General features: G+C 39.2%; 86 protein-coding genes and 1 rRNA gene (1 of these 87 only partly in view). 27 read left to right on the top strand and 60 right to left on the bottom strand.

Annotated elements, in window-relative coordinates; translation table 11 throughout:
* Window positions 1-210 (bottom strand): 16S ribosomal RNA (locus ACTJKC_RS12180); the annotation flags it as partial.
* A 984-nt stretch (window positions 211-1,194) separates the two neighbouring features.
* Here ACTJKC_RS12180 and ACTJKC_RS12175 point away from each other — a divergent pair.
* Both ACTJKC_RS12175 and ACTJKC_RS12170 read left to right on the top strand, forming a co-directional pair.
* Window positions 1,195-2,151, top strand: a complete 957-nt coding sequence (locus tag ACTJKC_RS12175; RefSeq protein ID WP_440792239.1) for a lipid A deacylase LpxR family protein — start codon at window positions 1,195-1,197, stop codon at window positions 2,149-2,151.
* Complete coding sequence (locus ACTJKC_RS12170) at window positions 2,151-3,260, top strand: acyloxyacyl hydrolase (protein WP_440792237.1); 1,110 nt, start codon at window positions 2,151-2,153, stop codon at window positions 3,258-3,260. The genes ACTJKC_RS12175 and ACTJKC_RS12170 overlap by 1 nt, the downstream gene beginning before the upstream one ends.
* Here the strand turns inward: ACTJKC_RS12170 and ACTJKC_RS12165 are convergent.
* Genes ACTJKC_RS12165 through ACTJKC_RS12155 form a run of 3 tightly spaced genes read right to left on the bottom strand, consistent with a single transcriptional unit; the run spans window position 3,257 to window position 5,700 of the window.
* A complete protein-coding gene (locus ACTJKC_RS12165; protein ID WP_344853399.1) occupies window positions 3,257-3,616 on the bottom strand; it encodes a CoA-binding protein in 360 nt (119 codons plus the stop codon). The genes ACTJKC_RS12170 and ACTJKC_RS12165 overlap by 4 nt on opposite strands.
* Window positions 3,617-3,657: 41 nt before the next feature.
* The gene (locus tag ACTJKC_RS12160; RefSeq protein WP_440792235.1) at window positions 3,658-4,125 is read right to left on the bottom strand and encodes a DinB family protein; all 468 of its coding nucleotides are present in this window, start codon (window positions 4,123-4,125) and stop codon (window positions 3,658-3,660) included.
* 33 nt (window positions 4,126-4,158) lie between these two features.
* Entirely contained in the window at window positions 4,159-5,700 is a 1,542-nt protein-coding gene (locus tag ACTJKC_RS12155; RefSeq protein ID WP_440792233.1) for an NAD(P)/FAD-dependent oxidoreductase, read from the bottom strand.
* A 493-nt stretch (window positions 5,701-6,193) separates the two neighbouring features.
* Between ACTJKC_RS12155 and ACTJKC_RS12150 the strand changes: the two genes are divergently transcribed.
* From ACTJKC_RS12150 to ACTJKC_RS12130, 5 genes are all read left to right on the top strand, one after another.
* The gene (locus tag ACTJKC_RS12150) at window positions 6,194-6,775 is read left to right on the top strand and encodes a LemA family protein (RefSeq protein WP_187593073.1); all 582 of its coding nucleotides are present in this window, start codon (window positions 6,194-6,196) and stop codon (window positions 6,773-6,775) included.
* An 83-nt stretch (window positions 6,776-6,858) separates the two neighbouring features.
* Window positions 6,859-7,302, top strand: a complete 444-nt coding sequence (locus tag ACTJKC_RS12145) for a TPM domain-containing protein (protein WP_440792230.1) — start codon at window positions 6,859-6,861, stop codon at window positions 7,300-7,302.
* Window positions 7,303-7,305: 3 nt separating this feature from the next.
* The gene (locus tag ACTJKC_RS12140) at window positions 7,306-8,082 is read left to right on the top strand and encodes a TPM domain-containing protein (protein ID WP_344853403.1); all 777 of its coding nucleotides are present in this window, start codon (window positions 7,306-7,308) and stop codon (window positions 8,080-8,082) included.
* Between the two features lie 199 nt (window positions 8,083-8,281).
* Window positions 8,282-8,671 (top strand): hypothetical protein, encoded by a 390-nt coding sequence (locus ACTJKC_RS12135; protein WP_440792228.1) that lies wholly within the window; start codon window positions 8,282-8,284, stop codon window positions 8,669-8,671.
* A 39-nt stretch (window positions 8,672-8,710) separates the two neighbouring features.
* A complete protein-coding gene (locus ACTJKC_RS12130; protein WP_344853405.1) occupies window positions 8,711-9,259 on the top strand; it encodes an NUDIX hydrolase in 549 nt (182 codons plus the stop codon).
* A gap of 131 nt (window positions 9,260-9,390) precedes the next feature.
* On the opposite strand, the gene dnaA is transcribed toward ACTJKC_RS12130, so the two are convergent.
* The 3 genes from dnaA to ACTJKC_RS12115 all read right to left on the bottom strand — a co-directional run bounded on the left by dnaA (window position 9,391) and on the right by ACTJKC_RS12115 (window position 13,713).
* Window positions 9,391-10,821, bottom strand: a complete 1,431-nt coding sequence (dnaA, locus tag ACTJKC_RS12125; protein WP_025145530.1) for a chromosomal replication initiator protein DnaA — start codon at window positions 10,819-10,821, stop codon at window positions 9,391-9,393.
* 524 nt (window positions 10,822-11,345) lie between these two features.
* On the bottom strand, window positions 11,346-12,896 hold the full coding sequence (locus ACTJKC_RS12120) for an acyl-CoA mutase large subunit family protein (protein WP_440792225.1): 1,551 nt from the start codon (window positions 12,894-12,896) through the stop codon (window positions 11,346-11,348).
* 286 nt (window positions 12,897-13,182) lie between these two features.
* On the bottom strand, window positions 13,183-13,713 hold the full coding sequence (locus tag ACTJKC_RS12115; RefSeq protein ID WP_440792223.1) for a hypothetical protein: 531 nt from the start codon (window positions 13,711-13,713) through the stop codon (window positions 13,183-13,185).
* A 92-nt stretch (window positions 13,714-13,805) separates the two neighbouring features.
* Between ACTJKC_RS12115 and ACTJKC_RS12110 the strand changes: the two genes are divergently transcribed.
* Window positions 13,806-14,159 (top strand): HesB/IscA family protein, encoded by a 354-nt coding sequence (locus tag ACTJKC_RS12110; protein ID WP_113950214.1) that lies wholly within the window; start codon window positions 13,806-13,808, stop codon window positions 14,157-14,159.
* Between the two features lie 145 nt (window positions 14,160-14,304).
* Window positions 14,305-15,534, top strand: coding sequence for an ABC transporter permease (locus ACTJKC_RS12105; RefSeq protein ID WP_344853408.1), 1,230 nt, complete (start codon window positions 14,305-14,307; stop codon window positions 15,532-15,534).
* A 79-nt stretch (window positions 15,535-15,613) separates the two neighbouring features.
* On the opposite strand, the gene ACTJKC_RS12100 is transcribed toward ACTJKC_RS12105, so the two are convergent.
* From ACTJKC_RS12100 to ACTJKC_RS12080, 5 genes are read right to left on the bottom strand one after another with little or no spacing between them, the layout of a single operon-like run.
* Window positions 15,614-16,351 (bottom strand): tyrosine-protein phosphatase, encoded by a 738-nt coding sequence (locus ACTJKC_RS12100; RefSeq protein ID WP_440792221.1) that lies wholly within the window; start codon window positions 16,349-16,351, stop codon window positions 15,614-15,616.
* Window positions 16,352-16,368: 17 nt separating this feature from the next.
* A complete protein-coding gene (locus ACTJKC_RS12095) occupies window positions 16,369-16,926 on the bottom strand; it encodes a hypothetical protein (RefSeq protein ID WP_440792219.1) in 558 nt (185 codons plus the stop codon).
* Entirely contained in the window at window positions 16,927-17,949 is a 1,023-nt protein-coding gene (gene galE, locus ACTJKC_RS12090; protein ID WP_440792217.1) for a UDP-glucose 4-epimerase GalE, read from the bottom strand.
* 1 nt (window position 17,950) lies between these two features.
* Complete coding sequence (locus ACTJKC_RS12085; protein WP_440792215.1) at window positions 17,951-18,970, bottom strand: UDP-glucuronic acid decarboxylase family protein; 1,020 nt, start codon at window positions 18,968-18,970, stop codon at window positions 17,951-17,953.
* Window positions 18,971-19,014: 44 nt separating this feature from the next.
* A complete protein-coding gene (locus tag ACTJKC_RS12080; RefSeq protein ID WP_440792213.1) occupies window positions 19,015-20,328 on the bottom strand; it encodes a UDP-glucose dehydrogenase family protein in 1,314 nt (437 codons plus the stop codon).
* Between the two features lie 137 nt (window positions 20,329-20,465).
* Here ACTJKC_RS12080 and ACTJKC_RS12075 point away from each other — a divergent pair, with 137 nt between their 5' ends.
* A complete protein-coding gene (locus ACTJKC_RS12075; protein WP_440792211.1) occupies window positions 20,466-21,692 on the top strand; it encodes a 3-deoxy-D-manno-octulosonic acid transferase in 1,227 nt (408 codons plus the stop codon).
* Here ACTJKC_RS12075 and ACTJKC_RS12070 read toward each other — a convergent pair.
* The 9 genes from ACTJKC_RS12070 to ACTJKC_RS12030 form a co-directional block, all read right to left on the bottom strand.
* Window positions 21,670-22,176, bottom strand: coding sequence for a gluconokinase (locus ACTJKC_RS12070; protein WP_344853415.1), 507 nt, complete (start codon window positions 22,174-22,176; stop codon window positions 21,670-21,672). The two genes, ACTJKC_RS12075 and ACTJKC_RS12070, sit on opposite strands and share 23 nt — an antisense overlap.
* Window positions 22,177-22,190: 14 nt before the next feature.
* A complete protein-coding gene (gene hemH, locus ACTJKC_RS12065) occupies window positions 22,191-23,201 on the bottom strand; it encodes a ferrochelatase (RefSeq protein ID WP_344853416.1) in 1,011 nt (336 codons plus the stop codon).
* A gap of 107 nt (window positions 23,202-23,308) precedes the next feature.
* Window positions 23,309-23,656 carry a hypothetical protein gene (locus tag ACTJKC_RS12060; RefSeq protein ID WP_440792208.1) on the bottom strand — a complete coding sequence of 116 codons (348 nt, stop codon included), beginning with the start codon at window positions 23,654-23,656 and terminating at the stop codon, window positions 23,309-23,311.
* A 208-nt stretch (window positions 23,657-23,864) separates the two neighbouring features.
* The gene (locus tag ACTJKC_RS12055) at window positions 23,865-24,539 is read right to left on the bottom strand and encodes a fatty acid desaturase (RefSeq protein WP_440792206.1); all 675 of its coding nucleotides are present in this window, start codon (window positions 24,537-24,539) and stop codon (window positions 23,865-23,867) included.
* 158 nt (window positions 24,540-24,697) lie between these two features.
* The gene (locus tag ACTJKC_RS12050) at window positions 24,698-25,546 is read right to left on the bottom strand and encodes a 4-hydroxy-3-methylbut-2-enyl diphosphate reductase (protein WP_440792204.1); all 849 of its coding nucleotides are present in this window, start codon (window positions 25,544-25,546) and stop codon (window positions 24,698-24,700) included.
* Between the two features lie 12 nt (window positions 25,547-25,558).
* Window positions 25,559-26,233 (bottom strand): carotenoid biosynthesis protein, encoded by a 675-nt coding sequence (locus tag ACTJKC_RS12045; RefSeq protein WP_440792202.1) that lies wholly within the window; start codon window positions 26,231-26,233, stop codon window positions 25,559-25,561.
* The gene (locus ACTJKC_RS12040) at window positions 26,203-27,300 is read right to left on the bottom strand and encodes a glycosyltransferase (RefSeq protein ID WP_440792200.1); all 1,098 of its coding nucleotides are present in this window, start codon (window positions 27,298-27,300) and stop codon (window positions 26,203-26,205) included. The genes ACTJKC_RS12045 and ACTJKC_RS12040 overlap by 31 nt, the downstream gene beginning before the upstream one ends.
* Entirely contained in the window at window positions 27,297-27,920 is a 624-nt protein-coding gene (locus ACTJKC_RS12035; RefSeq protein WP_344853423.1) for a 1-acyl-sn-glycerol-3-phosphate acyltransferase, read from the bottom strand. The genes ACTJKC_RS12040 and ACTJKC_RS12035 overlap by 4 nt, the downstream gene beginning before the upstream one ends.
* Before the next feature lie 271 nt (window positions 27,921-28,191).
* Window positions 28,192-28,698 carry a phosphoribosyltransferase family protein gene (locus tag ACTJKC_RS12030; protein ID WP_440792197.1) on the bottom strand — a complete coding sequence of 169 codons (507 nt, stop codon included), beginning with the start codon at window positions 28,696-28,698 and terminating at the stop codon, window positions 28,192-28,194.
* Window positions 28,699-28,831: 133 nt separating this feature from the next.
* Between ACTJKC_RS12030 and ACTJKC_RS12025 the strand changes: the two genes are divergently transcribed.
* Window positions 28,832-30,226: a serine hydrolase gene (locus tag ACTJKC_RS12025; protein ID WP_440792195.1), complete on the top strand. Its 1,395-nt coding sequence runs from the start codon at window positions 28,832-28,834 to the stop codon at window positions 30,224-30,226.
* Between the two features lie 173 nt (window positions 30,227-30,399).
* A complete protein-coding gene (locus ACTJKC_RS12020; RefSeq protein WP_440792193.1) occupies window positions 30,400-31,104 on the top strand; it encodes a head GIN domain-containing protein in 705 nt (234 codons plus the stop codon).
* Window positions 31,105-31,232: 128 nt separating this feature from the next.
* Here the strand turns inward: ACTJKC_RS12020 and ACTJKC_RS12015 are convergent, their stop codons facing one another.
* The 3 genes from ACTJKC_RS12015 to ACTJKC_RS12005 form a co-directional block, all read right to left on the bottom strand.
* On the bottom strand, window positions 31,233-31,646 hold the full coding sequence (locus tag ACTJKC_RS12015) for a hypothetical protein (protein WP_440792191.1): 414 nt from the start codon (window positions 31,644-31,646) through the stop codon (window positions 31,233-31,235).
* A gap of 116 nt (window positions 31,647-31,762) precedes the next feature.
* Window positions 31,763-33,193, bottom strand: a complete 1,431-nt coding sequence (gene rlmD / locus ACTJKC_RS12010; RefSeq protein ID WP_440792190.1) for a 23S rRNA (uracil(1939)-C(5))-methyltransferase RlmD — start codon at window positions 33,191-33,193, stop codon at window positions 31,763-31,765.
* A 195-nt stretch (window positions 33,194-33,388) separates the two neighbouring features.
* On the bottom strand, window positions 33,389-33,499 hold the full coding sequence (locus ACTJKC_RS12005) for a phenylalanyl-tRNA synthetase subunit alpha (RefSeq protein WP_440792188.1): 111 nt from the start codon (window positions 33,497-33,499) through the stop codon (window positions 33,389-33,391).
* 214 nt (window positions 33,500-33,713) lie between these two features.
* Here ACTJKC_RS12005 and ACTJKC_RS12000 point away from each other — a divergent pair, with 214 nt between their 5' ends.
* Both ACTJKC_RS12000 and ACTJKC_RS11995 read left to right on the top strand, forming a co-directional pair.
* The gene (locus tag ACTJKC_RS12000) at window positions 33,714-34,172 is read left to right on the top strand and encodes a DoxX family protein (RefSeq protein WP_440792186.1); all 459 of its coding nucleotides are present in this window, start codon (window positions 33,714-33,716) and stop codon (window positions 34,170-34,172) included.
* 44 nt (window positions 34,173-34,216) lie between these two features.
* The gene (locus ACTJKC_RS11995; protein ID WP_440792184.1) at window positions 34,217-35,920 is read left to right on the top strand and encodes a M28 family peptidase; all 1,704 of its coding nucleotides are present in this window, start codon (window positions 34,217-34,219) and stop codon (window positions 35,918-35,920) included.
* Between the two features lies 1 nt (window position 35,921).
* Here ACTJKC_RS11995 and rhuM read toward each other — a convergent pair whose 3' ends face one another.
* Window positions 35,922-36,911, bottom strand: a complete 990-nt coding sequence (gene rhuM / locus ACTJKC_RS11990) for a RhuM family protein (RefSeq protein ID WP_440792182.1) — start codon at window positions 36,909-36,911, stop codon at window positions 35,922-35,924.
* 39 nt (window positions 36,912-36,950) lie between these two features.
* Here rhuM and crtD point away from each other — a divergent pair, with 39 nt between their 5' ends.
* The gene (crtD, locus tag ACTJKC_RS11985; protein WP_440792180.1) at window positions 36,951-38,438 is read left to right on the top strand and encodes a 1-hydroxycarotenoid 3,4-desaturase CrtD; all 1,488 of its coding nucleotides are present in this window, start codon (window positions 36,951-36,953) and stop codon (window positions 38,436-38,438) included.
* Between the two features lie 218 nt (window positions 38,439-38,656).
* On the opposite strand, the gene ACTJKC_RS11980 is transcribed toward crtD, so the two are convergent.
* From ACTJKC_RS11980 to ACTJKC_RS11960, 5 genes are read right to left on the bottom strand one after another with little or no spacing between them, the layout of a single operon-like run.
* Window positions 38,657-39,160, bottom strand: coding sequence for a shikimate kinase (locus ACTJKC_RS11980; protein WP_440792178.1), 504 nt, complete (start codon window positions 39,158-39,160; stop codon window positions 38,657-38,659).
* Between the two features lie 19 nt (window positions 39,161-39,179).
* Entirely contained in the window at window positions 39,180-39,626 is a 447-nt protein-coding gene (locus ACTJKC_RS11975; protein ID WP_440792176.1) for a DinB family protein, read from the bottom strand.
* 3 nt (window positions 39,627-39,629) lie between these two features.
* Complete coding sequence (locus tag ACTJKC_RS11970; RefSeq protein ID WP_440792174.1) at window positions 39,630-40,685, bottom strand: ABC transporter permease; 1,056 nt, start codon at window positions 40,683-40,685, stop codon at window positions 39,630-39,632.
* 1 nt (window position 40,686) lies between these two features.
* Complete coding sequence (locus ACTJKC_RS11965) at window positions 40,687-41,838, bottom strand: BT_3928 family protein (RefSeq protein ID WP_440792172.1); 1,152 nt, start codon at window positions 41,836-41,838, stop codon at window positions 40,687-40,689.
* 40 nt (window positions 41,839-41,878) lie between these two features.
* Window positions 41,879-42,424, bottom strand: a complete 546-nt coding sequence (locus ACTJKC_RS11960; RefSeq protein ID WP_344853437.1) for a DUF1599 domain-containing protein — start codon at window positions 42,422-42,424, stop codon at window positions 41,879-41,881.
* A 99-nt stretch (window positions 42,425-42,523) separates the two neighbouring features.
* On the opposite strand from ACTJKC_RS11960, the gene folP reads away from it, so the two are divergent.
* The 3 genes from folP (at window position 42,524) to cdaA (ending at window position 44,852) form a co-directional block, all read left to right on the top strand.
* On the top strand, window positions 42,524-43,378 hold the full coding sequence (folP, locus tag ACTJKC_RS11955; protein ID WP_440792170.1) for a dihydropteroate synthase: 855 nt from the start codon (window positions 42,524-42,526) through the stop codon (window positions 43,376-43,378).
* Window positions 43,379-43,543: 165 nt separating this feature from the next.
* The gene (locus ACTJKC_RS11950) at window positions 43,544-43,906 is read left to right on the top strand and encodes a four helix bundle protein (protein ID WP_440792168.1); all 363 of its coding nucleotides are present in this window, start codon (window positions 43,544-43,546) and stop codon (window positions 43,904-43,906) included.
* Window positions 43,907-44,060: 154 nt separating this feature from the next.
* Window positions 44,061-44,852, top strand: coding sequence for a diadenylate cyclase CdaA (gene cdaA / locus ACTJKC_RS11945; RefSeq protein WP_025145565.1), 792 nt, complete (start codon window positions 44,061-44,063; stop codon window positions 44,850-44,852).
* A gap of 244 nt (window positions 44,853-45,096) precedes the next feature.
* Here the strand turns inward: cdaA and ACTJKC_RS11940 are convergent, their stop codons facing one another.
* The 13 genes from ACTJKC_RS11940 to ACTJKC_RS11880 form a co-directional block, all read right to left on the bottom strand.
* Entirely contained in the window at window positions 45,097-45,507 is a 411-nt protein-coding gene (locus ACTJKC_RS11940; RefSeq protein WP_025145566.1) for a BrxA/BrxB family bacilliredoxin, read from the bottom strand.
* A gap of 106 nt (window positions 45,508-45,613) precedes the next feature.
* Window positions 45,614-46,105: a CCC motif membrane protein gene (locus tag ACTJKC_RS11935; protein ID WP_440792165.1), complete on the bottom strand. Its 492-nt coding sequence runs from the start codon at window positions 46,103-46,105 to the stop codon at window positions 45,614-45,616.
* Between the two features lie 8 nt (window positions 46,106-46,113).
* Window positions 46,114-46,434 (bottom strand): DUF2752 domain-containing protein, encoded by a 321-nt coding sequence (locus tag ACTJKC_RS11930; RefSeq protein WP_344853440.1) that lies wholly within the window; start codon window positions 46,432-46,434, stop codon window positions 46,114-46,116.
* The gene (locus ACTJKC_RS11925) at window positions 46,415-46,849 is read right to left on the bottom strand and encodes a YkvA family protein (RefSeq protein WP_440792163.1); all 435 of its coding nucleotides are present in this window, start codon (window positions 46,847-46,849) and stop codon (window positions 46,415-46,417) included. The genes ACTJKC_RS11930 and ACTJKC_RS11925 overlap by 20 nt, the downstream gene beginning before the upstream one ends.
* A gap of 18 nt (window positions 46,850-46,867) precedes the next feature.
* Window positions 46,868-47,752 (bottom strand): YARHG domain-containing protein, encoded by an 885-nt coding sequence (locus ACTJKC_RS11920; RefSeq protein WP_440792161.1) that lies wholly within the window; start codon window positions 47,750-47,752, stop codon window positions 46,868-46,870.
* Window positions 47,753-47,768: 16 nt separating this feature from the next.
* Entirely contained in the window at window positions 47,769-48,401 is a 633-nt protein-coding gene (locus ACTJKC_RS11915) for a DUF2306 domain-containing protein (RefSeq protein WP_440792159.1), read from the bottom strand.
* Window positions 48,402-48,809 (bottom strand): hypothetical protein, encoded by a 408-nt coding sequence (locus tag ACTJKC_RS11910; protein WP_440792157.1) that lies wholly within the window; start codon window positions 48,807-48,809, stop codon window positions 48,402-48,404. It abuts the gene before it with no gap.
* A gap of 12 nt (window positions 48,810-48,821) precedes the next feature.
* Window positions 48,822-49,229 carry a putative toxin-antitoxin system toxin component, PIN family gene (locus ACTJKC_RS11905; RefSeq protein WP_440792155.1) on the bottom strand — a complete coding sequence of 136 codons (408 nt, stop codon included), beginning with the start codon at window positions 49,227-49,229 and terminating at the stop codon, window positions 48,822-48,824.
* Between the two features lie 5 nt (window positions 49,230-49,234).
* Window positions 49,235-49,450, bottom strand: coding sequence for a hypothetical protein (locus ACTJKC_RS11900; RefSeq protein ID WP_440792153.1), 216 nt, complete (start codon window positions 49,448-49,450; stop codon window positions 49,235-49,237).
* Window positions 49,451-49,490: 40 nt separating this feature from the next.
* Window positions 49,491-51,008 (bottom strand): GH3 auxin-responsive promoter family protein, encoded by a 1,518-nt coding sequence (locus ACTJKC_RS11895; protein WP_440792151.1) that lies wholly within the window; start codon window positions 51,006-51,008, stop codon window positions 49,491-49,493.
* A gap of 190 nt (window positions 51,009-51,198) precedes the next feature.
* Complete coding sequence (gene lptB / locus ACTJKC_RS11890; protein WP_316824582.1) at window positions 51,199-51,939, bottom strand: LPS export ABC transporter ATP-binding protein; 741 nt, start codon at window positions 51,937-51,939, stop codon at window positions 51,199-51,201.
* A gap of 81 nt (window positions 51,940-52,020) precedes the next feature.
* A complete protein-coding gene (gene recJ / locus ACTJKC_RS11885) occupies window positions 52,021-53,721 on the bottom strand; it encodes a single-stranded-DNA-specific exonuclease RecJ (RefSeq protein ID WP_440792149.1) in 1,701 nt (566 codons plus the stop codon).
* Between the two features lie 102 nt (window positions 53,722-53,823).
* The gene (locus tag ACTJKC_RS11880; RefSeq protein ID WP_440792147.1) at window positions 53,824-55,149 is read right to left on the bottom strand and encodes a sulfatase-like hydrolase/transferase; all 1,326 of its coding nucleotides are present in this window, start codon (window positions 55,147-55,149) and stop codon (window positions 53,824-53,826) included.
* A 113-nt stretch (window positions 55,150-55,262) separates the two neighbouring features.
* Here ACTJKC_RS11880 and ACTJKC_RS11875 point away from each other — a divergent pair, with 113 nt between their 5' ends.
* Complete coding sequence (locus ACTJKC_RS11875) at window positions 55,263-56,030, top strand: MBL fold metallo-hydrolase (protein WP_440792145.1); 768 nt, start codon at window positions 55,263-55,265, stop codon at window positions 56,028-56,030.
* Between the two features lie 246 nt (window positions 56,031-56,276).
* On the opposite strand, the gene ACTJKC_RS11870 is transcribed toward ACTJKC_RS11875, so the two are convergent.
* Window positions 56,277-56,864, bottom strand: a complete 588-nt coding sequence (locus tag ACTJKC_RS11870) for a YceI family protein (protein ID WP_440792143.1) — start codon at window positions 56,862-56,864, stop codon at window positions 56,277-56,279.
* A gap of 296 nt (window positions 56,865-57,160) precedes the next feature.
* Here ACTJKC_RS11870 and ACTJKC_RS11865 point away from each other — a divergent pair, with 296 nt between their 5' ends.
* Window positions 57,161-57,610, top strand: coding sequence for a hypothetical protein (locus tag ACTJKC_RS11865; RefSeq protein WP_440792141.1), 450 nt, complete (start codon window positions 57,161-57,163; stop codon window positions 57,608-57,610).
* Between the two features lie 326 nt (window positions 57,611-57,936).
* Here the strand turns inward: ACTJKC_RS11865 and gcvP are convergent, their stop codons facing one another.
* The 4 genes from gcvP to ACTJKC_RS11845 form a co-directional block, all read right to left on the bottom strand.
* Window positions 57,937-60,813, bottom strand: coding sequence for an aminomethyl-transferring glycine dehydrogenase (gene gcvP, locus ACTJKC_RS11860; protein ID WP_440792139.1), 2,877 nt, complete (start codon window positions 60,811-60,813; stop codon window positions 57,937-57,939).
* A 447-nt stretch (window positions 60,814-61,260) separates the two neighbouring features.
* Entirely contained in the window at window positions 61,261-61,824 is a 564-nt protein-coding gene (locus ACTJKC_RS11855) for a hypothetical protein (protein ID WP_440792137.1), read from the bottom strand.
* A 113-nt stretch (window positions 61,825-61,937) separates the two neighbouring features.
* Window positions 61,938-62,834, bottom strand: coding sequence for an EamA family transporter (locus ACTJKC_RS11850; protein WP_440792135.1), 897 nt, complete (start codon window positions 62,832-62,834; stop codon window positions 61,938-61,940).
* Between the two features lie 42 nt (window positions 62,835-62,876).
* Complete coding sequence (locus ACTJKC_RS11845) at window positions 62,877-63,593, bottom strand: pyridoxine 5'-phosphate synthase (protein WP_440792134.1); 717 nt, start codon at window positions 63,591-63,593, stop codon at window positions 62,877-62,879.
* 83 nt (window positions 63,594-63,676) lie between these two features.
* On the opposite strand from ACTJKC_RS11845, the gene ACTJKC_RS11840 reads away from it, so the two are divergent.
* From ACTJKC_RS11840 to ACTJKC_RS11830, 3 genes are all read left to right on the top strand, one after another.
* Window positions 63,677-65,317, top strand: a complete 1,641-nt coding sequence (locus ACTJKC_RS11840) for an ArnT family glycosyltransferase (protein WP_440792132.1) — start codon at window positions 63,677-63,679, stop codon at window positions 65,315-65,317.
* A gap of 1 nt (window position 65,318) precedes the next feature.
* On the top strand, window positions 65,319-65,699 hold the full coding sequence (locus ACTJKC_RS11835; protein ID WP_440792130.1) for a GtrA family protein: 381 nt from the start codon (window positions 65,319-65,321) through the stop codon (window positions 65,697-65,699).
* Between the two features lie 283 nt (window positions 65,700-65,982).
* A complete protein-coding gene (locus ACTJKC_RS11830; protein WP_440792128.1) occupies window positions 65,983-66,963 on the top strand; it encodes a polysaccharide deacetylase family protein in 981 nt (326 codons plus the stop codon).
* Window positions 66,964-67,154: 191 nt separating this feature from the next.
* Here ACTJKC_RS11830 and ACTJKC_RS11825 read toward each other — a convergent pair whose 3' ends face one another.
* Window positions 67,155-67,496 carry a DUF6370 family protein gene (locus ACTJKC_RS11825; protein ID WP_440792126.1) on the bottom strand — a complete coding sequence of 114 codons (342 nt, stop codon included), beginning with the start codon at window positions 67,494-67,496 and terminating at the stop codon, window positions 67,155-67,157.
* Window positions 67,497-67,785: 289 nt separating this feature from the next.
* Window positions 67,786-69,102 carry an adenosylhomocysteinase gene (gene ahcY, locus ACTJKC_RS11820; protein ID WP_440792124.1) on the bottom strand — a complete coding sequence of 439 codons (1,317 nt, stop codon included), beginning with the start codon at window positions 69,100-69,102 and terminating at the stop codon, window positions 67,786-67,788.
* A 373-nt stretch (window positions 69,103-69,475) separates the two neighbouring features.
* Between ahcY and ACTJKC_RS11815 the strand changes: the two genes are divergently transcribed.
* On the top strand, window positions 69,476-69,904 hold the full coding sequence (locus ACTJKC_RS11815; protein WP_440792122.1) for a CBS domain-containing protein: 429 nt from the start codon (window positions 69,476-69,478) through the stop codon (window positions 69,902-69,904).
* A 314-nt stretch (window positions 69,905-70,218) separates the two neighbouring features.
* Here ACTJKC_RS11815 and ACTJKC_RS11810 read toward each other — a convergent pair whose 3' ends face one another.
* The 3 genes from ACTJKC_RS11810 to ACTJKC_RS11800 all read right to left on the bottom strand — a co-directional run bounded on the left by ACTJKC_RS11810 (window position 70,219) and on the right by ACTJKC_RS11800 (window position 73,952).
* Window positions 70,219-71,772 carry a M20/M25/M40 family metallo-hydrolase gene (locus ACTJKC_RS11810; RefSeq protein WP_440792120.1) on the bottom strand — a complete coding sequence of 518 codons (1,554 nt, stop codon included), beginning with the start codon at window positions 71,770-71,772 and terminating at the stop codon, window positions 70,219-70,221.
* 153 nt (window positions 71,773-71,925) lie between these two features.
* Window positions 71,926-72,981 (bottom strand): TerC family protein, encoded by a 1,056-nt coding sequence (locus ACTJKC_RS11805; protein ID WP_344853465.1) that lies wholly within the window; start codon window positions 72,979-72,981, stop codon window positions 71,926-71,928.
* Window positions 72,981-73,952 (bottom strand): polyprenyl synthetase family protein, encoded by a 972-nt coding sequence (locus tag ACTJKC_RS11800; RefSeq protein WP_440792118.1) that lies wholly within the window; start codon window positions 73,950-73,952, stop codon window positions 72,981-72,983. The genes ACTJKC_RS11805 and ACTJKC_RS11800 overlap by 1 nt, the downstream gene beginning before the upstream one ends.
* 291 nt (window positions 73,953-74,243) lie before the next feature.
* On the opposite strand from ACTJKC_RS11800, the gene ACTJKC_RS11795 reads away from it, so the two are divergent.
* Together ACTJKC_RS11795 and ACTJKC_RS11790 are read left to right on the top strand one after the other, a co-directional pair.
* Window positions 74,244-75,236 carry an alpha/beta hydrolase gene (locus ACTJKC_RS11795; protein WP_440792116.1) on the top strand — a complete coding sequence of 331 codons (993 nt, stop codon included), beginning with the start codon at window positions 74,244-74,246 and terminating at the stop codon, window positions 75,234-75,236.
* Window positions 75,237-75,368: 132 nt separating this feature from the next.
* Window positions 75,369-75,878 (top strand): hypothetical protein, encoded by a 510-nt coding sequence (locus tag ACTJKC_RS11790; RefSeq protein ID WP_344853468.1) that lies wholly within the window; start codon window positions 75,369-75,371, stop codon window positions 75,876-75,878.
* A gap of 240 nt (window positions 75,879-76,118) precedes the next feature.
* Here the strand turns inward: ACTJKC_RS11790 and ACTJKC_RS11785 are convergent, their stop codons facing one another.
* The 6 genes from ACTJKC_RS11785 to ACTJKC_RS11760 form a co-directional block, all read right to left on the bottom strand.
* Window positions 76,119-77,087, bottom strand: coding sequence for a YpdA family putative bacillithiol disulfide reductase (locus ACTJKC_RS11785; protein WP_440792114.1), 969 nt, complete (start codon window positions 77,085-77,087; stop codon window positions 76,119-76,121).
* A 114-nt stretch (window positions 77,088-77,201) separates the two neighbouring features.
* Entirely contained in the window at window positions 77,202-78,614 is a 1,413-nt protein-coding gene (locus ACTJKC_RS11780; RefSeq protein WP_440792112.1) for an MBL fold metallo-hydrolase, read from the bottom strand.
* 617 nt (window positions 78,615-79,231) lie between these two features.
* The gene (locus ACTJKC_RS11775; RefSeq protein WP_344853472.1) at window positions 79,232-80,251 is read right to left on the bottom strand and encodes an asparaginase; all 1,020 of its coding nucleotides are present in this window, start codon (window positions 80,249-80,251) and stop codon (window positions 79,232-79,234) included.
* 273 nt (window positions 80,252-80,524) lie between these two features.
* Window positions 80,525-81,292, bottom strand: coding sequence for a TatD family hydrolase (locus tag ACTJKC_RS11770; RefSeq protein ID WP_440792110.1), 768 nt, complete (start codon window positions 81,290-81,292; stop codon window positions 80,525-80,527).
* Between the two features lie 81 nt (window positions 81,293-81,373).
* Window positions 81,374-84,301, bottom strand: coding sequence for an excinuclease ABC subunit UvrA (uvrA, locus tag ACTJKC_RS11765; RefSeq protein WP_440792108.1), 2,928 nt, complete (start codon window positions 84,299-84,301; stop codon window positions 81,374-81,376).
* A 112-nt stretch (window positions 84,302-84,413) separates the two neighbouring features.
* Entirely contained in the window at window positions 84,414-85,373 is a 960-nt protein-coding gene (locus ACTJKC_RS11760; protein ID WP_440792106.1) for a hypothetical protein, read from the bottom strand.
* A gap of 199 nt (window positions 85,374-85,572) precedes the next feature.
* Here ACTJKC_RS11760 and ACTJKC_RS11755 point away from each other — a divergent pair, with 199 nt between their 5' ends.
* Window positions 85,573-86,556 carry a virulence RhuM family protein gene (locus ACTJKC_RS11755; protein WP_440792105.1) on the top strand — a complete coding sequence of 328 codons (984 nt, stop codon included), beginning with the start codon at window positions 85,573-85,575 and terminating at the stop codon, window positions 86,554-86,556.
* Window positions 86,557-86,745: 189 nt separating this feature from the next.
* Here the strand turns inward: ACTJKC_RS11755 and ACTJKC_RS11750 are convergent, their stop codons facing one another.
* On the bottom strand, window positions 86,746-86,819 hold the 3' portion of the coding sequence (locus tag ACTJKC_RS11750) for a 2Fe-2S iron-sulfur cluster-binding protein (RefSeq protein WP_440792103.1). The gene runs 967 nt beyond the window's last position; only the last 74 of its 1,041 coding nucleotides appear in the window; its start codon lies off the right edge, out of view; its stop codon occupies window positions 86,746-86,748.

Genomic DNA, 86,819 nt, shown 5'->3' with positions numbered 1-86,819 from the left:
TGTTTGATCATAATATAATGCTATAAAATGATATTATGCGGTATTAATCCGGATTTCTCCGGGCTATCCCCCTGATAAAGGTAGGTTGCATACGCGTTACGCACCCGTGCGCCACTTTCGATGAGAGCAAGCTCTCATCTATCGTTCGACTTGCATGTATTAGGCCTGCCGCTAGCGTTCATCCTGAGCCAGGATCAAACTCTCCATTGTAAAATGTTTTGTTCAATTCTGACCAGTTTTAACTATTGTTAAAAATAGTCTTCTTTTTTTTATGTTGTCTGTTAGACACCACCTTTAAAATAAAGCAAAATAATCATGTACTTTGATCAGTACTCCATTACCCCGCTACGCTACATTGACATCTCTTTTAAGAACTTATCGATCTATAAACCTCGCGGCAGATCTTTATATATCTTCGGTTTCAGTTTCGATTGGTCTTATTCGTCCAACCTGTGTTTCACCCGTTTCAATCTTGTTTTGTTGTTTGCGCAACATCCGCTGCTCCAACTTTTTTCCTTCCCTTTCGGTTGGGAGTGCAAAGGTAAGGATCTTTTTTAAACTTCCAAATAAAATAAATTTTATTTTTTAATCTCTTTTTCTCCTCTTTCCTTTATTTCAATAGGCCAGCTTTAACCGGCTTTCCGTTCTTCCGAACCGGGCTGCAAAGGTAGCAATCTTTTCCTCTCCTGCAATATTTATTTTAAAATAATTATCGCTTTCCGTATCACCAGGCCATCCTTTCAACTAAAACCCTTCCTCCGAAGCGGGATGCAAAAGTAGGAAAAATTAATACACCTGCAAAGGGATTGTGTAGATTATTGAAAGGTTTATTGTAAGTGGATGGTTTACAGCAATAAAAAGTTTTACCCAAAGCAAAACTTTTTGAAGGATTGCGTGTTTAGGGCAGGTTTGGGCTGAAGACTTGCGAAGCTTTCAGTTGCACAGGCCCTTTGGAAACTTCGTATTTAACCTCTGCCCCGCCCCAACTAAACCCGATTGAAACGGAAAGCCCACATCCCGATTTTTTCAATCGGGAGAGGACTTGTAGTGAAAAGCGGGGACAAACTTATATAGCAGCACAACACCCGCTTTACTGGAAAAAATGAGTTATATGCCTAACTAAAGGCTATGTATAGAGATTTTGAACAATAATTAATACTTTTATAGCTTCAAAATGCCCTATAAATGAAATTGATGCTCAGATTATACGTTACACTGCTGTTTATTGGCCTTGCAGAAATTGGTTATGCTCAAAATTTTAAAAATGAGCTTGTTATTATCTCTGAAAACGACGCTTATATCGATATCACCAGCGACCGCTATTATACGAACGGGGCTTTTATTAAATTCAGGCATGCTTTAAATGGAGAAAATCTGAAAGCAGGGAGAAGTAAAGAGATTATCGGCTTTGAACTTGGCCAAAAAATATACAATCCGTATTATAGTTTCGTACCTAACCCGGCTCTACACGACAGGCCTTTTACGGCATACTTATATGGAGAGGCAAATTACAGCCGGTTTTACAAAAACGAACAAATGCTAAAGGTTTCGGCACAGATTGGGGTTACGGGAAAAGATGCGCTGGGCGAAAAATTTCAGAAAGCTTTTCATAAACTGGTTGGCCAAAACCAGATTGAAGGTTGGGAATACGGCTTAAACAGCGAACCGACATTGAACCTGGGCGCAGAATACAACAAAATTTTGATAACCACCAACAATAAGGTATTTGATGTTACGGGCACTGCATCTGCAGCCGTTGGTAACGTAATTACTAAAGCTAACCTTGGCGCAATGTTGCGTTTGGGCAGATTTAATGATATGGAAGGATCTGCGGCATTTAACAGTTTGGTAAGCAATAATAATACTTATAAAGCTACCCGCAAATACGAACTTTTTCTCTCTGTTATCCCGCAGGTACATGCGGTAGCTTTTGATTCGAGTTTGCAGGGTGGTTTATTCCTGAATGATAAAGGACCGATTACTTTTAAACCAAAACCTTTTGTTTTTACCACACAGGTGGGTTTAACTTTTGCCATTGCAAGGTGGACAGCCAATTATACGGCTACTTTTACCTCGAACGAAGTTAAAAACAGTGCTACCGGATACCGTTATGCTTTTTATAGCCTTGCTTACCGTTTTAGTAAAAATTGATGAAAAAATTATCCCTATCCCTGATCATCCTTATTTCGTGTATCGTTTTTGCGAAGGCACAAATTGCACCGGAAAATCATTCGATTATTTTTAAACCTATTTTCGGTACGCATGTAAATAGTGACCAGGGCCATTTGTTTCAGGATCAGATTACAGGCTTTGATGCGGCCTATTTTAAAGATATCAGTCAGAATGCGGATAAATGGATTGGGGTTAGCGGTGCTAAATCTTACGGGATTGGTTTTATTTTCAGGGACCTGAGCAAATTAAAAGGAACGAAAGATACCTCTGCCCACGCTTTCGGGCAGGTATATGGTTTAGTGGCACAGATGGATTTCCAGTTGTTTAAAATTGGGAAGGCCAAAATTAATTTCACCCCGGGTGTAGGTTTGGGCTATACGAATAAATATTACTACAATAATACCAAAAACAGGTTTTTAGGCAATCCGGTTAATGAAACCATAAAAGCAGACCTGGGAATGGAGCTACCATTGAGTAAATACACTGATTTATTGGTGGGTTTTGGATTTCTACATGTATCAAACGGTGGAGCAACGGTACCTAATGGAGGTTTAAATACGGGAAATGTTTATATCGGGTTGAAGCTGAATAACCAGAAACCATTAACCGCGGAGCGGAAAAGCACCTATACAACTTTACAGCGAAATTCAATCGAGCTTAGTGCAGGCTTAGGTGCAAGAGGCGTATTTGCGAATAGAAATAAAAGTTTGTATAAAAGCGGACTATATGCAGGCTATAATTTTTACCTGAATGACGTAATGTCGCTTAAGGCTGGTGCAGATGCAGTTTATTATTATACTGTTTATGATCCGAATAATGCTAACGATACTTTCCAGAATTACGGAACTTCTTACGATAGGTGGCGTACAGGGATTAGTGTTGGTGCCGACATTAATTTATGGCGGATAACTGTTGCGGCACAAATTGGAAAATATATTCACTACAACAGGTTTATGGAGAAAGCAACCTGGTACTGGACATTTGGCCCTACCTTTAACATTACTCCGCACCTGGGCCTACAGGCAAAAACCTATATGCACTTTGCACAGGCCGATTACGTAAACTGGGGCGTAGTGTACCGGTTTTAATATTGCCCGGTACTTAATAATACTAATGTACAGGCCTCAACAGGTTCAATATCATGCTGATCCAGTAATTTTTCCAGCTCATAATTTTCTGTCCCGGGATTAAAAATTACCCTTTTGGGTTTTGTAGCCAGAATATAATCGTGGTATTGTAGCTGTAGTGCCGGCCCGATATACAAGGTAATGGTATCGATATCGTTGTGGATTTCGCCAGGTTTTTCAATTTCAACACCGGCCACTTCTCCTTTTTTTATGCCCACGTTAACAATTTCGTGGTTGAAACGCTTAAGCATATTGGCTGCTTTGTAAGCATACCTTGATGGATCGGGCGATGCGCCTATAATTAATGTCTTTTTCATTTTAAAATTGATTACACAGATGGAAAGATTACACGAATTAATTAAAATTTAGAAAGCAAGGCGATCTGTCCGGAATGGTAAGCATGATGTTGGGCTAAACCACTCACCAGCTCCACATTGGTTACGCCCGTACCTAAAGCAGGGTTTCGCTCACTTTTTACTTCATCATTCCATTGGTTATCTTTCAGGCTTTCGCACAGGCGGATAAGTTCTTCGTTTGCAATTTTAAAATCAAAAATGATCCGTTCCCAGGCCTGAGGTGTTCTTGCATCGGGTTCGGGCCAATCGCCTCTTTCAGGCTCACCAGTTGGTTTACCAGTTAATCTCGAAGTAACTTCTTCTGTCCATGCGGTTAAATGCAAGGCAATTTCTGCAACTGAATGTGCGCCTGGTACAAAATGGCTAAATGCTTTTTCCGGATTCACATTATTTAATGTTTGCATGACATGGTTACCGTGCCAGGCATCGCCGTTAAAGGCTTTTTTTATCTCGTTCGTGATATTAAACATACCAAAATAACAATTGGTACAATATAAAGTTTGTTATGATGCGTTCAATATTGCATTTGCACAGTTGATTCCGTCTATCGCAGCCGATACAATGCCACCTGCATAACCCGCCCCTTCAGCACATGGATATAAACCTTTAACCTGTGGGTGCTGATAGGTTTCTTTATCCCTCGGAATCCTTACCGGAGAGGAAGTTCTGCTCTCTACCCCTACTAAAATGGCTTCATTGGTATAGTAACCCCTTATTTTTTTTCCAAATAAAGGCAAGGCTGCACGCAAACTATCAGATACAAATTCGGGAAGGATATTATCGAGCATCGAACTTTTGGTACCTGGCAGATAAGAATTCTTTGGCAGATCGAGTGATAATTTATTGTTTACAAAATCGACCATACGCTGCGCAGGCGCAACAAGGTTTCCGCCACCAGCTTCGAAAGCGGCTTTTTCAATTTCGGACTGAAAATTTAACATCCTCAGCGGATCGTAACCCTGAACATCGTTTAAAGTAACCTGAACCACCGTGCCTGAATTGGCGTAAGGATTATTCCGCTTGGATGGCGACCAGCCGTTTACTACAATTTCATTTTCGCCGGTAGAACAGGGTGCGATAATGCCGCCAGGGCACATACAGAACGAAAATACACCCCTGGCGCCAACCTGCTCTACTAAACTATAATATGCCGGCGGCAAAAATTCCGACCGGATATCGCAATGGTACTGTGCCGAATCGATAATTTCCTGTGGATGCTCAATCCGCACACCCAAAGCAAAAGGTTTTGCTTCGATCAGGATGTTTTTACTGTTCAGCAATTCGTACACATCTCTGGCGGAGTGACCTGTTGCCAAGATAATATCATCAGCCAGCAGTTTTTCTTCAAAATTAATCTCAATTCCCTTTATCTTTCCAAATTCGATTAAAATATCGGTCATCCGGCTATCGAACATTACTTCTCCACCGGCATTCAAAATTGTATCTTTTATAGAAGTAATGATATGCGGAAGTTTATTGGTGCCAATATGCGGACGGGCATCAATGGCAATATCAGGCTCAGCGCCATGGTTTACAAAAACCTGCAGCACTTTATTAATATCACCACGTTTATTGGAGCGGGTATATAATTTACCATCAGAATAGGTTCCGGCACCGCCTTCGCCATAACAATAGTTAGACTCGGTGTTGACCAAACCCTGCTTATTAATCGCGGCTAAATCTCTTCTCCGCTGTTTAACATCTTTGCCACGTTCGATAATAATCGGCTTTAATCCATTTTCGATGCATTGCAAAGCGGCAAATAACCCTGCCGGGCCAGCGCCGATAATGATAACAGGTTTAGCTTCGCTTACGTTTGGATAATTGATGGTATAAAATTCGGGTATGGCTTCTTCATCCACAAAGACCTTTACCTGCAGACGAAAAATCACCTTTCTGGAGCGCGCATCAATCGATCTTTTTAGAATTTCGTAACCTTTAATACGCGATTCTGAGAGTTTTAACCCTTCTGCAAGTTTCTGTTTAATAACTTCAGTTTGCTCAACCTGGTGCGGAAGCAAAGTAATTTCGATGTCTTTTTGCATATCTGGTCGGGTTTTTATCCCGAATGGTACAAAGATAAACATCTGATAGCATATTTGATGAGTTCAGCATATGAATAAAAACTATTAGCGGACTAATGTAAGGCCTCTATGTTTTTTTTGGAAAGCAATTGCAGTATTCTATAGGTCACTTTCTTCCCGCTCTCCCTCCTGCCCCGATGAAAAATCGGGGGCATACGTTCGATCGGGTTTAATGGGGTTATTTTTCTGCAACTATGCCGGTTTTTCTGTGCAACAGCCCAAAGTTTTTAGCCCCGATCGGAGCGGACACGAAGTAAAGCGGAGAGCGGGAACAAAAGTTAAAAAAAGCGAATGACCTTGCGCTTCAAAACCAAATTTAACCTTGTTAAAATCAACGCCTCGCTCGTCAACCTGACAGAGAAATTCCCAAATTGTAACAAAGGCATGCAATTTGATATCTAATTCGTAAATTGAATCATAATTCAGTTTGACTAAAAAGACAAAAACCATAAAAATGAAAAGATTAATATTTGGAATTTTAGCTGCAGTAATTGCAGTAAGCACTTTAAGTTCATGCGGGTATAACAGCATGGTTAAACTTGATGAGAACGTTAAATCTAAATGGGGAACGGTACAAACCCAGTATCAGAGAAGAGCAGATTTAATTCCGAACCTGGTAGCAACTGTAAAAGGTGCGGCCAAATTTGAGCAAGGTACCTTAACAGCGGTGACTGAAGCACGCGCAAAAGCAACCCAGATGACGGTGAGTACGGATGATTTATCGCCGGAAAACATCAAAAAATTCCAGGCGGCGCAGGGAGAATTATCTCAGGCTTTGGGTAAATTATTATCGATTACAGAAAATTATCCTGAATTAAGGGCGACACAACAATTCAGCGATTTATCGGCACAGCTCGAAAGCACCGAAAACCGGATTACAGTTGCACGTAAAGATTTTAATGATGCGGTGCAGGAATATAATGGCAAAATCAGGTCGTTCCCTACCAATTTAACAGCCGGAATGTTCGGTTTTAAACCAAAAGGATATTTCGAGGCTGATGCATCTGCAAAAAATGCGCCTAAAGTAGAGTTTTAATACTCCAACAATAACATTTGAGGGTAATGGATGTTTATAAATTAAACGTTTATTACCCTTTTTACTTCTTATAAAATAAGCACATGCCGTTATTTTCAGATATTGAACAAGAAAAAATCGCAAATGCGATAGCTGATGCGGAGAAAGCCACTTCGGGAGAGATCAGGATTGCTATTGACAAGCTTTGCGAAGGCGATCCTTACGAAAAAGCCATTGAATATTTCACCAAACTGGACATGGATAAAACGGCCAGAAGAAATGGTGTACTGATTTACCTTGCACATGCCGACCATAAATTTGCCATTATCGGCGATGTAGGCATTAATCAGCGGGTACCGGAAAACTTCTGGGAAACGACCAAAATTGCCATGACCGCCCATTTCGCCAAAGGAAATTTAGCCGATGGTATTATTGCGGGTGTTGCCCTGGCAGGAGAAAAACTGGCCTTGTTCTTCCCCCCGCAAAAAGGCGATATTAACGAACTGCCGAATGATATTGTTTTTATGGATAATTTAGAAAATAAATAAGCGATGAAGAAAATATTCCTGTTATCGCTCTTTAGCCTGTTGTTTAATTTTGCATTTGCACAGGATTTTCCCGAAAAACCAAATACCCTGGTTAATGATTATGCCAATGTTTTATCAGCCGGTCAAAAACAGGCGCTCGAAAGCAAACTGGTAACTTTTAACGATTCATCTTCCACCCAAATTGCCATTGCCATTTTAAAATCGGTTGGTGATTATGATATTAACGAATATGGAGTAGAGCTGGGCAGAAAATGGGGGGTTGGGCAAAATGGCAAAAACAACGGTATTATGATTGTTGTAGCGGTTGGTGATAGAAAAATCTCGATACAAACCGGCTATGGCTTAGAAGGTGTTCTGCCTGATATTTACACCAAGCGGATTATTGATAATGATATTAAACCCAACTTTAAGGCAGGTAATTATTATGCCGGACTGGATGAGGCAACAACCTCTATTATTAAATATACCCGCGGTGAATACAAGAACGACAACCCAAAAGCTTCTCAAAGCAATGGTGGCTCGGGAAGCATTATCATCATCATTATTATTATCATTGTCATCATTATTATCATGTTAAAAGGAGGTGGCGGCGGCAGCCAGGTAATTGGTGGTCGTGGTGCATCTAACGCTTTATTCTGGGCGATGCTTTTTGGCAGTGGTGGCGGTGGCCGAGGCGGCAATAGTGGCTGGGGAGGCGGTTCATCTGGCGGTGGCGGAGGAGGATTCGGTGGTTTCGGCGGCGGAAGCTTTGGAGGCGGTGGATCAAGCGGAAGCTGGTAGTCTGGTTTATTAGGCATTAGGTGATTGGTTAACTGGTTAATTGTTTAAACCGGTTAACTGTAAATTAATCGATGCAGTACATCAAACTTGTCATTGGTTTATTGGCCATTGGCTAAACCGGCTCAGAGCCAAACCCTGCAACCCCAGACAGAACAACATTTTAACCTTAAAACAACATTTCAACTTTACAACAACATCCATGTACAGAAGAGATTTAATTACAGCAGAAATACAGAAACTTGCCCAGGTTTTGGCGCGGATAATGGGATTGAAATTAGAAGGTAAATTGGCTGAGGCCAGTCAGCTTTTTGATGAAACGATGGAAAGCGGTTTTCATTTGCCCAAAGAAATTCTGGAGAGTGCGGATTTGTCTGTTTTCGAAAACTGGTTAAAAGAAAATATCCTTCCGCCAGAAAAACTCGATTCTTTAAGCGAATTTTTATATTATGAGCTTGGGATCAGTGCTGAAAGAAACCTGTTGATTGCCCCAAAACTTAATTTGGTTTACCAATATTTGTCAGATCAGCATAAGATTGTACATTTGGTAAATCTGCACCGCCAGAAAACAATACAGCAATACCTGCGCTAAGCGCTTATCGCCCAGCGCCAAACAAAACAGAGTAGATAAATGATTATAGAAAAGTGGCAAAAACTTGCCTCTAAATATTTGGTAAGAGAAAAGTGGGCTACCTTAAGGGTAGATGAAGTTAAACTTCCGGATGGGATTGTAAAGGATGATTATTACGTGCTGGAATACCCGAACTGGGTAAATGCCATTGCGTTAACTGCCGAAGGAAAAATAATTATGGTCCGCCAGTATCGCCATGCGGCAGATATTGTTTCGCTCGAAGTGCCGGGTGGTGTAATGGATGGAGATGAATCACCAGAATTTGCGGTTAAACGCGAGCTTTTAGAAGAAACCGGCTACAGTTTTAAAACCTGCAAATTTATAGCAGAACTATATCCCAATCCGGCAACATCGAACAACAGAACATTTACCTATTTTTTAACGGGTGGTGTAAAAACACATGAGCAGCATTTAGATGAACACGAAATTTTAAATGTGGAAGAATATACTGTTGAGGAAGTGAAACAGTTTATTAAAGATAATAAAATTGCACAGGCACTCCATGTTGCAGCTTTATTATATGGCCTTGCCGAAATAGAAAAACTTTAATATTGCAGCAAATTAATATACAATAAAGGCCCGATAAAATATCGGGCCTTTATTGTTATTGCTTCAACTTTCGAACATGAAGGAAAGATTTTAATTTAAACCCTTCTATCTTTCTGCTCCTGAACTTAAGTTTAGCTCATTTTTAATTTCTTTTGGATATCGTGTACGTAAGCTTTAAACTTTTTATCGGTATCGATTAAATCTTCAACGGTTTGGCAAGCGTAGATTACAGTACTGTGATCGCGGCCACCGAAGAAAGCTCCAATTGTTTTTAATGATGATTTGGTATGGCTTTTTGAAAGGTACATCGAAATCTGACGGGCCTGAACAATTTCGCGTTTACGTGTTTGCGATTTAACCATATCAACCGGAACCTCGAAATACTCGCAAACCAATTTCTGGATGTACTCCATTGAAATTTCTTTAGAAGTATTTTTGATGAAGTTTTTCAGCATCTGTTTAGCCAAGGCTAAATCAATTTCTTTTTTATTCAAAGTAGCCTGCGCTAAAAGCGATACCATTGCACCTTCAAGCTCACGCACGTTGTTATCAATGTTGTGTGCAACATATTCTACAACTTCGCCTGGTAATTCAATACCATCGGCATACATTTTCTTTCTTAAAATGGCAATACGCGTTTCAAGATCAGGGATCTGCAGATCAGCAGATAAACCCCATTTAAAACGGCTTAACAAACGTTCTTCCAAACCTGCCAAATCTTTAGGTGCTTTATCAGAGGTTAAAATTACCTGTTTGCCCGATTGGTGTAAGTGGTTAAAAATATGGAAGAAAATATCCTGTGTTTTTTCTTTGCCCGCAAAGTTGTGCACATCATCCATGATGATTACATCCATTGCCTGGTAAAAGTTAACGAAATCGTTAATGGTGTTGTTTTTTAATGAGTCTACAAATTGCTGACAGAATTTCTCGCAACTTACGTAGATCACCAGTTTATCTGGCATGCTGCGTTTAATCTCATTACCGATTGCCTGCGCCAGGTGGGTTTTACCCAAACCTACTCCACCGTAAATCATTAATGGGTTGAAAGACGTACCTCCTGGTTTAGCAGCCACAGCGTAACCTGCAGAACGCGCCAATCGGTTGCAATCTCCCTCAATATAATTTTCGAAAGTATAGTTAGAGTTTAATTGTGGATCAACATTTAATTTCTTTAATCCGGGAATAATAAAAGGGTTTTTAATATCCTTATTAATGGAAACCGGAATCGGCATCGATTGTACCTTTGCCTCCGCTCCATTTCCATTTGAGGGCATATTGGTAGTATAAGGATTACCGCTGTTCGATGATTTATCTACAACGATGTTATATTCCAACCTGCCATCCTCTCCAAGTTGCTTTTTTACAGTCTTACGTAGCAAGCCTACATAATGTTCTTCAAGCCATTCGTAAAAGAACAAACTTGGCACCTGTATGGTTAAAACCTTGCCTTCCAATTTAAGGGCCGTTATCGGCTCGAACCAGGTTTTGAAACTTTGGTTCGGAATATTATCCTTAATAATTTGAAGACAGTTCTTCCACACTTCTGTACAAGTTTTTTCCATTGCGATTTCTATAATTTATTGGTTTACAGTGCCTATTCGAATTAAAGGGATGGTCCGTTTAGGGACTACGAATATTGACAAAATTATCAACATTTTAAACAAAAATTTCAAATAAATCGTAACGTACTGATAAGGAATATGGTAGCCTGCTTAACCTCAATTTTTTATGTTGATAACTATTTATTAACACCGGTTATCCACATTACAATTATTTAACACGATTCTTTCCTTTTAATTTCAAATCGCTTTTAAAAAGCAAATTCTGAGCCATTTTAGCCTCTACATAAGCATTTTAGCAGGATTCAATTCCGAATGAACTGAAAATCAAACCCATAATTAAAATAATTGCACATCTTTTTAATTGTACTATTGATTAACCATATCAACACACACAATATCTTGTGTATTTGTATGAATTTTACGACGGCTTACGGCCTGTTATATGAAATTATCATTAAAAGACTTATTTAACATGTTTAACAAGTTTCAGCAGGCAAATTTTGCTGTTTCCTTTTAAACCATAACTATTGGTACACGCCAAAACTTGCCCTGAACACATCGGCTATTTCGCCAAGCGTGGCATATTTTTCTACAGCATCTATAATCAAAGGCATCAGGTTGGTTTCGCCCCTGGCAGCTTCGTCCAATTGTTGTAAAGCTTTTTCTACCGCTACCTGATCGCGGGTTGATTTTAAATGATCAAGTTTTTCGGATTGCAGTTTACGGATCGAATCGTCGATATTGAAAACTTCGGTCAAGCCTTCTTCTTCCTGTGTAAATTTATTTACCCCGACTGAGATCCGTTCGCCACTTTCAATCTCCTTTTGGTATTGATAAGATGCGCCGGCAATTTCATTTTGCATGTAATCGCTTTCGATGGCATTAACCGAACCGCCCATTGCATCTATCCTGTCGATATAAGCCCAGGCAGCTGCCTCAACCTCATCGGTAAGGTTTTCTATAAAGAATGATCCTGCCAAAGGGTCTACGGTATCGGTAACCCCACTCTCGAAAGCAATAATCTGTTGCGTACGTAAAGCAATCTTCGCGGCCGATTCTGTTGGCAGTGAAAGTGCTTCATCATATCCGTTGGTATGCAAAGATTGGGTACCGCCTAAAACCGCAGCCATGGCCTGGTTACTTACCCTGATTACGTTATTTAAGGGTTGTTGTGCAGTTAATGTTGAGCCGCCGGTTTGTGTATGGAATCGCAGCATCTGGGCTTTTTCGTCTGTTGCACCCAAATCTTTGGTAATTTTTGCCCACATCCGCCTCGCAGCCCTAAATTTGGCAATCTCCTCGAAAAAATTATTGTGGCAGTTAAAAAAGAAAGATAAACGTTTGGCAAATACATTAATATCTAAACCTTTATCCAACGCAGCTTTTAAGTAGGTTTTACCATTGGCTAGCGTAAAAGCAAGTTCCTGCACCGCTGTTGAACCTGCCTCCCGGATGTGGTAGCCTGAAATGGAAATGGTATTCCACTTGGGCACTTCTTTGCTGCAGAACTCAAAAATATCGGTAATTAACCGCATGGATTGCTTGGGCGGGTAAATATAGGTCCCCCGGGCGGCGTATTCTTTTAAGATATCATTCTGGATAGTGCCCGAAATTTGTTTCAAATCTGCCCCCTGCTTTTTTGCGAGAGCAATATACATGGCCAATAAAATGGAAGCAGTAGCATTGATGGTCATCGAGGTGGTGATATCCTTCAACTGAATACCATCAAACAGAATCTCAATATCTTTTAACGAATCGATGGCTACCCCAACTTTCCCTACTTCCCCATCGGCCATTTCATGATCGGAATCATAACCAATCTGTGTAGGGAGATCGAACGCAACCGACAAACCTGTGGTTCCCTGAGCCAATAAATAATGATAACGCTTATTTGATTCTTCAGCGGTAGAAAAACCGGCATACTGCCTCATGGTCCACAAACGGCCACGGTACATATCTTTTTGGATCCCCCTGGTAAAAGGAAATTCGCCAGGGCGCTCATCCATCGGCTTTGCCTCGGTGTACAGCGGCTTAATTTCAATGCCCGAAGTGGTGGTATGTTTTTTATCGCTCATATATTTGGTTTATTGGTTCATTAGCCATTGGTCCATTGGGACGGACATGTTGTATATATGGTTAACTGTTGGAACTGGTTAATTGGTTAACTGCAACCATTGGTTAATTGTTGGAACTGTTTAATTGGTTAACTGCCGCCATTGGTTAATTGCTGAAACTGGTTAATTGGTTAACTGCAACCACTGGTTAATTGGTTAACTGTAAATTAGCTATGGAACGGATTTCAATTAACCGATTTAAACAATTTACCAGTTAACCTTTCTTAAAACAATTAACCGATTAACCCTAAAATAGCTTATGGATATCCTTCTTAATTAACTCAATGGTTAAATCGTATGGGTTTTCATCTATGCTGGCCATGTGCTGTAAAATGGCTTTACTCAGTTCAATTCCGTTTGCATCAGCAGGTAAACCCTGCACCGCGTTATTGATCATCGCAATGGTATCGTCTTTTAATTTACGCACTACATTCCAGGTTACGCTATCTAGATATAACTGCTGGGTAACGTTATGCTGATACTCTGAACGAACCTCATTTAAGATGCCTGCCTGTAAAACAGCGATGCTGATGCCCTGCTGATGTAAACGTACAAGCAGGTTTGGCGGGTTAATGCGATCGATAAATATAATTAAACGCTCGTGTGCCTGCAACCTTAAAGGTAAAATTTGCGCCCTGCTTTCTTTATTCAGTTCGATGGTTTTGAGATCGAAAAAACGTTGAATATCGCGCTTTAAAATATAATAAACGGCCATTAGCGCCGCGAAAATGCCTGCAAATAAGATCACTACATCAATTAAAATCTGTTGGGTATTCATAAGTATTGTTTAAATACGGTAATATTAACGGACCGTTAAAAGCAAAAATGTGCATTATTATTTATATTTGTAACAGATAAAATTTAAATAACATGAGCACAACAGTTGATACAGCATTTGCACCGGTTACTTTTTCGGAAGGAGCAGCTAAAGAGTTATATAAATTAAAGGATCAGCAGGAGATCGGTGAGGATTACGGATTACGCGTTGGCGTAGAGGGCGGTGGTTGCGCTGGTATGAACTACGTTTTAGGTTTCGACCAGAAAAAAGATGGCGACCAGGAATATTTCATTGATGGCATTAAAGTTTTCATGAACAAAGCACACCAGATGTACTTAATGGGCATGATGATCGATTGGCAGGATGGCTTAAACTCTCGTGGTTTTACCTTTGTTAACCCGAATGCAACCAGCACCTGTGGCTGCGGCACGAGTTTCTCGGCATAAATAAAATATTATTGTAACATATAGTGTGGTCCCCTTGTCTAAACATCGGGACTTTTTTTATTTTTACACATAAAGGTTTAAGGCAAAAGGTGTAGGGTGTAAGGTTTAATCCCATCTTCAATACTTGACTTGGTACTTAATATAAATGAATTACAGAGAAAACATCAGACTGGCATTAGAATCTATTAAAGCTAACCGCTTGCGTACCATGCTAACCGCTTTAATTATTGCCATCGGTTTGATGGCCTTAGTTGGGATTTTAACCACGCTTGATGCTGTAAAGAAAAGTATGACAGATGCTTTTAGTAGCATGGGTGCCAATTCATTCACGATCAGGAACCGGGGTACGGGAATCAGGATTGGAAATGGTAAAAGGCCAAAACCTTTCAAGGCGATCCGTTATGAGGATGCGGTGAAGTTTAAAGATAGCCTGAATACTCCGGCTACTGTTGCGGTAAGTGTTTTTGCCAGTGGTGGTTCTACCGTGAAATACGGCAGTTTAAAAACCAATCCCAATATCAATGTACAGGGGATTGATGAAAATGGATTGGCCTCGCAGGGTTTAAATCTTTCACAGGGAAGAAATTTTAGTGTTTCTGAAATACAGTTGGGAAGCAATGTTTGTATTGTTGGTGGAGAAGTAGTTGAAAAACTGTTTAAAGATGCCGACCCGTTGGATAAACTAATTAATGTTGGTAACAACCGTTTTAAAATTGTAGGCATACTGGAGAAAAAAGGATCGAGTATGGGCTTTAGTGGCGATAGGGCTGTTTATGTTCCGTTGCTGAAAGCAAAACAGATTAACGCCAATGCCAATCCTTCTTATACGATAACGGTGATGGTTCCGAGCAATGAAATGCAGGAAAATATCATTGGTGAGTCGACCGCTTTGTTCAGGAATATCCGTAAGGTAAAAGTGAACGAAACCAATAATTTCGAAATCACCAAGAGTGATGCGATTGCACAAACCTTATTCGAAAACCTGGCTTTTGTTGCCATCGGCGGTGTAGCGATTGGTATTATCACCTTAATCGGTGCTTCCATCGGCTTAATGAATATCATGCTGGTATCGGTAACGGAACGTACCCGCGAAATTGGGATCCGTAAAGCCATTGGTGCCAATCCAAAAGTAATCCGTCGCCAGTTTTTAATTGAGGCAGTAGTAATCTGTTTAATGGGTGGAGTATTTGGTATTTTCCTCGGGATTGTTTTAGGTAACCTGATTTCACTTGCCATGGGGGGTTCATTCTTAATCCCCTGGTTGTTTATTATCGGCGGCTTTGTACTTTGCGTGCTGGTAGGCATCTTATCGGGATACTATCCTGCTAAAAAAGCTTCGAGACTGGATCCGGTTGAGGCGTTGAGGTACGAATAACCCCCACCCCCTAAAGGGGAGAAGTAAGCTTGGAATTAAAAGCTGAGACAGGTAAGTCCCCTTTAGAGGATTTAGGGGTCTATAGCAATGCATTATTAAGCTGATGTTGCGTAAGCAACTGCTGCATTAAGGGTGTACTGAGGCTATCTTCCAAAGCGGTAGCATGTTTTAAGTGGTGCATATCACTGCCCAAAAAATCGACCAGGTGGTTCTCTACCATTTCTTCAGCTGTTTTTTTCGCTCCTGAACCGTAATAACCGGTTAAAGCAATAGAATTTAACTGCAACAAACAGCCTGTTTCTCTGATCTGGTGGTAACTTTCGAAAGAACTATAATAGTATGGATACCTTTCGGGATGGGCCAAAACGGGTTTATAGCCGGCATCCTGTATGGTTTTAATAAAATCGGGCAGGTTTTGGGGCGGATTGATGTAAGACAATTCGAACAACAGGTAATTTTCCCCAAAAGTAAGCACTTCCTTTTGTCTGATTTTCTTTTCTAAAGTTTCATCCAGGTAATATTCTGCAGCCGCATCAACTGCTAAAGCAATTTCATTTTCTTCGAGGCCTTTTCTCAAAATATCCAATCCACGGTTAATCGTATCGGGCGTATTGCGGAAATAATCGGCCATAATGTGTGGCGTAGCAATCAGTTTCTGATAACCTAAAGCTTTAAACTTTTTGGCAAGCAGCAAGGCATCTTTAAGGTTTTGTGCACCATCATCAATCCCCGGAATGATGTGCGAGTGCATATCGGTTTTAATACCGGAGAAATTAAATTCGGGCGCTATTTTTTTCTTTTTAAATAATCCGAACATAATGATGGGTTATAATTTTAACTGATCTCCTTTGGTAAATTACTGGCTTCGGCAGCACCTGCTAATTTAGAGGAATATATTTTGAGGAGCAGGTAATTCAGATCTTCACTTAAATCGAACTGCAGGTCTTCGTGCAGTTTTTTGAATTTATTAATGGTTACCGCAACCGTTTTGATGTAGTATATACTAAAAAGCATCATAAAATCGCGGTAGCCAAAAATTGATTTTTTATAATCAAAAGGAATAGCATTGAGGATAAACAGTTTCAGTTCTACCTCTCCAACAGGATCTTTGGTAACTTTATAAAAGTGGTTAACCGAAGTAATCATCTTTCTTACTTTCACCAATGCCTCTTTGGCATTTAGTTTTTTCAGTTCAGCAATCTGTTCATCCACATCGGCTTTAATTCTTTCTTTCCGGTCTTCCAGATCGGTTTCGTCCTCTAATAATTTATAATGAAGGTGTTCGGTAAGCACTTTATCTTTGGCCACCAAACGCAGCAACAGCTTGTCTTTTTCTTTAACAGGCAGTTCTGTAATGGCGGTTTTTAAATCTTTGTGCTCCGATAACTTCATTTAAAAAGGGTTAGCCTTAATGTATTTTTCCCACTCCCAAGCCGAGCGCATCATTTCATTGATATCGAGGTTGGCTTTCCAGCCCAGTTCGTTGTTCGATTTCTGTACATCGCCATAAATCTGAACAATATCTCCTGCCCTCCTCGGACCAATTTTATAATCCAGTTTCTCACCGTTCACTTTTTCGAAGGCAGCAATAATTTCTAAAACTGAAGATCCTTTACCGGTACCGATATTAAAAACATCATAATTACCGTTCGGGTTTCCGTCTTCTAATTTTTTAATGGCAGCAACGTGCGCCTTTGCAAGGTCTACCACGTGGATATAATCGCGGATGGCCGAACCATCAGGGGTATTGTAATCATCACCATAAACCGTAATCGGGCCTCGTTTACCAATGGCCGACTGGGTAATAAAAGGAACCAGGTTTGCAGGCACACCATTTGGCAACTCGCCAATCAAAGCAGTTTCGTGTGCACCAACCGGGTTAAAGTAACGCAAAGCGATTACATTTAAATCAGGGGTTACCGCAGCGGTTTCAGCCAAAATTTCTTCGGCAATCTGTTTGGTATTGCCATAAGGCGATTCGGCTTTCTGTACAGGTGCAGCTTCGGTTACCGGCAAAGTTTCTGGCTGGCCATAAACGGTACATGAAGAAGAAAACACGAAATTAATTTTCCTGTTAAACGAGGTTAACAGGTTAATTAAACTGTAGAAATTATTCCGATAGTATTTTAAAGGTTGTTCTACCGATTCGCCAACCGCTTTATAGGCAGCAAAATGAATAATTCCATCGATATCGTTGTGGCTTTCTGCAAATTCCTGCACGGCTTTATCATCCTGAAGATCGATTTCATGAAAATCGAACCATTTGCCGGTGATGGCATGCAGCTGGGTTAAAATCTTGATATTCGAGTTAGAAAGGTTATCAATAATTACAACTTCGTATCCTGCGTTATGTAACTCTACAGCTGTGTGCGAACCAATATATCCTGTTCCACCAGTAACTAATATTTTTGCCATTTTAACGGTTAAATGTGGTAAAATCTTTATGTTCTATTTTCTCCAAAGCCTCTGCAGGCAATGATTTAAAATATTCGTATGTAATCTTTAATCCTTCCGCACGTCCTATTTTAGGTTCCCAGCCCAGTATCTCTCTTGCCTTTGTAATATCCGGCCTACGCTGTTTCGGGTCATCCTGTGGAAGCTCCCTGTACACAATTTTCTGTGTGGTACCCGTAAGTTTGATAATTTCTTCGCAAAACTGCCTGATGGTAATTTCATCCGGGTTACCAATGTTTACCGGCTGGGCATAATCGCTCATCAATAAACGGTAAATCCCTTCAATCAGGTCGTCAACATAACAGAAAGAACGGGTCTGGCTTCCATCGCCAAAGATAGTTAAATCTTCTCCTCTTAGCGCCTGCCCGATAAAGGCTGGTAAAACCCGACCATCATTCAGGCGCATTCTTGGTCCGTAAGTATTAAAAATCCTCACAATCCTCGTTTCTACCCCATGGAAAGTGTGGTAGGCCATGGTAATCGCCTCCTGAAAGCGTTTTGCTTCATCGTAAACACCACGCGGACCAACAGGATTTACATTGCCCCAGTATTCTTCGGGCTGTGGGTTTACACTTGGATCGCCATAAACTTCAGAAGTGGAAGCAATCAGCATCCTTGCTTTTTTACTGCGGGCCAAACCTAAGAGGTTATGTGTACCTAATGAACCAACTTTAAGGGTCTGGATCGGGATTTTAAGGTAATCGATCGGACTTGCAGGAGAGGCAAAATGTAAGATATAATCGAGTGTACCTGGAATGTGCACAAATTTGGAAACATCGTGGTTATAAAACTCGAAATTCTCCAGTTTGAACAGGTGTTCGATATTTGCCATATCACCCGTAATCAGGTTATCCATGCCGATAACGTGATAGCCTTCTTTTATAAAGCGGTCGCAAAGATGCGAACCCAAAAAGCCAGCTGCACCTGTAATCAATATCCGACCCCTACTCCCCAAAGGGGTATTTGTATTTATCTCGTTCATTCTTCCTTCTTTTAAAGTTGGCTTACAACTCACCCGCTGTGGGGTTATGGGGTTAATAATTTTCTACCGATACTGTTATAATAATAGCCAAGATCGATCATTTTTTGCAGATCGTATAAATTCCGGCCATCAAAAACCACTTTATTTTTTAAGATATGATCTATTTTATCAAAATCAGGGTTGCGGAACACCGACCATTCTGTTGCAATCAGCAGGGCATCAGCACCTTCTAAAGCTTCGTACTGGTTTCTGGCATAATTTACCTGATCGCCGATTACACCTTTCACATTGCCCATCGCCTCCGGATCGAACACGGTAACCGTTGCGCCATTTTTTACCAGCGCATCGATAATGTATAAAGCCGGTGCTTCGCGGATATCATCCGTTTCCGGTTTAAAAGCCAGTCCCCATAAAGCAAAATGCTTGCCTTTAATATCGTCTTTGTAATATTTAAGTACTTTATCAACCAGGATTGTTTTTTGTCTTTCGTTAACCTCCATTACCGATTTCAGAATCTGGAAATCGTAGGCATAATCATCAGATGATTTTACCAGCGCCTGTACATCTTTCGGGAAACATGAACCGCCATAACCTACACCCGGAAAAAGAAAACGTTTACCGATACGCTCATCAGAGCCAATGCCTTTTCTCACCGCATCAACATCGGCACCCACCAGTTCGCAAAGGTTGGCGATTTCGTTCATGAAGGTAATTTTGGTGGCCAGGAAAGAGTTTGCTGCATATTTGGTTAGCTCAGAAGAACGCTCATCCATAAAAAGGATCGGGTTTCCCTGGCGCACATAAGGTGCATACAACTCGGTCATTAATTTTTTAGCCTTTTCGCTTTTGGTACCTAGAACTACGCGGTCGGGTTTCATAAAGTCGTCAACCGCTACACCTTCCCTTAAAAACTCAGGGTTCGAAACCACATCCACCTCAACCGAAGTATTTTCGGCAAAAACAGCTTTTACCTTATCGGCAGTGCCTACCGGAACGGTTGATTTATTTACGATGACCTTATATTCGGTAATGAGTTTTGAAATATCTTTTGCAGCACCTAAAATGTAAGAAAGATCGGCTGCACCATCACCACCAGGAGGCGTTGGCAAAGCCATAAAAATAATCTGTGCTTCTTTTACGGCATCAGCAAGGTTTGTGGTAAAGGTTAACCGTTCCTGTTCGATGTTCCTGTGGAACAAAAGATCTAAACCCGGTTCGTAAATCGGCACTTCGCCGGCCTGCATCTGTTTTACCTTTGCTTCGTTAATATCAACACAAATTACATCATTTCCTGTTTCGGCTAAACAGGTCCCGGTAACCAAACCTACATATCCGGTACCAATAACGGCTATCTTCATTCTGTTTTATTTTATTTTTAGCTGCTATGGAGCAATCATCGAGGCCTTTTTATTCAGTTGAATATGAAGCAAAATCCAGATGGATCCATATATTTTTAAGCTTTTTAAATATATTCCTTTTATCTTGGCACGAAGATATGAAATTACTTTACATCATCGGAATCCGTGCCTATACTTTACTCATCAGGATATTCTCATTATTTAATCCTAAGGCTAAATTGTTTATAAACGGGCGCAAAAATATCTACGACTTAATAACACAAAAAATTAACCCTGCCGAAAAGCATATCTGGTTCCATTTTGCATCATTGGGCGAATTTGAGCAGGGCAGGCCGGTTTTAGAAAAACTGAAAGCGCTTTATCCCGACAAGAAAATTGTGGTTACTTTTTTTTCGCCATCGGGATATGAAATCAGGAAAAATTATGCACTGGCCGATGTTTTTTATCTCCCGATTGATAGTGCTGCCAACGCAAAACGTTTTATAACGAGTATTAATCCCGAAATGGCCATTTTTACCAAGTACGAATTCTGGCATTTTTATTTTAAGGAATTGAAAAACCGCAATATTCCATTATATGTAATTTCGGGTATTTTTAGGGAAAGTCAGGCGTTTTTTAAATGGTACGGTGGTTTTTACCGCGATATTTTAAAGTCGGTTACTTATTTCTTTGTTCAGAATGAGGAAAGTGAAAATCTTTTAAAATCCATTGGAATAAATCATGTAACCATCAATGGCGATACGCGTTTCGACCGTGTTTACGAAAATGCGCAAACACCAAAGCAACTCCCCGTTATCGAAAATTTTATTGGCAATTCGCCAACCTTGATTTGCGGAAGTACCTGGCCGGAAGATGAAAAAATATTATCGGTTTTACCGGAAAAATATCCTGACTGGAAGTTTATTATCGCCCCACATGAGATTCATGAAAGCCATATCGAAAGCATAGAGAAACAGTTTTCAGTTAACAGTGTGCGGTTTTCAGTTTTCAGTTCTCAGCTCTCAAATCTGAAATCTCAAATCTTAATCATCGATAACATCGGCATGCTTTCTTCCCTGTATCAATATGGAAAAGTGGCCTATATTGGTGGTGGTTTCGGAACAGGTATCCATAATACTTTAGAGGCTGCAGCCTTTGGGTTACCGGTAATTTTCGGACCTAAATATGATAAATTTCAAGAGGCGAAAGATTTAATTGCCATTGGTGCAGCAAAGAGCATCAGTTCTACCGACGAATTAATCAATGCTTTTGAAAGTTTTGCGGAGGATAAAAATGCTGCAGAACTGGCCAGGAAATATGTAACAAATAAAAAAGGGGCAACTGATCAGATTGTTTCGATGCTTACGAAAGCAGACCGGCCTTAGCAATTTCTTCCACGATTTCAGGAATACTTTGATCGATGGATACCGTAAATACATCTGTTTCATCGGCCTGTGGTTCTTCAAGCGTTTCGAACTGGCTCTCCAGTAAACTGGAAGGCATGTACTGATGCGAACGCTTTGTAATCCGATCGTGGATCAGATCAAAACTTCCTTTTAAATATACAAAGCGGATGGACGCATTATCTTCCCGAAGCAGATCGCGGTATGATTTTTTTAATGCAGAACAGGCAATAATGCAGGTGGTACCGTGTGCAGCATGCTCGCGACCAACTTTAGCAATCAGCTGTAACCAATCTAAACGGTCGGCATCTGTTAAAGGGATTCCGGCAGCCATTTTATCTACATTCCGTTGCGAATGCAGGTTATCGCCATCTATAAATTCGGCATTCATCTTTGGAGCTAAAGCCCTTCCGATAACCGTTTTACCACTTCCAGAAACGCCCATTAAAATGATAAAATTCGCCATCCCTAAATCTAAAATTATTTAACCATTCCGGCAAGTGCCTCAATAAACACCGGGCTATCGTTCAGGCTTTCTACCAGCTGAACATGTTCGCCACCTAATGCTTTAAATTCTTCGTGGTATTCTACGGTGATTTCGTAAAGGGTTTCCAAACAATCGGCCACAAAAGCCGGACTGAATACCAGCAAACGCTTTTTACCTTCGGCAGCTAGTTTCTTCAATACATCAGTAGTATATGGCTGTACCCAGGGCTCTTTACCTAAACGCGATTGGAAACAAACGGTATATTGATCTTTAGACAGGTTTAATTCTTTTGCAATTAACCTGGCTGTATCGTGCCCCTGGGCAGAATAACAGAATTTATTGGTGTCGTTTAACGTCTGGCAGCAATCGGCACTTTTTAAACAATAACTTCCGGTATGATCGCACTTTAGTAACTGGCGCTCTGGCAAACCATGGAAGCTGAACAATACATGATCATAGCTTGCTACATTGTGCTTTCTGGCATTTTCAGCAAAAACTTTAATCATCAAATCATTATCATGAAATGAATTTACAAACGATATCGGCGGAACGGTTGGCCATTTACTCACCAGCTCCATGACCAGTTGCATTACCGAACCGGTACTTGCTGAAGCGTATTGCGGAAACATCGGAATCACCTGGATACTTTCTACCAAACCTGCTTTTAAATTGGCAAGGGCCGATGCAATGGATGGACTTTGATAACGCATTGCCAGTTCTACATGGTAATCGTCGCCAAGCCTTTCCTGCAGCATTTTAGCCTGCAACCTGCTGTAGAACAACAACGGAGAACCGTTTTCATTCCAGATTTCTTTGTATAATTTAGCGGTTTTAGGGCTACGGAAAGGCACGATGATACCTTTTACCAACAACGTCCTGTTCAACTTCGGAATATCAATTACCCTCTCATCCATTAAAAACTGATCCAAGTATTTTTTAACGTCGGCAGTTGCCGGACTATCAGGTGTTCCTAAGTTTACCAGTAAAATTCCCTTTTTGCTCATTTAATACAATATATGTTACGTGGCGCAAATATCGCCTTTTTATTGTTTTTTACCTATGGTAAAAATGTGATAGAGAACATTTTTTAGTCAAAAAAAACTGTATTCAGTCACTTCCGAAGTTTAAATGGTACCAACACAAAGGAAACTCCGGAAGTTTTAGGGTAAATGTCTGTTGGTGGCATCTTACACAACGAATATACATGAAAGCTTCCTTCAGCAGGTGGCAACCAATCATGAGGGTCATGAAAGCTTCCTGCAATGTGCAGCAACAAATCATGAGTATCATAAAAGCCTCCTGCAGTACGCAGCGACAAATCATGAGGGTCATGAAAGCCTCCTGCAATGTGCAGCGATAAATCATGAGTAATCTCCGGATTGACACGGTTAAACTTCATTAACGCTCCGTAAAAACAGGCTAAATCTTTTTCAACAGGAGAAAGAATTGATTGTATCATTAGAAAAGCAAATACAGAAACCCTGTTTAAGTATAGTCCTGCCTTGCCTGCAATCTTTTTGTGGCCGGTAATGCATTTTTAACGTTTATGCCACAAAAAGGATTTTCGTACAGTCAGGTTTATGAACATGGTTTTGTGCAGGTTTCGAACGTTTTTAAACCTGAGAACAACTAAGTGAAGCCGATCGTCATCATGCAGGAATATGAGTTTATTCTTTTGCTTTATAAAGCTGCCACCACGGCATTGCCGGTTTTTGATGATGCTCTAAGTGGTACCCAAAAAAGTAGCAGGTAATAAAAGCTACAAAATGGTTTTTCGGTAAAGTGGTAGCATGGTATTCGTTATCGTGTTCACCTTTGTGTGGTAAATAGGTACCAAAATAGAACAACTGGAAAGTGCTCAATAATGATGGAAGAACCCAAAACAACAACAAATTTATTTCATCTACCCAGATTTTGAGCACATTATAAGCCACAGCCATAATAATTAACTGGATTACCGTAACATAATTTAGCATAAAGCGGAAATACCATTTCCAAAAACCATGTGGTGCAAAATCAGGATCTTTTTCGGTATGTACATGGCGGTGATGCTGGTGATGTTTAGCATACAAACGGTTATAAAAGAAACCTGCATACAAAAAAACAGCAAGGTAACCGATAAAATTATTTGCTTTTTTGTTTGGAGATATGGTGCCGTGCATGGCATCGTGCGCAGTGATAAACAAACCGGTGTAGAGGTGCATCTGTACAAAAACCATCAGGTAAACCAGTGGATTGTTCCAGTTAAAATGCCAGTTTAACAGAAAAAAAAGAGAAATAAACCAGCACGTAATTACGGTTAACGCAACAAGGATTCCGGTATATGGGTTTATTTTTTTCAATTTATATTACTATATGACCGTCATCTCGAGCGAAGTGCAACGAATTCGAGAGATCTATGAAAGCAGATCTCTCTCCCGAATATTCGGGACGTTCCAGTCGAGATGACGATCCTAATATATAAATCTATCATTAATACTTATTCAGATTTTCTTACAATCTAATACTGCTCCAGCGCTGCCTTTACCTTCTCCATTAACCACATCGGTGTTGAAGTAGCTCCACAAATACCTACTTTATCATTTTCGTTAAACCAGGTCTGGTCCAGCTCTTCTACATTAGAAATGAAGTACGAATTGTCATTGTGTTTTTTACAAACATCGTAAAGTACCTTTCCGTTCGACGATTTTTTGCCCGAAACAAAAACAATACGATCGTAATGGCCTACAAAATCTTCAAGTTCCTCGTAACGGTTAGATACCTGTCTGCAAATGGTATCATTCGCTTTAACTTCGTAGCCACGGCTCAATAATTCATCTTTAATGTGGTAGAATTTATCTGTGCTTTTGGTGGTTTGGCTATATAAAGTGAATTTGGCAGGAAGCTCAACGTTATCTAATTCAGCTAAATCCTGAAAAACGATTGCCTTGCCATCTGTTTGCCCTTGCAAACCAATTACCTCGGCATGCCCATGTTTTCCAAAAATAAGTACCTGCTCATCATCATCGTGCGAGTTTTTGATCCTGTTCTGCAGTTTCAGTACCACAGGGCAGGAAGCATCTATTAAAGTCAGGTTATTTTCTAAGGCCAGCTGATAAGTTGAAGGTGCCTCGCCATGCGCCCTGATTAACACTTTTTCATCACGCAGGTTTTTTAATACTTCGTGATCAATTATTTTTAATCCGCGGTTGGTTAAACGCTCTACCTCTTCATCATTATGCACAATATCGCCGAGGCAATATAAATAACCTTCGTTATCCAAAATATCTTCTGCCATTTCTATGGCATACACTACGCCAAAACAGAAGCCTGATGATTTATCGATGTTAACCTGTAAGTTGTAACCCATTGTGATACAAAATTAAGCAAAAATATTTGTTCCGGTTGTCATGTATAAGACAACAAAAAAGATTAACTGCGAGGCAAACATGGCGGTACCGATATATTTCTGCTGTTTTAAACCCAGGGCGTAATAAAACTTCAATAAAATTACTGAAACAATAAACCAGGCCACATAATTTTGAACAGGGATTTCGTGCCAATCCCAATGCCAGTAATCAAATTTCATGGCTACCGGTTCCAAAAAGAAATCGAAACCAACAAGTATAAGCGCACCGGTAAGCGATGCTAAAATGCTGTTTCTCACTTTCATACTTTTAAGCATCTGGCCCACGCTAAAAATCAGAATTACCCAGTTTACGCCCATAAGTAAAGGCACCGCAGCAATTTTATAACCTAAGGTATTGCCGTAATAATAACTGCCGAATATTTTTCCGGTGCTTACACCTAAAACCTCGACCAAAAAGCCACAGAGAAAAACGCCTGAAACAAATAACAGTAACCGTTTAACATCTGCGTTATAGGCAAAAACAATTACGGCAAACATCAATAGCAAATGAAAAGGAACCAGTTTGATAAAGTATGGTTGTGCAGCCGGGATTAAAAAGCCAAGCAAACCAACCAAATGAAAAACGATAATTACTGCAACTGCAATCTTTTTAACCTTTAAATCGTTCTGATCGTTCTGCCCTTCCATGTGCCTGTTTTAAAAATATGCTTTGTTATAGAGATGATTGATATGATTAAGAAGAACAACATCTGAAATGGATGTAGAATCAGGTTTATCAAAACATTTTGCCCTGATAAAAAAGAGATCATAATTCTGCTCAATACTATTAAAGTTAATGGTAATACAAGTAAAGCAATATTAAAGTTTAAAATTAAAATTACCGGTCCTATGGTTACCAAAAGCTGGTAAAATAGTAATATTATGATGTTATTACCAAAACCTGCAAGTAAATTTTTACCAAAGCCATTTAAGCTTTCACCTAAGTTTTTATACATCCTGCAATAGATCAGTCCGTTGGCCAAAAGCGCTTCGGCATTTAATTTTTCCTGTTTTACCAGTTTCATAATTTCCACATCTTCCACAACCTGGCGTTTAACCTTTTCGTGCCACTGGTTTTCCTGATATAAATTGGCATTAAAAAACATGCATTGTCCGCTGGCCGCCGCAAATGCCGGATTTTTTGAAAGTTTAACCAAACGCAGGGGCAATAAATTTAGCAGGATAAAATGCATCAGCGGAACGGTTAAGCGCTCACCTATCGATTTCATGGTTTGGTTGGTAAAAACACTTAGTAAAGCAAGGTTTCCAACTTCCATCCTCGCAATTAAACTGTTAATCAATCCCCTTTTGATGGATTCATCCGCATCTATAAAAAGGAAATATTTACCTGAAGCCAATTCACTTAACTGATGACAAGCATAGTTTTTACCCAGCCAGTCTGGCGGAAGTTCCTTTCCCTTTACCACCTTAAACTGCGGGTTAGTAAGGCAAAAATCCTCAACTATGGTAAAGGTATTATCGCTACTGTTATCATCTAAAACGACAACTTCGTAATTGGTGTAATCCTGATCTTTTATGGAAACGAGCAGTTCAAGTATATTTTCGGCTTCATTACGGGCAGGAATTAAGATGGAAACTTTATCATGGTAATGTTTAACCACCCGCGGCAATTTCGGATTGGAAAGGAAATTAAATACAGTAACCGAAAACCTGATCACCAGGAAAATTAAAACCGCGTAAATAAAAATTGTCATTCAATAATCTGATTTTGTTTAACAACCGATTGATCGTAATGTTTATTATAGGCGCTTTTTAATAACTGCAAGCTTACGTATTCTTCATTTTCCCAATGTTGCAGATAAGTATAAGCTGATGGCTTCCTCTTTGCAAAATAATCGATAAAAGTAGCTGCAAAAATAATGTTAATCTTTTTCTGACTGGCATTGATCATTTGCATCACTCCTTTTTCAAAGCTGATATTTTTCAGATGGTTAGAATACAGTTTGCCCTGAGGAAAAACCAACACAAGATTTGCAGGATCATCTAACAGTTTACCTGCATAATCTAATGTTGCCAATACATCTTTTCCTTTGTTTTCGGCCGCGAAAGCACCGAGATATTTCAGAAAACCTACTTTATTATAATTTTCGGCATTCACTAAAACATGAAACTGTTTTTTAAAAACTTTTTTGTTGATGTAAAACAGGAAAAAGCCATCCCACCAGCTAAAATGATTGGCTAAAACCAATATAGAAGCATCTGATTTAACTTCAATCTGGTCGTAATTGAACGCAGCAAAATCTTTTTTAATGATAAACTGGATGTACCAGGAGAAAAAGTTAAAGATCAGGTTATTTTTTCTCGGATGATACATGTCGGGAAATTGCAAAAAATTGGGCTTAATTGCAAATTTTGGTACAGTTGTAGGTTAAAAAAGCTATCATTGGATAGTTTTCATTAAAACGGGTCGTCATCCCGACTGAAGCGTAGTCCCGAACTTTCGGGAGAGAAATCTATCAGACAGATTTTCCGGCTACGTTGCACTCCGCTCGAAATGACGGTAACTTGAGGGAAACTGTCTAATTATGAAAATTTCGATTATAGAAAAAAATTTCCCATCCTACCTCTTTCATCTTACATCCTCACTAGCTCAGATAAACCCTGTCTTCTTCGCCTTCCACATCCATTACCACATCAACATGTTCTTTTAAAATAGTGGCCAGTTCAAGACCAACAAAATCAGTTGCGATAGGGAAAATTTTATGGCTACGGTCTACCAAAACTACGGTTCGTATTTTTTTATGTGGGGTATTTAAGAAAACGCCCAAGCCATAAGCTAAAGTTTTACCACTGTTCAGCACATCATCCACAATAATGATCACTTTATTTTTCCAGTGGCTTTCATCCAGATCGGTTGAAGCAACCAGTTTGCTGCTTTCTTTTTGCAGATCAATTCGCAGTAAGGTTAATTTAAAATCAGAGATTTTTTTCAGCACCTTTTCTAATCTTAGTGCCAATTTGTAGCCACGGTCCCAGATACCGGCCAGTACAATTTCTTTCTCATTCAGGTTATCTTCCAAAATCTGATAAGCGATACGGTCTATTTTCTGCTGAATCTGTTTCTTGTTAAGAATAAGTAATTGCGATGCCATTGTATAAAAAGGATTGAATACAAAAAGAACGATTTTAAGGCTGAAATTCAAACTATTTGAAAAATAATTTCGATTGTTTGCAACGTTTTCTCCTCATCACCGTCTGATAATCCAACTAGAACATGCCAGAGAAATGAAACATTTAACCAAAATATTTTTTTATCTTTTTTTATTTCTGTTAATTCCGATTAGCAATTATGCTCAGCATACTAGTGGCAGTAAAACGATCGAAGAAAATAAATCAGACGGGAAAATCAAACTTTTGGAAGACCAAATAGCTGCCTGGCAAAAGGACTTAAATGTTCCAAACGTTGGCCTTGGCATTATACAAGATGGAAAGTTAATACATGCAAAAGTATATGGCCAGGATTCTACCGGATCTCAAAAACCAGTTAATACGCTTTTCAATGTAGCATCGGTAACTAAAGTGGTATTTTCAACCCTTGTACTAAAACTAATCGATAACGGCGATTGGCAATTGGATGAACCACTGTATCATTATTATACCGACCCTGATATTGCATCTGATTCGTTATCAAAAAAACTCACAACCCGCCATATCTTAAGTCATCAATCGGGATTTAGCAATTGGAGATGGATGAATACCTCAGGGAAACTTCAATTTGAATTTGCACCGGGAACCAGATTTAATTATTCGGGAGAAGGAATGGAGTATCTGAAAAAAGCCATTGAGCATAAATTTCATAAATCTTTAGTTCAACTTTCAGACTCGGTTCTATTTAAACCATTCGGTATGACCGACACCAAACATGACTGGGATGGTAAGCAAGATTTAAAAAGATTTAGCAGGTGGTACGATGCCAATGGAAAAGAATATACCAAAAGTAATTATGCTTCTGAACCAAGTGCTGCAGATGACCTGATCACAACGGTTACTGACCTTAGTAGATTTGGAATTGAAACTTTAAATGGTCTTCATATTAATAAGCGATTATTTGACGAAATAATAAAAGAGCAGGCAAAAATTAATCAGAATTTGATGCAGGGGCTGGGTTGGCGATTAATTAAAGATTTACCCAATCACGAATATGCAATGGAACATGGAGGAAATGATGCAGGTGTAGCGGCGATTATAGTACTGCTTCCAAAATCAAAACGCGGTTTAATTGTATTAACCAATGGAGATAATGGTCAAATTATCTGCAATAACATTGTTAGGTCTTTTTGGCCTGAAGGAACAGAAATTATACATAAAGCCCTCAAAAGCACACCACTAAACGACATCCCTAAAGTTATTACGATAAGCGATAATGTATTAAACACTTATGTGGGAAAATACATTAGGCCAGATGGCGAAGAGGTAAACATTTATAAAAAAGATAAAAATTTAATCTTAAAAACCATTGGCCTACCAACCTTCAATTTGTTCGCGCAAACACAGGAAACATTTTTTCTTTGGGATTTTGATCCAAAGATAATTTTTACAAAAAATAAAAGAGGTATTGTTGATACGCTTTTAATTAAAGACGGAGATAATATTTTAAAATGCACTAAAAAGAGTAAATAGTTTTAAGAAGACAATTCGTGTTTTTTTCAGCTATTTGAAAAATAATTTCGATTGTTTGCAACGTTTCAGGCAGAGATGCGTCTAATGAATAACCAAAACACAAAATCACGAAACATCATTCCGCAGAACATTTGCGAAAAGATAGCTTCACAATCATTTAACGAAATACAATTATGAAAATCCTTATTAAATCATCCGCCATTTTATTTATAGTGGTTACCAGCTACATGGCTAAAGCACAGGATACGAAAAGTTTCCCGGTAAAAAATTTCAGTAGTATAGGTGTAAGCAGCGGAATAGATTTATACCTCACCCAAGGCAATAGCGAAAGTGTAAGCATTAAATCGGATGCGGAAACCTTAAAAGATATTATTGTTGAGCAAAATGGCAGCAATGTTAACATCAAATTCAGAGATGGCATTAAATGGAGCGGAATGTTTAAAAACCGCGAAATTAAAGCCTATGTAAACTTTAAAACATTAAATGCACTGGCTGCATCAGGCGGATCGGATGTATTTACGCAAAATCAGATCAAAACTGATAAGCTTGCCATCCGTTCTTCTGGTGGTTCTGACTTAAAATTAACAGTAGTTTGTAACGACCTTACCGTACAATCGAGTGGTGGCAGCGATATTGATTTAAAAGGTAAAGCTGAAAATATGACCATCCAATCGAGCGGTGGCAGTGATATTGATGCTTACGAACTGATTACTGAATACGCAAAAGTGCAGGCTTCCGGCGGTTCTGATGTAAATGTACATGTAAATAAAGGCCTTGAAGCGGCAGCAAGTGGCGGTGGCGATGTGAGCTATAAAGGAAATGCTTCGCTTAAGAAAACATCAAACTCCAAGAGTGGGGATGTACACCATGTAAATTAAGACTTTAGTTTAGTTAATGATAACTCGCCGCTTTGTGGATGCAAAGCGGCGTTGTCTTTATAAAAGGATTTTTACAGATGGCGCTTTATAAGCACAGACTTCAGACTAAAGACTTTAGACTAAAAAAACTACCTTTTACCTTTTTTATATGGATAATAAATAAAGTTTGCGCCCTCGGGAACAACTACAAAAACGCACATAAAATCTTCTGGTTTTTTATAAACCTTTAAAAACGGCTCTTTTCTTTCTTTACTGATAATCCCTTTCTCTACAAATTCTTCTAAGGTAGAAGCTTGTATCGTCCAATCAGTGTTAAGTTCTTCTTTGTTTAAGATAAGTTCGCCAATATTTACTTCGTGCTGGTGCGCAATAAAAATCGGGTGAGCGGAAATGCCTTCAACCATGATTTCGATGGCTACTTCCTTAATCGCGTCAGCATAAAACTCCAGGTCTTTTTCTAAACTTACCAGCGGACTTTCCTGTTTCTTCTGCGGTTCTCCGCTATCTTCCGGTGTTGCGTGTAATAACTCTTCTCTATCCATACCTTAAATAATAATTGAATTTTTGAATGAGAGAATGATTGAATGTTTACAAGCGGTTAGCCCCTTCTCTAAGTCAATCATTTTCTCATTCAATCATTCTCTCATTTAATCATTTCTTATTTCAACCTTAACAATACTACATTCTCTACGTGCTGTGTATGTGGGAACATATCAACCGGTTTAATGCGAACAACATCGTATTTTTCTTTTAACAGTTCCAAATCGCGGGCCTGTGTAGCGGCATTACAACTTACATACACAATCTTTTCTGATTCCATTTCCAGTAAACGTTGTACTACATCAGCATGCATCCCGGCACGTGGCGGATCGGTAATTACCACATCAGGCTTACCGTGTGCTAAAATAAATTCAGCAGTCAAGATATCTTTCATATCTCCGGCATAAAAGATTGTATTATTAATCCCATTCAGTTCAGAGTTAAAATTTGCATCTTCAATTGCGGTTGGCACATATTCTACCCCTACCACCTTTTTCACATTTTTTGCAATAAAATTTGCAATGGTTCCTGCACCGGTATATAAATCGTAAACCAGTTCGTCACCTTTAAATCCGGCAAAATCCCTTGTAATTTTATAAAGTTCGAAAGCCTGTTCAGAATTGGTCTGGTAAAAAGATTTTACCCCGATTTTAAAGCGGACTACATCCTCACCTGTTAGTCCGGCAGGCATTTCTTCAAAAATATGATCGCGACCTGAGAACAATACTACCTCCTGATCGAAAATGGTATCGTTTTTCTTTTGGTTAACAATATATAAAAGTGAAGTAATCTGAGGGAATTCGGTTTTAAGGAAATTCATTAAGCCATCCACCTGTGCTTGCTCCGGATAAGCGAATACCACCGCCACCATCACTTCGCCCGTAGTAGATGTACGGATAATCAGGTTACGTAAAACACCTTCGTGGTTGCGTAAATCGTAAAAAGACAGACCATTTTCCAATGCATATTTACGTACCGAATTTCTGATGGAATTGGAAGGTTCATCCTGAAGATAACAATGTTCGATGTCTAAAATTTTATCGAAACGTAACGGTACGTGAAAACCCAATGCATTCATATCGAAATCTTCGTCGCGCTCCACATCAGTTTTCTCCAGCCAGCGTTTGTTAGAGAAAGTAAATTCGAGTTTATTGCGATAATACCTGTTTTTTTCTGAACCTAAAATCGGTTCTGTATTGGAGGTGTCTATTTTACCAAGGCGTTGTAAAGCAGCCTCAACATTTTTTTGTTTAAATTTCAATTGAGCATCGTAACCCATGTGCTGCCATTTGCAACCACCACAGGTTCCGAAATGAGGACAAAAAGGATCGGTACGCAATGCAGATTTTTCATGCAACTGCTCAATAATCGCTTCCGCAAAATTCTTTTTCTTTTTGGTCAGGCGTACATCAACTACGTCGCCAGGAACGGCTTTGTCAACAAAAATAACCAATTCGTCGGCCTTGCCAACACCTTTTCCTTCTTCAGCAATATCGATTATTTGTACGTTTGGAACTATTGTTACCGTACCGGGTTTTCTTCTACTCATTATTTTGCAAAGATAAGGCAAAAGGCTGAAAGACTAAAGTAGAAAGCTTAGGTCAGAATGAATACAAATAATTAGGTTGAACGAGACTGAAGGTGGAGGTAAAGAGCTGGAAGATTTAGCTCTAATATAAAAATTAAGGCAATATCATCCTGATCGAACTAAGATTTGTCCGTTTTTAAAATCCGGATGTTAAAATTATTTTCCAAAAAATTTAAATGCTGCTCCCCAGAAGCCACCTAACCAGTTAAATTTTAGGTCAAATTTTTCATCTACCTGTACAGAAAACTCTAATATTTCTTTGCTCATGATAAAAAACCTATCTATTTAAGCAATAATACAAAATTCATACCGAAAACCAAAATGGTACAGATTAATTTTATGTTAATTTTTACATCAAATGGTTAAATGCATCCTTTATTTTGAAACTAAGTTACATACTACTGATTTTCAGCAATTTATTTGATAAATAAATATAAATCCGTAACTTAATATATCATTCACATAAAAATGGAGGTTCATTATGAACGTTATCCGTAAAATTGAACATTGGGGAGATGTTCATCACTCGAAATGGCTGGATTATCTGCGCATTATCCTTGGCCTTGTCATTTTTGGAAAAGGTGTATCTTTTATCAGCGACACGTCGGTACTCCAGAATATGATCACACAAAACAATGTATTTGGTTTCTCAGGAATGCTGATTAGTGTAGCCATTCATGTTGTGGCCTTTGCACATTTGGTTGGCGGTATTCTGATCACCCTGGGCCTGGTTACCCGCTTTGCTGTGGTCATCCAGATCCCAATTTTACTATTCGCTGTGTTTTTTATTAACCTTACCCCGGGTTTCTCTACGCCAAATTCGGAATTGTGGTTTTCGGTGCTGATTTTATTTCTGCTCATTATGTTCTGGGTGGTAGGTTCGGGCCCGTTATCGGTTGATGAAGGATTAAAAAACAAAACAGGAAAGCGTTACGCTTAACCAACATTAAATATTCTTAGTATCTTTCGTTTTTATACAGAATCATGAAAACGAAGATACTTTTTGTACTGCTTTTTGCGGGATTGTCGGGTTACGCTCAAACCTCTACCGACGATTATTTCAAATTAACACGCACTGGTTTTAACGAAAAAAACGCTTACGAAACCACCGATTTTGTAGAAAAATATTTTCGTGTGCCCGGTAATACGGGCTTTAATGCGAGTATTCATTATGTGGAAAACATCCTTAAAAAAGCTGGTTTTGTAGAACAGAAACAAAACGAATTTGAAGCCCCATTAACTTATCGCATCGAAAAAAGGGCGATGAAAAATAATACCTGGGAGCCTGTTGATGCCAATATCGATATTGTTGGAGAAACCCAGCCACTTATTTCTTTTAAAACCAACCGCAACATGATCCCGATTAATTGCGGTTCAACTCCTGTTGACGGCGTTACAGCCAATGTGGTTTATATTGAAAAAATAAATCAAGCGGAAATAGAAAAAATGTACCTGAAAGGGAAAATCCTGTTTTCAGAAAACAATCCATCACGATTACTTCAAATTGCTGCCAAGGCAGGCGCAATTGGTGTTTTAGGTTATTCGATGCCAAAGTACACCCAGCCAGAAGTACATCAAACCTCTATTCAGTTCGGCAGTATGAAAGCCAATAGTGAGGTATGGACTTTGCTCCTGTCTTACGCCGCTAAAGAAAAGTTAAAAGCAGCCTGTTTAAAAGGCGAAACGAAATTGAAAGTAAACATCCAGACTAAAATTTACCCTTCAGAAGAATTAACCATTGTAGCAAACGTTAAGGGCAGTGTAAACCCTACCGAGCGTTTTGTATTCAGTGCGCACGTGCAGGAGCCGGGTGCAAACGATAATGCGAGCGGTGTTGGTACATTGGCTGAGATGGCGAGGCTAACGGCAGAATTATTTCAGGCAAAAAAGATCAGTCCGAAGCGTACTTTAACTTTTTTATGGGGTGACGAAATTGTATCTACGAGACGATATATTACGGAAGATACCACCCGCGCTAAAGGCATTTTATGGGGAATGAGCCTGGACATGGTGGGCGAGGATACCAAAAAAACGGGAGGTTCTTTTCTGATCGAAAAAATGCCTGATCCATCTGCCATCTGGACAAGGGGAACAGATAAACATACCGAATGGGGCGCTGGCGATGTTGGAGAAAAAGATCTTTTCCCGCATTATTTTAACGATTTTATTTTCGACATCTGCAAGGCACAGGGAAAATTTGCGAACTGGACAGTTAATTACAATCCTTTTGAAGGAGGTAGTGACCATACCCCATTTTTACAGCATAAAATCCCGGGATTATTGATGTGGCACTTTACGGATGTATTTTACCATACTGATAATGACCGGATTGATAAAGTTTCGGCCACAGAAATGAAAAACGTTGGCATAAGTGGTTTAACTGCAGCTTATACTTTAATTTCTGCTGATGAAAACACAGCTATAGCTACTGTTTCGCAAGTGAAAGCAGACGCCTTAATTCGCTTAAAAACTGAATTTGAATTGAGCAGAAAAGCCATTGCCGATGGAAAAGCCGCAAATGATGAGAAACATATTATCGAAGTTTGGTGCAAATGGTATATTGATGCTTTAGCAACCATTAATAAAATGCCTGTAAAACCAGAAACCACCAGAGTAGGTTCAGCCATTAAATTTGCCACCAACGAGATTGAAAAGCAAACGAAAGTGTACCTGGATGAGTTGAAGTAGTTTAGTTTTTATAGTTGATTAAATTAACCACTACTTTAACCATCATCTCTTTTTCTTTAGGATCGCTTTCTGCAATGAGTAAGGTAAGCGCAACCAGTGCATTATCGGCAATTCTTTTTGTACCATCTTCGCGATAGAGCATTTTGTTTTTATCCAGAAACCAGACAAATAAAAAGGCAGCGATCCGTTTATTTCCATCAGAAAATGAATGGTTTTTTACGACGAAATATAATAGATTGGCCGCCTTTTCTTCCATACTCGGATAAAGTTCTTCTCCATCAAATGTTTGATAAATGGTGTATAATGAACTTTTAAATGATTGGTCTTTTTCATTGCCAAAAAGTTTGCTTCCACCAAATTTTACCCTCAAATCATCTATGGCTTCAAGTGCAGAATCGTAATCTATTTTAAAATCGCCTTTATGGTTAGAAACTTCATTTTCCAGTTGTTGATGGTCGTAACGATCAAGAACATCTAAAGCATAAACATAGTCTGTAAGAATTTTAAAAGTATCCTTTAGCTCATCATTATTAAGCAAGTGGTTGTTTTGAACAGTAGCAACCAATTTAATCGCCTGCTTTAATTCTATAAGTTGCTGGGTTTGTTCCTGTAATTTTTTATGATTTAAGGCATAACCTTTTATCAGATAATCTTTTAAAATCTGATTGGCCCATATGCGGAATTGTGTTGCTTTAATTGAATTTACCCTGTAGCCAATTGATAAAACCATATCAAGACTATAAATATCAACTGTCCTTTTCACATGTCGTACACCTTCAACTCGAACTATTTCCATTTTGGAAATAGTTGATTTATCCAATTCTTTATCCTTATATATATTCTTGACGTGTTTATTAATCGCCGGAACCTGAGTACCAAAAACCTCAGCAATCTGTTTCTGCGTTAGCCAAAGCGTTTCATTTTTAATTGCCACTTCTATTGCCGGCAGCCCCTCTTCATTTTTATAAATTATAATTTCATCTTTTGTCATTGCCTTAAGTTAGTAAAATATTTATTCTATTTTCGCAATATGCCTAAACCAAAAGCCATAGTTATCGGTGCCGGAATTGCGGGAATTGCATCTGCTATCCGCCTCGCTGTAAAAGGTTATGAAGTTGATGTTTTCGAAGCCAACTCAAAACCCGGGGGCAAACTGGGTGAAATAAAAATGAATGGTTTCAGGTTTGATACCGGCCCGAGCCTGTTTACCATGCCACAATATGTGGATGAACTTTTTAAACTGGCAGGTAAAAATCCTGAAGATTATTTTAAATACATCAAACTAAAAGAAGTTTGCCGTTATTTTTATGAAGATGGTTTAAGGCTAAGTGCCAGTTCCGATCTTGATAAATTTGCAAAAGACATAGAAGAAAAAACAAATTCAACTGCAGCAGAAGTCCAGCGATATTTAAAAAAAAGCGAAACGATCTACGAGGTTACCCATCGGGTATTTTTAGAAAGAAGTTTGCATAAACTTAAAAGCTACCTGCACTGGGATACTTTAAAATCGATCTTTCGTTTTGGTCAGATTGATGCCTTTAGAACACAGGCGAAAGCCAACCAATCATTTTTTAAAGATGACCGGATTACGCAACTTTTTAATCGTTATGCTACCTACAACGGTTCAGACCCCTATCAGGCACCGGCAACATTGAATGTAATTCCACATTTCGAGTATCACTTTGGCGCCTTTCTTCCAAAAGAAGGGATGTATGGCATTGTTAAGGCTTTAATTAAATTGGCTGAAGAGCTGGGCATCAGGTTTCATTACAACCAAAAAGTAGAAGAAATTTTATGCACTAATGAAGGCAAAGCAAAAATAAATGGTGTAAAAGTTAACGACAAAACTTATAAAGCGGATATAGTGATTTCTAACCTTGATATCTGGTTTACCTATAAAAATCTGCTTAAAACCATACCTGAGCCTAAAAAATTATTAAACCAGGAGCGCAGCAGCTCAGCGTTGATTTTTTATTGGGGCATGGATGGCAATTACAGTGATTTAGGTTTACACAATATTTTCTTCACTGAAGATTATCAAAAGGAATTTAATACCATCTGGAAAGATAAAACCATTTGTAATGACCCTACTGTTTACATTAATATCAGTGCTAAGCATATTAGAGGTGATGCACCTGCAGATGGTGAAAACTGGTTTGTAATGATCAATGTACCAGCAAACACGGGGCAAAACTGGGATCAATTAATTAAAGAGGCGAAAACAAATATCATCAAAAAAATCAGTCGTATTTTAAATCGGAACATCGAAAAAGATATCATTTGCGAGCAGATTCTTGATCCCAGGAGCATCGAAAATAAAACAGGATCGTATCAGGGATCTTTGTACGGCAACAGCTCAAACAATCAGTTTTCTGCCTTTTTACGGCACTCTAATTTTAGCTCGAAAGTTAAAAATCTGTACTTCTGTGGAGGCAGTGTACATCCGGGCGGAGGAATTCCGCTTGCATTGTTATCGGCGAAGATAATTGATGATGATATTAGTTCAATGGTCCATTAGTCATTGGTTCATTGGTCAATAGTTTATTGGTTCATAGCTTATTAGTTAAATAGTCATGGCTTAAAGCGATCACTAGCCTTAATTTTCTTAACTTCTTAATGGTCAAACTATAGACAAGCCGTTTACTGGCTTCGGATCTCAGACTTCTGACTATTTGATGGTGAATTATTAAATCGGTGAATTGACTTCAAGCGCCCGACTTAGCAAGGGCCAATCGACTAAAGACTTCCCTTAATCGCTTCCTCCAGCTTTTCTCCATCCAGATCAAATGCATCTACTATTATTTTCGCCTTAGTATAAAAAGGATCACGTTCCTGGAGTTTTTCTTTTATAAAGATCAAAAGTTGCTCATCATCCAGATCTTTAATTAAGGGGCGTTTTTGGCGGTTATGTAAACGCGACACCAAAGCTGCAGGTTCCATTTGCAGGTACACCGTTTCGCCATGCGCATTCATCCATTCCATATTGTCGAAGAAACAAGGTAAACCACCTCCGGTAGCTACCACGCATGTTTCAGGATAATCGTACGTTTTAAGCATTTCGCTTTCATAATCCCTGAAACCACTTTCTCCGAATTCAGCAAAATATTCGGCAATGGTTTTACCTGTTTTCGAAACAATTTCGGCATCCATGTCAATTACAGGGCAATCTAAGCGATGCGCCAGTTGTTTTGCCTTGGTGCTTTTACCGCAGCCCATATATCCGATAAGGAAAATTTTCATGTGTGTTTCTTATATCGACCTATAATAAATGGTCGCGTTTTAACATTATATAATCGGTTACAGGCGGCGTAAAACCTGCCTTTTTCAACCAAGTTACAACCTGTCCGCGATGATAAGTAGAATGATTAAATAAATGAAATAAAATCTCATCTATCCGGTTTTCATACTGATCGCCCCTTGAATTACTATAGAAAATCAGTTTATCTAAAGAATAATTATTCAACGCTGCCCTGATCAGTTTAAAATTATCAGCCGAAAGGCTTTCAAAATTTTCTTTTGGGTGGATATCCCAAACGCCATAAAGCGGTTTTTTACCCGATATCCGTTGTGCCCAGATATGTTGTGCATTGAGCACATGACTAAATAACCGTTCAGCATCGGGCAGTTCAACTGTTGCCAGTTTAAATATTTCGATAATCCGGCCATCGGCAAGCTCGGTATATTTGATGATTTCCTCTTCCTGCATCGTTTAACTTAATTTAACCCTTGGATCAACATAGGCATATAAAATATCAACGAGGATATTGATCACCACAAATACAAAAGCGATAAAAAGAATAGAACCCATCACCACCGGGAAATCAGACATTTCTAAAGCAGTTACCGTCGTCCTTCCCAGCCCATTATAGCCAAAAATATATTCAACAAAAAAGGAACCGGCCAGCAGAGAGGCAAACCATCCTGAAATGGCTGTAATTACCGGATTCATGGCATTTTTTAAAGCATGTTTGTAAATAATGGCATTTCTGCTTAACCCTTTAGCACGTGCGGTGCGGATGTAATCCTGTGCCAGCACATCCAACATGGCGCTCCGGGTAAGCTGTACTATAATGGCCAGGGGCCTTAAACCCAAAGTAATCATTGGCAACCACAAATTTCTAAGCGTGAGAACTTCTCCATTAAACGGATCGTAAGAATATAAGCTCCCGCTCATTTTTAAGCCTGTATAATTGCTCAGTAAAAATCCAAAAAGCCAGGCAATGATAATCCCGGCGAAAAATGAAGGAGCGGAAATTCCCAAAATGGCAAATGCATTGGCCGATTTATCAATCCATGTATCTTTATATACTGCTGATAAAACGCCTAAAAACACGCCGATAATAGTTGCGAAAATCATTGCCGTTAGCGCCAGGATAAAGGTATTAGGTACCGTTTCGGAAAGAATTGCGGTAACATCGCGTTTGGTTTGGTATGAACTGCGAAGATAAGGCCATTTTAATGCCAGCACTTTTTTATCAAAAGCAATCAGCTTTGCATAATGATATTTCTGCTTAATGGTGCTATCGTTATCCAGAATACTGATTGGCGATAAATCATTGATATACAAAACAAACTGGACGGGTTTGGAGCGGTCTAAACCAAACTCTTTCCGAACAGCTTCAAGCGATTGCACATCTGCCCGTTGTCCCATCGTCATCCGTGCCGGATCACCGGGTAAAATATTGAAGAGCACAAAAACTACCAATATCACACCACTCATTACCAGTAGTCCGTAAATTAGTTTTTTTAATGCGTATCCGATCATACTATTTATCGAAATATTTCCTGCTCAACTGATCGAAAGTTGGCACATTATGAAAATGCCATTTATTAATCACCACGCCATTTTTCATCAGCAAAACACCAGGATTCGCCCTTACCATACTCTTTAACGGCACAGCGTCGGCATAAAACACTTCAGAAAACAAGTTGTTCTTTTTGATAAAAGCCTGCGCATCCTGTGCAGAGTTAGAAGTAAGCAACACAGTACGGATATTAAACTGCTGCGTAGCATTGATGGCCAGGGCATTTAATTTACCTATGGCTGCCTCATTTGTACTGTGAAGATCGTAGGCCACAAAAATTAAATTATAGTATGGATTTTCGATCAGTTCTTTGGTATAATCGGTACCAGAAGCATCGGTAATGTTTAAATCTTTTATTTTAGGTTCAAATCCTTTTTTTACAAGGTTTTTTGTAGGCTCACCTATAATTTCCCAATTGCTGTCCTTCCAGATTTCGGTTTTAAGGTAATCCTTATCGCTCATATCCTTCTCTTCTTTCGTTTTTTTGTTCTTCAGGTGGTACATAATCTCAAATTCATCAGGTTTTTCTCCCGGAGGAATCACCATTAATGATGGAATATGTGCACCAACTTTATAAGGCAGAAAATCGATAACGGGCAGCACATTATAGGTGTACAGACCAAAACCTAGAGAAACAGCCGTTACTGCAAGGGCAATATTTCTTTGTGTGGCTTCTTTTTTGAATAATGGCTGAATGAGGTCTTTTTTCAAGAAAATAATTATAATCAGCGCCAATAGAATCAGATCTTTGCTAAACGACTGCCAGGGGGTAAGCGGAATGGCATCGCCAAAACAACCGCAACTGGTAACCACTTTAAATGCCGCAGAAATAAAGGTTAACAGCGTAAAGAAAATGATGAGCAGCAATAAACCCCATGCAACTTTTTTGCTCCAGAAACCCAGTAACAATAATGCACCCAGCACAATTTCCAAAGTACAGAGTAAAATGGCAATGCCAGTAGCCAATCCACTGAGGAAATTCATGTGAAAAACTTCAAAATATTCCTGCAGTTTATAGCCAAAACCAAGCGGGTCATTCGCTTTAATCAATCCTGAAAATATGAATAAGGCACCTACAAAAAATCGGGAAAATCTTAAAAGTACGTTTTGCATCAGTATAATTGTTTTCTAGTGGTGATGAGGCAACTTCATTTTATTTAACACCTAACTTAATCAACGCAAAAACCGAATAGTTCAGCATGTCCTGATAATTCGCTTTTACACCTTCAGAAGCCAGGGTCTGTCCTTCATTATCTTCAATCTGTTTAACCCTAAAAATTTTCATCAAAATGAGATCGGTTAAGGAACTAACGCGCATATCGCGCCAGGCCTCTCCATAATCATGGTTTTTGGCAAACATTAAATCTTTGGTCTCCGTTACTTTATCTTCAAACCGTTTCTCAACTTCAGCATAAGGCATTTCGTTGGGGTCGCTTTCAGTCAGTTCGAGCTGCATCATTGCAATCACACAATAGTTTACAATACCAATGTATTCGGATACTACGCCCTCTCCTACCTTACTAACTTTTTTTTCTTCTAAGGTACGGATACGCTGCGCTTTGATGAAAATCTGATCGGTGATCGAACTTGGTCTTAAAATCCGCCATGCAGTGCCGTAATCTTTAGTCTTTTTTAAAAATAATGATCTGCAAACCGCAATCACTTCATCAAATTCTGTAGAGGTATTTGTTTGTGCCAAAGCCAATAATTATTTAGTTTTTAGTGTATTTTTGTCGTGAAAAAACAAAAGCTAAAGATACATTTTTAAAGCGAAACCCAAATCCCGAAAGGGTTTATTATGGCAGAAAAAAACTTTTTTGAGCCCAAACAAAGCTTAAACGTCAACGGTAAACTTATCGATTTAAGTACACCAAAAGTAATGGGGATTTTGAACATTACCCCCGATTCTTTTTACAGCAACAGCCGTACAAAAACCATAGATGACGCTTTAACCAAAGCCGCCCAATTTTTAAATGAGGGGGCCACTTTTATCGATATCGGTGGATATTCTTCACGTCCGGGGGCCAAAGATATTTCAGCAGAGGAAGAAACAGACCGTTTAGTTCCGGTAGTTGAAGTTTTAGCGAAGGAATTTCCGGAAGCAGTAATTTCTATTGATACCTTTAGGGCCAAAGTGGCCGAAGCAACTATTTTAGCAGGTGCGCACATCATTAATGATATTGCCAGTGGCGATATGGACGAGAAAATGTTCGAAACGGTAGCCAAATTACAGGTGCCCTATATAATGATGCACATGCAGGGTACCCCACAAAACATGCAGCAAAATCCGGTTTATAACAATGTACTTTTAGAAGTTATTGATTATCTGGCGGAAAAAGTGGCAGCACTTAAAGCGCTACACATCCACGACGTCATTATCGACCCGGGTTTTGGTTTCGGAAAAACAACTGATCATAATTACGAACTGCTTAACCGCATGGAAGCCTTCAAAATATTCAAACTCCCGGTTTTGGTTGGCTTCTCCCGTAAGGGAATGATTTATAAAACCCTCGGTACTACCGCAGCAGATGCACTAAATGGAACCACTGTATTGAATACGATTGCGCTGCAAAAAGGTGCAAATATTTTAAGGGTGCATGATGTAAGGGAAGCGGTGGAGTGCGTGAGGTTGGTAGAAAGGTTAACTGGTTAATTGTTTAAATCGGTTAACTGACAAGAAATAGCTAATCGGTTAATTGTTTATCGGTAAAGTGATCGTGCGTGATGCAGGTATTAATTGATTATTTAAGATTATTAAGTTAAATTCATCTCAAATATTCCTATTCTCGATTCACATCTAATGATTAATCTTAATTATATGCATGTTTATTCGTTTGAAAGATTAGATACCTGGCAAAAAGCCAGAAAACTTAGAAAAGACATTTACAATTTAGCCAAAAGATTCCCAAAGGATGAAATGTTTGGCTTAACCAGTCAGATAAAGAGATCATCGAGCAGCATCGGTGATTGTTTGGCTGAAGGATCGGCACGAATTACTGCAAAAGATAAGGCACATTTCATCACTATGTCTTACTCAAGCACAATAGAAACCATTAATCACATCATCGGAGCATACGATTTGGAGTATATTAACGAAGATGAATATATTTCATTCAGGTTAAAACTCGATGATCTTACAAATAAGTTAAATGCATTACGCAAATCAATATTAAAAAATTAGAGTCCTGAGCCCCCGCAACAATTAACCAGTTAACCAATTTATACAATTAACCTAATCCAAACATTAACCATTTAACCAATTTATACAATTAACCTGCAACTAAACAGTTAACCAATATTGTAAACTGAAATCCGTTTTGCTATCTTGCCACTAAATGAAAGGTTTTGATTTTGACTTCCTTAAAGTATCGCCAACTGATATCGTTGATATCATCCTGGTTGCCTTATTAATTTACTACGTTTATACCCTAATCCGCAATACACTAGCTGTTAACCTGCTTGTTGGGATGTTTATTATCACAGTTTTTTACTGGATAGTAAAGGCCCTGCACATGGAACTGCTAACCGCCATCATAGACAAGTTTATGAGCGTAGGGATTATTGCGCTGATTGTAATTTTCCATCCCGAAATCAGGCGTTTCCTTTTGCTGATCGGGAAGAATGCCTTTTTACAGAAAAACAAAGCCTGGTGGGGTTATTTATTTGGCAGAAAAGAAATTGAAAGGAATAATTTAACAAGGATAAAACCCATTATAGATGCCTGCAAAACCATGAAAAAAACCCGTACGGGTGCATTAATGGTGTTTGTGAAATTTTACGATGAACAGTTTTTTGCCAATAGCTGCGAAATTGTAGATGCCAAAATATCAAAACGTTTGCTGGAAAGTATTTTTCAGAAAAACAGTCCGCTACATGATGGTGCTGTGGTGATTTCTGAAAATAAAATTAAAAGTGCGAGTTGCATTTTGCCTTTAACAGATAACGACCAGTTGCCCTCGCAGTTTGGCTTAAGGCACCGTGCCGGTATTGGTGTTTCTGAAACCACTGATGCAGTTGCAGTAATTATCTCAGAAGAAACCGGAGAAATATCTTATGCGAAACAAGGCCGCGTAAGGATGAACGTTTCGTTTGGGGAGCTGGAGAAGTTATTAAATAAAGATTTTTAAGGCACAGATTAAGAGGATTTAAACCAAGTGTCGTCATCTCGACTGAAGTGTAGTCCCGAATATTCGGGAGAGAGATCTAATCTCGGGACAAATTTTGCTTCGCAGAACCTTCGGGTTCCCGACTGCGTTGCCGCTCGAAATGATGGTATCTCAAAAAAACAAAATGGCGAATGTTTCCACTCGCCATCTCTATATTATTCAGAATTACCCATCAATGTAATCCTTCAATCTGTATAATCAATCTTTAGCAATATTGCTCGAAAGCGCCAATCAGGTTATCAGCGATCATTTGGGCAGGACGGCCTTCAATCTGGTGACGCTCGATCATATGAACCAGTTTACCATCTTTAAATAAAGCCATTGCCGGAGAAGATGGAGGAAAAGGCATCATGTAATTTCTGGCCTGATCTACTGCCTCTTTTTCCATACCTGCAAAAACGGTTACCAATTTATCCGGGTGTTTTTCGTGTGCTGCTGCTGCTCTGGCCGCCGGACGTGCATTTGCTGCCGCACAACCACAAACCGAGTTTACTACTACCAACACCGTACCTTCGCCTTTAATGGCTTGATCTACGTCTGCTGCGTTTTTTAATTCCTGAAAACCCACGTTAGTTAATTCCTTACGCATTGGCTCTACTAAATATTCTGGATACATTATCTTAGTTTTTTATTTACAATTTCAATGATACAAAAATAAGAAAATCGAATGGCATGCACCATCCGATTTATATTTTTAAGGTAAAATTAATCTCGGGTAAATATTATATTCCTCTAAAAATTTTATTGTACATATCTGGATTGGCAATTGCCCCAACTATAACTAAAATCACGATCACAATAAACAATACGCTTAATATTGTGGCAATCATTCCGCAGATTTTACCAGCTTTAGCATTTTTGTATGATGATTCGGTGTACAAACTTGGGTTAAGCTGATATTTTTTCATATCACCTGCACCCAATATCCAGGCAATTACGCCGAATATTAATCCGAATATGCCATAAAAGCAACAAGCAGGAATTGCCAGGATACCCAGCACTAATGAAGCGGTAGCATTAGGCAAATTTTGCTGACCAAAACCTCCTCCAAACTGACCAAACGGTGGTGGTTGCTGAAATGGTGGCGGTTGCTGGAAAGGCGGTGGCGTTACAGGTCCCTGATCAACGGGTTGAAAAGGCGACGGCTCCGGGTTTTGATTCTTTGAAAGATCAATGGGTTTATTTTCTTGAGGATTTTCCTGTTCTTCTGACATCGGTATATTTAGATCAATTGGTGAGTATATATTTTGTAAATGTAATTGATTAAGATAATTACTGCAACACCTGCAAAAACGATTTTAATGAGCTGTGCGCCAAACTTGAAATCTACTTTGAGGTGAACAATGGTAAATAAGACCACAAAAAGGAGTGGAATTGTTGCGGGGTAAAATTTAAATGAGGCGATCAAATCTCCTCTTAAAAGTGCTAAAAAGGAACGTTGTAAGCCACAGCCAGGGCAATCTATCCCAAAATGTGCTTTAAACGGGCAGCTGAACAGATGATTCCCCAGCCAATCGGTAAAACTATGTTGCGGTTGAGCCATTAATATCACCAATAAATTTTCCCTGAGCATCTTTCCAGGCTTTGTATTTTTCTAAGTCTTTAACTACCTGCCTATACACCAGGTTTAAAATATAAATATCATCTACAAAACCAAGCACAGGCACAAAATCCGGAATTACATCTACCGGTGATAAAAAGTAAATCAATCCGCCTAAAATGGCTATAATTGATCTTTTCGGGATTTCGGTGTAGTCTCCGTTAACATAATCTTTCGATACACCAAACAGCAATACCAGCTTCGACCAAACACCTTCCAGATCGCCTTTATTTGTTACTGCCTTCCCTAAAGCATCTTTAATGGTTTTACTGGCCTTAGTTTTATTGCTTAAAATCACCGAAGCCTTATTCTCCGATTTTTTAAAGAAACCCAATATTTTCTCCCTGTTCAATTTCATAGATAATTCTATTACAAATTAACGGCCAAAAGCATCATAATTGTCTTCGGCATATTTGGTAAAGCGGTCTAGCAACTTGATATTTTTATTTTCGACTGAGGTTAAATCATTATCAACGTTGTTTTTAACAGGAACATACCATTCTACCGGATCGAAAAAATTTCTAAAAGTCTGTTTTTTAAAGGCGTAACCATGTCTGGCAAAGATGGTATTTTTAAGAATCTGGAGATCAAGTTTTCTTAAATTCTTTACATCTTCCTCCTTAAGTAGTGTAGTTGAAGCATTCAGTTTGAAAATCTGATCGGAAGCACTTCTGAAAAAAGGATTGGCATCAAGAGTATCTACTGTTCCATCTTCCAAGGTATCCAGCCTTTTTACCATCTTGTGGTCACTCCAGTCTACGTAACTCGATTCTGATGGCAACATCAGGTTTGCATTATACTCAAAGGTTTTTTTGAGTAATTTAAATTCTTTCTCAGGCCATTTAAGTTCTTTTTTATAGGCATTCCATTTTCCTGTTAAAGTATCGCCAACCAGTGTAATTTCGAATTTTCCGTCATATTTTTCGGTGCCGGGTTCATCTAAAACAAAAGTGATTTTACCCCCATCTTCAGATAGCTTACCCAATAACGGACGGCTGTTGCCCGAAACTACACTCTGAGCGATTACCGTATCTTTTGTTATTTTTTTGATGTTGATATTCAGTTTTTCAAAAGCATCCTGCATATCTCCATCGTATTCTAACTGTTCTGCCGTGTAAAAATCGCCAACCCAGAAACCATACAGTTCTTTATGAATTTCTGGTTGAGCCACTGCCGTAGAGTTTACGCCATCTTTCTTTTTTGTATCTCTGCACGACAGCATTAATAGTGGTACCAGAACGAGTAATAAGATTTTTTTCATGGGTTTTAATCTGTTTTTATAGGTCAAACAATTTTCTTTTAATCAGCCATTCAGCAATTAATAAATTGGGTATCCAGCCCAGCCAGGCAATAATCTGATAAACATCCATAGGTGCCGGATGGAATAAATATACCAAAATAACTTTCCAGAGCCTTAAAGTGATGGCAGAAGTTGCCAAGGCAAAACTGCGGTACATCAACTTTTTATGGGCAATTACTTTCCTTTTCAGGATTAACAAGGTTGCTTTCAGGGTAAACCAGAACCATAATACACCTAAAATGATAAAGGAGGTTTTTGCTATTAAGCCGCCATTTGCAAACCAACCCATAACAACACCTGATGGTGAGGCAAGCAACAGTACAAAACTCACGTATAAGTAGCCCAACCATTGATGTATTTTAGGGTATCTAGCTAAAATTTTGCTGTTAAACTGCGTAAAACCAGCCAGCAGCACAAAAATAGCGCTGTACACATGGATATAAAATATGGGCAGGTAGGCTTTAATGCCAGATACTTCGGTCTGTTTAATCTGCAAAAAGGAAACCTCGCTACTCAGTGGAATATAACGCAAGGTAATTTGCACCATCAGCATAAAAAAATAGGCAAAAAACAATAGCCAGGCTACCTGTTTATAGCTGATGTTTTTCATTTACTTTTTATTAAAAAGCAGAAGTAATTTTTTATCGAAAGGAATGGCTACCAGCGCTGCGTTTACCACATCATCTTCGTAAAGCTGCTGCTTTTTAGGGTCGAATACAAAGCGGGCAACAACAGGCATTCTATCTGTATAACTTTCGTGCAGGTTAAAATTATAGGTTTTTGAATATTCCTGTGATGGATCAGTTTTCGGGTTCGGACTGCTTTCGAGCATTATACCGTAAGAGGTACCACCATTTTTCACCACCCTTTCGTAAAGGCCTTTGGTAAGCTGTTTGCAGCGTGGCGAAGTTTCTACAATTTTAAATGCAATCTGTGCTTTGTAGCTTTCTTTTACCTGGGCTTTTGATTGGTATCCGTAAAATACTAAGGTTAAAAGAAGAAACAGGATGTTTTTCATTTTTGAGCAGCGTTATTTTCCAATCATTATTAAAAATTCATCAATTGTCAGGATATTAACTTTAGGAAATTCTATTTGTTTTAAGATTTTAAAATGATGGTCGTTTGTTACGATATAATCAGCATTGCTACACACATAGGCGTCAACATACTTATTATCATCCAAATCAGATAAAATCAGTTTCCATTCAAAATAAACATCAACTTTTTCTACATTTTTAAGATTTAGCAATAATTCAGCGATATTACTTGCTATAAGAAAATTTGTTTTTTGCTCTAAAATTTCGACGTATTCTGAAAGAATATCGTTACTAATTACTGCGTTAAAATATCCACTAAATAAAGCATCAAAAATCGGTCTGTATTTTGATTTTTTAGGAATTGAAACAAGAAGTACATTAATATCTAGTACAACTTTCATTAACGTTATTTTTTCCTTAGATGTTCATTTTTCCAGGATTCAATTGTATTTTCATCCCAATTTTTCTCTTCCCAGAGTTTGTCCATTTCATCTGATGCAGATTTTGCGAAATATTTAACCAACATTTCTTTAATATCATTCAATTGAGCATCAGGTAAATTATATTGAAATAATTTCAATAGCTCAAGCTGAACATTAGTCAATTTCCCTGTAACTTCCATACTTTTCGTTGTGAACTAAACAAATATAACCAATAATATTTTAAGATAATTTCATCATTTCCAAAATATCATCCACATATTTTCTTTCATTCGCCAAACGGGGTACCTTATGCTGCCCGCCCAGTTTATTTTTAGCTTTTAGCCAGTTATAGAAAGTATTTGCGGGCGCGTTATGCACTTTTGGACGGGCCAGTGCCATATCTTTAAAACGTTTGGCATCATAATCGGAGTTTACCTCACGCAGGGTATCATCCATAATATCGACAAACTTTTCAAAATCATCAGGCTGTTTATCAAATTCGATGATCCACTCATGTCCACCAGCTTTTTCTCCTTTAAAATAAATCGGTCCGGCAGTATAATCTTTTATTTCGGCACCGGTTTCCAGGCAGGCTTTGGTTAAGGCTTGTTCGGCATTGTCGATAATTACTTCTTCGCCAAAAGCATTGATAAAATGCTTGGTACGCCCTGTAATTTTTATGCGGTATGGAGAAAGAGAGGTAAACTGGATGGTATCGCCGATCATGTAGCGCCACAAACCACCATTGGTAGAAATTACAATGGCGTAATTTTTATGCAGTTCTACATCGCCAAGCAACAATGCTTTAGGATTTTCTTCACCAATGTTTTCCATAGGAATAAATTCGTAGAAAATGCCATAATCAAGCATCAGCAACATTTCTTCTGAGTTATCCTGGTCCTGAATACCGAAAAATCCTTCAGAAGCGTTGTAAGTTTCCAGATAATACATATCATCAGAAGGGATCAGTTGCTTAAACTGCTCGCGATATGGCGCAAAGTTTACTGCTCCGTGGATATATAATTCTAAGTTTGGCCAAACTTCGAGCAGATTCTGTTTTCCGGTAAGTTCGAGCACTTTTTTAGCCAGTACGATAGTCCAGGTGGGTACGCCCGAAATACTGGTTACATTTTCATTAATGGTGGCTTCGGCCATCCGATCCATCTTGATTTCGTAATTGTCCATCAAAGCGATAGACATATCGGGTGTACGGTAATATTCGGCCCAAATGGGAAGGTTTTTGATTAAAACTGCTGATAAATCACCATAAAAGCAATCTTCGTTTAACTGGTTAACCTGATGGCTTCCACCCAAAACCAACCCTTTTCCGGTAAACATCTGGTTATCAGGACGGTTATTACAATAAATAGAAAGCATATCCTTACCCCCTTTAAAATGGCATTCTTCTAATGATTCGGGAGAAACGGGAATAAACTTACTTCTATCGCTGGTGGTACCCGATGATTTCGCAAACCACTTGATATCAGATGGCCAGAGAATATTCTGCTCGCCATTGAGCATGCGCTCGATATAAGGTTTTAAGGTATCGTAATTCTGGATGGGAACGCGTTCCTGATATTGTTGTGGCGTTAAGATGGATTTATAATCGTAATGCCTGCCCCATTCGGTATTTTCGGCACTATCAATCAGGGTATGGAACCACTCTTCCTGAACATCATGCGGGTATTTCATAAAAAGCTCGATCTGGTGGATCCGCTTTTTCATTAACCAGGTAAAAATTGAATTTACAAATGCCATCTTTAAATGTTAAAGTGAATGAGCCTCATTTTACCAAAGAATTTCATACTTGCCCATTGATTACGCAGGGTTACGCACAGATTTTTATACACAGTAAATAATTTATAGCTTTTGTTTTAACATCGCGATTAGGCAACACATCAAATGAAATTTTGTTTGTTGATCTAAATATTTATCGTTGTTTAAATGCTTAAACATCGAATTTTTTGCGCTTCAATACAAAATTAGATCCGAGGTACACTTTCCTAACCATTTCGTTTTCAGCCAACACTTCAGGGACACCTTGTTCTAAAATTTTTCCTTCAAAAAGCAGGTAAGCCCTATCGGTGATGGAAAGTGTTTCCTGTACATTATGGTCGGTAATTAAGATACCGATATTTTTGTGCTTTAATTTTGCTACAATACTTTGAATTTCTTCTACCGCAATCGGGTCTACCCCTGCAAAAGGTTCATCCAAGAGGATAAAGTTAGGGTTTGCAGCTAAAGCACGGGCAATTTCGGTACGGCGGCGCTCACCTCCTGATAATAAATCGCCACGGTTTTTACGCACTTTATGCAAACTAAACTCGTTGATCAGTTCTTCAAGTTTATCACGCTGTTCTTCCTTGCTCAATTTGCTCATTTCCAAAATGGCCAGGATATTATCTTCTACGGTAAGTTTCCTAAAAACCGATGCTTCCTGAGCCAAATAACCGATTCCTTTTTGCGCCCTGCGGTACATCGGATCTTCGGTAATATCTTCTTCTTCCAAGAAAATGCGACCTTCATTTGGTTTGATCAAACCTACAATCATGTAAAATGAAGTTGTTTTCCCGGCACCGTTCGGGCCTAAAAGCCCAACAATTTCCCCCTGACTTACGTTAAAGGAAACATTGTTTACAACGGTACGCTGCTTGTATTTTTTAACCAGATTTTCGGCTTTTAGTATCATATATTGAATGATATTCTTCGTTGTCACATTGAGCTTGTCGAAATGTCCTTCGACAGGCTCAGGATGACACCTTGGAAATATTTAATTAACTTTTATTCCTTTAATATTTAATTGCAAACGTTTTTTATCGCGCCACACGTTTTCTTCTAACGTATAACAAACCGAAAACGGCACCTTTGGTTGTAAAAGGTTTTGAAAGTCGGCCAATCCGAATGCAATGCCTTCAAAAATAGGCGAATTTTGTTGTTTTATATTAATTTTTAAATGATTTTGGCCAACAGCCATGGCATGCTGCGCCAGATAAACATTATGGGTAACAAAAATTGGAGACATATTTTCCGGCCCGAATGGTCCCATTTGTGATAAAACCCTGTAAAACTTGCCATCAATCTGCGCCAGGCCAATTTCGGCATCGATCCTGATCATTGGTGTAAGCAGTTCTTCTGTAATGCTTGCGGATACAATTTCTTCAAATTTATCGGCAAAGGCATCAATATTATGTTCCTGCATGGTTAAGCCAGCCGCAAATTTATGCCCGCCATACTGATCCAGTAAATGCGCGCAACCACTCAAAGCTTCATATAAATCGAAGCCCACCACCGAACGGCACGAACCCGCTACATGTCCGTTAGATTTAGTAAGCACAATGGTTGGGCGGTAATATTTTTCGGTTAAACGCGAGGCAACAATCCCGATTACGCCTTTATGCCAGCTTTCGTTAAACACCACTGTGGTTTTCCTGTTAATGAGGATTTCACTTTCTCCAATTAAGGCCAGCGCTTCGCGGGTAATGTCCTGATCGTAGGTTTTACGTTCGGTATTTTTAAGGTTAATAAGCTCGCTTTGTTCCAATGAGTTACTATCCACCTGGCAAAGCAGCATGGCTACAGCATGTTTGGCGTGGTCTATCCTTCCGGCAGCATTAATCCGCGGACCTAATGTAAAAACCACATCGGTAATGCTATAATTTTCGGTTTTGCCCGAAACCTCCATTAAAGCCCTTAAACCTTCGCATGGATTGGAATTTAATTTCTTTAAGCCATAATAAGCCAAAATCCTGTTTTCGCCTACTACCGGAACAATATCTGCAGCGATACTCACCATTACCAGGTCTAAATACTGGAGGTAGGTTTCTTTCGGGAGCTGGTGTTTCTGGGCATAAGCCTGCGCCAGTTTAAAGCCGATACCGCAGCCAGCCAGTTCTTTAAAAGGATATGGGCAATCAGTACGTTTAGGATCTAAAACCGCAATGGCCTGAGGCAGTTCATCTCCAGGTAAATGGTGATCGCAGATGATGAAATCGACACCGAGTTTATTGGCATAATCAATTTTATCGATCGATTTTATGCCACAATCCAAGGCAATAATCAAAGAAAATCCGTTTTCATTGGCATAATCTATCCCAGCGGTAGAAATGCCGTAACCTTCCAGATAGCGATCAGGAATATAATATTCTATATTTTTAGTGAGTTGCGAAAAGAAACTGAAAGCCAGCGCAACCGAAGTGGTACCATCTACATCGTAATCGCCATAGATTAATATTTTTTCGTGATTGGCCAATGCAGTTTCGATACGTGCGATAGCAACATCCATATCCTTCATCAAAAAAGGATCGTGAAGATGACCGAGGTCTGGCCTGAAGAAATCTTTGGCCTGATCAAAATCACAAATATTCCGCTGCACGAGTATTTGGGCAAGTGAGCGGTCTATGTTAAGTTGTTCTGCTATTTTTGTTATCGTGCCATCATTACAGTCCGATGCCAGCACCCATCTTTTTTCCATTTATTCTGTCTCCGAACAGTAAATATACATTTTAATTGGATATGATGGCGGCAAACTTTAATGGAGTAACGAACAACTCCCTTAAATACAAAACGTTAAGTTTTACTTTGAATTTCCTGGGTATGCGGCGTAAAGTTTCATTAAATGTGCTTTCTGATCGGCATATTTTACATCATCAATTAAGTTTACGCGTTCTGCCGGATCCCATGATAAATTGTAGAGTTCGGATACTTCCTGGTTATCTTTTTTAGTAATCCGCAGTTTCCAATCGCCATCTTTTACTCCTTCCAATACATAATTGTGGTAGTAAATCGGGCGGTGCGTTTTATGATCGTTTTTATTAGTGAGCAGGCCCGAGATCGACTCGCCATCATATACTTTCTGCGGAAGTTTAGTTTTGGTCCACTCGGCCAGTGTTGGAAAAACATCGAGATTAGAAATCGGCCTGGTTAACTGGGTATTGTTAAGCGTATGACCTTTCCAATACACAATAAATGGCACACGGTGACCACCTTCGTAAGAAATGCCTTTCGAGCCCCTGAAAATCCCGGCAGAGCCCACATGGTAAAATTTGGTAAAACCATCATCATACATGCGCTGTGGTGCATTAATCCATGGGCCATTATCACTGGTGAAGATAAAAATGGTATTATCGGCCTGTCCGGAAGCAACTACCTGTTTCCAGATTTCTGCCAAACCTGCATCCATATCTTCGATTACATCACCCAATTCGCCACCTGCAGAAGGTGTTTTTCTACTTTTTTGAGCGGCAAAGGCAACGGGCAAATGCGGCATATTCTGCGCCAGGTAAAGGAAAAACGGTTTCTTTGCTACAGCACTTTTTTTAATGAACTTAATCGATTCGCGGGTATAAGCACTGGTTAAAATGCTATCGTGTGGTTTATAAATCTCTGGCTTGGTATTTCTGAAAATCTTGATCGTGGTATCGGTTTTTACATAGGGCGCCCTGTAATCGTGACTGTATAAAAGGCCGTAAAACTCATCAAAACCTTTTTTATTCGGCAGTGAAACCCCGTAATCACCTAAATGCCATTTACCAACCAAAGCAGTGGCATAACCTGATTGTTTAAGCATCTGCGCAATGGTAATTTCATCTTCGGGTATGCCGCGTTTATCGCCGGGACCAATTGGCCATGGCAGATCCATCCTGCTGCAATACCTTCCGGTTAACAATGATGCCCTTGAGGGTGTACAGGTTGGCGAAGTGGTTACAAAGTTGGTGGCTTTTATTCCTTTTGCTGCCATTCCATCTAAAAAAGGGGTTTTTATCAGCGGACTTCCATAACAAGAGATATCGGCATAACCCATATCATCGGCCAATACAATAATTACGTTTGGTTTTTGCTGTGCCTTTAATTGTAATGCGAAGCCGCAAGTAAGCAGAAAAATTAAGATTCGGAGATTCATGCCTGAAATTTAAGCATCATATTTTACAAAAAAAGGAAGTATCCAAGCTTTTACCGAAACAAATACACAAGTTTAGATTGTTACCTTTGTAGAAACATTAAAAGACTTATATTTTGCAAGTTCACACCCTATTCGAAGGAACCTACTCAGTTGATGCATCAAAGAAATTTGTGCCTTTCGACCCAGCCATACATCATTTTAAAGACAGACCTGCTTCATTATTCATCAATGTTCAGCCTTTTTTGGTTGAGCTGAAAAACGACCTCGTACTTTTTGATACGGGTTTAGGATTTAGTGATGACCACGGCGAGCTGATTTTACATAAAAACATCCGCAACGCAGGTTTCGACCCCACTGATGTAACCAAAGTTTTGATGTCGCATTTACATTACGACCATTCTGGTGGTATGATTCACAAACAAGGAAACGACAAGGTTGAATTGAGTTTCCCTGATGCAGAATATGTAATTAACCGTGGTGAATGGGAAACCGCTTTCAGCAGCACTTCTTCATCTTACCACACCGATATTTTTGATTTCGTTCAGCGCAATGCGCAGTTAAAGTTTGTTGAAGGCGATGGTGCGCTAGATGAAACCATTGCATACGAATTTACAGGTGCACACTGTCCTAATCACCAGGTTTTCCTATTAACCGAAGGCAAACAAAAGGTATTTTTTGGCGGCGATGTATTGCCCGAGCCGGAAGAACTGGTTAAAAATTTTATTGCTAAATACGATTTCGATGGCCGTAAGGCGATGGAACTCCGCAAAGAATTTGGTAAAAGAGCTGCCGAAGAAAACTGGGAATGTTTATTCTATCATGGCAAAAGCGCTGCAACTGGTTTTGTAGATGTTGTAGAGGGTGGGTTTAAAATAAGGTAGTTTATTGGTCATTATTCATTAGTCATTAGTCATTAGTGCGAACAGGTTCATAGAGGATTTAGTATGAATTAAGGCTCAAAAACCGATTATTATTTCCTTAAGATGTGGTTGGCTAAAGCCGAACCACAATGAATTTATCTTCATCTAATTTACGCTATGATTATTCATCGCTGCCTGCTTCAGCTGGCATAAAACAAAAAGCCCCGACAAACTATCGAGGCTTTCCTTTTTCCGAGACGGAAATAATTATTTCTTAGCTACCAATTTCACAGTTAATTCGAAGTTATCATCAATTGCTTTGTCGCCAATGCTATCGAAGAATGATTTTGAACCGTATTTGATGTCATATTTAGTTCTGTCAACAACAATTTTACCAGCTAAAGCTGAAGCTGTACCATCTGCATTAACAGTTACAGTTGCAGGGAAGCTTAATGGTTTAGTAATGCCTTTGATGGTTAAATTACCTGATACGGTTACGTTAGCACCTGAACCGGCAACTTTAGTGATTACGAAAGTTGAAGTTGGGAATTTAGCTGTACCAAAGAAATCGTCTGCTTTTAAGTGACCTTCTAATTTAGCGCTTCCATCAGCATCTTTAATTGAAGTCATATCGATTACAAAAGTACCGCCAGTTACACTTTTGCCATTAAAGGCTAAGCTACCTGATTGTAAAGCTACAGTTCCGTTGTGAGAACCTGTTACTTTTTTACCAACCCAGGTAATGGTTGATTTTGCTGCATCTACAGTATAAGTTACTGGTTTGGTTGGGTTTTTAAAAGCTGACAATGCCACTACTGCCACTAATAAAAAAATTGAGCTGATTTTTAATTTCATTTTCTGGTTTTTTAAAATTTGATACAAATATAGATTAACTACCGATCTCTTGTTGTTGACCTATGTTAAGTTTTTTCAAAAATAATCGGATTTATTTAAAATCATTCTATTGACTGAAGGATTATGTTAAGGTTTAATCTGGTTAACCGAAAAGGTGGAAGGTAAAAGGTTTTAGGCAAAAAGTTTCCCTGCTGTAGCCTGAAAAAGAGCGTAATTAATATTTATAATACTAATTTGATTCCTATTACCGGTTGACAAAAAATATTATATTTAAAAAATAAACGCTAAAAGCACTTATGAAAAATAAATTTTACGCTGCGCTGTACCTGTCGTGTTTGTTATTAATCTTAACCGGCTGCAATTTTAACAGTACTTACCTAAACCGCGAAGAAGATAAAAAAGATGCTGAAAAAGTAACGAATGAGTTTTACAAGGTGCTGGAGAAAAAAGAATTTGGCAAACTAACTCCATTTTTTAGTCCCCGCTTTACAGCTGTTACTAAGCCTGAAAAACTTAACGAATTTTTAGTAGCCACCACAAATAAACTTGGTGAAATAAAAAGTAAAAAATTAGATCACTGGGAATCCAAAGTGGTAAAAGGCTCTAATGCTTCAGCTAATTATGTACTTTATTATATCGTAGAAAGAACAAAATTTCAATCGAAAGAAACGATCACTTTAACTGCCGAAAATAACCAGATTAAAATATTAGGCTACAATGTTAATTCGGAAGGCATGTATAAATAGCAGATATAGCAGACCTTTATTGCTTCCTAAAAGTTAAATACCGCTTCAAGCCCTCCATTCTTAAACCTGATAGCAGCGAAAATCCTTTTTGTTTTGCCCCCGTCTTTAAAGATTGCCGCGTCGTTCCTCCTCTCAATGACGGTAACAAAAGCAGTACCCACAAAAAGATTGAAGCGAATGGCAGGGCTGCAGCCTCCGATGGAAAACCGACATTCGTTTCCAAAAAAAATCTGCAAGTTTTATAAAATAAATTTATAAAACTTGCAGATGATCTATCCAAATAGATTGCTTCGTCGTGCCTCCTCGCAATGACGAAAAAAGGAGCCTTACGGTACGATCTCTTCTAAATAACTCTCTACCGGAGGACAGGCACAGATCAATGACCTATCGCCATGACTATCGTTAACACGACCAACCGACGGCCAGAACTTGCGCTCTAACACATATGGAAGCGGGAAAGCAGCAGTTTGACGGCTATAAGCATGATCCCATTCGTTAGCGGTAATTACCGACACCGTATGAGGTGCATTTTTTAAAGGGTTATCTGTTTTATCTAAAGTTCCGTTCTCTACCGAAGAAATTTCGTTTTTAATTGCGATTAAAGCATCGCAGAAACGGTCTAACTCATGTTTAGGCTCCGATTCTGTAGGCTCAACCATTAAAGTACCCGCAACCGGGAATGAAACCGTTGGTGCGTGGAAACCATAATCCATTAAACGTTTTGCAATATCAGTCACTTCGATTCCAAAAGCTTTAAAAGCACGGCAATCTAAAATCATCTCGTGTGCACAACGGCCCTGAGCACCTGAATAAAGTACCGGGTAATGTTGCTCTAAACGCGCTTTCATATAGTTGGCGTTTAGAATCGCATATTTGGTGGCATTGGTTAAACCTTCAGCACCCATCATCGCGATATACGCGTGAGAAATGATCAGGATTGAAGCCGAACCCCATGGCGCGGATGAAACTGCAGAAATTGATTTTCCTTTATCGATATCAACCACGGCATGACCAGGAAGATAAGGAACCAGGTGTTTAGCCACACCAATCGGGCCCATACCAGGACCACCACCACCGTGAGGGATACAGAAAGTTTTGTGTAAATTTAAGTGACAAACATCGGCGCCAATATTAGCCGGGCTTGTTAAACCCACCTGTGCGTTCATGTTTGCACCATCCATATAAACCTGTCCGCCATTAGCGTGGATGGTTTCGCAGATTTCGATAATGCTTTCTTCAAACACCCCGTGCGTAGATGGATAAGTTACCATCAAACATGACAGGTTGTCTTTGTGTAATTCTGCTTTAGCTTTTAAATCTTCAACATCGATGTTACCGTTTTCTAAAGATTTAACTACAACAATTTTCATATCGGCCATTGCTGCAGAAGCAGGATTAGTTCCGTGAGCCGAAGCAGGAATTAAGGCTACGTTACGGTGGAAATCGCCTCTATCCTGGTGATAAGCGCGGATAACCATTAAACCAGCATATTCACCCTGAGCACCAGCGTTTGGCTGTAAACTCATGGCCGCAAAACCGGTAATTTCGCTTAACCATTTATCCAGTTCGTTAAAAACAGAATAGTAACCCAATACCTGATCTGCAGGAGCAAATGGATGCACACGCCCAAAGTGAGACCAGGTAACCGGAATCATTTCTGCTGTAGCATTTAATTTCATGGTACAGCTACCCAAAGCAATCATCGAGTGGCAAAGCGATAAATCTTTTGCTTCTAATGATTTAATATAACGCAACATCTCGTGCTCTGAATGGTGCGAATTAAAAATCGGGTGTGTTAAATAAGCCGAAGTACGTTGTAAAGCAGCCGGAATAACCGTTTCTACATTTTCTGCCACCTCAACCTGATCGGCAGCAATAGCTTTAACCTTTGCAAAGATTTTAGCAATTAAAGCTACATCTTCGAAAGTGCTGGTTTCATCAAACGAAATGGTTGCTACGTTACCAACATAGTTTAAGTTAATTTCGTTATCGATACATCCTGAATGGATACCGCTCTTTAAATCGCCTAAATCGAAACGGATGGTATCGAAATAAGCTGAATTTAACTGCTCAAAACCTAAACCTTTTAAAGTTGAGGCCAGGCTGATGGCCAAACCATGTGTACGTTCTGCAATGGCTTTTAGTCCCTTCGGACCGTGATACGCAGCATAGAAACCAGCCATAATAGCCAATAATGCCTGTGCTGTACAAATGTTTGATGTTGCTTTATCTCTACGGATGTGCTGCTCGCGGGTTTGCAAAGCCATACGTAAAGCATAATCGCCATGGCTATCGATGGTTACACCGATTATACGGCCAGGGATGTTACGTTTATATTCTTCTTTAGTTGCAAAAAATGCAGCGTGTGGTCCGCCAAAACCCATTGGAATACCTAAACGCTGTGTAGTACCTACCACTACATCAGCGCCCCACTCGCCCGGAGGCGTTAATAGAGTTAAGCTTAAAATATCGGCAGCTACGGTTAATTTAATATTTTTGCTATGCAATTCAGCTGCAAAGTTTTTATAATCGAAAACTTCACCATTTCCGGCAGGATACTGAACTATTGCACCGAAAAATTCTTCGGTAGCATTAAAATCCACATGACTTCCGATAACCAGCTCAATACCGTAAGGATTGGCACGTGTTTTTAAAATATCAATCGTTTGAGGAAAAACAAGTTCCGACACGAAGAACTTTTTAGCGGCCTGGTTTTTACGCAAGCTGTATTGCATAAACATCGCCTCAGCCGCAGCAGTACCTTCATCCAGTAAAGATGCATTTGCAATTTCCATTCCGGTTAAATCGATAACCATGGTTTGGAAATTTAACAAAGCCTGTAAACGGCCTTGTGCAATTTCTGCCTGGTATGGCGTATATTGTGTGTACCATCCCGGGTTTTCGAATACGTTACGTAAAATTACACCTGGGGTAATGGTATCATAATAACCCTGACCGATAAAGCTTTTGAAAACTTTATTCAACAATGAAGTTTGTTTTAAAGCACCAAGATATTCAGTTTCTGATTTCGCTGCAGGCAAATTTAAGGGCTGTTTTAACCTGATTGCCGTTGGAACAGTTTGTTCTATCAGCTCATCAATAGAATTTACGCCAACAGTTTGCAACATTTCGGCTGTATCTGCCTCATTTGGCGCAATATGACGATTTTGAAAATCTTCCTTGTAGTGGATATTTAAGCTCATGCGGTATGAATAATAAATTTGCGTGCAAAGGTAGCAAAAACAGCGCTGTATTTCACTATCAATCAGTGTAAAAAAGGTGTCTTATTTATGCTTAAAAGCGACAAAATTGGTAGATTATCTGCTAAAAATCAACACAAACGTTTGTTCAGTTTTTAGTAAATATTTTGATTATTTGGAAAGCAGTGGCTGTACTAAAATTTAAGTTTGTTCCCGCCATTCGTTACAATCTTTTTGATACTTCCCTGTCATGCTGAGGCACGAAGCATCTGCAAACTATGAAACAGATGCTTCGTGCCTCAGCATGACAGTATATTGAAGTTACTGCAATCAAAAAGGATTTTCACTGCTGTCGGGTTTAAAAACAAACGGAACTGCAATAACCCAGGGTACAAAACGTGTTCAGGCTTTCCGCTGTAACCTTTAGTCTTTCAGCTTTAGTCTTTCAACCTACTTCTGCACTTTCCAGCCTTCATCTTTACTCAACTTTAATTTATAGGTTTTGGTAATGAAGTTGCTGTTTTTATTGGCTTCTTTATCAAATGGTTCGAAATCGGTTGTATTCATTTTAAGCGATACCGTCACTTTTGCCGTGCTTGAATTTACCTGTGCAAAATCAACTGGTTTTTCGTCCGATAAAACATATTCTACCACCTTTACCGTGGCCCTGTCGCCATCCTGTTTCAACACCAGCGGACTTGCTTTATCGGTTAAGGTTATCTGATATACAAAGCTGCTATCTTTAGAAAGGAATTTCTTTTTGGCTTCTTTTAAACTTAAGGTAACCAAACCTTTGCTTGCTAACGATTTATATTTTCCCAGTTCGAACATGTCGTTTGTGCTGTTAAATTTCATCTCACCAAACTTAAACCTGGTGGTTTTATACTCGGGGTTGGCTTTTAAATAGCTCGTAATCACTTCTGCCGCCTCATCCTGATTGATGGTAGTTTTGGTTTTACAAGCGGTTAAGCCGAGAACAATAAACGATAATATATAAATGGTCAAATTTTTCATATGTAAATGTTTTTCCTTTTTAAAGGTATTTAATTTTTTAATAAGTCGGATGTCCGGGGTCCGAAAGTCTGAAGATTATTATTGCGAAAAATACCCTTATGCATTCAACCTTTCTATCCTCTACCTTTTTTTAAATATTTCAGATTAGGCAAAACCATCGCCGATAAAATCACCACAACCCCAATCCACCTTAAAAATGAAACCTGCTCCTGCAATACAAAACCGGCCATCATTACGGCAACAGGTAATTCTGCCGCGCTCAAAATAGAACTCACAGCAGTACCAATTCTCGGTACGCCTTCTGCATAAAACAGAGGTGGGATAACCGTACCGAAAACAGAGATAATTAAACCCCATTTCAGTAAGCTACCACCCAAAGCACCATTAAATAAAAATACTGGTGGGAAAATAATGAAAATCAATATACAAGCTCCGGTGATCATGAGTGCACTTTTCTTTAACGGAGCATATTCATTACCGATCCGGCCGCTTAACAATAAAAAGCCTGCATAACAAAGCGCAGCAAGTAAACCAAAACCAATTCCTTTTAAATCCATGCTTTGGATGCTGGTTTCTACCATTCCGCTCGCTAAAACCGTACCACCTAAAACCAGCACAATGGCCAGCAACTGTAAACCGGTAGGTTTCTTTTTAAAAATGAGGTATTCCATTAAAATACTCATCCAGATAAACTGCATCAGTAAAATAATGGCAACCGAATTGGGCACCAGTTTTACACATTGATAATAGAAAATACTCACCAAGCCTGTACAGGTTCCGGCAATTACCATTTTCCACCAGGGTGTTATGGCTGGTACAGCTTTAGCTTTATAACCTGCTGTTCTGCTTTGGAAGAAAAATAAAACCCATAAAATTACAGCTCCAAAAAAAGCCTGGGCGCCGGTAACATCACCTAAAGTATAACCTTCATGGTAAGCGAGTTTAACAAAAGTAGACAGGATACCAAAACTACAGGCACCCAAAAAAACAAGGAGAATTCCTTTTAACATTTATAACGTATCAAGTATGGAGAAGCAAGTACAACCAGCTCTCTAAGCCAGTTGTTGTAAATATTTCTGAACGGTTGTTTCCAAACCTAAATAAAGCGCATCGCTGATTAAGGCATGCCCGATAGAAACTTCCAGTAACCCCGGAATGCTCTGTGCAAAATAATGCAGGTTGTGCAGATCCAGGTCATGGCCGGCATTAATACCTAAACCTAAAGTATTGGCGTGATGTGCCGCAGCAATATAATTTACAATTGCTTTTTCGCGATCGGCATAATAATTATGAGCGTAAGCTTCGGTGTACAGTTCAATGCGATCGGTTCCTGTTTCCGCTGCACCTTCTACCATGTCTACCACAGGATCTACAAAAATAGAAACGCGGATACCTTCTTTCTGGAAAACGGCCACCATTTCTTTCAGGTAATCTTTATGTTTGATGGTGTCCCAACCATGGTTTGAGGTAATCTGTCCTTCGGCATCGGGCACCAAAGTTACCTGGGCAGGTTTGTTGGCCAAAACCAGGTCAACAAATTTATCTTCCTTACAATTTCCTTCAATATTAAATTCAGTAGCAATAACTGCTTTTAAATCGTACACATCCTGGTAACGGATATGGCGTTCGTCAGGGCGCGGGTGCACCGTAATTCCCTGCGCTCCGAAACGTTCGCAATCTAATGCAACCTTAACTAAATCAGGATTATTACCCCCGCGACTGTTGCGGAGCGTAGCAATTTTATTGATGTTAACCGATAACTTTGTCATAACGCAAAGATACGGCTTTGCCCCTGTTAATCTTAAACCTTCAAAAAATTTGACTTTTTTTTGCTCATATTTGCTTCCTGTAAATGAACTTAAAAGAGACCACGCTATATAAAATTTTAATCGCCCTGGTTGCACTGGTTAGTGTGTTGGCACTTTTTGGTGGAGTAATGGAACCTGATTCTGCACTTTATGCATCTATCGCCAAAAATATGGTGCTGCGGAACGACTGGATCAATATTTATGTTCGCGGTGCAGATTGGCTTGATAAACCTCATTTAACTTTCTGGCTGGCCGCTGCCTCATTTAAAGTTTTCGGAATTACGGCTTTTGCCTACAAACTTCCTTCCTTTCTGTTCGGATTATTGGGTGCAGGGTACCTTTATAAACTGGCAAAGGATATTTATAGCGAAAAAACAGGTTTAATCAGCGCCCTGATTCTTTTAAGTTCGCTGCATATCCTCATTTCTACTTTTGATGTGCGCGCAGAGGTTTACATTACCACTTTTACACTAGCCGCCATTTATCATTATTACAAGGCACATCAAAGTTCGTTCTGGCATATTGTTGCGGGTTCGTTTTTCGCTGCCTGCGCCATCATGATTAAAGGCATATTTGTACTGATCCCCGTTTTCGGTGGATTCATCATTTACTGGCTGTTAACTAAACAGTTTAAGCAGTTATTAAAACCAAAATGGTGGCTGGCCATTATATTGATTTTTATTTTCATCATTCCTGAACTTTACACTTTATACATCCAGTTCGATTTACATCCAGAGAAAGTCGTGTTTGGAAAAACCGGGGTTTCTGGTCTGAAATTTTTCTTTTGGGATAGTCAGTTTGGCCGCTTTTTTAACAACGGACCGATAAAAGGCAAAGGCGATATTTCTTTCTTTTTACATACCACGCTTTGGGCATTTTTACCCTGGTCGATATTATTTTATACTGCTGTGGTTAATCTATTTAAAAAGAAAAACAGGGTCAATTTACCTGTAGAAAGCATCATCATCTGGACGAGTGCTGCGATTACCTTTCTGTTATTTTCGCTTTCGAAATTCCAGCTGCCTCATTATATTTTAATCATTTTGCCTCAATTTGCCATTATTACTGCATTATACTTGCAAAAATTAGAGGGTAAAAGTTTAAAAATATTTTTCACGGTTCAAAATATGCTGGCGGTTTTAATTGTTTTGGTACTGTCTGCTGTTGCTGTCTTTTTTGCTTTTACGAATAATTATTTAGCGATTGCAGTTTTAGTTAGTTTATTGGCTGTTTCCTTTTTAATTTTTAAAGGATTAAAGGCTGAAAATTTACTGGCAAGAAGTACGATGATTTCGGTTGGCTTAATGATTTTTCTATCTGTATTTTTCTATCCATCCGTTCTCAAATATGAATCGGGTATGGAAGCCGGTAAATGGTTAAAAGAAAACTATCCGGATGCTAAAGCTTCTGTTTTGATGTATCCCGATGCTTATTCATTCGATTTCTATGCCAATGGCGAGCCGAAATATTTCTGGAGTTATGATGCACTAAACAACACTAAAGATAAAAACGATCTGATCATTTACACGCCGGCAGCTGAATTGGAGCGATTAAAAACTGAATACCATGCCGAAGTGTTAAAATCTTTTGAATACTATCACATTACCAAGCTCACCGGAAAGTTTATTAACGCCAAAACACGTCCTCAGTTACTAGAACAATTTTATTTGGTTAAAATACATTAGCATGGATTTATTCTTCCGCATCTTAAAATTTGGATTAACGGGTTTCCTCGGAATGGCGATCGATTTTGGTGCAACCTGGCTGTGTAAAGAAAAAATTAAAATCAATAAATACATTGCTAACGCCATTGGTTTTACTTTAGCAGTAACCAATAATTACCTCATTAACCGGGTTTGGACATTCGAAAGCACCAATGTACACTGGGCAACTGAATTTAGTAAGTTTTTGGTGGTGAGCTTAATCGGCCTTGGGTTAAACACCTTTATCATTTATCTTTTTCACCAGCGGAAAAACGGCACAAACTTTTATGTAGCGAAGTTTTTCGCGATTGTAATTGTTTTCGTGTGGAATTTTCTGGCAAATATGTTGTTTACATTTAGGTAAATCTGACCATTAAGAAATTAAGAACATTAAGAAAGCCTGGATATGTTATACGATTGGCACAGCCCAATAAACCAATGCCCACTGAACTAATGAACCTTATTAAGAAACGTTTTTACTGACAAAGTAAAATACAACAAGCCAGATTAATCCTTTAATCAGAAAAAACAGGAAGCCAACGAGGCCTACTCTTTTAAACCATAATTTTACTTTTTCTTTGTTCATTGGGATGGTTTGTAAAGATAAACGATTTGAATTAAATTAGAAAGATTTTAAATAAGGAAATATGAAGTTATCCAGGTCTTTACTCCTCACTATTGTTTACATCTGCTTTTTTTGTATTCAAATTTTTGCACAAAATTTTGATGATGTTAAACGTTACAAAGTGAATTTTGCCCTGGCGAGCCGCACTGATGAAAAGCTGATTGCGCTTAGAAGTTTTTCTTCGAATAACCAAAAATATCTCTTACTGGTTAATCCCGAAACGTTAGACACTAAAGTTGATCTGGCCACTAATTATACCACCAGCAGTTTACAATTTCAGAATATGCTGGCAATCTTTAAAAACACGGCCTATGTTAAATCTTTGGAAGCAGCGGCAGCAAAAGATCTCCAGTTGCAAAACGCGGGGATTGATCATGCCATTCCGAATGAAAAAGGGATTACTTTAACCATCGATCTTTGTCCTTCGCATAAAGCTTTAGACCGGATTATTTTCCAATCGGTTTTTGATGAGTTTAAAAAGACGGAGTTACCTGCCCCGCTTGCAGTGTCGGTTTCTGGTAAGTGGATGTTAAAGCATCAGGATGACCTGAACTGGTTGAAAAGTCTGGTAGATAAAAAGGACCTGAACATTACCTGGGTAAACCATACCTACAACCATGAAGTAAATAAACTGCCTCTAGCTGAAAATTTCCTATTGGCACCAGGAACCAACTTAGATGTAGAAGTATTGGAGAATGAAAAACTGATGCTTAAAAATGGTTTAATACCTTCTGTATTTTTCCGTTTTCCGGGCTTGGTTTCTGATAAAGCAATTGTTGAAAAAATTGAAGCTTATGGGTTAATCCCGGTTGGAAGCGACGCCTGGTTAGCCAAAGGACAGCAACCTAACGCAGGCAGTATTGTTCTGATTCATGGTAACGGGAACGAAGAAATCGGTGTGAAGGATTTTATACAGTTGTTAAGAACCAAACAAGCTGATGTAGAGAACAAACAATGGCTGCTTTTTGATTTAAGACAGGGCTTGGAAAAGGAATTTGAGTAATTGCATTTTTAACCGCAAAGATTGTTTTATCTAATTACCGTCATCCCGAGCGAAGCAACATAGTCGAGCGATCTATCTAAACAGATCTCTCTCTCTAATATTCGGGACGTTTCAGCAGAGATGACGATCACTTTATTGAAGTCTAACATTAGCGCCTCTTTGCAAAAAACTTTGCTTCCTTTGCGGTAAATCTATTTCTTAACCGGCAATAACTTTATTTCTTTTGCTTTAAAACGGTTATTTACAATTTCGCCGGTAACTTCTGCTTTGCTTACGGCGTTGCAAAAACCGTGTTCGCCATGTGCATCTCCAAAATCATCAATGCCTTTACCATCTACAAAGTAAGGTTTGCCGTCTATTTTCACTGCGAGCTCACAATCTTTACCTTTCATTTTAAACTGGCATTCGCCACAGGCAATGTCTACCACCTGTTTGGTAATTACTTTGGCGGTTGTAGCTTTTTGAGGTGTGGTTTGGGCATTTACGGCAACTGAAAATACACTAAGCAGTAATGCAAATATTAACTTTTTCATTGTTTGTGTTTTTTCAAATATAAGTTTTCGGCAACAAAAGAACCACAACCTGCTGTAAAAATAAACCTGATGGGAACGAACATCCCGATTCTTCATCGGGATAAAGTGGACAGCAGGACTGAAGCACCCGAAGAGAACAGGAACTAACGTTTTCAAAAATATTTCACAGTCATAAAACACCCCGTCCTGCGGACACCCCTCTGGGAGAGGGGAATCAAAAAAGGGATATGCAAATCTGCACATCCCTCTTGATAAAATCGACTCCAGACTCTCGACTGAAGACTCAGGACTAATACCTGTATGTATCTGCTTTAAACGGACCTTCTACCGGTACACCGATATAATCAGCCTGGTGTTGATCTAAAACATCTAACTCTACACCGATTTTTTCTAAGTGTAAACGTGCTACTTTTTCATCTAAATGCTTAGGCAAAGTATATACTTTGTTTTCGTAAGCAGCAGTGTTGGTCCAAAGTTCTAACTGAGCCAAAGTTTGGTTGGTAAACGAATTACTCATTACAAAACTTGGGTGACCGGTTGCGCAACCTAAGTTAACCAAACGACCTTCGGCTAAGATGATTACATCTTTACCATCAATGGTATATTTATCAACCTGTGGTTTAATCTCCACTTTGGTATCGCCATAAGCACCGTTTAACCAGGCCATATCGATTTCGTTATCGAAGTGACCGATGTTACAAACAATCGCTTTATCTTTTAATGCCCTGAAGTGTTGCTCGCGAACGATATCACAGTTACCGGTGGTAGTTACCACGATATCAGCTTCTTTAATGGCAGTAACTAATTTTTTAACTTCGTAACCTTCCATTGCAGCCTGTAAAGCACAGATCGGATCAATTTCAGTTACGATAACACGTACGCCTTGTGAGCTTAACGATTCTGCAGAACCTTTACCCACATCGCCATAACCACAAACCACAGCAACTTTACCAGCCATCATTACATCGGTAGCACGACGGATCGCATCAACCAATGATTCGCGACATCCGTATTTATTATCAAATTTAGATTTGGTAACCGAATCGTTTACGTTAATTGCAGGTAAGTGCAATGTCCCGTTTTTCATTCTTTCGTATAAACGGTGAACACCGGTAGTCGTTTCTTCTGATAAACCTTTAATGTTTGCGATCAATTCAGGGAAACGGTCGAAAACCATATTGGTTAAATCGCCACCATCATCCAAAATCATGTTTAATGGTTGTTGCTCCGGACCGAAGTGTAAAGTTTGCTCAATACACCAGTCGAACTCTTCTTCATTTAAACCTTTCCAGGCATAAACCTGAATACCCGCAGCAGCAATTGCAGCAGCAGCGTGATCTTGTGTAGAGAAAATATTGCAAGATGACCAGGTAACTTCAGCACCAAGGGCCACCAATGTTTCGATTAAAACAGCCGTTTGGATGGTCATGTGCAGACAGCCTGCAATACGTGCACCTTTTAACGGTTGTGTTGGACCGAATTCTTTACGTAAACTCATTAAACCTGGCATTTCTGCTTCGGCTAATTCGATTTCTTTACGGCCCCATTCTGCCAGTGAAATGTCCTTAACTTTGTAAGGAATGTAAGTTGTCTCTACTGATGACATAATTATTTGTTTTTAAATGTGATGCAAAGTTACGGCATCCCTTTGTGAAAGCCAAATAATTAAAGGGTAAGCGGGTTGGAGGATTGTAAAATCTGCCAAACATACGATCAAATTCTGATTGCGGGTTTATCGCATTGGCCATAGCATGAGTATTGATTATGTAAAAGCTTTTTTTGAAAAGCAAAACCAGCAGTTCTGAGGTTAGTTTCTGCCCTGCCATACACTATAGCTCCGATGAAGAATCGGAGGCTGCCGTTTCCGTCAGGTTTATATTACATAAACTGTGCTACCTTTTAAAGCCAGGAAGAACTTTAAATAAAACTTTGATTTACAGCTTATTATTTCTTAAATTGTTATAACCAAATTAACATTTATGAAAAGTGTAAAACATCTGCTCGACACCAAACACGCCATCATTATCTCCGTATCAGAAAGTATTTCTGTTCTGGATGCCTTAAAAGTAATGACAGAAAAAAACATCAGTGCCGTATTGGTCATGGAATACGAACAACTTCAGGGAATTTTTACCGAACGCGATTATGCCCGGAAAATCATCCTTCAGGGGAAATCATCAAAAGATACACTGATTAAAGAAGCCATGACGGCAAACCCCATTACCATCAAGTTTAGCGACAGTATTGATCATTGTATGGAACTGATGACGGATAAACACATCCGCCATTTACCGGTTGTAGAAAACGGCGAGGTAAAAGGCATGGTATCCATCGGTGATGTGGTAAAATTTATTATTGCCGACCAAAAACAAACCATTTCGCAATTGGAAAGCTATATTAGCGGGTAATGTTGTTATTGATTGGCAGGGAAAACCTGAGAAATCGTTAAAACTTACGATATCAATACAATTCGGAAAGTAATAACATCATACCGGGGATTCTTTGCATGCAAAATTTTTATTGATTGCTTTAACAGCATAATACAATCTTAATTTTGAACAAATTGCAATCATGCTAAATCTTTGAATAATCGTTATTCTTCCAATTCAAAGATTTCTCCACTACGGTTGAAATGACGAAATAACTATATGAATAATTACATAAAAATCACTGTAATCAGCAAATCTGTATAATCATCCCGAAAGGAAAAACTATCAAATTATTACTTCCATCGCCACTCGCCTGCAATGGTTAAAGGTTCTTTTAAGTTCTGCGATTCTAAGAAAGCCCTTAACTCTTCTTCCCCCTGAACACCCACCGGGATTCTTGGCGTATTGGCCAGAGCATAAGTTAACATAGCGCTATAACGCACCGTATTTTTAAGTTGTTGTTCATCAACCAGTTTAAAATTATCACCATCAGAATGGTAAAACGGGCCTGAATTGTTAGGCAGTTTACCTCCAAAGCCACCACCTGTAGGGATACCCTCTAACATAAACGGCTGATGATCGCTATGTAAACCCGCACCAGCATTAAACAGGTTTTTAAAACCGGTATCAATTTTTACAATATCAGCTCCCCATGTGGTAAAAAGAGTTTTCATTTCTGCTCTTGATGTAGAAAAACCTTTAGGATCGTTGGTCATGTCGTAATTAAGCATAAACTTTACCTGACTTAAGGTTTTGTCTTTCTTAGCCTGATCGATATAAGCTTTAGATCCTAATAAACCCTGCTCCTCGCCCATAAACAGTACAAATTCTACTGTACGTTTGGTTTTTAAATTCAGTTTTTTGAAAGTCCTTGCCATATCCATAATCGCGAAAGAACCGATTCCATTATCGATGGCGCCAGTAGCTAAATCCCAGCTGTCTAAATGTCCGCCGACCACAATTTTATCTTTAGGTAATTCTGTTCCTTTAAAGGTGGCCACTACATTGCGGGCTTTAATCAGTCCAGAGAAATTGGTCATGGCAATATGTGCTGTTTGCGGCTGCGATTTAATTTTCTCTTTCAGTGCCATTCCATCTTCCAAACCAATACAAACTGCCGGGACCGGGATTAATTTGCCTGTTACCGAAGCGGTTCCGGTTAAAAGCACACCATCTTTTACTGTATTGATAATGATGACACCAATGGCACCATATTTTGTGGCAATCGCGGTTTTCTCCGAACGGTGTAAGGATTTGGTTCCTGCCGCTGAACCTGGCAACACACCCAGATAAATCAAAGCTATTTTACCTTTAAACTTTTCAGGACTGGCCTGATAATCTGCTTCCAGTCCGTTACCTGCATCAACAATTTCACCGGTAACATCGGCATTCACCGGCGAATGTGCCAGTGTAACGGCTTTCATTTTCGTCAGGCTATTTTTATCTGCCCCAATCTCTACACTGATGGTTTTTCTGGTCCAGCTTTCCACCTCAAAAGGCTGAAATTTAACTTCGCAGCCATAAGATCTCAACAAATCGAATGCATATTGCTCTGCCTTTGCACCATTTGCCGAGCCTGTTAAACGATGACCAATGGTTTCGGTTTCGTATTTAAGGGTTTGGTAAGCTTTTGAGTTTTGCTGTACATCGGTATTGATTTTTGCGAAAACATCGCCAAATTTATCCTGAGCATTGGCAAATAAAACCGTACAAAGCAGTGCGGTAGAGAAAAGGTATTTCATTAGGTTTAGTTTATCTGCTGAAAGTACAAATTTTAGACAGATAATTGTGGCTGTAACGTATATTTTGCTTTGGGTAGAAGCTTGTTCAATAAAAAAAGTTGTCATTGCGAGAAGGCTTTTTCAGCCGACGAAGCAATCTTACAACGATCGCTAGATAGCATGACCATTAAGATTGCTTGGTGCCTCGCAATGACGATTTCTGCCGGTTAATCACGGCTAAAAAGATTCTTCGCTACGCTCAGAATGACAAAACTTTAGCTAAGGCTTTACATGCGCCTTTTTCTTCGGAAAAACCAAAGAGGCTACAATACTGATCACCAGAATACTCAGAATCACAATCAGTGAATGCTCGGTGGTGAAACCCCACTTTTCCAGATAGGTATGCGCCAACATTTTTACGCCGATAAAGGCCAGTAAAAATGCTAATCCGGTTTTTAAATAATGGAATTTATGGATAATATTTACCAGTAAAAAGAACATGGAACGTAAACCCATGATGGCAAAAATATTAGAGAAAAATACAATATAAGGATCTTTCGTTACGGCAAAAATAGCCGGAATAGAATCGACTGCAAATAACAGATCGGTAAATTCTACAATCAGCAATACCAGGAATAAAGGGGTAACAAATGTTTTATGATCGATTTTAACAAAGAAATTTTTACCCTCGTACTTTGGATGGATCGAGAATATTTTAGAAGCCCATTTCACCACCGGGTGGTTTTCGGGATCAATTTTATCATCCTCTTCTTTGCTAAAAAACATCTTTACACCCGTAAACACCAAAAAGGCGCCGAAAATGTAAAGTATCCATGCAAATTTGGTAATTAGTGCCGCGCCCACAAAAATGAAAATGAAACGCATGATGATTGCGCCCAATATCCCCCAGAACAATACCCTGTGGTAATATTTCTCTTCAACCGCAAAGGCAGAGAAAATGAGCACAATAACAAAAATATTATCTACCGAAAGAGCGTATTCGATCACATAACCCGTTAAAAATTCCAACCCGAGGTTTTGTTTATAAACTGCTAAACTCCCTTCAAAATCACCTGGAATTAATTTAATGTGGTGCTGGTGTTTGGTTACGATTTCCTGCAGATGGGCAAAATCCCTGATTCCATGGAGCTGGTGCCCCTCTGTTAACAGAATAAAATAAAAGCCGATGGCAAGCGCCACCATAATCAAACTCATTACTCCGGCTTGTTTTAAACTCACCACATGCTCTTTCCTGCTAAAAAGACCTAAATCTAATGCCAGGATCAATGCAATAAAAAGCAAAAAACCTAAGCTAAAAAGTAATTCGTTACCCATTATTTTTTACGTTCAGTAGTATATAGTACAAGCTGTTCTAAACCTGTCCTGGCTTCGCCGGCATCAAAACTGTGCAGAATCTCAAATGCTGAGTGCTGGTATTCCAACATTTTCTCATTGGCATAATACACACCTTTGTGTGCATTTACAAAATCAATAATCTGTTGTATTTTAACCGGATCATCCTGATGGTTTTTCACCAGGTTGATCATTTTTTTACGTTCTGTTTTCTCCGCTTTATTTAAGGCATAAATTAAAGGCAAGGTTACCTTCTTTTCTTTAATATCAATACCTAAAGGCTTGCCAACATCATCGGTTCCAAAATCAAAGGTATCGTCTTTAATCTGAAAGGCAATCCCCACTTTTTCTCCAAACAAACGCATTTTTTCTATCGTTGCATCATCAGCACCAGCCGAAGCCGCACCCGCAGCACAGCAGGAAGCAATTAAAGAAGCAGTTTTCTGGCGGATCACATCGAAATACAAATCTTCCGAAATATCCATCCTCCGTACCTTTTCTACCTGCAGCAACTCACCCTCACTCATCTGTTTTACCGCTTCCGATACAATCTGTAACAAACGGTGCTCATTATTGTTTACCGAAAGCAACAATCCCTTGGCCAGCAGGTAATCGCCAACCAAAACGGCAATTTTATTTTTCCATAAAGCATTAATAGAGAAGAAGCCACGGCGCTCGTAGGCGTTATCCACAACATCATCGTGGACCAAAGTTGCGGTATGTAAAAGTTCCACCAAAGCTGCCCCTCGATGGGTTGATTCGGTAATTCCGCCGCACAATTTAGCCGCAAAAAACACGAACATCGGTCGCATTTGTTTGCCTTTTTGCTTTACAATATAATGGGTAATCCTATCCAGCAACGGTGCGTCGCTATGCATCGATTCCTTAAAGGTTTTTTCAAACGCTTTAATATCAGCAGCTATAGGTGTTTTTATCTGTTCGATTCCCGGCATTAAGTCGAAAAATTTTGATTGCAAACTTAAGCTAATTTCCCATAAAAAGGTAATCCGCCATCTTATTATTAAGGATTTGGAAAGCCAGGTGGCAGTAATCCACAACATCTTTCGTCCTGCTATTGCCCATAGTCCTCGCCCTCATGCTTCGGGCTGTGGGCTATTTGGCGCTATCAGGTTTATCATGATGGGGTAGTGCAGGTAAAAGCCCCTCAAAACGACAATTAATTCACCGAAAAAATTAGCTTTATTTAATTTCAAATTTTACATTTAAACCAATATTTACCGGGCATGAAAAAACGTTACAAAGCAATCATTGGTCTTTCGGCATTCATTATCGCTGGTTATTTATTGGGACCAAAGCCCAAAAAACCGGTGTTTAATGAGGAGCTTACAAAAGTCCCCGATCTGGAAGACCTTGACCATTATGTGGCCAGCATCGAATCCATGCACAAAATAAAACCCGGTAACGAGGCCGAAATTGTTTGGACAGATGGTCTTCATCAGCAAACAGAATACGCCATTGTTTATTTACATGGTTTTTCGGCATCAAAAACAGAAGGTAATCCGGTACATATCAATTTAGCTAAAGCGCTACATGCCAATTTATACCTTGCGCGTTTAGCCGATCACGGGATAGATACCCTGGCACCTATGCAATATTTCACTGCCGACCGCCTTTGGGAAACCAGCAAGCAGGCCTATGCCATTGGTAAAAAACTGGGTAAAAAAGTAATTTTAGTGGGCACTTCTACCGGCGGAACGGTGGCTTTAAAATTAGCGGCAACTTATCCCGAAATTAACAGCTTGATTTTAATGTCGCCAAATGTGGCCATTAACGATAAAAATGCCTGGCTTTTAAATAATCCATGGGGTTTACAGATTGCCCGAAAAGTGGTAGGCGGCGATGAACGGAAAGTAGACGACCGTACCGACGAGTACAAAAAATACTGGTACACTAATTACCGCCTCGAATCGCTGGTTGAGCTGGAAGAATTTATCGAAAGCAGTATGCTCAAACCCACTTTCCAAAAAGTGAAACAGCCCGTACTATTGCTTTATTATTATAAAAATGAACTGGAGCAGGATCCGGTAGTTAAGGTAGATGCCATGCTGAAAATGTATGATGAACTGGGTACGCCACATAATTTAAAACAAAAAGTAGCCATTCCTAATGCGGGTAACCACGTAATGGGATCATATATTACCTCGAAAGATTTGCCAGGTGTAGAGAAGGCCATTGAAAGTTTTGTAGGAAGCATGTTGAAGGTTCCGGTTCAATAAAAAGCGTCATCTCGACCGGAGCATAGCGAAGTGGAGAGATCTATCCAAACAGATTTCTCGACTGCGTTGCACTCCGCTCGAAATGACGATACTCAGTTTATCTTTACTAAAAATTAATCTAAAACCCGCTTCATGAAAATCAAACCAATATTACAGGAAACTTTATGGCTTACAGGCTGTATCGCATTTACCATCATTGTCGGGATACTCTTTTTTGGAAAAGCAATTTTCGAAAAGGATATAGACATTAACCTTCACGACACTTATTTCGTTATTGCGAATCAGCACTTTTTTATCTGTTTCTTTATCTTTTTTTCCTTTGTATTCTATTTTATCAAAGAAAACAGATACGGCTTCAATCGGAAATTACCTCTAAGGATCTTTTTAATTTTAGGTTTGTGCTTTAATGTATTACTGGTTAAGATGAGTTTAATTGCAACTTTTTTTAATCCATGGAAAAGTGGGTGGACAGTCTATCCACCGTTATCGGTAAAAGCCAAACCAACTGAAGTTAACGTAATAAAAGAATTTGCTGCAACTGTTTTTACGCCTACAAATGCGCTACTGGCAATCCAAATTTTGGTAATCGCATTAATGTTGCGTGCAGCTTACAAATATGGAAAACGTAAAGTTTTAAAATAGAAATTTCAAATAAAACGATCGTCATCTCGACTGAAACGCAGAGAAATGGAGAGATCTATATTAATGAAAGACCCTGAAACAAGTTCAGGGTGACGATATTTAGGAGAGATTTAACATCTAGGCAGATTTTGCTTCGCAGAGCCTCCAGGTTCTCGACTTCGCTGCGCTCCGCTCGAAATGACGGAAACCCAAAATTACGAGATTCTCCCCCGCACCGCCCTTCTGAAACTTCATAAGATACTAACTCAAAATATTCTTCACGATAATTTCGGCGTGCACCCTCGAATTTTCGATAAAAAGTTTGTGGGTATCTAAACCACCACAAACTACGCCGGCCAGATACAAACCTTTTATGTTAGTTTCCATGGTTTCTTCGTTATAAACCGGGCATAGTGTTTCGGGTAAGTCGATACCAAATTTTCTTAACATCGAAAAATCCGGCTGATAGCCCGTCATCGCGATCACAAAATCATTTGGAATGGTTTTAACGCCATCAGGTGTTTTAATATCCACTTCCCCTTCCCTTATTTCAACCAATTCCGAATTAAAAAGAGCCGTAACTTCACCTTCTTTAATCCTGTTCTGTATATCGGGGCGAACCCAGTATTTAACATGCGGACCAAGTTCGCCACTCCTCACTACCATGGTTACATTTGCCCCTTTGCGGTAAGTTTCCAATGCGGCATCAACACCCGAATTATTGGCGCCAACCACCACTACATTCTGGAAAGCATATAAATGTGGATCTTTATAATAATGTGTCACCTTTGGCAAACCTTCTCCGGGAACATTCATCAATAAAGGTACATCGTAAAAACCTGTGGCCACAATCACATTGCCAGCCGTATAATTGGTTTTAGAAGTATTAATTTCAAAAACACCCCCATCATTTTTAACCACCTGTTGCACCCGTTCGAAAAGATTGATGTTTAAATCAAATTTTTCGGCCACACGGCGATAATATTCCACGGCTTCGTTTCGGTTGGGCTTGGGGCTGATGGTTACAAAAGGTACACCCCCAATTTCTAACTTTTGCGAAGTAGAAAAGAAAGTCATAAATACCGGATAATTGAACAAACTGTTTACCAAAGCACCTTTTTCTATAATCACATAGCTAAGGTTTGCCTTTTGAGCTTCAATTGCACAGGCCATCCCTATGGGGCCGGCACCTATAATTAATACGTCGTAATGATTTTGATTTTCAGACATTTAAATGTTTTATCTAAAAGAATAGTCGTCATCTCGATCGAAGCATCGCGGAGCAGAGAGATCTGCCTAGATAGATTTCTCGACTACGCTCGAAAGGACGGTCTCTTATAATAATTATACTTTCATTGCTTTACTAGGGCAAGCGAAATCGGTTCTTTTTAAACCGGTATTTTTTATGGCACCATAACCGCCGGCTACATCAATTACATTTTCTACCCCACGCGATTTTAAAATCGAAGCTGCAATCATGGAGCGGTAACCACCCGCGCAATGAATATAATAGGTAGCTTTTGGATTAATTTCAGTAGTCCAGTCGTTAATAAAATCCAACGGACGGCTCAGCGTAAATTCAAGGTGTTCTGATTCGTACTCGCCTGGTTTACGAACATCTAATGCGGTTATTTCTTCATTCGATGCAGCCTGTTCAAAAGCTTCTGCAGAAATAGACTCGATGGTATCGATTTCCTTTCCTGTAGCAGTCCAGTTTTCGAAACCACCATCCAAATAACCAATGGTACTATCGTAACCCACACGCGTTAAACGTGTAATCGTTTCTTCTTCTTTTCCCTGATCAGTAATCAATAAAATCGGCTGTTGCAGGTTGGTAATCAAAGCTCCAACCCAGGGTGCAAACTGCCCGTTTAACCCAATATTGATCGAATTTGGGATAAAACCTTTTGCAAAAACCTGCGGATCGCGGGTATCGAGCATAATGGCACCGGTCTGGTTCGCCAGATCCTCAAACTGTTGTGGCGTTAAGGCATTTAAACCTTTTTCATACACTTCATCAATACTTTCTACCCCACCTTTATTAATGGCAGCATTTTTAGCAAAATATTGTGGCGGAGGCAAAATACCATCTGTTACTTCGGCAATAAACTGTTCTTTTGTTTCGGCCTTTAAAGCATAATTTACCTGTTTCTGATGCCCAAGCGTATCAAAAGTTTCTTTACTCATGCTTTTACCACAGGCAGAACCAGCACCATGAGCCGGGTAAACAATTATATCATCAGCCAACGGCTTTATCTTTTCATTTAACGAATCGTAGAGCATTCCGGCCAAATCATCCATTGTTAAATGTCCTTTTTGCGCCAAATCTGGTCGGCCTACATCACCGATAAATAAGGTATCGCCACTAAAAATGCAATGGTCTATCCCATTTTCATCGGTTAACAGATAAGTGGTCGATTCTAAAGTATGGCCCGGGGTGTGTAATGCGGTTATCGTGATATTACCAATTTTAAACTGCTCGCCATCTTTGGCCATGTACGATTTAAATCCAGTTTTGGCGGTTGGTCCGTAGATAATTGCAGCACCCGATTTTTCTGCAAGGTCTACATGGCCCGAAACAAAATCGGCATGAAAATGCGTTTCGAAAATATATTTAATGGTGGCGCCGGCTTTTTCAGCTTTTTTTAAATAGGTAGCAACTTCTCTTAAAGGATCAATAATTGCAGCTTCGCCATCGCTTTCGATGTAATAAGCGGCTTCTGCCAGGCAACCTGTATATATCTGTTCTATTTTCATGTTTAATAAGTATCAAGTATGGAGAAGTGAGTATCAAGATATAACCTTTCGCCATATACCCTTCCCTAGCAAAAATAGGGCTAAATACTTATAACCGAAATGATGTTGGTCATAATTGCAGAAGTTTTACTTATTGGAGTGCATGAAACAGCTGATCTATATATTAAATTTAGTAGTGCTAAATCTGAATCCTTTTTATTTGAAAACGAACCTTTTGTTGTTCCTGGCCAGTGAAGCCCTGCCATTCGCTTTAGTCCCGATAAAAAAAATCGGGAGCTGCTGCTACTGGTTTATAACCGAAAAGGCCTGTTCCTTACATCACGCCAAATACTGCACTTTGCCAGGTTTAGCCAATTGTACTTATCCTTTGTCTCTAAACCCGATCGAAGCGAGATGCCGATTCTTCATCGGCAGAAGCGTGAGCGGGACTGAAAACCTCCAAAAGAGCGGAACTGCTCATTTCCTTAAAATTATAAACGCTGGAAACATTAATCCTTCGTCAGCTCTCCCCTGCAATGATTCACTTCGTTGGTCGAGATTTGCAATCTCGACCTAACTGGTTTTAAGGATTTGAAATCCTTAGTTCAAGAGACGGGATTACAAATTCCGACCAGCGTTTAATCCTTTGTCAGCTCCCCTCTCAACGATTCATCCATCAGTTTACGGCTTTCTTCAACTGATAAACCTAAGCCCATTACGAACATCAGTTTGGTTACGGTTGCCTCGAAAGTTAAATCGTAGCCGCTTACTATACCCATTTTTAACAATTCCCTGCTGGTTTCGTAACGGCCAAGCTGCACTGAACCTTTTTTACACTGAGAAATGTCTATAATGATTTTTCCATTTAAAATGGCCTGGCGCAAACTATCCAGAAACCATTGTGCGGTGGAGGTATTGCCTGAGCCAAAGGTTTCTAAAATAATGGCATCTACTTTCGAATCGGTAATGGCCTGAACAGCCTGCGGGGTGATTCCCGGGTATAGTTTAAGCACACCAATGTTCGAATTAAAATTGGTATGTAATTTTAACTCACCGCCGGTAGCTTTTAAAATATAATTTCTGTGAAACTGTAAATGTACTCCGGCCTCTGCAAGGACAGGGTAATTTGGCGAGCGGAAAGCCTCAAATTTTTCGCTGTTGTACTTAATGGAACGGTTACCCCTGAATAATTGTGCGTCAAAATAAATGCAAACCTCCGGGAATAATGCTTTGCCATCTTCTTTGGTGGCAGCAATTTCTAAAGCAGTAATTAAATTTTCTTTAGCGTCTGTTCTGATTTCGCCGATTGGCAATTGCGATCCGGTTAATACAACAGGTTTATCCAGGTTTTCGAGCATAAAGCTCAGTGCCGAAGCGGTAAAGGCCATGGTATCAGATCCGTGGAGGATCACAAAGCCATCGTATTGGTCATATTTGTTATAAACCAATTCGGCCAGTGTTTTCCATATTTCAGGATCCATATTTGATGAATCCAAAACCGGATTGAAAGAGTGTACATCTAACTGGTAATCTAAACGACCCAGTTCGGGTACGTTTTCTTTGATCTGCTCGAAATCAAACGGAATTAACATTCCGTTTGTAGGGTCGTTAACCATACCGATGGTGCCACCGGTATAGATAATAAGTATTTTGGTCATTTGGTTTAGTGAAGGTTGCTCACCACAAAGAAACTAAAAATTTAGAAATGATCAGGAATGATTTTCAAAATAGCAATAAAAAAGCTAAAAAAAGTTATTATTTTACCAAAATAATAAAATTATTGCCGATATTTTGCGATACAAGAAATCAACAATATCATTATCCTGCATTATAGATACTCAGCAGATTTCTCCACTACGCTTCTCTTCGGTCGAAATGACGAAGTGGCTGGATTGACTAAAGACTTCAGACTAATGACTCCGGACTAAATTCTATACTCCAAAAATCTTTTTCGAGTTTTCAGTAGTTACATTTGCAACTTCTTCAACAGAAACACCATAAATATCTGCCAGCTTTTGCGCGATATAAACCAGATAGCTACTCTCGTTTGGTTTGCCACGGAAAGGAACAGGTGCTAAATAAGGCGAATCGGTTTCTAAAACCAGGTTATTTAAAAGGATATCTGCCAATACCAGATCCAAACCTGCCTTTTTATAGGTTACTACCCCACCAATGCCTAAATAAAAATTAAGATCAATCGCCTGCCTGGCCTGAGCCAAATTTCCGGTAAAGCAATGGAATATGCCACGGAGTTTTTCATCGCGTTCGCTTTCCAGTACTTCAAAAACTTCATCAAAAGCCTCTCTGCAATGGATCACAATAGGCAAACCTAAATCTTTTGCCCAGGCAATCTGTTTCCTGAAAGCATCCTGCTGAATAGCCAACGTGGTTTTATCCCAATACAGATCGATCCCGATTTCGCCAATGGCATAGATTTTTCGTCCGGCAATACTCGAGTAAATTTCATCCAGCAGCGTCAAATAATCTTCTTTTACATCGCAGGGATGCAGGCCGGCCATTGCAAAACAGTTTTGAGGATATTTCGCCATGAGGTCATCAATCATCACAATTGATTTTACATCAACATTAGGCAAAAACAAACGGTTCACATCGTTTTCAAAACAACGCTCCATTAGCTGCGCCTGTTTTTCGGCATCCTGCTCGTAATATAAATGGGTATGGGTATCGGTGAAAATCATTTTTTGATGGATGATGTAAAATGGATGATGGATTAGACAATTAAACCTCCGACTTCGGTCTTTCGGACTTCCGACTTCAAACTACTTCTTCTTTTTAGCTGTGCTTTTCTTCGGCACTTTAACTTCTGACTCCCGACTCCCGACCTCGGACTTTCCGTTTTGCGGAATCCACTCCATTTCCTTTTTCAAAAATTTTCCGGTTAAACTAATCGGATTCTGGATTAAACCTTCGGGTGTGCCTTCAAATAAAATTCTTCCGCCGCCAGCGCCGCCTTCTTCACCTAAATCGATCACCCAATCGGCAACTTTAACCACATCTAAATTATGTTCGATCACCAAAATGGTATTTCCTTTATCAACCAGCTCCTGCAGTACACCTAAAAGCACATTAATATCTTCGAAATGAAGTCCTGTTGTAGGCTCATCCAAAATATAAAAAGTTTTTCCGGTATCTTTTTTCGAAAGTTCTGTGGCCAGTTTTACACGCTGCGCCTCCCCTCCCGATAAGGTAACCGACGATTGCCCTAAAGTGATATAACCCAAACCAACATCTTTTAAGGTTTTGATTTTCCGGTAAATGATCGGAATATTTTCAAAGAAACTACAGGCATCTTCAATACTCATATCCAGCACGTCACTGATGGATTTTCCACGGAAACGAACTTCTAACGTCTCCCTGTTATATCTTCTTCCGCCACATTCTTCGCAAGGTACCTGTACATCGGGCAAAAAGTTCATCTCGATAACCTTTAAACCCGCACCCTGACAGGTTTCGCAACGGCCACCTTTTACATTGAAAGAAAAACGGCCTGGTTTGTAGCCACGAATCTTTGCTTCGGGCAACTGCACAAACAAATTCCTGATATCAGAGAAGACCCCGGTATAGGTAGAAGGATTTGACCGTGGCGTTCTGCCAATCGGCGCCTGATCAATTTCGATCACCTTATCGATTTCTTTTAAACCATTGATTTTTTCGTAAGGCAAAGGTGTTTTTTTGGCCCTGAAAAAATGATGGTTTAAAATCGGGTATAAAGTTTCAGTAATTAAACTCGACTTACCACTGCCCGAAACTCCGGTTACTGCAATAAATTTACCTAAAGGAAAATCAACAGAAACCTCTTTCAGGTTATGTCCGGTTGCTTTAATAAGTGATAATTTATGTCCGTTGCCTTTCCGGCGGACTTTTGGGGTTTCAATCTGTTTTTTGCCATTTAAATAATCGGCAGTTAAAGTATTTGATTTCAGGATCTGTGCAGCAGTTCCTTCGGCTACAACCGTACCCCCGTGGATACCTGCACCCGGACCAACATCAATTACCCAATCAGCCTCTAAAATCATATCCTTATCATGTTCTACCACCAGAACGGTATTTCCAAGATCGCGAAGATTTTTAAGTGCATTGATTAACCGTTCGTTATCACGCTGATGCAAACCAATACTCGGTTCATCGAGGATGTACATTACATTCATCAACTGCGAACCAATCTGTGTGGCCAAACGGATACGCTGCGCCTCGCCACCTGAAAGTGTGCGGGCAGTCCGATCTAAAGTTAAATAAGTTAAACCTACATCGGTTAAAAAGCCAATCCTCGCTTTAATCTCCTTTAAAATTTCTTTGGCAATAATATTCTGACGGTCAGACAAACGTTCATCAACTTTTTCAAACCACTGATGAAGGTTATTGATATCCATCGATGAAAGCTCAAAAATGTTTTTGCCATCTACTTTAAAATGCAGACTTTCTTTTTTCAAACGGGCACCATGACACTCCGGGCAGGTTTTCAGTTTCCTGAATTCGTCCATATCATCAGATGCTGATTCGCTTCTTTTTTCGTTCTGCTCTTCAAGCATTTTAATAATACCATCGAAGGTGATGTTATAATTCTGAACGTTCCATTTATTGTATTCTACCTCAACCTTGATCAGATCGGGCGAACCGTTTAAAATGATGTTAATTACCTCGTCGCTTAATTTTTCAATCGGCGTAGAAAGCGAGAAACTGTATTTTTTAGCCAAAGCTTTTAACACCTGGAACATCCAGATATCGCGGTATTCGCCAAGAGGTGCCAAACCACCGTTTAAAATGCTCAGTTTTGGATTTGGGATCACTGATTCTTTATCCACTACGAAAATATAGCCCAAACCATCGCAACGTTCGCAGGCGCCATAAGGCGAGTTGAACGAAAAGCTGTTTGGTTGTGGCTCATCATAAGAAATACCCGTAGTTGGGCACATCAAAAACTTACTAAAGTGGGCTACGTTATTATCCTTATCGCTGATTTTGATTACGCCTTTACCCATTTTCATCGCGGTTTGTAACGAATCGAGCAGGCGTTTTTTATCCTTTACATCAATAATCAGGCGATCGATTACCACTTCAATATCGTGGATTTTATAACGATCTACCTGCATTTTAGCGGTAATATCTTTTATTTCTCCATCTACACGCACTTTTACATAACCCTGTTTGCGGATTTGCTCAAAAAGTTCGCGGTAATGCCCTTTTCTACCTTTAACCACCGGTGCGAGGATATTTACAGCAACTCCATCAAATTTATTAAAGATATTCTGCAGAATCTGATCTTCACTCATGCGTTCCATCTTCTCGCCGGTATTGTACGAATAGGCATCGGCTACACGGGCGTAGAGCAAACGCATAAAATCGTAAATTTCGGTAATGGTACCCACGGTTGAGCGCGGATTTTTGCTGGTGGTTTTCTGCTCAATGGCAATAACCGGGCTTAATCCTGAAACTTTATCTACATCCGGGCGCTCCATGCCTCCCATAAACTGGCGGCTGTAAGCGCTAAATGTTTCCATATACCGGCGCTGACCTTCGGCATAAATGGTATCGAAAGCCAATGATGATTTACCGCTGCCACTTAAACCCGTGATTACCACAAGCTCGTTGCGCGGAAAACTAACATCTATATTCTTTAAATTATGTACCCTCGCACCATATACTTCTACATCTTTTTGCTCGCCGAGGTCGATAGATTTATTGCTCATATTTTATTTAAAGTTGGGGCCAAAACCAGGCCTTTAAAAAGACCGGATTTCAATCCGCAAAAATGCTAAAAATTTTATCAAAAAGAAAGTCAAAACCAATCTGTATTACCTATTAATTGTCATAATGTCGGCTTCTATTTCTAAGGAAACCAGATGATAAGCCAAAGCGCACATAACTGTAATGATCCTGAAAATAGATATTGTAATTATCTTCGCCATAATAGCCTACCGCCGCCATTAGAAACACATTGTTCATAAAAGGGAAGCTATAATTGAAATTGATTTCAGCATTAAGCCTCTTCTGAATACTGGCAAAATTTTTCGATGGAATTTTATTTACGGCATAAGATAACTCGGTATTTAAACGCCAGGTTTCTTTTTCGGTTTTTACTTTTTGCTTATTCCGGGCATTTTTTTCGATTTCATCATACCTTCGCCAGGAGAAACCGTACAACACTCTTGTAAATCCAAAACCCTCATTTAGCGCAGGCTCATATCTGAAAAACTTATACCACTGCAAACCGACGCGATGATTGAAAGAATAATAGCTTTGATCTGTATTAACAGGTGTAAAATCTCCAAAGCGATAAGAAAGCGTTAAATAATTTGCATTAAAATTTCCGGTGCGGGTGTTAATTGTTCCATCGGGATTAAAAGCAGACTGATCCTGACCGTTTGAATGGTGGGTAAAAGCCAGCTCGGCATATTTATAATGATCGGGATCAGGATTTAACCTCGCATAAAGCGCTCCGCCCAAACGGTAACTCGGCGTTCGCACCGCAGCCGAAAATTCTGTTCGCACACGAACGGTAAAATCAGGAATAATGGCAAAAGCAATGGGCGATTTATAACTACCAAAAAGCATATAAGTGGTGGTGAGCCGCCCGTTAATGACATATTTAGAGGGTGCGCCCAATTCCCCACCCGGCGCCGTATAGGCTAAATCGGCATTTTCTTTGTACAGATGAATATATTCTTTATTCGCAAACTCTCTTTTTACGGCTATTGAATCTTGAGCAAAGGATTGTAAACAGATCAGGCAGATGATAAGCGTAAAAAAAGTTTTCGTCATACCAGATAAACGCTGATAATGAGGCGACGGTTTTGTATTTTTAGAGAAATGGTTTTGCGGGTAATTAAACATCAATTCTCCACTTCAACTTTATACTAAAAATCGCCATCTTCGCAAATTCCATAGACGTTACATACCGTATTTTCCAAACCGAACGAAAATTGAAACGTATAAATTTAAATAAGAAAAAACAACTAAAATGAATTCTGAATTAATCATATATCAAACAGAAGACGGGCAAACCAAAATTCAAACCCGCTTAGAGAATGAAACTGTTTGGTTGACAATTGAGCAAATGGCAGAGTTATTTCAAAAAGCAAAATCAACCATTAACGAGCATATTCTAAATATTTACAAAGAAGGAGAACTGGAAAAAAATGCTTCTTCGAGAAAAATCGGAAATTCCGATTTTTCTACCAAACCTACCAATTATTACAATTTAGACGTGATCATTTCGGTAGGCTATAGGGTAAAAAGTTTACAGGGGACTAAGTTTAGGCAATGGGCAACTACTCGACTAAAAGAATACATAGTAAAAGGCTTTACTATGAATGATGAGCTTTTAAAAGAAGCAGGTGGAGGTAATTATTTTGATGAACTATTAGCTCGTATCAGAGATATACGTTCATCTGAAAAAATATTTTGGCGTAAGGTTCTCGATATTTATGCAACCAGCATAGATTATGATGGTAATGCAGAAGTGTCTTTGCTGTTTTTTAAAACGGTTCAAAATAAAATGCATTGGGCAGCACATGGAGAAACTGCAGCCGAAACCATTTACAAACGAATTGATGCTGAAAAGCCTAATTTAGGCTTAACCAATTTTAAAGGTGAACAGCCAACAAAAAAAGAAATAGAAATTGCCAAAAACTATTTGAACGAAAAAGAACTGGAATTACTCAATAGAATGGTAACTGCTTATTTAGAACTAGCCGAATTGCAGGCACTAAACAGAAAGCCAATGTATATGATTGATTGGATAAACCGTTTAGACGACTTTTTAACAATGACAGGTAATGACATTCTAACCAATGCAGGAAGTATTAGCCATCAAAAAGCATTAGATAAAGCTCACAAAGAGTATGAAAAATACAAGGAACAAACAAAAAATGATCTTTCAAAAGCAGAAAAAGATTTTATTAACCAAATAGATATTGCTGCCAAAAGATTAAAAAATAGTTAATAAAAAGATTTAGTGCACAAAGATATAACCAAACAAAAAAGACCGATCACCAATGCTCTGGCATTCGAGAAATGCAAAAAAAAACATGAATGCAAAACGACATAATACATATTACTCAAAGCTCTGCCTGCAAAACTTTTTACATAACAACCGTTAGCAGCGTTAATAAATAATATAATTTTCTTAACCCTACCACTCTATCGTCGTTCCATTTTCCGTTGGGTGCCCTGTACAAACCAGCACCCGGCCCCTTTCCAGTTCAT

It is taken from the genome of Pedobacter sp. 22226, assembly GCF_052045455.1.
GTDB lineage: Bacteria > Bacteroidota > Bacteroidia > Sphingobacteriales > Sphingobacteriaceae > Pedobacter > Pedobacter jeongneungensis.
This window is presented reverse-complemented; position numbering and strand designations above follow the sequence as displayed.

Bases quoted from the DNA above. Each gene is read 5' to 3' on its own strand.
- ACTJKC_RS12080 (WP_440792213.1), bottom strand. From the start codon at position 20,328: ATGAAGATAGCCGTTATTGGTACCGGATATGTAGGTTTGGTTACCGGG.
- ACTJKC_RS11915 (WP_440792159.1), bottom strand. From the start codon at position 48,401: ATGAAAAACATCAGCTATAAACAGGTAGCCTGGCTATTGTTTTTTGCC.
- ACTJKC_RS11835 (WP_440792130.1), top strand. From the start codon at position 65,319: ATGGATTTATTCTTCCGCATCTTAAAATTTGGATTAACGGGTTTCCTC.
- ACTJKC_RS11895 (WP_440792151.1), bottom strand. From the start codon at position 51,008: ATGGCATTTGTAAATTCAATTTTTACCTGGTTAATGAAAAAGCGGATC.
- ACTJKC_RS12030 (WP_440792197.1), bottom strand. From the start codon at position 28,698: ATGGCATCGCAATTACTTATTCTTAACAAGAAACAGATTCAGCAGAAA.
- ACTJKC_RS11930 (WP_344853440.1), bottom strand. From the start codon at position 46,434: ATGGCTCAACCGCAACATAGTTTTACCGATTGGCTGGGGAATCATCTG.
- ACTJKC_RS12050 (WP_440792204.1), bottom strand. From the start codon at position 25,546: ATGGGTTACAACTTACAGGTTAACATCGATAAATCATCAGGCTTCTGT.
- ACTJKC_RS11910 (WP_440792157.1), bottom strand. From the start codon at position 48,809: ATGAAAAACATCCTGTTTCTTCTTTTAACCTTAGTATTTTACGGATAC.
- galE (WP_440792217.1), bottom strand. From the start codon at position 17,949: ATGGCAAAAATATTAGTTACTGGTGGAACAGGATATATTGGTTCGCAC.
- ACTJKC_RS11760 (WP_440792106.1), bottom strand. From the start codon at position 85,373: ATGACGAAAACTTTTTTTACGCTTATCATCTGCCTGATCTGTTTACAA.
- ACTJKC_RS12110 (WP_113950214.1), top strand. From the start codon at position 13,806: ATGAGCACAACAGTTGATACAGCATTTGCACCGGTTACTTTTTCGGAA.
- ACTJKC_RS11825 (WP_440792126.1), bottom strand. From the start codon at position 67,496: ATGAAAAAGTTAATATTTGCATTACTGCTTAGTGTATTTTCAGTTGCC.
- folP (WP_440792170.1), top strand. From the start codon at position 42,524: ATGGCAGAAAAAAACTTTTTTGAGCCCAAACAAAGCTTAAACGTCAAC.
- crtD (WP_440792180.1), top strand. From the start codon at position 36,951: ATGCCTAAACCAAAAGCCATAGTTATCGGTGCCGGAATTGCGGGAATT.
- ACTJKC_RS11865 (WP_440792141.1), top strand. From the start codon at position 57,161: ATGAAAAATAAATTTTACGCTGCGCTGTACCTGTCGTGTTTGTTATTA.
- ACTJKC_RS11855 (WP_440792137.1), bottom strand. From the start codon at position 61,824: ATGAAAAATTTGACCATTTATATATTATCGTTTATTGTTCTCGGCTTA.
- ACTJKC_RS11800 (WP_440792118.1), bottom strand. From the start codon at position 73,952: ATGCCGGGAATCGAACAGATAAAAACACCTATAGCTGCTGATATTAAA.
- ACTJKC_RS12045 (WP_440792202.1), bottom strand. From the start codon at position 26,233: ATGGAAGGGCAGAACGATCAGAACGATTTAAAGGTTAAAAAGATTGCA.
- ACTJKC_RS11965 (WP_440792172.1), bottom strand. From the start codon at position 41,838: ATGCAAAACGTACTTTTAAGATTTTCCCGATTTTTTGTAGGTGCCTTA.
- ACTJKC_RS12130 (WP_344853405.1), top strand. From the start codon at position 8,711: ATGATTATAGAAAAGTGGCAAAAACTTGCCTCTAAATATTTGGTAAGA.
- ACTJKC_RS12035 (WP_344853423.1), bottom strand. From the start codon at position 27,920: ATGTATCATCCGAGAAAAAATAACCTGATCTTTAACTTTTTCTCCTGG.
- lptB (WP_316824582.1), bottom strand. From the start codon at position 51,939: ATGATACTAAAAGCCGAAAATCTGGTTAAAAAATACAAGCAGCGTACC.
- ACTJKC_RS12175 (WP_440792239.1), top strand. From the start codon at position 1,195: ATGCTCAGATTATACGTTACACTGCTGTTTATTGGCCTTGCAGAAATT.
- ACTJKC_RS11905 (WP_440792155.1), bottom strand. From the start codon at position 49,229: ATGAAAGTTGTACTAGATATTAATGTACTTCTTGTTTCAATTCCTAAA.
- ACTJKC_RS11775 (WP_344853472.1), bottom strand. From the start codon at position 80,251: ATGACCAAAATACTTATTATCTATACCGGTGGCACCATCGGTATGGTT.
- ACTJKC_RS11870 (WP_440792143.1), bottom strand. From the start codon at position 56,864: ATGAAATTAAAAATCAGCTCAATTTTTTTATTAGTGGCAGTAGTGGCA.
- ACTJKC_RS11975 (WP_440792176.1), bottom strand. From the start codon at position 39,626: ATGCAGGAAGAGGAAATCATCAAATATACCGAGCTTGCCGATGGCCGG.
- ACTJKC_RS12020 (WP_440792193.1), top strand. From the start codon at position 30,400: ATGAAAATCCTTATTAAATCATCCGCCATTTTATTTATAGTGGTTACC.
- ACTJKC_RS12015 (WP_440792191.1), bottom strand. From the start codon at position 31,646: ATGGATAGAGAAGAGTTATTACACGCAACACCGGAAGATAGCGGAGAA.
- ACTJKC_RS11925 (WP_440792163.1), bottom strand. From the start codon at position 46,849: ATGAAATTGAACAGGGAGAAAATATTGGGTTTCTTTAAAAAATCGGAG.
- rhuM (WP_440792182.1), bottom strand. From the start codon at position 36,911: ATGACAAAAGATGAAATTATAATTTATAAAAATGAAGAGGGGCTGCCG.
- ACTJKC_RS12150 (WP_187593073.1), top strand. From the start codon at position 6,194: ATGAAAAGATTAATATTTGGAATTTTAGCTGCAGTAATTGCAGTAAGC.
- ACTJKC_RS12135 (WP_440792228.1), top strand. From the start codon at position 8,282: ATGTACAGAAGAGATTTAATTACAGCAGAAATACAGAAACTTGCCCAG.
- ACTJKC_RS11850 (WP_440792135.1), bottom strand. From the start codon at position 62,834: ATGTTAAAAGGAATTCTCCTTGTTTTTTTGGGTGCCTGTAGTTTTGGT.
- ACTJKC_RS12170 (WP_440792237.1), top strand. From the start codon at position 2,151: ATGAAAAAATTATCCCTATCCCTGATCATCCTTATTTCGTGTATCGTT.
- ACTJKC_RS12025 (WP_440792195.1), top strand. From the start codon at position 28,832: ATGAAACATTTAACCAAAATATTTTTTTATCTTTTTTTATTTCTGTTA.
- ACTJKC_RS11950 (WP_440792168.1), top strand. From the start codon at position 43,544: ATGCATGTTTATTCGTTTGAAAGATTAGATACCTGGCAAAAAGCCAGA.
- ACTJKC_RS11935 (WP_440792165.1), bottom strand. From the start codon at position 46,105: ATGTCAGAAGAACAGGAAAATCCTCAAGAAAATAAACCCATTGATCTT.
- ACTJKC_RS11755 (WP_440792105.1), top strand. From the start codon at position 85,573: ATGAATTCTGAATTAATCATATATCAAACAGAAGACGGGCAAACCAAA.
- gcvP (WP_440792139.1), bottom strand. From the start codon at position 60,813: ATGAGCTTAAATATCCACTACAAGGAAGATTTTCAAAATCGTCATATT.
- ACTJKC_RS12085 (WP_440792215.1), bottom strand. From the start codon at position 18,970: ATGAACGAGATAAATACAAATACCCCTTTGGGGAGTAGGGGTCGGATA.
- ACTJKC_RS11810 (WP_440792120.1), bottom strand. From the start codon at position 71,772: ATGACAACTTTTTTTATTGAACAAGCTTCTACCCAAAGCAAAATATAC.
- ACTJKC_RS12165 (WP_344853399.1), bottom strand. From the start codon at position 3,616: ATGAAAAAGACATTAATTATAGGCGCATCGCCCGATCCATCAAGGTAT.
- ACTJKC_RS11830 (WP_440792128.1), top strand. From the start codon at position 65,983: ATGAAGTTATCCAGGTCTTTACTCCTCACTATTGTTTACATCTGCTTT.
- cdaA (WP_025145565.1), top strand. From the start codon at position 44,061: ATGAAAGGTTTTGATTTTGACTTCCTTAAAGTATCGCCAACTGATATC.
- ACTJKC_RS12070 (WP_344853415.1), bottom strand. From the start codon at position 22,176: ATGGCGAATTTTATCATTTTAATGGGCGTTTCTGGAAGTGGTAAAACG.
- ACTJKC_RS12100 (WP_440792221.1), bottom strand. From the start codon at position 16,351: ATGTTCGGATTATTTAAAAAGAAAAAAATAGCGCCCGAATTTAATTTC.
- ACTJKC_RS12160 (WP_440792235.1), bottom strand. From the start codon at position 4,125: ATGTTTAATATCACGAACGAGATAAAAAAAGCCTTTAACGGCGATGCC.
- ACTJKC_RS11940 (WP_025145566.1), bottom strand. From the start codon at position 45,507: ATGTATCCAGAATATTTAGTAGAGCCAATGCGTAAGGAATTAACTAAC.
- ACTJKC_RS12000 (WP_440792186.1), top strand. From the start codon at position 33,714: ATGAACGTTATCCGTAAAATTGAACATTGGGGAGATGTTCATCACTCG.
- ACTJKC_RS11840 (WP_440792132.1), top strand. From the start codon at position 63,677: ATGAACTTAAAAGAGACCACGCTATATAAAATTTTAATCGCCCTGGTT.
- ACTJKC_RS11785 (WP_440792114.1), bottom strand. From the start codon at position 77,087: ATGTCTGAAAATCAAAATCATTACGACGTATTAATTATAGGTGCCGGC.
- ACTJKC_RS12155 (WP_440792233.1), bottom strand. From the start codon at position 5,700: ATGCAAAAAGACATCGAAATTACTTTGCTTCCGCACCAGGTTGAGCAA.
- ACTJKC_RS12060 (WP_440792208.1), bottom strand. From the start codon at position 23,656: ATGATACAATCAATTCTTTCTCCTGTTGAAAAAGATTTAGCCTGTTTT.
- ACTJKC_RS11790 (WP_344853468.1), top strand. From the start codon at position 75,369: ATGAAAATCAAACCAATATTACAGGAAACTTTATGGCTTACAGGCTGT.
- ACTJKC_RS12005 (WP_440792188.1), bottom strand. From the start codon at position 33,499: ATGAGCAAAGAAATATTAGAGTTTTCTGTACAGGTAGATGAAAAATTT.
- ACTJKC_RS12095 (WP_440792219.1), bottom strand. From the start codon at position 16,926: ATGAAGTTATCGGAGCACAAAGATTTAAAAACCGCCATTACAGAACTG.
- ACTJKC_RS12140 (WP_344853403.1), top strand. From the start codon at position 7,306: ATGAAGAAAATATTCCTGTTATCGCTCTTTAGCCTGTTGTTTAATTTT.
- ACTJKC_RS11970 (WP_440792174.1), bottom strand. From the start codon at position 40,685: ATGATCGGATACGCATTAAAAAAACTAATTTACGGACTACTGGTAATG.
- ACTJKC_RS12120 (WP_440792225.1), bottom strand. From the start codon at position 12,896: ATGAGCGATAAAAAACATACCACCACTTCGGGCATTGAAATTAAGCCG.
- ACTJKC_RS12145 (WP_440792230.1), top strand. From the start codon at position 6,859: ATGCCGTTATTTTCAGATATTGAACAAGAAAAAATCGCAAATGCGATA.
- ACTJKC_RS11770 (WP_440792110.1), bottom strand. From the start codon at position 81,292: ATGATTTTCACCGATACCCATACCCATTTATATTACGAGCAGGATGCC.
- recJ (WP_440792149.1), bottom strand. From the start codon at position 53,721: ATGGAAAAAAGATGGGTGCTGGCATCGGACTGTAATGATGGCACGATA.
- ACTJKC_RS12115 (WP_440792223.1), bottom strand. From the start codon at position 13,713: ATGAATACCCAACAGATTTTAATTGATGTAGTGATCTTATTTGCAGGC.
- ACTJKC_RS11815 (WP_440792122.1), top strand. From the start codon at position 69,476: ATGAAAAGTGTAAAACATCTGCTCGACACCAAACACGCCATCATTATC.
- ACTJKC_RS11900 (WP_440792153.1), bottom strand. From the start codon at position 49,450: ATGGAAGTTACAGGGAAATTGACTAATGTTCAGCTTGAGCTATTGAAA.
- dnaA (WP_025145530.1), bottom strand. From the start codon at position 10,821: ATGGAAAAAACTTGTACAGAAGTGTGGAAGAACTGTCTTCAAATTATT.
- ACTJKC_RS12105 (WP_344853408.1), top strand. From the start codon at position 14,305: ATGAATTACAGAGAAAACATCAGACTGGCATTAGAATCTATTAAAGCT.
- ACTJKC_RS11805 (WP_344853465.1), bottom strand. From the start codon at position 72,981: ATGGGTAACGAATTACTTTTTAGCTTAGGTTTTTTGCTTTTTATTGCA.
- rlmD (WP_440792190.1), bottom strand. From the start codon at position 33,193: ATGAGTAGAAGAAAACCCGGTACGGTAACAATAGTTCCAAACGTACAA.
- hemH (WP_344853416.1), bottom strand. From the start codon at position 23,201: ATGAGCAAAAAGGGAATTTTACTGGTAAACTTAGGAACACCTGATAGT.
- ACTJKC_RS12075 (WP_440792211.1), top strand. From the start codon at position 20,466: ATGAAATTACTTTACATCATCGGAATCCGTGCCTATACTTTACTCATC.
- ACTJKC_RS11880 (WP_440792147.1), bottom strand. From the start codon at position 55,149: ATGAATCTCCGAATCTTAATTTTTCTGCTTACTTGCGGCTTCGCATTA.
- ACTJKC_RS11995 (WP_440792184.1), top strand. From the start codon at position 34,217: ATGAAAACGAAGATACTTTTTGTACTGCTTTTTGCGGGATTGTCGGGT.
- ACTJKC_RS12040 (WP_440792200.1), bottom strand. From the start codon at position 27,300: ATGACAATTTTTATTTACGCGGTTTTAATTTTCCTGGTGATCAGGTTT.
- ACTJKC_RS11980 (WP_440792178.1), bottom strand. From the start codon at position 39,160: ATGAAAATTTTCCTTATCGGATATATGGGCTGCGGTAAAAGCACCAAG.
- ACTJKC_RS11845 (WP_440792134.1), bottom strand. From the start codon at position 63,593: ATGACAAAGTTATCGGTTAACATCAATAAAATTGCTACGCTCCGCAAC.
- ACTJKC_RS11920 (WP_440792161.1), bottom strand. From the start codon at position 47,752: ATGAAAAAAATCTTATTACTCGTTCTGGTACCACTATTAATGCTGTCG.
- uvrA (WP_440792108.1), bottom strand. From the start codon at position 84,301: ATGAGCAATAAATCTATCGACCTCGGCGAGCAAAAAGATGTAGAAGTA.
- ahcY (WP_440792124.1), bottom strand. From the start codon at position 69,102: ATGTCATCAGTAGAGACAACTTACATTCCTTACAAAGTTAAGGACATT.
- ACTJKC_RS11795 (WP_440792116.1), top strand. From the start codon at position 74,244: ATGAAAAAACGTTACAAAGCAATCATTGGTCTTTCGGCATTCATTATC.
- ACTJKC_RS11780 (WP_440792112.1), bottom strand. From the start codon at position 78,614: ATGAAAATAGAACAGATATATACAGGTTGCCTGGCAGAAGCCGCTTAT.